This is a genomic window from Gordonia sp. NPDC003422, from assembly GCF_053588675.1.
Genome location: NZ_JBSFQL010000015.1, coordinates 1 through 115,343, shown reverse-complemented (window position 1 = coordinate 115,343; position 115,343 = coordinate 1). Strand labels below are relative to the sequence as shown.

Annotated in this window: 103 protein-coding genes and 2 pseudogenes (1 of these 105 running past the window's edge); 54 read left to right on the top strand and 51 right to left on the bottom strand. The window is 66.6% G+C overall.

All coding sequences use genetic code 11. From position 1 onward, the window contains the following. The 3 genes in view from ACWDTF_RS14440 to ACWDTF_RS14430 are tightly spaced (at most 17 nt apart) and all read left to right on the top strand, a layout consistent with a single transcriptional unit that may run on beyond the window. On the top strand, positions 1-712 hold the 3' portion of the coding sequence (locus ACWDTF_RS14440; RefSeq protein WP_374247927.1) for an SDR family oxidoreductase. Its footprint begins 260 nt before the window's first position; only the last 712 of its 972 coding nucleotides appear in the window; its start codon lies off the left edge, out of view; it ends in the stop codon at positions 710-712. Next, positions 709-1,479, top strand: coding sequence for a fructosamine kinase family protein (locus ACWDTF_RS14435; RefSeq protein ID WP_449754553.1), 771 nt, complete (start codon positions 709-711; stop codon positions 1,477-1,479). The genes ACWDTF_RS14440 and ACWDTF_RS14435 overlap by 4 nt, the downstream gene beginning before the upstream one ends. Before the next feature lie 17 nt (positions 1,480-1,496). Next, the gene (locus ACWDTF_RS14430) at positions 1,497-2,051 is read left to right on the top strand and encodes a nucleosidase (RefSeq protein ID WP_449754552.1); all 555 of its coding nucleotides are present in this window, start codon (positions 1,497-1,499) and stop codon (positions 2,049-2,051) included. Positions 2,052-2,083: 32 nt separating this feature from the next. On the opposite strand, the gene ACWDTF_RS14425 is transcribed toward ACWDTF_RS14430, so the two are convergent. From ACWDTF_RS14425 to ACWDTF_RS14410, 4 genes are all read right to left on the bottom strand, one after another. After that, positions 2,084-3,001, bottom strand: coding sequence for a DUF6542 domain-containing protein (locus tag ACWDTF_RS14425; RefSeq protein WP_355275278.1), 918 nt, complete (start codon positions 2,999-3,001; stop codon positions 2,084-2,086). Positions 3,002-3,035: 34 nt separating this feature from the next. Beyond that, complete coding sequence (locus ACWDTF_RS14420; RefSeq protein ID WP_449754551.1) at positions 3,036-4,205, bottom strand: DNA recombination protein RmuC; 1,170 nt, start codon at positions 4,203-4,205, stop codon at positions 3,036-3,038. Positions 4,206-4,241: 36 nt separating this feature from the next. Next, entirely contained in the window at positions 4,242-4,802 is a 561-nt protein-coding gene (locus ACWDTF_RS14415) for a methylated-DNA--[protein]-cysteine S-methyltransferase (RefSeq protein WP_276615263.1), read from the bottom strand. An 84-nt stretch (positions 4,803-4,886) separates the two neighbouring features. Continuing rightward, positions 4,887-6,401, bottom strand: a complete 1,515-nt coding sequence (locus ACWDTF_RS14410; protein ID WP_449754550.1) for a DNA-3-methyladenine glycosylase 2 family protein — start codon at positions 6,399-6,401, stop codon at positions 4,887-4,889. Positions 6,402-6,519: 118 nt separating this feature from the next. On the opposite strand from ACWDTF_RS14410, the gene ACWDTF_RS14405 reads away from it, so the two are divergent. The 7 genes from ACWDTF_RS14405 (at position 6,520) to ACWDTF_RS14375 (ending at position 11,406) form a co-directional block, all read left to right on the top strand. Continuing rightward, entirely contained in the window at positions 6,520-6,852 is a 333-nt protein-coding gene (locus tag ACWDTF_RS14405; protein ID WP_240862166.1) for a hypothetical protein, read from the top strand. A gap of 636 nt (positions 6,853-7,488) precedes the next feature. Continuing rightward, positions 7,489-8,679 carry an AI-2E family transporter gene (locus ACWDTF_RS14400; RefSeq protein ID WP_449754559.1) on the top strand — a complete coding sequence of 397 codons (1,191 nt, stop codon included), beginning with the start codon at positions 7,489-7,491 and terminating at the stop codon, positions 8,677-8,679. Positions 8,680-8,723: 44 nt separating this feature from the next. Beyond that, complete coding sequence (ychF, locus tag ACWDTF_RS14395) at positions 8,724-9,803, top strand: redox-regulated ATPase YchF (RefSeq protein ID WP_449754549.1); 1,080 nt, start codon at positions 8,724-8,726, stop codon at positions 9,801-9,803. Between the two features lie 123 nt (positions 9,804-9,926). After that, complete coding sequence (locus tag ACWDTF_RS14390) at positions 9,927-10,145, top strand: type II toxin-antitoxin system VapB family antitoxin (protein WP_449754548.1); 219 nt, start codon at positions 9,927-9,929, stop codon at positions 10,143-10,145. Further along, the gene (locus ACWDTF_RS14385; protein ID WP_449754547.1) at positions 10,142-10,555 is read left to right on the top strand and encodes a PIN domain-containing protein; all 414 of its coding nucleotides are present in this window, start codon (positions 10,142-10,144) and stop codon (positions 10,553-10,555) included. Before ACWDTF_RS14390 ends, ACWDTF_RS14385 begins: the two co-directional genes overlap by 4 nt. 192 nt (positions 10,556-10,747) lie before the next feature. Next, positions 10,748-10,987: an AbrB/MazE/SpoVT family DNA-binding domain-containing protein gene (locus ACWDTF_RS14380; RefSeq protein ID WP_240862160.1), complete on the top strand. Its 240-nt coding sequence runs from the start codon at positions 10,748-10,750 to the stop codon at positions 10,985-10,987. Between the two features lie 2 nt (positions 10,988-10,989). Further along, the gene (locus tag ACWDTF_RS14375; protein ID WP_449754546.1) at positions 10,990-11,406 is read left to right on the top strand and encodes a PIN domain-containing protein; all 417 of its coding nucleotides are present in this window, start codon (positions 10,990-10,992) and stop codon (positions 11,404-11,406) included. 534 nt (positions 11,407-11,940) lie between these two features. Here ACWDTF_RS14375 and ACWDTF_RS14370 read toward each other — a convergent pair. Then, the gene (locus ACWDTF_RS14370) at positions 11,941-13,569 is read right to left on the bottom strand and encodes a cation:proton antiporter family protein (protein WP_240862155.1); all 1,629 of its coding nucleotides are present in this window, start codon (positions 13,567-13,569) and stop codon (positions 11,941-11,943) included. A gap of 299 nt (positions 13,570-13,868) precedes the next feature. Here ACWDTF_RS14370 and ACWDTF_RS14365 point away from each other — a divergent pair, with 299 nt between their 5' ends. Beyond that, a complete protein-coding gene (locus tag ACWDTF_RS14365) occupies positions 13,869-14,399 on the top strand; it encodes a putative immunity protein (RefSeq protein ID WP_240862153.1) in 531 nt (176 codons plus the stop codon). 62 nt (positions 14,400-14,461) lie between these two features. Next, positions 14,462-15,436, top strand: a complete 975-nt coding sequence (locus ACWDTF_RS14360) for an arabinofuranosidase (protein WP_449754545.1) — start codon at positions 14,462-14,464, stop codon at positions 15,434-15,436. A 21-nt stretch (positions 15,437-15,457) separates the two neighbouring features. Here the strand turns inward: ACWDTF_RS14360 and ACWDTF_RS14355 are convergent, their stop codons facing one another. The 5 genes from ACWDTF_RS14355 to ACWDTF_RS14335 form a co-directional block, all read right to left on the bottom strand. Then, entirely contained in the window at positions 15,458-16,936 is a 1,479-nt protein-coding gene (locus ACWDTF_RS14355; protein ID WP_449754544.1) for a cytochrome P450, read from the bottom strand. Positions 16,937-17,233: 297 nt separating this feature from the next. Next, on the bottom strand, positions 17,234-17,674 hold the full coding sequence (locus ACWDTF_RS14350) for a hypothetical protein (RefSeq protein WP_449754543.1): 441 nt from the start codon (positions 17,672-17,674) through the stop codon (positions 17,234-17,236). A 115-nt stretch (positions 17,675-17,789) separates the two neighbouring features. Further along, complete coding sequence (locus ACWDTF_RS14345; RefSeq protein WP_449754542.1) at positions 17,790-18,143, bottom strand: Fe-S protein; 354 nt, start codon at positions 18,141-18,143, stop codon at positions 17,790-17,792. A 12-nt stretch (positions 18,144-18,155) separates the two neighbouring features. Beyond that, the gene (locus ACWDTF_RS14340) at positions 18,156-19,136 is read right to left on the bottom strand and encodes a pseudouridine synthase (RefSeq protein ID WP_355275294.1); all 981 of its coding nucleotides are present in this window, start codon (positions 19,134-19,136) and stop codon (positions 18,156-18,158) included. 24 nt (positions 19,137-19,160) lie between these two features. Continuing rightward, the gene (locus ACWDTF_RS14335) at positions 19,161-21,881 is read right to left on the bottom strand and encodes a cation-translocating P-type ATPase (protein ID WP_449754541.1); all 2,721 of its coding nucleotides are present in this window, start codon (positions 21,879-21,881) and stop codon (positions 19,161-19,163) included. 378 nt (positions 21,882-22,259) lie between these two features. Here ACWDTF_RS14335 and ACWDTF_RS14330 point away from each other — a divergent pair, with 378 nt between their 5' ends. Beyond that, a complete protein-coding gene (locus ACWDTF_RS14330) occupies positions 22,260-23,525 on the top strand; it encodes an APC family permease (protein ID WP_308221089.1) in 1,266 nt (421 codons plus the stop codon). Here ACWDTF_RS14330 and ACWDTF_RS14325 read toward each other — a convergent pair. Together ACWDTF_RS14325 and ACWDTF_RS14320 are read right to left on the bottom strand one after the other, a co-directional pair. Then, positions 23,504-24,859: a diacylglycerol kinase family protein gene (locus ACWDTF_RS14325; RefSeq protein WP_449754540.1), complete on the bottom strand. Its 1,356-nt coding sequence runs from the start codon at positions 24,857-24,859 to the stop codon at positions 23,504-23,506. The two genes, ACWDTF_RS14330 and ACWDTF_RS14325, sit on opposite strands and share 22 nt — an antisense overlap. A gap of 123 nt (positions 24,860-24,982) precedes the next feature. Then, on the bottom strand, positions 24,983-25,876 hold the full coding sequence (locus ACWDTF_RS14320) for a DUF4437 domain-containing protein (RefSeq protein ID WP_449754539.1): 894 nt from the start codon (positions 25,874-25,876) through the stop codon (positions 24,983-24,985). Between the two features lie 90 nt (positions 25,877-25,966). Between ACWDTF_RS14320 and ACWDTF_RS14315 the strand changes: the two genes are divergently transcribed. After that, positions 25,967-26,527 (top strand): TetR/AcrR family transcriptional regulator, encoded by a 561-nt coding sequence (locus ACWDTF_RS14315; protein WP_240862137.1) that lies wholly within the window; start codon positions 25,967-25,969, stop codon positions 26,525-26,527. Then, entirely contained in the window at positions 26,524-27,267 is a 744-nt protein-coding gene (locus tag ACWDTF_RS14310) for a maleate cis-trans isomerase family protein (RefSeq protein ID WP_449754538.1), read from the top strand. Before ACWDTF_RS14315 ends, ACWDTF_RS14310 begins: the two co-directional genes overlap by 4 nt. Before the next feature lie 40 nt (positions 27,268-27,307). Here the strand turns inward: ACWDTF_RS14310 and ACWDTF_RS14305 are convergent, their stop codons facing one another. Beyond that, a complete protein-coding gene (locus ACWDTF_RS14305; protein WP_449754537.1) occupies positions 27,308-27,556 on the bottom strand; it encodes a HepT-like ribonuclease domain-containing protein in 249 nt (82 codons plus the stop codon). Positions 27,557-27,642: 86 nt separating this feature from the next. Next, the gene (locus ACWDTF_RS14300) at positions 27,643-28,086 is read right to left on the bottom strand and encodes a helix-turn-helix domain-containing protein (RefSeq protein WP_355275303.1); all 444 of its coding nucleotides are present in this window, start codon (positions 28,084-28,086) and stop codon (positions 27,643-27,645) included. A gap of 63 nt (positions 28,087-28,149) precedes the next feature. On the opposite strand from ACWDTF_RS14300, the pseudogene ACWDTF_RS14295 reads away from it, so the two are divergent. The 5 genes and pseudogenes from ACWDTF_RS14295 to ACWDTF_RS14275 all read left to right on the top strand — a co-directional run. Further along, positions 28,150-28,269, top strand: a pseudogene (locus tag ACWDTF_RS14295) (maleylpyruvate isomerase N-terminal domain-containing protein); the annotation flags it as partial. Positions 28,270-28,385: 116 nt separating this feature from the next. Then, the gene (locus ACWDTF_RS14290) at positions 28,386-28,916 is read left to right on the top strand and encodes a maleylpyruvate isomerase N-terminal domain-containing protein (RefSeq protein WP_449754536.1); all 531 of its coding nucleotides are present in this window, start codon (positions 28,386-28,388) and stop codon (positions 28,914-28,916) included. Positions 28,917-28,990: 74 nt separating this feature from the next. Continuing rightward, the gene (locus ACWDTF_RS14285) at positions 28,991-29,476 is read left to right on the top strand and encodes a GAF domain-containing protein (protein WP_449754535.1); all 486 of its coding nucleotides are present in this window, start codon (positions 28,991-28,993) and stop codon (positions 29,474-29,476) included. Positions 29,477-29,568: 92 nt separating this feature from the next. Beyond that, on the top strand, positions 29,569-31,458 hold the full coding sequence (locus ACWDTF_RS14280; protein WP_449754534.1) for a multicopper oxidase family protein: 1,890 nt from the start codon (positions 29,569-29,571) through the stop codon (positions 31,456-31,458). A gap of 42 nt (positions 31,459-31,500) precedes the next feature. Continuing rightward, positions 31,501-32,760 (top strand): MFS transporter, encoded by a 1,260-nt coding sequence (locus ACWDTF_RS14275; protein ID WP_449754533.1) that lies wholly within the window; start codon positions 31,501-31,503, stop codon positions 32,758-32,760. Between the two features lie 10 nt (positions 32,761-32,770). Here the strand turns inward: ACWDTF_RS14275 and ACWDTF_RS14270 are convergent, their stop codons facing one another. Then, positions 32,771-33,361 (bottom strand): TetR/AcrR family transcriptional regulator, encoded by a 591-nt coding sequence (locus ACWDTF_RS14270; protein WP_449754532.1) that lies wholly within the window; start codon positions 33,359-33,361, stop codon positions 32,771-32,773. 125 nt (positions 33,362-33,486) lie between these two features. On the opposite strand from ACWDTF_RS14270, the gene ACWDTF_RS14265 reads away from it, so the two are divergent. Further along, a complete protein-coding gene (locus ACWDTF_RS14265; RefSeq protein ID WP_449754558.1) occupies positions 33,487-34,560 on the top strand; it encodes an oxygenase MpaB family protein in 1,074 nt (357 codons plus the stop codon). A gap of 350 nt (positions 34,561-34,910) precedes the next feature. Beyond that, positions 34,911-36,140, top strand: coding sequence for a DUF222 domain-containing protein (locus ACWDTF_RS14260; RefSeq protein ID WP_449754531.1), 1,230 nt, complete (start codon positions 34,911-34,913; stop codon positions 36,138-36,140). A 230-nt stretch (positions 36,141-36,370) separates the two neighbouring features. On the opposite strand, the gene ACWDTF_RS14255 is transcribed toward ACWDTF_RS14260, so the two are convergent. After that, positions 36,371-37,099, bottom strand: coding sequence for a guanylate cyclase (locus ACWDTF_RS14255; protein ID WP_240858994.1), 729 nt, complete (start codon positions 37,097-37,099; stop codon positions 36,371-36,373). A 17-nt stretch (positions 37,100-37,116) separates the two neighbouring features. On the opposite strand from ACWDTF_RS14255, the gene ACWDTF_RS14250 reads away from it, so the two are divergent. Continuing rightward, a complete protein-coding gene (locus ACWDTF_RS14250; protein WP_240858996.1) occupies positions 37,117-37,308 on the top strand; it encodes a hypothetical protein in 192 nt (63 codons plus the stop codon). 2 nt (positions 37,309-37,310) lie between these two features. Continuing rightward, positions 37,311-38,351: a PHP domain-containing protein gene (locus ACWDTF_RS14245; RefSeq protein ID WP_355278943.1), complete on the top strand. Its 1,041-nt coding sequence runs from the start codon at positions 37,311-37,313 to the stop codon at positions 38,349-38,351. A gap of 15 nt (positions 38,352-38,366) precedes the next feature. Here the strand turns inward: ACWDTF_RS14245 and ACWDTF_RS14240 are convergent, their stop codons facing one another. From ACWDTF_RS14240 to ACWDTF_RS14230, 3 genes are read right to left on the bottom strand one after another with little or no spacing between them, the layout of a single operon-like run. After that, a complete protein-coding gene (locus ACWDTF_RS14240; RefSeq protein ID WP_449754530.1) occupies positions 38,367-39,848 on the bottom strand; it encodes a pyridoxal phosphate-dependent decarboxylase family protein in 1,482 nt (493 codons plus the stop codon). Then, positions 39,845-41,182, bottom strand: a complete 1,338-nt coding sequence (locus tag ACWDTF_RS14235; protein WP_355278937.1) for an MFS transporter — start codon at positions 41,180-41,182, stop codon at positions 39,845-39,847. The genes ACWDTF_RS14240 and ACWDTF_RS14235 overlap by 4 nt, the downstream gene beginning before the upstream one ends. Beyond that, a complete protein-coding gene (locus ACWDTF_RS14230) occupies positions 41,179-43,128 on the bottom strand; it encodes a sphingolipid ceramide N-deacylase (protein WP_449754529.1) in 1,950 nt (649 codons plus the stop codon). Before ACWDTF_RS14230 ends, ACWDTF_RS14235 begins: the two co-directional genes overlap by 4 nt. 153 nt (positions 43,129-43,281) lie before the next feature. Between ACWDTF_RS14230 and ACWDTF_RS14225 the strand changes: the two genes are divergently transcribed. Together ACWDTF_RS14225 and ACWDTF_RS14220 are read left to right on the top strand one after the other, a co-directional pair. Further along, the gene (locus tag ACWDTF_RS14225; protein WP_240859004.1) at positions 43,282-43,725 is read left to right on the top strand and encodes a hypothetical protein; all 444 of its coding nucleotides are present in this window, start codon (positions 43,282-43,284) and stop codon (positions 43,723-43,725) included. 71 nt (positions 43,726-43,796) lie between these two features. Further along, a complete protein-coding gene (locus ACWDTF_RS14220) occupies positions 43,797-45,332 on the top strand; it encodes a phospholipase C (RefSeq protein WP_449754528.1) in 1,536 nt (511 codons plus the stop codon). Between the two features lie 6 nt (positions 45,333-45,338). Here ACWDTF_RS14220 and ACWDTF_RS14215 read toward each other — a convergent pair whose 3' ends face one another. From ACWDTF_RS14215 to ACWDTF_RS14205, 3 genes are read right to left on the bottom strand one after another with little or no spacing between them, the layout of a single operon-like run. Then, positions 45,339-45,827, bottom strand: a complete 489-nt coding sequence (locus ACWDTF_RS14215) for an acyl-CoA thioesterase (RefSeq protein ID WP_240859017.1) — start codon at positions 45,825-45,827, stop codon at positions 45,339-45,341. 37 nt (positions 45,828-45,864) lie between these two features. Beyond that, positions 45,865-46,596, bottom strand: a complete 732-nt coding sequence (locus ACWDTF_RS14210; RefSeq protein ID WP_449754527.1) for a cation transporter — start codon at positions 46,594-46,596, stop codon at positions 45,865-45,867. After that, a complete protein-coding gene (locus tag ACWDTF_RS14205) occupies positions 46,596-46,931 on the bottom strand; it encodes an ArsR/SmtB family transcription factor (protein WP_240859027.1) in 336 nt (111 codons plus the stop codon). Before ACWDTF_RS14205 ends, ACWDTF_RS14210 begins: the two co-directional genes overlap by 1 nt. Positions 46,932-47,065: 134 nt before the next feature. Here ACWDTF_RS14205 and ACWDTF_RS14200 point away from each other — a divergent pair, with 134 nt between their 5' ends. Together ACWDTF_RS14200 and ACWDTF_RS14195 are read left to right on the top strand one after the other, a co-directional pair. Next, positions 47,066-48,280: a cation:proton antiporter gene (locus ACWDTF_RS14200; protein ID WP_355278922.1), complete on the top strand. Its 1,215-nt coding sequence runs from the start codon at positions 47,066-47,068 to the stop codon at positions 48,278-48,280. Between the two features lie 973 nt (positions 48,281-49,253). After that, positions 49,254-50,639, top strand: coding sequence for an IS1380 family transposase (locus ACWDTF_RS14195; RefSeq protein ID WP_240861146.1), 1,386 nt, complete (start codon positions 49,254-49,256; stop codon positions 50,637-50,639). 159 nt (positions 50,640-50,798) lie between these two features. Here ACWDTF_RS14195 and ACWDTF_RS14190 read toward each other — a convergent pair whose 3' ends face one another. From ACWDTF_RS14190 to ACWDTF_RS14145, 10 genes and pseudogenes are all read right to left on the bottom strand, one after another. Continuing rightward, a complete protein-coding gene (locus ACWDTF_RS14190; protein WP_449754526.1) occupies positions 50,799-52,112 on the bottom strand; it encodes a hypothetical protein in 1,314 nt (437 codons plus the stop codon). Next, positions 52,109-53,521, bottom strand: a complete 1,413-nt coding sequence (locus tag ACWDTF_RS14185; protein ID WP_240859034.1) for a condensation domain-containing protein — start codon at positions 53,519-53,521, stop codon at positions 52,109-52,111. The genes ACWDTF_RS14190 and ACWDTF_RS14185 overlap by 4 nt, the downstream gene beginning before the upstream one ends. Then, entirely contained in the window at positions 53,518-55,023 is a 1,506-nt protein-coding gene (locus tag ACWDTF_RS14180) for a condensation domain-containing protein (RefSeq protein ID WP_355279510.1), read from the bottom strand. The genes ACWDTF_RS14185 and ACWDTF_RS14180 overlap by 4 nt, the downstream gene beginning before the upstream one ends. Positions 55,024-55,468: 445 nt before the next feature. After that, positions 55,469-56,701, bottom strand: coding sequence for a nucleotide disphospho-sugar-binding domain-containing protein (locus tag ACWDTF_RS14175; RefSeq protein WP_449754525.1), 1,233 nt, complete (start codon positions 56,699-56,701; stop codon positions 55,469-55,471). Continuing rightward, the gene (locus tag ACWDTF_RS14170; RefSeq protein ID WP_449754524.1) at positions 56,698-58,056 is read right to left on the bottom strand and encodes a hypothetical protein; all 1,359 of its coding nucleotides are present in this window, start codon (positions 58,054-58,056) and stop codon (positions 56,698-56,700) included. The genes ACWDTF_RS14175 and ACWDTF_RS14170 overlap by 4 nt, the downstream gene beginning before the upstream one ends. A 10-nt stretch (positions 58,057-58,066) precedes the next feature. Continuing rightward, entirely contained in the window at positions 58,067-58,888 is an 822-nt protein-coding gene (locus tag ACWDTF_RS14165; protein ID WP_374247169.1) for an ABC transporter permease, read from the bottom strand. Between the two features lie 23 nt (positions 58,889-58,911). Beyond that, positions 58,912-59,865: an ATP-binding cassette domain-containing protein gene (locus ACWDTF_RS14160; protein ID WP_449754523.1), complete on the bottom strand. Its 954-nt coding sequence runs from the start codon at positions 59,863-59,865 to the stop codon at positions 58,912-58,914. Between the two features lie 153 nt (positions 59,866-60,018). Beyond that, the gene (locus tag ACWDTF_RS14155; RefSeq protein ID WP_449754522.1) at positions 60,019-63,078 is read right to left on the bottom strand and encodes a BTAD domain-containing putative transcriptional regulator; all 3,060 of its coding nucleotides are present in this window, start codon (positions 63,076-63,078) and stop codon (positions 60,019-60,021) included. Positions 63,079-63,227: 149 nt separating this feature from the next. Beyond that, positions 63,228-63,548, bottom strand: coding sequence for a transglycosylase family protein (locus tag ACWDTF_RS14150; protein WP_276614979.1), 321 nt, complete (start codon positions 63,546-63,548; stop codon positions 63,228-63,230). Positions 63,549-63,815: 267 nt separating this feature from the next. After that, positions 63,816-65,143, bottom strand: a pseudogene (locus ACWDTF_RS14145) (cytochrome P450). A gap of 127 nt (positions 65,144-65,270) precedes the next feature. On the opposite strand from ACWDTF_RS14145, the gene ACWDTF_RS14140 reads away from it, so the two are divergent. Beyond that, positions 65,271-65,906, top strand: coding sequence for a TetR/AcrR family transcriptional regulator (locus ACWDTF_RS14140; RefSeq protein ID WP_374247139.1), 636 nt, complete (start codon positions 65,271-65,273; stop codon positions 65,904-65,906). Positions 65,907-65,925: 19 nt separating this feature from the next. Here ACWDTF_RS14140 and ACWDTF_RS14135 read toward each other — a convergent pair whose 3' ends face one another. The 3 genes from ACWDTF_RS14135 to ACWDTF_RS14125 form a co-directional block, all read right to left on the bottom strand. Continuing rightward, entirely contained in the window at positions 65,926-66,123 is a 198-nt protein-coding gene (locus ACWDTF_RS14135) for a YbdD/YjiX family protein (RefSeq protein ID WP_240859053.1), read from the bottom strand. Continuing rightward, complete coding sequence (locus ACWDTF_RS14130) at positions 66,120-68,420, bottom strand: carbon starvation CstA family protein (protein ID WP_355277609.1); 2,301 nt, start codon at positions 68,418-68,420, stop codon at positions 66,120-66,122. The genes ACWDTF_RS14135 and ACWDTF_RS14130 overlap by 4 nt, the downstream gene beginning before the upstream one ends. Positions 68,421-68,543: 123 nt before the next feature. After that, positions 68,544-69,095, bottom strand: a complete 552-nt coding sequence (locus ACWDTF_RS14125; protein WP_240859057.1) for a TetR/AcrR family transcriptional regulator — start codon at positions 69,093-69,095, stop codon at positions 68,544-68,546. A gap of 88 nt (positions 69,096-69,183) precedes the next feature. Between ACWDTF_RS14125 and ACWDTF_RS14120 the strand changes: the two genes are divergently transcribed. After that, a complete protein-coding gene (locus ACWDTF_RS14120) occupies positions 69,184-70,152 on the top strand; it encodes an esterase/lipase family protein (protein ID WP_449754521.1) in 969 nt (322 codons plus the stop codon). A gap of 88 nt (positions 70,153-70,240) precedes the next feature. Beyond that, positions 70,241-71,047, top strand: coding sequence for an enoyl-CoA hydratase (locus tag ACWDTF_RS14115; protein ID WP_240859061.1), 807 nt, complete (start codon positions 70,241-70,243; stop codon positions 71,045-71,047). Positions 71,048-71,299: 252 nt separating this feature from the next. Here the strand turns inward: ACWDTF_RS14115 and ACWDTF_RS14110 are convergent, their stop codons facing one another. Then, a complete protein-coding gene (locus ACWDTF_RS14110; RefSeq protein ID WP_355277612.1) occupies positions 71,300-74,533 on the bottom strand; it encodes a BTAD domain-containing putative transcriptional regulator in 3,234 nt (1,077 codons plus the stop codon). A gap of 71 nt (positions 74,534-74,604) precedes the next feature. Here ACWDTF_RS14110 and ACWDTF_RS14105 point away from each other — a divergent pair, with 71 nt between their 5' ends. Further along, positions 74,605-75,357, top strand: a complete 753-nt coding sequence (locus ACWDTF_RS14105) for a hypothetical protein (protein ID WP_449754520.1) — start codon at positions 74,605-74,607, stop codon at positions 75,355-75,357. 63 nt (positions 75,358-75,420) lie between these two features. On the opposite strand, the gene ACWDTF_RS14100 is transcribed toward ACWDTF_RS14105, so the two are convergent. From ACWDTF_RS14100 to ACWDTF_RS14085, 4 genes are all read right to left on the bottom strand, one after another. After that, entirely contained in the window at positions 75,421-76,563 is a 1,143-nt protein-coding gene (locus tag ACWDTF_RS14100) for an acyl-CoA dehydrogenase family protein (protein ID WP_449754519.1), read from the bottom strand. Positions 76,564-76,577: 14 nt separating this feature from the next. After that, positions 76,578-77,810, bottom strand: a complete 1,233-nt coding sequence (locus ACWDTF_RS14095) for an acyl-CoA dehydrogenase family protein (RefSeq protein WP_240859065.1) — start codon at positions 77,808-77,810, stop codon at positions 76,578-76,580. A gap of 114 nt (positions 77,811-77,924) precedes the next feature. Next, on the bottom strand, positions 77,925-79,181 hold the full coding sequence (locus tag ACWDTF_RS14090) for an AI-2E family transporter (protein ID WP_240859067.1): 1,257 nt from the start codon (positions 79,179-79,181) through the stop codon (positions 77,925-77,927). A gap of 1,062 nt (positions 79,182-80,243) precedes the next feature. After that, positions 80,244-82,694, bottom strand: coding sequence for an acetyl-CoA acetyltransferase (locus tag ACWDTF_RS14085; RefSeq protein ID WP_449754518.1), 2,451 nt, complete (start codon positions 82,692-82,694; stop codon positions 80,244-80,246). Positions 82,695-82,919: 225 nt separating this feature from the next. Here ACWDTF_RS14085 and ACWDTF_RS14080 point away from each other — a divergent pair, with 225 nt between their 5' ends. Beyond that, positions 82,920-84,152, top strand: coding sequence for an acyl-CoA dehydrogenase family protein (locus ACWDTF_RS14080; RefSeq protein WP_240859076.1), 1,233 nt, complete (start codon positions 82,920-82,922; stop codon positions 84,150-84,152). A 189-nt stretch (positions 84,153-84,341) separates the two neighbouring features. On the opposite strand, the gene ACWDTF_RS14075 is transcribed toward ACWDTF_RS14080, so the two are convergent. Both ACWDTF_RS14075 and ACWDTF_RS14070 read right to left on the bottom strand, forming a co-directional pair. Further along, positions 84,342-84,809 (bottom strand): hypothetical protein, encoded by a 468-nt coding sequence (locus tag ACWDTF_RS14075; protein WP_240859077.1) that lies wholly within the window; start codon positions 84,807-84,809, stop codon positions 84,342-84,344. Beyond that, complete coding sequence (locus ACWDTF_RS14070; RefSeq protein ID WP_240859079.1) at positions 84,799-85,404, bottom strand: RNA polymerase sigma factor; 606 nt, start codon at positions 85,402-85,404, stop codon at positions 84,799-84,801. The genes ACWDTF_RS14075 and ACWDTF_RS14070 overlap by 11 nt, the downstream gene beginning before the upstream one ends. A 116-nt stretch (positions 85,405-85,520) precedes the next feature. On the opposite strand from ACWDTF_RS14070, the gene ACWDTF_RS14065 reads away from it, so the two are divergent. The 7 genes from ACWDTF_RS14065 to ACWDTF_RS14035 are packed head-to-tail and all read left to right on the top strand — an operon-like array spanning position 85,521 to position 89,652. Beyond that, positions 85,521-86,042: an Asp23/Gls24 family envelope stress response protein gene (locus ACWDTF_RS14065; protein WP_240859081.1), complete on the top strand. Its 522-nt coding sequence runs from the start codon at positions 85,521-85,523 to the stop codon at positions 86,040-86,042. Next, on the top strand, positions 86,039-86,422 hold the full coding sequence (locus tag ACWDTF_RS14060) for a hypothetical protein (protein ID WP_240859083.1): 384 nt from the start codon (positions 86,039-86,041) through the stop codon (positions 86,420-86,422). The genes ACWDTF_RS14065 and ACWDTF_RS14060 overlap by 4 nt, the downstream gene beginning before the upstream one ends. 6 nt (positions 86,423-86,428) lie before the next feature. Further along, the gene (locus ACWDTF_RS14055) at positions 86,429-86,611 is read left to right on the top strand and encodes a DUF2273 domain-containing protein (RefSeq protein WP_240859085.1); all 183 of its coding nucleotides are present in this window, start codon (positions 86,429-86,431) and stop codon (positions 86,609-86,611) included. Further along, a complete protein-coding gene (locus ACWDTF_RS14050; RefSeq protein WP_433255587.1) occupies positions 86,604-87,122 on the top strand; it encodes an Asp23/Gls24 family envelope stress response protein in 519 nt (172 codons plus the stop codon). The genes ACWDTF_RS14055 and ACWDTF_RS14050 overlap by 8 nt, the downstream gene beginning before the upstream one ends. Beyond that, positions 87,112-87,720: a DUF6286 domain-containing protein gene (locus ACWDTF_RS14045; protein WP_449754517.1), complete on the top strand. Its 609-nt coding sequence runs from the start codon at positions 87,112-87,114 to the stop codon at positions 87,718-87,720. Before ACWDTF_RS14050 ends, ACWDTF_RS14045 begins: the two co-directional genes overlap by 11 nt. Further along, entirely contained in the window at positions 87,717-88,274 is a 558-nt protein-coding gene (locus ACWDTF_RS14040) for an Asp23/Gls24 family envelope stress response protein (protein ID WP_355277630.1), read from the top strand. Before ACWDTF_RS14045 ends, ACWDTF_RS14040 begins: the two co-directional genes overlap by 4 nt. Positions 88,275-88,299: 25 nt before the next feature. Further along, positions 88,300-89,652, top strand: a complete 1,353-nt coding sequence (locus tag ACWDTF_RS14035) for a WS/DGAT domain-containing protein (protein ID WP_449754516.1) — start codon at positions 88,300-88,302, stop codon at positions 89,650-89,652. 74 nt (positions 89,653-89,726) lie between these two features. On the opposite strand, the gene ACWDTF_RS14030 is transcribed toward ACWDTF_RS14035, so the two are convergent. Both ACWDTF_RS14030 and ACWDTF_RS14025 read right to left on the bottom strand, forming a co-directional pair. Next, positions 89,727-90,674: a hypothetical protein gene (locus tag ACWDTF_RS14030; protein WP_240859096.1), complete on the bottom strand. Its 948-nt coding sequence runs from the start codon at positions 90,672-90,674 to the stop codon at positions 89,727-89,729. A gap of 77 nt (positions 90,675-90,751) precedes the next feature. Continuing rightward, positions 90,752-91,327, bottom strand: coding sequence for an HhH-GPD-type base excision DNA repair protein (locus ACWDTF_RS14025; protein ID WP_240859098.1), 576 nt, complete (start codon positions 91,325-91,327; stop codon positions 90,752-90,754). 112 nt (positions 91,328-91,439) lie between these two features. On the opposite strand from ACWDTF_RS14025, the gene ACWDTF_RS14020 reads away from it, so the two are divergent. Beyond that, entirely contained in the window at positions 91,440-91,958 is a 519-nt protein-coding gene (locus ACWDTF_RS14020; protein ID WP_240859100.1) for a hypothetical protein, read from the top strand. 140 nt (positions 91,959-92,098) lie between these two features. Next, positions 92,099-93,601: a sugar porter family MFS transporter gene (locus ACWDTF_RS14015; RefSeq protein ID WP_355277638.1), complete on the top strand. Its 1,503-nt coding sequence runs from the start codon at positions 92,099-92,101 to the stop codon at positions 93,599-93,601. Positions 93,602-93,605: 4 nt separating this feature from the next. Here ACWDTF_RS14015 and ACWDTF_RS14010 read toward each other — a convergent pair whose 3' ends face one another. From ACWDTF_RS14010 to ACWDTF_RS13995, 4 genes are all read right to left on the bottom strand, one after another. Then, positions 93,606-94,298, bottom strand: coding sequence for a lysoplasmalogenase family protein (locus ACWDTF_RS14010; RefSeq protein ID WP_433255570.1), 693 nt, complete (start codon positions 94,296-94,298; stop codon positions 93,606-93,608). Continuing rightward, positions 94,295-95,524: an alpha/beta hydrolase family protein gene (locus ACWDTF_RS14005; RefSeq protein ID WP_355278864.1), complete on the bottom strand. Its 1,230-nt coding sequence runs from the start codon at positions 95,522-95,524 to the stop codon at positions 94,295-94,297. Before ACWDTF_RS14005 ends, ACWDTF_RS14010 begins: the two co-directional genes overlap by 4 nt. Further along, positions 95,521-96,381: a hypothetical protein gene (locus ACWDTF_RS14000; RefSeq protein ID WP_355278866.1), complete on the bottom strand. Its 861-nt coding sequence runs from the start codon at positions 96,379-96,381 to the stop codon at positions 95,521-95,523. Before ACWDTF_RS14000 ends, ACWDTF_RS14005 begins: the two co-directional genes overlap by 4 nt. A gap of 268 nt (positions 96,382-96,649) precedes the next feature. Further along, complete coding sequence (locus ACWDTF_RS13995; RefSeq protein WP_449754515.1) at positions 96,650-97,510, bottom strand: Rv1157c family protein; 861 nt, start codon at positions 97,508-97,510, stop codon at positions 96,650-96,652. Between the two features lie 413 nt (positions 97,511-97,923). Here ACWDTF_RS13995 and ACWDTF_RS13990 point away from each other — a divergent pair, with 413 nt between their 5' ends. Genes ACWDTF_RS13990 through ACWDTF_RS13980 form a run of 3 tightly spaced genes read left to right on the top strand, consistent with a single transcriptional unit; the run spans position 97,924 to position 101,621 of the window. Continuing rightward, a complete protein-coding gene (locus ACWDTF_RS13990) occupies positions 97,924-98,979 on the top strand; it encodes a thiamine ABC transporter substrate-binding protein (RefSeq protein ID WP_449754514.1) in 1,056 nt (351 codons plus the stop codon). Then, on the top strand, positions 98,979-100,604 hold the full coding sequence (locus ACWDTF_RS13985) for an ABC transporter permease subunit (protein WP_433259576.1): 1,626 nt from the start codon (positions 98,979-98,981) through the stop codon (positions 100,602-100,604). Before ACWDTF_RS13990 ends, ACWDTF_RS13985 begins: the two co-directional genes overlap by 1 nt. Beyond that, a complete protein-coding gene (locus ACWDTF_RS13980; RefSeq protein WP_240859110.1) occupies positions 100,605-101,621 on the top strand; it encodes an ABC transporter ATP-binding protein in 1,017 nt (338 codons plus the stop codon). Between the two features lie 629 nt (positions 101,622-102,250). Here ACWDTF_RS13980 and ACWDTF_RS13975 read toward each other — a convergent pair. Then, positions 102,251-102,427: a hypothetical protein gene (locus ACWDTF_RS13975; protein WP_355278869.1), complete on the bottom strand. Its 177-nt coding sequence runs from the start codon at positions 102,425-102,427 to the stop codon at positions 102,251-102,253. A 150-nt stretch (positions 102,428-102,577) separates the two neighbouring features. Here ACWDTF_RS13975 and typA point away from each other — a divergent pair, with 150 nt between their 5' ends. The 7 genes from typA (at position 102,578) to cofG (ending at position 111,680) form a co-directional block, all read left to right on the top strand. After that, on the top strand, positions 102,578-104,488 hold the full coding sequence (gene typA / locus ACWDTF_RS13970; protein ID WP_240859117.1) for a translational GTPase TypA: 1,911 nt from the start codon (positions 102,578-102,580) through the stop codon (positions 104,486-104,488). 61 nt (positions 104,489-104,549) lie between these two features. Beyond that, positions 104,550-106,400: an ABC transporter family substrate-binding protein gene (locus ACWDTF_RS13965; protein ID WP_355278872.1), complete on the top strand. Its 1,851-nt coding sequence runs from the start codon at positions 104,550-104,552 to the stop codon at positions 106,398-106,400. Positions 106,401-106,436: 36 nt separating this feature from the next. Continuing rightward, positions 106,437-107,321 (top strand): N-acetyl-1-D-myo-inositol-2-amino-2-deoxy-alpha-D-glucopyranoside deacetylase, encoded by an 885-nt coding sequence (gene mshB / locus ACWDTF_RS13960; protein ID WP_355278875.1) that lies wholly within the window; start codon positions 106,437-106,439, stop codon positions 107,319-107,321. After that, positions 107,321-107,686, top strand: coding sequence for a facilitated glucose transporter (locus tag ACWDTF_RS13955; protein WP_355278877.1), 366 nt, complete (start codon positions 107,321-107,323; stop codon positions 107,684-107,686). Before mshB ends, ACWDTF_RS13955 begins: the two co-directional genes overlap by 1 nt. 57 nt (positions 107,687-107,743) lie before the next feature. Next, positions 107,744-108,871 (top strand): FO synthase, encoded by a 1,128-nt coding sequence (locus ACWDTF_RS13950; protein WP_355278880.1) that lies wholly within the window; start codon positions 107,744-107,746, stop codon positions 108,869-108,871. A gap of 92 nt (positions 108,872-108,963) precedes the next feature. Then, a complete protein-coding gene (locus tag ACWDTF_RS13945; RefSeq protein ID WP_240859229.1) occupies positions 108,964-110,442 on the top strand; it encodes a flavin-containing monooxygenase in 1,479 nt (492 codons plus the stop codon). Then, positions 110,442-111,680 carry a 7,8-didemethyl-8-hydroxy-5-deazariboflavin synthase CofG gene (cofG, locus tag ACWDTF_RS13940; RefSeq protein ID WP_240859126.1) on the top strand — a complete coding sequence of 413 codons (1,239 nt, stop codon included), beginning with the start codon at positions 110,442-110,444 and terminating at the stop codon, positions 111,678-111,680. The genes ACWDTF_RS13945 and cofG overlap by 1 nt, the downstream gene beginning before the upstream one ends. Positions 111,681-111,876: 196 nt before the next feature. Here cofG and ACWDTF_RS13935 read toward each other — a convergent pair whose 3' ends face one another. Both ACWDTF_RS13935 and ACWDTF_RS13930 read right to left on the bottom strand, forming a co-directional pair. Further along, positions 111,877-112,230: a rhodanese-like domain-containing protein gene (locus ACWDTF_RS13935; RefSeq protein WP_355278893.1), complete on the bottom strand. Its 354-nt coding sequence runs from the start codon at positions 112,228-112,230 to the stop codon at positions 111,877-111,879. A 125-nt stretch (positions 112,231-112,355) separates the two neighbouring features. Next, entirely contained in the window at positions 112,356-112,988 is a 633-nt protein-coding gene (locus ACWDTF_RS13930) for a cysteine dioxygenase (RefSeq protein WP_240859129.1), read from the bottom strand. 436 nt (positions 112,989-113,424) lie between these two features. Here ACWDTF_RS13930 and fdxA point away from each other — a divergent pair, with 436 nt between their 5' ends. Further along, positions 113,425-113,754 carry a ferredoxin gene (gene fdxA, locus ACWDTF_RS13925; protein ID WP_240859131.1) on the top strand — a complete coding sequence of 110 codons (330 nt, stop codon included), beginning with the start codon at positions 113,425-113,427 and terminating at the stop codon, positions 113,752-113,754. Positions 113,755-113,792: 38 nt separating this feature from the next. Further along, positions 113,793-114,881, top strand: a complete 1,089-nt coding sequence (gene dapC / locus ACWDTF_RS13920) for a succinyldiaminopimelate transaminase (RefSeq protein ID WP_240859140.1) — start codon at positions 113,793-113,795, stop codon at positions 114,879-114,881. Positions 114,882-115,343 lie beyond the last annotated feature (462 nt).

The window sequence follows — 115,343 nt, the reverse complement described above, 5'->3', positions numbered from 1 at the left end:
GGTGCGCAGCTTCGCCGACCACGTCGACGCAGAGGTCGGCACGATGGATGTGGTGATGAACATCGCCGGGGTGTCGGCGTGGGGGACGGTCGAGAATCTCGAGCACCGGCACTGGCGGAAAATGGTCGACGTCAATCTGATGGGACCGATTCACGTCATCGAATGCTTTGTGCCGCAGATGGTTCGGCGCGGCCACGGTGGTCATCTGGTGAACGTGGCGTCGGCCGCGGGGCTCTTGGCGTTGCCCTGGCACGCGGCCTACAGTGCGAGCAAGTTCGGGATTCGCGGAGTGTCGGAAGTGCTGCGATTCGACCTGCGGCGTCACCACATCGGCGTCTCGCTGGTATGCCCAGGCGGGGTGGACACGCCACTGGTCGATACGGTCGAGATCGTCGGCGTCGACCGTACGGATCCGCGCGTGAAATCTCAGATCGACCACTTCCACAAGGTCGCGGTCAGCCCGGAGACCGCTGCATCGGCGATTCTCAAGGGAATTCGGAAGAATCGATTCCTGGTCTACACGTCGTTCGACATCCGGTTCGGCTACTGGTGGGCGCGGAAGTTCGCGCTGCCGTACGAGATCGTGATGCGGATCGCCAACGACCGCTTCGACCATCTGGCGCGAGTGACCGGCCGAGCGCTCGAGGCGCGGGCGGTCGACGCCGGGGGCGTAGGGGATGTCGGAAGTCCCAACGCGGCGGACGCCGGTTGAGTCGGCCGTTCCGAAAAGCCCGGCACGACGTCGATCCCGATTTCTTCCTCGCCGAGGCCGCCGGCCTACGGTGGCTCGCCGACGCCGGCGCGCCGGTGGTGGAGGTTCTGGCGGTCACCAGGGACTCGATCGAGTTGTCCCGGCTCGACACAGCCCGTCCGACCGTCGAGGCCGCGCGGCGTTTCGGTGCGGCGCTGGCTCGCACACACGACGCCGGGGCGCCCCGATTCGGATCGCCACCCGACGGATACCGCGGAGAGCAGTTCATCGGCGAGCGGCCACTGAGTTCCACCGAGCACGACACCTGGGGTGCCTTCTACTCGGCGGAACGGGTGCTGCCGTACCTGCGCCCGGCACTCGACGCCGGCAATCTCACCGCCGCGGACGACGCCGATGTCCGGGCCGCCTGCGGACTCATCGCGGCGGGGGTCTTCGACGATTCCGAACCGCCCGCCCGCCTCCACGGCGACCTGTGGAGCGGCAACGTGATGTGGACGCCCGAAGGCGTCGTGATGATCGACCCGGCCGCACACGGTGGTCACCGCGAGACCGACCTCGCGATGCTCGCGCTGTTCGGGTGCCCGCTGCTCGACGACATCATCGAGGGCTACCGAACGGAGCATCCGCCGGCCGCGGGACGGGAGCAGCGCATCCCGCTGCATCAGCTGCATCCGCTGGCCGTGCATGCCGCCGGACACGGACCGAGTTACGGTGCGGCGCTGGGTCGTGCGGCGCGGTCGACGCTGACGCTCGCGGACCGAGCGTGACAGGACATAATCGGTCGGTGCCCGACAACAGTGTCCTGATCGTGTCCGCCACGCGTTCCGAGGCCCGCTACGTCCCTGCTGGGGCGCGTCTGCTCATCACCGGCATCGGCAAAGTGCGCGCATCCATGGTGCTCGCCCGCGAACTGGCCTCCGGGCGTCCCGTGACCTCGGTCGTCAGCATCGGCACCGCCGGGGCACTCCACGACCACCACGCCGGATTGTTCTTGCCATCCGCGGTGATCGAACACGACATCAGCAGTGCCGCCCTGCGTTCCATGGGTTACGACATGACCGATCGTTGGGAACTGCCCGGCGGTGACGGCACCGTGCTCGCATCCGGCGACACCTTTGTCGCAGACCCGGCACATAGGGCCGTACTGGCTCAACAGGCCGACCTCGTCGACATGGAAGGGTGCGCGATCGCCCACGTCAGCGCCGAATTCGGAGTCGGATGCCGGGTGGTCAAGGTGGTCACCGACAGCGCCGACGAGGAAGCGATGCAGTGGCCGGACCTCGTCGACGCGGCCGCACGCCGACTCGGCGATTGGCTCGACAGTGAAGGGCTGGTCTGAGGCGGCTCGGAGTCGGCTCCGCCAGCGGGGGGTCAGCCGCGGTTGCGCGAGCGGGTGCTCGGATACTCGCCGGCCGGCGTCTCGGTCACCGATTCGTAGGGCGCGAAATCGGTGACCACCGACGGGCGAGCCGGCGGATTCGTTCCGTCGGTCCCGTCCGCGTTCGACCCGTTCGCGGCAATTTGCGCACCGGCCTCGGCGCGCAGCACCTGACCGGCGGTGGCTCGTTTGGGTCGTCGCGCAACGGTCGAGGCTTCCGGGATCGGCTGCGCTGTGGCCGCTTCGGCGTTCGCTGCTGCCTGCGGCTTGGTCTGCTTGGGGCGGGCGGGTCGGGTTTGGCTACGCGAGCGCTGCGTTGTCGACGGCTTGGCGGAACGTTCACGGCGTGGACGCTGCTTCTCGGCGTTGCTCTTGTCGTCGCGGTTCGCCGCGGCGTCAACCGTGCTGTCGCTCGTCTTCTTTCCGGAGTCGGAGCGTGGCGACTTCGACCGGTCACGCCGACGGTCGTCGGTCTTGTCGCGAGTCAGGTACCAGCGGAGCACGACGAGGGCGAGAGTGATGACGAAGACAGTCGCCATCCACGGAAAGTTCGCGGCGATCGGCAACATCACCTTGAAGACGAAACTGCGCGGATTCGCCGACGCCTGGTCGGAGTTCATCCGGTAGAGCGCGACGACACTGACCGCGAACGCCACCAGTGGTGGCTGCGCCGCTGCGGTGAACAGCCCGCGCCGACGCACGGCGAGCGCGGCAGCCACACATCCCACGAGGTACAGGAACTTGTAGCCGCCGCCGAGGTCACCGATCCGGTAGGCGTCGATGATGGCGCCGAGCGCGGTGAGGCCGGTGGCAAGCAGAACTGCACCCCACCACGGCACACCGCGGACGCTCGGGAGCACGGACTGCTGGTCCAGGGGGACCGCTGCTCCAGTGAGTTGTGGGGAAGGCACAACGTCACGCTACCGGTTCATCGGCCGAAAACGGTTAACCGCCCGGCGTCGGTGTCGTGGTCGGCGGCGCATCGATGGTTCTACATGTGGTGTGGATCACGGCAGGTGTCGGCGGTTCGCCGGAAGTGCTGAGGGCTTCCAGGTCGGCCAGGCGGCGCGCGGTCACGCCGAGTCGGTTCTCCACCACGCCGACCGCCGAGTTGTAGGACTCAACCGTTTTACGCAGCGACGTTCCGACGTTCTCGAAATGCTGCAGAACGCTGTTGAGGCGGTGGTGCAACGTGGTACCGAGCTCGTGAATGACCGCGGCGTCGCGTGCCATCGCGTCATGACGCCACCCGAGTGCGACTGTCCGCAGCAGTGCCACCAGCGTTGTCGGTGTGGCGATCACGACATTCTTGCCGAAGCCGAACTCGATGAGCTCGGGATCGATGCGAGCTGCCGCCTCGAGCACGGCCTCCGCGGGGAGGAACAGCACGACCATTTCGGGTGTGTTGTCGAAAGCCGTCCAGTAGGCCTTCGACGACAGCCTGCCGATGTGCGCGCGCACCGATCGTGCGTGGTCGGCGAGTCGTCGGTCGCGTTCGGCGTCGTCGGCGGTATCCGCCGCACGGAGGTACGCGTCGAGGGGCACCTTCGCGTCGACGACGATAGCCCGTCCGCCCGCGAGGTGCACCACGACGTCGGGACGAACCGTGCCCGACTCGTCCGATCGCGCAGTTACCTGCGTACTGAAGTCGCAGTGCCGGGTCATCCCGGCCAATTCGACGACGCGCTCCAACTGGATTTCCCCCCAACGGCCGCGCACATGCGAACTGTGCAGGGCATTCGCCAGTTGCCGCGTCTGATCGCCGAGCGCCATCGACGTTGCGTGCATCCCACGCACCTGTTCGGCGAGTCCGGCGTAGGCGCCGACCCGGTTGTGCTCGACGCGTCGCAACTCGTCGGTCAGCTGCGTCAGCGTCGACCGCAGGGGTTCGACAATGTGGTTCACCTGCGACCCGATCGCCGAGGACTGTCGGCGCGCGGCATCCTCGGTGGCCCACGACATCGAGGCCGTGACGCTGTCGCGGGACTCCCGCAGAGCGTCGACCTGGGCTTGGGCCGCGGAAATGGACCCACTCGTGCGCGCGGAATGGGCGAACCAGCCCACTGCGGCGCCGAGTAGGACACCGAGTACCAACGAGACTGCTGCTGCGATCACACGACGATCGTGCACATGGCCTACGACAACTACCGCCTACGCGTCGTACTCCCGGTCGAGAAGGGACCGTTTGATGTCGAGCCCGTATCGGAATCCGCCCAATGTCCCGTCGCTGCGCAGGACCCGATGGCACGGCACGAACAGCGCTGCTGCGTTGCGGGCGCACGACGCGGCTGCGGCGCGCACGGCCGCGGGCTCGCCGGCCATCTCGGCCAATGTGGTGTAGCTGACCTGTCCGCCCGCGCGGACGGTCCGAAGTGCAGCCCAGGCGCGCTCGAGGAACGGTCCAGACCGCTGGGCGACGGCGACCGCATCGATCGCGGTCAGTTCACCCGAGTAGTACGCCTCGACCGGGTCGGTGACAGCAGCCAGATCACGCCCTGCCCGCAGCGTCGTGGGGCGGATGGCGCGGTTGATCAGCACGGCGAGGTATCCGGCGTCTTCGGTCCATCCGGAGGCCAGGACGACGCCCGCGTCGTCGGCTATCACGGTGAAGGGACCGTCGGGGGTCGCGATTGTTGCCCAGTCGGCGACCTCGGCGTTTGCGGCGCCTGCGGGGCTCGATGGTGTCGTTTCGGAGATCTCGGCTGTGGACAAGGCATGCTCCTTGGTCGGTGGGAATCGGGTCGGTGGGATCGGGATCGGGGTCGGTGGAGATCGGATCGGGTTTGTGGTCGGGCGTCAGACGGGTGCGCCGGTGGATGCCAGGCGATGCCGCCAGAGGTGCATCGACGCGTAGGACCGCCACGGTGACCACCGGTCGGCGTGCCGAGGTTCGATGCCGAGGTCGGCCATCGCGCGGACGACGACAAGGTCGTCGGTGAGTGCGATGTCGGGGTCGCCGGTCACCCGCATCGCCACCAGATTGGCCGTCCATGGTCCGATGCCGGGCAGTTCGAGAAGTTGGTCACGTAAGTCAGACGCAGCCAACCCCGTGTGCGGTTCCACCGACTTGTCGGCGAGCGCCGCGGCGACCGCCACGATGGCGTCGATTCGTCGGCGCGGACCGCGGAGCACCCGACCGCCGTGTTCGGCGATCGCGGCCGGAGTGGGGAACTGCCTGGAGGGCATGCGTCCGGCCTCGCCGAGCGTCGCGGCCGGATCGAGCCGCGATCCCAGCTGGTTGACGAGCTCGTCGATGTGGGTCCGTGCGGCCGCGACACTGATCTGCTGGCCGATCATGGTACGGATGATGGTCTCGGCGGGGTCGAGACTGCCGGCGAGCCGAACGCCCGGCGCCTCGTCGACAAGCGCGGCCAAGGCTGGATCGTTGCGCAACGAGTCTTCGGCGGCGTCGATGTCGGCGTCGAGGTCTAGATGGCGCCGCACCCGGTTGACCGCGACACCGAGATCGCGCATGTCCATGTGGTGCAACGAGAGTCGTACGTGATCGGACATCGGCTCGATCACCGCGACCGCCGGTCCGTGCGGGAGCGTGAGGACACGGCAGTACCGCCAGCCGGTTCCGTCGTCCAGCACGGCTTCGACGCCGGACGCCAGGTGCGACTGGAGGAACCAGCGCATCCACGCCCACCGGTACGGGCGGCGGTAGGCCAGTCGCAACGTCACCCCGTCGGCGGTGGCGGGTGTCACGGTATGCCGCGAGCGCAGTCGACGGAGCTCGGTCGGGGTCAGCCCGAACACCGCGCGGATGGTGTCGTTGAATTGTCGGACGCTGCTGAAACCGGCGGCGAACGCCACGTCGGCCATCGGCATCGTCGTGCATTGCACGAGGATGCGGGCATTGGTGGCCCGATGTGCCCGTGCCAGCGCAAGCGGTCCTGCGCCGAGGTTGTCGGTCAGGACACGGTTGAGATGGCGCGGCGAGTAGCGCAGACGATCCGCGAGGCCCCCGACGCCCTCGCGCTCGACCACCCCGTCGGCGATCAGCCGCATGGCGCGCGACGCGGTGTCGGCGCCGGCGTTCCAACGCGGTGAACCCGGAACGGCGTCGGGCAGACAACGGCGGCACGCGCGGAAACCTCGCAGCTGGGCAGCAGCCGCGGTGAGTACGAACGAGACGTTCTGGGGTTTCGGGGTCTGTGCGGGACACGACGGTCGGCAATAGATACCCGTGGTTGCGACGGTCACGAAGAATTGGCCGTCGAAGCGGGTGTCGCGGGCGCTCAGCGCTCGATAGCAGCGGTCGAAGTCCAAGTGGGCTGTCAGGGTCTCAGGCGCCAGATCGATGCTCACCCATTCACTGTGACACTTTGGCGGGGGTCCATGCTGGCGGGAATCGGACATGGCTGGTTGTCCCACTGATCGGGCGAAAAACGTGACGTACGTAACATTCGCTGGCACCATATGGGTCATGTCGTTCGAGGGACACCGACTGCGTGGTCGGCGTGACGAAACCCCGCTGTCGGAACTCCCGGCGTGGGGACTGGAGCTCATGATGGGCCTGTACGGGCCCGACACCATCAAAAAGGCGTGCGCCGAGGAGCAGGCAGTCGGGGTGGAACGCAGACCCCTGGTACCTGCGGCACGCGGTACGGACTCGGAGACGCGCTGCGTCGAGAAGCCGGTCGATGTGGCACACCCAGAGGTCCAGCGCCCGGCCGCCGACCCCGGTCCGCTGATCGTCGAACTCGAGGCGATGAACGCGTTGGTGCGCTACCTCGAACGCAAGTTCCGTCGGCACTGAGCCGGGTCTTCATCGACCGGCGGGTGGGTCGCTGCCTCGAAGAGCTCGGTGACCAGTCCTCTGAACTGGGGAAATGCGTGATGCCGTGCCGAAAAATCTAGGGGAAGAAGTTTCTTCCGCGAGGTTTGGAGTCGTCCCCCAGAAAACTCGCGGGGAGGACACCAAGGCCAGGGGAAGAAGTTTCTTCCCCTAGTTTCTTGGGCGGCGAAGAGCGCTTTCTGTGCTCGACGACGATGTTCCGAGTCCGAGGACTGCGCTCGCCAGGGACCTCTGTGATGGTTGACCGCGGCGGCGGTTTCGCCGACCTCCGAGGCGCGTCGTCGGCGTGTCGCGGTTTCAGAAACCGCGTGTCTGGTCAGAAACCCGTGGCGCACCAGCGGTTTCTGGCCACGCCTGAGGTTTCTGGCGACAAGTGCGGCCTCTGCGACGAGGCCGCGCTCTCCCCGCCTCCACGATCGCCGACGACGTCGGCGCGTGCGTCGCTGATCGAAGCGTGTGGCGCTTGAACGACCGACATGAACGGTGAGCTGCGTCGTCGGATCGACGCCGGTGTGTGAGGATCATTGCGTGACAGACACACCGGGCGATGCCGAGACTTCAGACAGCCCCGATCAACCGGAGAATCCCGCACCCGCAGTGGGTGCGGAATCGTCGACGACCACCGAGTTCCCATCTCGCGGCAAAGTGATGATGTCCGGCCTCCGATCGAGCGCGATCGTGGGACTCGAGATCGTCCTCGTGGTGGCCGCGGTGTGGGTGCTGATGTGGGTGCTCGCCAAGTTGTGGGTTGTGTTGTTGCCCATCCTTTTCGCGATCATTCTGTGCACCATCCTGTGGCCACCCGTGCGCTGGATGCGGCAACGCGGGGTTCCGGCGGCCGCGGCATCGATCGTCATGATGCTGGTCGCGGTGGGGGTGTTCGCCGGTGTGATCGGCGCGATCGTGCCGTCGATCGTCGACCAGGCGCCCGACCTCGCGAACCGCGCCACCGACGGTGTGAAGAAGCTGCAGGACTGGATTCAGGGTCCACCGCTCAACGTGCAGGACGAGCAGCTCGACAACATCGTCCACACGATCACCCAGAAGCTGCAATCGAGTTCGACGACCATCGCGCAGGGTGTGTTCAGCGGTGTCGGCACCGCGACGTCGGCGCTGGTCACCATCTTCACCACGCTCGTCCTGGTGTTCTTCTTCCTCAAGGACGGCCCGAAGTTCGTGCCGTGGCTCCATCGAACCCTCGGTAGGCCCTCCGGCCTGCACGTCGGCGAGGTGCTGCTGCGGATGTGGGCCAGTCTCGGCGGTTTCATCCGGACCCAGGCGCTGGTCAGTTTCGTCGATGCCGCGCTGATCGGTGTCGGCCTGGTGATCCTTGACGTCCCGCTGGCCGGTGTGCTGATCGTGGTCACGTTCCTCGGTGGGTTCATACCGATCGTGGGTGCCTTCGTCGCCGGAGCGCTCGCCGTGCTGATCGCGCTGGTGTCCAACGGCCTGACCTCGGCCCTGATCCTGCTCGGTGTGATCCTGGCGGTGCAACAGCTCGAGGGCAACGTCCTGCAGCCGTGGCTGCAGTCGAAGTCGATGGATCTGCACGCGACGATCGTCCTGTTGTCGGTCACCCTGGGCGGCACCCTGTTCGGGATCACCGGTGCTTTCCTCGCCGTCCCGGCGGCGTCGGCGATCGCCGTCGTGCTGCGCTACCTGAACGAGCAGATCGCGGCGCGAGCGGGCGAGACCCTGCCGCCCGAGGGCATGCCAGTGACCGAGCAAGTGGGTGTGCCCGACGAGGAGCCGCCACCCGATACACCCGCCGGTGCGCAGCCTGCCTGACGCACCGCAATCTCGGCTAATGCCAACCGATAGACTGGTCGCCCGTGAGTCTCACCCTGGGAATCGTTGGGCTGCCCAACGTCGGCAAATCCACCCTGTTCAACGCGCTGACCCGTAACGACGTCCTGGCGGCGAACTACCCGTTCGCGACCATCGAACCGAACATCGGTGTGGTGGAACTGCCTGACGCACGCCTGCATCGGCTTGCCGAGATCTTCGGCAGCGAACGCATCCTGCCCGCGACGGTGTCCTTCGTCGACATCGCCGGCATCGTCAAGGGCGCGTCCGAGGGCGAGGGCATGGGCAACCAGTTCCTGGCCAACATCCGGGAGGCCGACGCCATCTGCCAGGTGGTCCGGGTGTTCGCCGACGACGACGTCGTGCATGTCGACGGCCGTGTCGACCCGCTGTCGGACATCGGTGTCATCGAGACCGAGCTCATCCTGGCCGACCTGCAGACCATCGAGAAGGCGCTGCCGCGTCTTGAGAAGGACGCCCGCAAGAACAAGGATCTCGCCGAGACCGTGGCGGCCACGCAGAAGGCGCAAGAGATCCTCAACTCCGGGAAAACGCTCTTCTCGCAAAAGGATTCGTTCGATCTCGCCGCGGTTCGCGAGCTGCACCTGATGACCGCGAAGCCGTTCCTCTACGTCTTCAACGCCGACGAGTCGGTGCTCACCGACGACGCCCGCAAGAAGGAACTGCTCGACGCGATCGCACCGGCCGACGCCGTCTTCCTCGACGCCAAGGTTGAGAGCGAACTCCTCGAGCTCGACGAGGAGGATGCCCAGGAACTCCTCGACTCGATCGGCCAGACCGAACCCGGCCTGCGCTCGCTGGCCCGAGCCGGGTTCCACACCCTGGGCCTGCAGACCTACCTCACCGCCGGCCCAAAGGAGTCTCGCGCCTGGACGATCCACCGCGGCGACACCGCGCCCAAGGCGGCCGGTGTCATCCACACCGACTTCGAGAAGGGCTTCATCAAGGCCGAGATCGTCTCTTTCGACGACCTCGACGCCGCCGGATCGATGGCCGCAGCCAAGGCCGCGGGCAAGGTGCGGATGGAGGGCAAGGACTACGTCATGGCCGACGGGGACGTGGTCGAGTTCCGGTTCAACGTTTAGCTGAGTTTCGTTTCGGCATCACCGAAAGTGCTCGCTGATGGTCGCGTGTCAGTCTGTGGAGCGATGGGTGGCCGCGCAGGGAGCTTAACTATATAGTCGGATATATAGTTAGGGAGGGCAGTGATGGCCGTCACCAGTGTTGATCTGGATCCGAAGCTTATTGAGCGTGCCCGAGCCCTCACGGGTGAGCGATCGAACCGGGCCGTGATCGACCTCGCGTTGCGCAGGCTCATCGCCTCGAAACAGAAGGCCGCGATGATCGAGGGAATCGCAGGACTGGCCGATCTTGAAGGCGAACTCGGCGCGCCTGTGGCCTCACCGAGTGACACGGATTCTGCGTGACCGATTACCTGGTCGACAACTCGGTCTGGGCGAGGCTGGCCACCGGGGACCCGGGCGTCACTGCGAGGCTGCGTCGCATTGAGCGAGGCCCGGCTGATCTCTTCGTCACGTGTCCGCCCCAGGCGCTCGAGTTCTGCCACAGCGCCCGGACACGCGAGGAGCACCTGCGCTACCGCGAACAGTTCTCCCTCGGATTTCCGCTCGAGCACGCGCCTGACGAAGCGCTCGTGCTCGATATTCAAGCCGCACTATGGAATACAGGGCTGGTCTGTGCAGCGGGCTCGCTCGACATCTTGATTGCCGGCTACGCCATCGTCAACGATGCGACGGTGCTCGCCGCGGACCACGACTTCGAGCACATCGCGAGGGTGTCGGACTTGCAATGCGAGTACGTCGCACCCTCGCCGTGACATCCTCAGCGTTGGGGCCCAATCGATTCGGACGCCACATTATGGACGAGGGACGAGCGTCTGAGGACGGTGTGCGTGGTAGTGGGAGTTCAACCAGTCCGTGAGTGACGTTATCGACGAACCGTGGTCCGCGTGAGTCGATCTGCTCGACAACCAGCGGCCATGATGGGATTCCACTGGTAGCCTGTTCCCATGGAAGCCACGATCGACTCGGGCGGACGACTGCTCCTACCCAAAGCCCTTCGAGACATGTTGGGAATCGCGCCCGGATCCACCGTCGACATTTCGCTGTATGGCGGGGGTCTGCAGGTGACCCCGGGTGGACGAACCGCGCGGCTGGTCAAGGGAGCTGACGGGCATCTGGTCGCCGAGTCTGAAACCGCGGTGACCGACGAGGTCATGTTCGGATTGATCGATTCCAGCAGACGGTGAGCGTGAGTCAACGATTCGCCGTCGACACAAGCGTTGCGGTGCCGTTTCTCGTGGCTTCCCATGCTGCTCATGAAGTTGTCAGATCCCGGATTGGCGGCCGGCCGCTTGCGCTCAGCGGACATGCTCTGCTGGAGACCTATTCAGTGCTGACTCGCCTGCCTGGCGACGCGCGAGTGGCTCCGCCGGATGCGGTGCTGCTGATCGACGACAACTTCGTCGAGACGCTTGGGCTCCCCGAAGGTGTTGTGGCCGAGGCTCATCGGCTCCTTGCCCGATTCGGAACAGCCGGTGGGGCGACCTACGATGCTTTGGTCGCATTGGCGGCCCGAGAGAACGACGCCGTCTTGATCACGCGCGATGCCCGGGCACGGCCTACCTACGACGCGGTGGGTGCGCGGGTAGAGGAGATCGTGGGGTGAAACGTGACGCGGGCGAATCGCGGCGGTCTATTGACGACGCCGACTATCTGGCTCAGCTCGACGCGTGACTGAGATCGGCTCCTCAGTGCCCGGCTCCGGGATATTCCCGGAGGACCGCCCTCACGGGCCCGATCTCAGTCATCGACTCGGCCGCCAGTACACGTTCGGCGATGAGTCGTCGACGACCACAGGCGTGGCCGACACACGCTGTCGCACCGTGGGTTTCACGGCTCTGCATAGACTGACGCCAGGGCCAGGTCACAAGTGGGGCAGCAATCTGGTGAGGACAACCCAGTCGGTCACGCAGTCACGACCGTGCCGCGGCCTCGACGTCCGCGTCGACGTGGCGTCGTGTGGCCATCAGCACCGTCACGCAGGCGAATAGCGGTGGCAGTGGGCACAGCACCGCGAGGCTGAGTGATCCCAGGGCGTCGTCTCCGCGGTCGAGAAGCGTTGTCGCGCATCGAATCCGAGGAGCGTCGAGCCGGGGTGAGTGACCAGTCTCACCCTCGGGAAGGACGCGGCAGAGCGCTCTCACCGCTCCGGAGCATCGCCCTCCGCGGGGTCGCCCCCGGGTTCGTCTGGTGGTGGTTCAACGGCAGCGGCGACCTGGTCGGCCAACTCCAACCCGGCGCCCGCGTAGACGTTGAACGCAATGCCGATGCCATTGTCGGTGGCCCAGTGCACTTCGTCTTCATAGCGTGCCGCCGAAGCGACCTGACCTCTGAAACCCGACTTGCGCAGGCATTCGAGCGCGACGACGTTGGCGCTGTGATTCGGCATCGCCAGCACGGCGTGCCGCACCGAATCAGAACGTCGCAGACGGACCCAGAAGTCCAGGTCGGTCGCGTCGGCCTCGATGACCCGGACGCCTCGGTCGGTGAGTCGCTGGATTCGACTTTCGTCGTAGTCGACGCCGACCACCCGCATTCGATACCGCTCGGTCAGGCGCTGATAGGTGGCAAATCCAACCCGGCCCATTCCGATGACGACGACCTCGGCGTCACCCGCGTCCCCGGGCCGCTCTTCGGGCTGCAGGTTGTGTTCGTCTTGGACGGGCAGGCGCGCGACGATCCGTTCCGCGAGCTGGTTCCCACGGCCGTTGACCACCGCGGATATGACGAAGCTCAAAGCGACGGCAATGGACAGTTCGACCAGCCATGTATGAGTCAAGAGCCCAGCACTCACCCCGACCGAGACGACGATCAGGCCGAACTCGGAGTAGTTCATCAGGCCCAGGCCGGCCAGGATTGCGGTCCGGTATCGCAGCTTCATCAACGTCAACAACGCCGTGTAGCCGGCCGCCTTGATCGGCAGCAGCACCATCATCAGAAGGGCGACGCCGATCGTGGGCATGTCGGGCAGGCCGGTGAGCCCGATCGACACGAAGAACGCCACCAGCAACAGTTCCTTGATGTGGAACAACGACCGGGACAGTTCGGTGGCTGCCGGATGCGACGCGAGCAGCATGCCGACGATCAGGGCACCCAGATCGCCCTTGAGGCCGACCGACGAGAACCAGACGTATCCCGGGACCAACGCCATCACGATCCCGAACAGTGACTGCATCTCGCCGTGGCCCAGGCGTCCCCACACCCGACGTGCCACCAACGTGAGCGGCCACAAGCCCACCAGCGTGAGCGCCCACGGGCTGGGGGCGTGCCCGGCGGTCGCGGTCAGGAAGATCACGGCGATGAGATCCTGCATCACCAGGATGCCGATACACACGCGGCCGTAGAGGGAGGTCGATTCGCCTCGCTCGTCGAGGATCTTCACCACGAAGACGGTGCTGGAGAATGACAACGCGAAGCCCAGCAGGGCTATGGTCTGCAGGCTTTGTCCGACCAGCATCGACACCCCGGCCACCGCTGCCAGCCAGATCAGCGCACCGCCGAGGACGACGCTGCACAGCATATGTACCGACGTCGTCAGCCACACCTCGCGGCGCAGCAGGGTTCGCACGTTGAGTTTGAGACCGATCGCGAACAGGAGCAGGGTGACCCCGAGGTCGGCGAGCGTCTCCAACTGCGGCAGGTCTTCGACGTTGATCGCGTTGAGAACGAAGCCGGCCGCCAGGAATCCGACCAACGGGGGCAGCCGCAGCACCATCGCCAGGCCACCGAGCCCGAAGGTGATGACGAGATAGATGGCGGCCACCGTCATGCGTTCGTCCTGTCGTGTGCGGTGCGGTGATGCGGACCCACCTCACCCTAAGCGGGTCCGCGATCGAAACACGACATCCGCGGTGCGCGCGTGTGAAATCCGCGGAACTCTGCCGGGCGGCGAAATCATTCGCTTTGCGGATCGTCGGGGTAGGCAATCGATTTCCTCGCCGTCGAGCATCGCGACGAGATCGAATCCCGTCTTGCGTCGTCGGATTGCCTGCCGTCTTCACCGAGGAGATGCCGGAATGGGAATCCCGACTGCTTGCCATGTGGAGTTCGACGGTGGAGTGTGCGTGAGTGGCATCGATTCAGACCTTGACCGAGGAGGAGCGTCGCGTCGTTGCGCGATGGGCGGTGACCTGCGCCGAACGCGTACTCCCGATGTTCGACGCCGAACCGATGGCGCAGGAGCAGATTCGCGATGCGGTCGTGCGCACCCGGGCCTTCAGTGCCGGGTCGAGTACTGCGGCCGAGGAGATCCGGAAGCGACTTGTCGCGGTGAAGGCAGCCAAGGCCGCGACCACCCCGCAGGGGGCGGCGGCTGCCCGGTCGGTTGCCCAGGCTGCCTCGGTCGCCCACATGGGTGCGCATGCGTTGGGCGCGGCCGCCTACGCGGTCAAGGCCATGTCGTTGGCCAATCCGGCTCGACCCGAGGCGGTGGCCGACGAGATTGCGTGGCAGTTGGCGGCGTTGACCGACGAAGAACAGTCGATCTTGCGGCAGCTTCCGCCGGTCGGGAGCGACTCCTCCGGACCGCTGGGGCCGGGCCTGATGTCGCGCGGAATCCTGGGCGATGTGATCCGTGAGCTCCAGGCACAGATTGCGTAAAAAGTTGGTGCGCGTGTGGCCAAAGTGATGCGTGGTGTGTCGTTGTCGGTGATACTGCACCGATGATGGTATTGAAGCCAGGCGCTGCGCTCGCCGTTTCGGCGGTGCTGATCGCGGTCGCGGGATTGATGGCCACCCAACCCGGCGCCAACGCCGCGCCGAGCGGCTGGCGCTACACCCTCGTGGGGTTCAGCAACACCAGCGACGTCTACATGGACGTCTACCAGTCGTCTAATGGCACCCAGTTCAGCCCGCTGGCGAAGCCGGCGTATCGGCCGCCGTCGGGGCGCGTGCGTGACCCCAGCATCTTCCGCAATACCGACGGTTGGTACTACGTCACCTACACCACGGTCGATGGCGCGAACATCGGCTTCGCGCGCAGCCGCGACCGTATCCACTGGGCGTTCATGCACAACTATCCGGTTCCGTTCTGTTGCGCGTTCCTGCCCGGCACCGGCGACGGTAAGGGACTCGGCTCGTCGAGCGGGCCGGGTTCGTCCGGGTCGGCAGGCTCCAGCGACGGTCCGTCGCTCTCGCCGTTCACCACCAAGGCCTGGGCGCCCGAATGGTTTGTGGAAGGCGGGCGAGTCCATGTCATCCTGTCGATGTCGACCGGCGGCGGCTTTGTGCCCTACCTCATGACGGCGCTCAGCTCCGACTTCCGCGTGTGGAGCATCCCGACCCCGATCGCCGGGATCGGCGCCGACCACATCGACACCACCGTCGTGAAGGTCGGCTCGGTGTATCACGCCTTCACCAAGAACGAGACCAAGAAGTTCATCCAGCACGCGGTCGCCAGATCACTCGCCGGGCCGTACCGGTTTATCCCACCAGGGAATTGGGGGACCTTTGTCGAGGGGCCGGCTGTGGTTCAGTTGCCCAGCGGCGCGTGGCGCATCTATTTCGACGCGTACCGCGACGGTAAGTACTATTACTCCGACAGCACCGACGGGATGCGTACCTGGTCGAGCAGGACGTTGCTCCCCGGATTGTCCGGATCGGTGCGGCACTTCGGTGTGATGCGTCAACCGGCCTGACCACGCTTCTCGGCCAAGGAGTCAGCGAATGGCGTTGGCGCGCACCAGTCCACCGTCGCGGGAGATCATGGTGACGTTGCGGTGCCGGGGCCGCTCGGGTGCGCGGTCGGTGAGTTCGAGGTCCACGCGACGCAGGATCTCGGTGACCACGATCCGGAGCTCGGCCATGGCAAGGGTCGCTCCGAGACACCGCCGGTTGCCGCCGCCGAACGGCATCAGCGTGTGCGACGCGGGCCGGACGCCGAGGAAGCGTTCCGGGGTGAACTCGAAGGGACGCGGATAGATGTCGTCGCGGTGGTGGAGCAACAGGATACTGATCAACGCGACCGTGCCCGGATCAACGCGATACGCACCGAACTGCCACGGCTGCAAGAGTTCCCGAGCTACCAGCGGTACCACCGGCCGCGCGCGCATTGACTCGTTGAGCAACGCTTCGATGTAGTCGTCGTCGCCCGCTCTCGCGGCATCCCGCGCATCGCGGTAGACGTCGGGGTTACGGGTGAGGCGTTCGAAGGTCCAGGCGACGGTGTTGGCGGTGGTTTCGTGCCCGGCGAGGACGAGGGTGAGTAGTTCGTCGCGGATTTCGCTGTCCGGCAACGGCATACCATCGTCGGTCCGTGCTGCGAGCAGGAGCGCTGCGATATCGGTGCGCTCGACCGACGACGATTCGGCGCGCCGTTCGGCCAGCAGCGCGGCGATCGCCGCGTCGACCGGCCGCAAGATGAGCTTGGTGATCCCGACCGGATTCTCGTTGAAACTGTTGGCCAACTGGGCAACCGTCGCCAATGGATGAGTGGACCACCGAAGCATCCGGACCATCGACGACCGAAGCGCGTGTTCGGCTTCGGTGTTCGGGACACCGTCGGGCAGACCAAAGACAGCGGCCATGATGACGTCGAGAGTGAGCTGTTGTGCCATATCGGCGAGCCGTATGGGTTGGCCGACGGGCCAAGAGTCGATATGTGTGGCGGTCGCGGTCTCGATGCTCTCGCGGTATTCCGCCACGGACTTGCCGTGGAAACGCGGCATGAGCAGTGTCCGTTGACGACGATGCCGCGGCCCGATCGAGGTGAGAACGGAATTCGGTCCGACGATCGGCCGCAGCGGCGACTGCCGGGTGGCCGACGGCGCGATGTCCGGGTCAGCGGTCATGACCGACCTGATGTGCGACGGATTGGTCAGCACGGCAACCGAATTCGGACCTCCCGGGAACTTGTAGCGCAACAGGTCGCCGTGCTCGGCCGCGTCGGCGAAGAACATGTCGCCTTGACGGGTGACGATCTGCAGTGAGGTCCAGAGTGTATTCGGCCGCAGGTAGGTGGCCGGTGCGTTCGGTGCCGGCTCGTCGGCGACCGGGCGAGCGGAGCGACGGGGAATGTCGATCGGACCGGCGTCGTCGTCAGCACCGGTGATACCCGACGGGGAATCGGCGGCCGCGAGGTGCCAGCGTCGGGGTGCCTTCGTGAACGACAGAGTGGTTCGGAGGTCGTAGGTGGTCATGATCGCCTTGCGTCACGAGCGTTCAGGGCGGCGCTGAACTCTCGCGCCCTCATGTCCAGCCCGTGGCGATCGTGCAGCAGGGCGGCCATAGCGAGAAGCACGAACACGGCGATAACGAGAACCCACACAGCCGATCTCCTTCCAAGGTGCCGACTTCTGCGGCGCTTGGCATCGACGCTAATGCGGTGGTCCGGTCGGATCAGCGGGCTGCAGGTGGAATCTCGCTCCGCCCACGGATGGAGTTGCATGTCCACCCGTGGGTGGAGGGGGTGATTGGTTGTGCTCTGTCCGACGGCGTCAGAGGACGATGCAGGTGCCGGAGAGGTTGATGCCCGAGCCGACCTTGATCGTCTTGATCGGCGGCCGTGAGCGGTCGCCGTATTGGAAGGCGCTCACGTAGTAGGTGCCCGGCACCTTGGGTGTCCAGTAGGCGGTCAACATGCCATTCATGGGTCGCTTGTTGGTGGCCAGGAACACGGTGGCTGCCTGATTGGGGCCCAGCCGTCGGGCCGCGACCACCGTGACGGGCCGGTCATTGGTGACCTTGGCGCTGACGGCATACGTGCAACTCGTCCCGACCATCGCGTCCGACGAACTGACTGTCTGACCCGTGGGCATGATCCTGACCGACGTGACCGCCGCGTTGGCCGGAGCTGCCAGCCCGATGGTCAATGCGGTTGCGCCGACGGCGACGCCTGCGGTGGCGAGTGCGCCCTTCCAGACGGATTTCACAGACACGATGACTTCTCCTCGGTTGTTGGGACGCACGCCCTCGACACGTACGGATCCCCACGGTAAGCACGGGTCGGCGCCGATCGCGGTTGATTCGCCAAACGTTCAGACTCGCCGACGATCACCAGATCACGGCGATGGCTGCAGCCGACAGCGACAGCAGCAGGGCGGTGACGAACAGTGGCCGCGGAACAGCCACGCCGGTCCTGCGTTGGCGGGCGGCACCCATGCCGAGGATTCCACCGAGAATCACGAGGATCGTCAGCTTCACACCGATCTTGACGTAGTTGAGATGGATACCGTCGGGCCACGGCGCGGCCAAGACGAGCCCTGTGATCAGCGATAGCAGCAGGCCGTAGTCCATCAGTTTCGTGAAGCGCCAGCGCGCCGCAACTGCCTCGGCGACGAGCGCGCCGAAGGTGATCGCGAAACCGACGATGTGCACAAGCACGACGACGCTGCGTAGTACATCCATGGTGTCAGGATTTCACGGTGTTGGGCGCATGGGCGCCTCGCTGAGTGTGCGATGTGTGACGAATCGCCGGGGCGCCCCCGACAGCGGGTCGGTGAAGTCCACTTGCCGAGCCAGCAACTGGAGGGGGAGTGAGTGATCGTCGGGCTCTTCGGGTAGGAGATCCGGGTACCACCGATCACCCAGGATGCTCGCCCCGAGCGCCGCCAAATGCACGCGCAACTGGTGCATCCGCCCGGTGTGCGGGCGCAGAATCGTATGCAGCACAGCCCGTCCCGACGCGCTCACTCCGTAACCGAGCACGTCGACCTCCGTTTCCGAGTTGGGCACTCGTGACTCGTCGACGACGACGCGCAACTCGCCGCGTCGTGCCTCGATGTGATTGCGATAGACCAGCGGAAGGGGCCGTCCGGCCAGCATCGGACGGTCGGGGTCCCAGTCCGGCGGCCGGGCCGACACCGCCTCGTACACCTTGGCCACCTGTCGCTTCTCGAAGAGCGATTGGTAGGCGCCGCGTGTGGCCGGTCGGGCGGAGAACATCACCAGGCCCGCCGTCGCACGGTCGAGTCGATGGATCGGTGTCAGATCGGGGTTGTCGAGGCGGATGCGCAGCCGGACGAGCGCCGATTCGCGCAGGTACCGGCCGCCGGGCGTCGTCGGCAAGAAGTGTGGCTTGTCGATCACGACGAGGTCGTCGTCGGCATGCAGGATCTCTTCGTGAAACGGCACGGGTTCCTCGGCGGGCAGATCCCGGTAATACCAGATGAACGTGTGTGCGCCCAAAGGAGTCTCGCGGGCGATCGGTGTGCCGTCGGCACCCACGATCTCACCGGCATCGAACCGGCGGAACAGTTCGTCGGCGTCGAGGTGGTCGAATTTGGCCACCACGTACTCAGCGAGCGTGGCCCACGGTCCAGATGCGGGAACGCGCAGGCGTGTCGGCCCGACGCCGTCCCGGACGGGAAGAGGCGCGGGCATCGGCATGGACACGATCATCGCATCGTCCGCCGACCTGCGATGTCACCTGTCGGTGAGTTTCCGCATCGTGATGGCCTTGTCGACACCGACGAAAGCCGGTGCGATCAACGACAGTCCCACCACCACCAACCACTGTCCGCCAGTGAGCGAGACGGTGTCGAGCAGACGCTGGAGCATGCCGAGTTCGACGGCCGCCCAGGTGAGCGACCAGCCGGCAATGAGCCACCCGAAGTACGGGAACATCGGCTGAGTCCACGGTGCCTGCTTCTCCCGCCGCATGATCACGCCGAGGTTGACGCCGCTCAGCGCGACGACCGCGAATGCCATCGTCATCGACGACGACCCGGCGTCGGCGGACGGCTCGTCGGGACCCCACTGCAGCACCGCCAGCGCGGACGCCGCGATCAGGAAGCCGCTGGCCACCCATCGAGCGATCTGGGCACCGTTGACGATACGGGTGCCCGGCGCACGCGGCGGGCGCTCCATCACGCCCGGATCGGGCACGTCGACGATGAATCCGACGACCACGGTGACCACGACGAAGAATTTGCAGAACAGCAGTTGCATCGGGAGCATCGCGACGCCGCCGTTGATGTTCAGGATCGTCGCGAACACCATCAGCTGCAGCACCGACGACAGGATCGTCAGCTGGAGCCTGATGTAGGACGAGATCCGCCGATAGATGTCGCGGCCGAGTTCCACCGCGCGCACCAGAGTCGCGAAGTTGTCGTCGGTCAGAACGATCTTCGCGGCCTGCTTGGAGACTTCGGAGCCACTGCCCATCGCGACGCCGATGTCGGCCTGTTTGAGAGCGGCGGCGTCATTCACCGCGTCGCCGGTCATCGCGACGATGTCACCCTGCTCCTGCATCAGGCGGGCCAGACGGAGCTTGTCCTCTGGGGCGACCCGCCCGAAGACATGCAGGTCGGGGAGCTTGGCCTTGACCTCGTCGTCGCCGAGGCGCTGCAGGTCGGTGCCGGTGATGACGCCCGGCCCCAGGCCCAACTGGTCGGCGATCGCGCGGGCCGTGATGGTGTGATCACCGGTGATCATGCGGACGTCGATGCCGGCACCGAGGGCTGTGTGTACCGCGTCGGTGGCCTCGGTGCGCAGGGGGTCGATGATGCCGACGAGCCCGACGAGTACGAGGTCCGCAACCGCCGCCATCGGATCATCTTGTGCCGCTCGCATTCCGGCGTCGTCGAGACCATTTGCCGCAAACGCGAGCACGCGCAGGCCTTTCTCCGACAGTTCCCGGTTGGCGTCGAGGATCTTCTGACGCATGTCCTCGACCGGGACGATCTCACCGTTGTGCAGCGCTGACGAACACCGATCGAGAACGACGTCGGGGCCACCTTTGACGACCACGAAGTGCGGATCGTCGACCACCTTGCTGGTCAGCTGCGGTGGCCGGTCGTGGAAAGTCGCCATGAACTTGTAGTCCGAGTCGAAGGGGACCTCGGTCAAGCGAGGAATCGCTCGGCGGGTGGTCTCGGCGTCCACGCTCATCTTCGCCGCGAGCACGACGAGCGCCGCCTCCGTTGGATCGCCGATGACCGATCCGTCGTCGGCGACGGTGGCATCCGAACACAAGGCCAGCCCCAGTGCGAGGGGAGTGAAGTCGGGCAATGTGCCTGCGGCGCCGAGGATTGTGCCCGTCTTGGAGTAGCCCGATCCTTCCACCGTGAACCACTGGTCGCCCGCGTAGAGCGAGGTGACCGTCATGGCGTTCATGGTGAGAGTGCCGGTCTTGTCGGAGTTGATGACAGTGGTCCCGCCCAGGGTTTCGACGTCGGCGAGCGACTTCACCACTGCCTTCTCCTCGGCCAGGTGTTGTGCGCCAGAGGACAGCATCGTCTGCACAAAGGTTGGCAGGCCGGTCGGGATCGACGCGATCGCGGTCGAGATGCACAGCAGAGCAAGGGTTTCGCCATCCTGCCCGCGCGCGATTCCAACGATGCCGATCACGGCGACAGCTCCCCACGCGAGGAACCCGAAGACCTTGGTCATCCCGTCGAGCTCACGCTGGAGCGGAGATCGGGTGCGTTTGGTGGCCGTGACCATGTCGGCGATCTGGCCCATCTGGGTCGACGCGCCGGTGGAGGTGACCACGAAAACAGCGGACCCTCGGGTGACCTGGGTGTTCTGGAACACCATGTTGGTGCGGTCGCCGAGCGCGACCTCATCGGCGTCGATGACCGCCGGATCCTTGGCGACGGGTGCGCTTTCGCCGGTCAGCGCGGCTTCCTGCACCTCCAAGGTGGCCGACGTGATGAGCCGACCGTCGGCGGGCACCAAGTCGCCCGCTTCGACGAGCACGACGTCGCCGGGAACGAGGTCTGCAGCCGCCACCTCGGCGACCTGGCCGTCACGCCGCACACGGGCTTGCGGCACTTGAAGATGTGCCAGGGCATCGACGCTGGCCTGGGCCTTCATCTCCTGTCGGGTGCCCATCACCACGTTGAATCCGACCAGGAACGCCACCACGAACCCGGTCGCGAACTGTCCGATCGCGAAGCTTGCGACCGCCACGATGAGCAGCATGATGTTCATCGGGTTCGCGAGTTGACCGCGGGACACCGCCCACAGCGTGGGAGGCGGTTCGGCGGTCACTTGATTCGGCCCGTATTGGTCCAGACGTGCTGCCGCGTCGGTTGCGATCAGACCGAGTTCGGGGTTGACGCCCGCCTGGTCCGTCACGGCGGCTGCCTTGAGCAGATATGGCTGGTGCTGGTGGGTGGGGGCATCGCTGGCGGCGGTCATTCTCGTGCATCCTCTCGATGTTGCGCTGACCGGACCGCTGGCACCGGGCGGCAGTGGTCCGTGTGGCATGGAATCATGATGCACAACATCGGTCACGATCGGTGGGCCGCAGACACTTCTCACTCGGACCGGATGAGACCATGCCAGTCGCGTAATGTCGCCGGCGCCGCCCTGCTCAGAGTCCTGAGTCGTTCACTTTCGCTGGTTCTGCTGTTATCTGACTGCTCCGCAGCGGGTCTTACTGCACAACCCAGAAGGCGCGACTCCCGCCACCACGGGTGATGGGAGGTCACGATGGCGGGAACGCGCTCGCGGACGAGGTGTCCGACTAGGCTTTCGATCCAGGGGTCGACTTCAGTTGCAACGGAGGCGGGGACAGTGACTGCGGGTGGAGAGTTGCGGCGCAGCCTGGGAGTTGGCGATGCGGTGCTGGTCGGTCTGGGGTCGATGCTGGGTGCGGGCGTTTTCGCGGTCCTCGCTCCGGCCGCTCAGGCCGCTGGGTCAGGACTGCTGATCGGACTTCTCGTGGCTGCGGTGGTCGCATACTGCAATGCCACATCGTCGGCGAGATTGGCCGCGCGCTACCCCGTTTCGGGCGGGACCTATGTGTACGGACGGGAACGGCTCGGCGAATTCTGGGGATATCTCGCCGGGTGGAGTTTCGTGGTCGGCAAGACCGCATCGTGCGCGGCCATGGCGCTGACGGTCGGCACCTACGCGTGGCCCGAGTACGCGCATGCGGTTGCCGCGGTGTCGGTGATCGTGGTGACCGCGGTGAACTATTGCGGGGTGCAGCGCTCGGCGTTCGCGACGCGCATCATCGTGGCAGTGGTGCTCGCAATCCTGGCCGGAGTGGTGGTCTCGGCGTTGGGCTCTGGAGCAGCGGATCCTTCGCTGCTCCTTCCGAACTCCGACGTCACTGTGGGCGGCATCCTGCAGGGCGCAGGTCTGCTGTTCTTCGCGTTCGCAGGCTATGCGCGGATCGCCACCCTCGGCGAGGAAGTGCGCGATCCACGGCGCACAATCCCCCGTGCGATCGCATTGGCTCTCGCCATCACCCTCGTCGTGTACGCCGCGGTCGCGGCCGCCGCACTGATGGTCTTGGGTCCGGCAGCGCTCGCCTCCGCCGACGTACCCTTGGCGGCGGTGGTGCATGCGGCCGGGGCCGACTGGCTCGAGCCCGTCGTCCGCGTGGGGGCCGTGGTGGCAGCCGTGGGGTCGTTGCTTGCGCTTATGCTCGGGGTGTCGCGCACGACGCTGGCGATGGCGCGTGACGGGCACTTTCCGCGTGCACTGTCGGCGGTGCATCCGCGATTCCACGTCCCGCATCACGCGGAGCTCGTGGTGGGTGCGGTGGTAGCCGCCGTGGCGGCGTTCGCCGACCTCTCGGCGGCGATCGGGTTTTCGTCTTTCGGAGTGCTGCTCTACTACGCGATCGCCAATGCTTGCGCCTGGACGCTCCCGTCCGAGGCGGGCCGGCCCCGCAGACTGATGCCCCGCAGACTGATACCCCGCAGAGTGATACCCGCTGTCGGTTGTGGAGGTTGCGTGGTGTTGGCCTTCACCTTGCCGGGATCGGCGGTGCTGACGGGAGTCGCGGCCGTTGCGGTGGGCGCTGTGATCTACGCAGTTCGTCGAACCTGATCCGGTTGATGCCCCGCGGCAACCTGTAGCAATGCCCGCGTACTCACGTCGCGGGCCTTCCGGCGGGCAGCCGCAATGCTGTTCTCCGCCGGTACGCGAAGTCGCAGTCCCTCTGCGTGAATCTGGAAATGCATCGGCGTGGGCAGATCGAGCGCCTCGCCGTCGACGCCGGCGAAGGCTCGACCGCTACGGGACCGGATCTCCAAGCTCTCGGTGGTGAATTCATGCCAGAACGGACTCGCCTTGCGGAGCCCGATCGCCGACATCGTCATCAGCCGCACCGCGTCGGCACTCGTCGCCGTCGACACTGCGATCACCCCGAGTTGGCCGGTGTCCATGCTTCGTCGTGTTGCGCTGTCGGGTGAGAAGGTCGCGGCATAGGGGTTGTTGGACACCAGGATCATGAACGCGCCATCGATCTCTTGACCGGACGGTGTGGTGAATTGCAGGTCGAAGGGTTCCGCGGTGCTGCCGAGGAGTTCGGGCAGCATGGCTGCGGCGGTGCCGGCCTTGTCGGCGCGGTAGGACTCCTGCTGGACGACCGTCGCGTACACGCCCAGCGACACGTTGTTGACGAACAGACGATCGTCCATGGTGGCGTAGTCGACGCGACGCTCGATCCCGTCGGTGAATGCCCGGAGGGTCGACAGCGGGTCCTCGCGATCGAGTCCGAGGTCGAGCGCGAAGTGATTGCGCGTCCCGGCGCTGACACACACGAACGGGATGTCGTGCTCGATCGCCACCGATGCGACGAGGGCCTGCGATCCGTCACCGCCGGCCATGCCCAGGCAGTCCGCGCCGCGGGCCACGGCGTCGCGCGCCAGCTGCTCGAGGTCGTCGTCGGGGCCGAGGATGATCGTCTCGACACCCAACTCGTGCGCGGCCGCGACCACGCCGAAACGCTCGACCTTCCCGTCCCCGGACTTCGGATTGCAGATCAGGACGGGCTTTTCGGGGCGCCGTGCCGCCTGGGGGACTGCCGAAGTCAACTCCCGAATCGTCGGCGCGAGCGCGTAACGCGCTGCCGCGGTCGAAATGGCCAGGATGAGAATGGCGATGAACAGGCGGAAGGCCATTCCGTCGGTGGTCGACACCACGTGGGCCAGTCCGAGAGCGATGATGATCAGGCCGACGACGATCGCGACGGCGCCCAGAATCCGCCGAACGGCACGCTCGGTGATCACCCACCATGCCCCGGCGACGGTGATGGCGAAGCCGATCAGGCCGATCAGGACCGAGAGACCACTCCGGATCAGGAAGGCGATGAGCAGAACACCGACCGCGGAGACACCGACCAGAGCGATCACTGCACTCACTCGACGTTCGATGCTCACCATCGTTCACCCCGTTCCGTCCCACGGCCGGTGATCGCGGCCACCGGTGATCGTGTCACATTTCCGGTGGTGGCGGACGGATGCGGGCCGTCGGACTCGGTTCGGCGGCCCGCACGTCAGCTGTCACTGATAGGTGGGATCCGCCCAGGGTCCGATGCTGCGGGAGCGGACCGGCTGCACCGGGCGGGGTGCAGCCGTGTGCGGGTAGCCCTCGCCCCAGTTGGTCGGGGTGCCGAGCATCTCGATCTTGGCGTCCTCGGTGTACCAGTCGACGAGGTCCTTGTCGGACCGCAGAATCCAGGTGCAGCCGAGCTCGTGGTGCGCGGTGAAGTCGCCGTGCCGGACAAAGGCCGGACGCCAGAAGTAGGTGCCGGGCCACATCGTGCCGAAGCTGTACTCGAATCCGCCTTCGAGGCAGTACGCCTCCTCGCTGCATGGGTGGTGGGCGAGGGGGTGTTCGCGCCACCCGGGCTTCGCCTTGATCAGACGCGTGTAGAAGCCGGTCTTCTCGTCGCGGTGGAGCAGCTTGATGTACAGGCCGGGTACCGGCGTGCCGCCGGGGTCGAAGCGCATCGGGCTGCCGTCCTTGACGTCGATCCACGGCATGTCGGCGGTCGGCAGCACGATCAGCTGCTGATCGGCGCGGACCGATGCGAGATCGGAGTCGCGGGGCTCGAACGTCCAGTCGCCGAACTCGCGCCACAGCAGGATCTCGGTGCCCTCCTTCACCGTGATCGGCGGCGTCCAGACACCGATCGGCGCGTGCCAATAGCCCTCTGGGCCCAGCACGGTGTCACCGATCGTCACCTCGCCGGACAGCACATACCACTCGGTCTCCGCCGAATGCACGCCGGCCGGGCGCGACCAGTCGCTGGTGAAGTGCACCTTGAGCGACGCGGAGCCGTCCTCCTCGTCGTAGCACAGGTTGCGTTGCTTCGCGGTCCCGGTGGCGTGCTCGAATTCTGCGATGTGCCACAGCAGATCGCGTTCGTCGATGGTCTCGACATGTGGTCGCATCGGACCCCCCCATGTGTTCGGTCGGTAAGGAGTTAACGATCCAAACTGTATCGGTATCCGATTAACGGTGCAACATGTATCGTTAAATCCGTGACCAAGACAGGACGACCGGCGGGACCCGCCGCCGACACGACCGAGGTGGTGCTGACCGCGGCACTCGACCTCCTGCTCATCGAGGGGGCCGCCGCGCTCACGGCTCAGCGGTTGCATCAGGTGACCGGGGTGTCACGCTCCACCATCTACCGCCACTGGGCGACGCCGATCGACGTGCTGTCGGCGTTGATCGACGTCGCGCCGACACCCGCGCAGACCCACACCGGCGACCCGGTGCAGGATCTGCACGCGGAGGTCGACGCACTGTGTGATCGCCTGCGGGACAAGCCTGTTGGTGCCTTCCTGCAAGCTCTCGCCGCGTTGGCGGCCACCGACTCGGCTGCGGTCGATCTTCGTCAGCGCTACGTCGACGACCTGCTCGCCCCTTTCCAATCGATCGCCCGCAGCAGTGGCCTGGTGCGGATACTCGCCGACGACGCGGTGACCGCCGTCGTCTCCCCACTACTTGTCGACGCCCTACTGCTGGGCCGGCAGCCCAACAGATCCCGCGCACACCGCGCGGTCGATCTTCATTTCGCTGGAATAGAGGTGTCATGACCAACGTCGTCGGCTCACGGGCTGTGTTCGGAGTGATCGTTCCGAGTACCAATACCGTTGTGGAACACGACTATTGGCGCAGCGACATCGACGGTGTCGCGTTCCGGGCCGGTTCGATGTACATCCCGCATCCGGTGATGGACGACAACGCGGGATTCGAGGCGCTGCTCGGACAGATTCGCGCCTCCATCGACGACGCGGTGCGCGACGTCCTCACCGCGGAGCCCGACCGAATGGTCATGGGGATGTCTGCGGAGACCTTCTGGGGTGGCGTCGACCGAAACGCGGCGTTCGAGCAGCGGCTTCGCGATCGGACCGGACTGCCCGTCACCACCGGGGCCAGCTCGTGCCGCGCAGCCCTCGAGACACTCGGTGCACGTCGTATCGCGGTGTTCTCGCCGTACCAGCCGATCGCCGACGTCGAGGTCGGCCGGTTCTTCACCGAAGCGGGCTTCGATGTCGCCGCCATCACCGGATTGCGTTGTCGCACTGCGATGGACATCGCCCGCGTCGATGTGCCCCGGCTGCGCGAGGTGGTCGCCGAACTCGACGGACCCGACGTCGACGCCATCGTCCAGGTGGGCACCAACCTCTCGTTCGTCGGGCTCGCCGACGAACTCGAAGCCGAACTGGGCAAGCCGGTGGTCGCCATCAACTCCGCAACCCTGTGGCACGCGCTTCGCGATCACGGCATCGCCGACCAGGTCAAGGGGTGCGGACAGTTGTTGCGCGAGTACTGATTCGAAGAGTACTTCCTTCGGCCTAGGGTGTGTGTTCCTGCTAGCGCTGACGCAGAGGTCGGAGGTAGTCGCTGATCGCCGGCAGGTCGACGACGAGGGTATCCCAGACCGCGCCGTAGTCGGTTCCGTCGTAGTGGTGCGCGAGGCGATCTCGCATCGGTTTGATCAGCGACCACGGCACTTCGGGATGCGCTTCGGTGGTTTCGGCGCTGAGTCGGGCGACGTTCTCACCGATCTTCACGATCAGCGACTCCGCGGCGAGTCCCGGTACGTTGTCGACGTCTCCCATGTACCACTCGTGACCACGCGCGACCAGGTGGGCCCCAATGCCGCAGAGTCGAACGATCTCTCGCAGAATTGATGCGTCACGGGAATTCATATTGCAACCGCGGTGGCGAGAATGTCGTGGTCGGGGCGAAGGCCACCGTCCGACACCACATCCACCTCAACACCGAGTAGTTCACCGGCGGCGACCGCGAACGCGGCGAGAGTGAGAAGGCCGGTACCTTCCGAACGAGTGACAAGAAGGTCGAGGACGCTGCCCGGCCGATCGGTGCCGCGGGCGGCCGAGCCGAACACGCGGGCGTTACTGAGGCCGAACTCTTCGGCGAGCTCCCTGAGCTCGACTCGGTGCGTTGCCAACGCCTCGTGCGGAAGTGGCCGCGCCGACGCCCGCAATCGTTCGATCATCTCCTCCGACGCGCGGCGTCTTCCAGACTCGTACGCTGCGATGTTCGGCTGGGCAACGCCCGATCGTCGGGCGAGTTCGGCTTGACTCAACCCGGCGGCTTCCCGCAGCTCTCGAATCTGATTGGCCACGCGTGCCATAATATCGCATGATATAACCCCTGCTCCAGATCAAAGTTGTGTCACGATGGGCAGATGGATCGGCTTGCTGTCATTGCCGCCGAATCAGAGCGGTTCGCCGAGGTGCTCTCCGATGTGAATCCGGACGCGCCGTGTCCCACGTGTCCTGAGTGGTCGGCGGCGGACTTGCTGTGGCACTTGGTCAACGTTCATGTCTTCTGGGCAGAGATCCTGGGTCGGGAGTTCTCGACGGGGCCGAACTCGAGGCCGTCGAGGCCGCGAAGCCCGCCCGTCCCGACACGGTCGCGGCAATGCTTCCGCTGCGGGCCGAGGCGACCGCTGCACTGCTCGACCAACTCGAACGCCGAGCCGACGACGAGCCGTGCTGGTCGTGGTGGCCGGCGGACCAGCCGGTCGGGTTCACGCGCCGCATGCAGACCTACGAGGCCACCATGCATCGCGTGGACGCGGAGCTCGCCGCCGGCGCACCGGTGACGCTATTGGCGCCCGACGTAGCGGCCGGGGCAATCGATCATGCCGTCGACGTGATGTGGGGCTGGATGCCCGACGGCGCCGAGTGGCGGCCCGGCGGGGTGGTCGAGCTCGCCGCCGACGACACCGGAGCGCGGTGGAACGTCGAGGTCGGGGAGTGGTTGCGTGGTGATGGGACGGTGGGTGGTCCGCGGGCGGTGCGCGCCGGCGGCGGTGGTCCCGCGGCGTCGGTCGGTGCCCCGGTTGCCGACCTGGCCCTGTGGGTGTGGACACGGGGCGGCCGCGCGCACCGCACCGGCGAGCAGAGAATCATCGATCTTCTCGATGCGGTTGTCACGCAAGGTATGTGAGGGTTCTCATCGCCTGGATCGCAAGATGCCGCGGGCATTGACCTGACCTCGGTCGCCGTGGATACTCCGACCACATGAGCTTTGAGATCCCTGCACTGGTCGGATCGGCAACGCAGCGATACGACGAACTTGTCGATGCCGCGCGATCCCTGGTGGCCGGGGAGTCCGACCTCATCGCCAACGCATCGAACCTATCGGCCCTGGTCTTTCATTCGCTGCCGCAACTCAACTGGGTGGGCTTCTACCTCTTCGACGGCGAGGAGTTGGTGGTCGGTCCATTCCAGGGGAAACCGGCCTGCGTGCGCATCCCGCTCGATCGAGGTGTGTGCGGGGCTGCTGCGCGGTCGGGAGTCACGCAGCGGGTCGACGACGTCCACGCCGTGCCCGACCACATCGCCTGCGATGCGGCGAGCCGGTCCGAACTGGTGGTACCACTGATCAAGAACGGCGATCTGATCGGTGTCTTCGACCTCGACAGTCCGGTTCCCGCCAGGTTTGACGACGCCGACCAGGCGGGACTCGAACGGATCGCCGGCATACTGCTCGACAGTCAGCGCTGACCGTCAAAATTGCTGAAACTGAAAACAGAACCAGAAAGTCTGCCTACACTCAGCCCGACGACGAGTTCACGACGCACGGGGGTGGTGGCCGAATGGTCAACGAGGAAGCCGGCGGAATGCCAGATCATTGCGGCGGCGGCGTTCTCGGGCGACGTACATTTCTGCAGGTGGCTGGGGCGGCGGGTGCGTTCGCCTTCGCTCCAGGTGCGGCATCTGCTGCACCGCAACCGTATTCACCGCCGCTCAACCACGAGCAGCCGAGCGTTCCCGGCATCCCCTTCTTCAGTTATCACTCGCCGCCGCTCGCCAAGTTCGTCGATGAACTGCCGCGGCTGCCACTGATCAAGGCACCACGACGTCTGGTGGCCGCGGGAGCGTTGCACCGTTTCCATCGGGACCTCGACCCCGCGCCCAGCGTCGGGTTCGGCGGGCTGTCGCACCACGGCCCGACGATCGAGACGATGGCGGGGGAGCAGCCCCAGATCACCTTCGTCAACCAGATGCGTACCCACCCCATGGCCGTCGACGTCGACCCCAGCCTGCATGGGGTCTCGGAGATGGATCGGCATCGGCCGCCGCTGGTCATCCACCTGCACGGCGCGCCCAACCATCCTGCCGAGGACGGTTTTCCGACGTCGCCGTTCCGGCTCGGGCGGTCGGTCACCTACCGCTTCACGAACCCGCCACACGCGGCGCCCCTGTGGTACCACGACCATTCGATGGGTACGACGCGGCTGTCCGTCTATGCTGGGCTGACCGCGCACTACCACGTCCGTGACGAGTGGGACACCGGCGAACCCGACAATCCCCTCGGCCTGCCCACCGGTGAGTACGAGACCGCACTCATCATGTGCGACAAGGTGTTCTACCCCAATGGGCGACTGCGCTACGACAACACTCCGACCGTCATGCCGGGCCATTGGTCGGGTGGGATGGCAGGGGACACGATGGTGGTGAACGGCAAGGCGTGGCCCAAGATGTCGGTCGACCGCGGTGTCTACCGCTTCCGGATACTCAGCGCCAGCCAACTCAACGACTATCGGCTCGCCCTGTCCGACGGCTCGCCGTTCTGGGTGATCGGGAGCGACGGTGGTCTGCTCGACGCGCCGGTGCTGGTGTCGGCGTTGAATGTCGGCGCTGCCGAACGTTACGACATCCTGATCGATTTCAGCGATCGTGCACCCGGCGAGCGGGTGCAGTTGATCAACACCATGCAGATCTCGTGGGCCGGACAGGTCAATGGCGCCAAGCTGATCCGATCAGTGGTGCGCTTCGACGTCGGCTCCGCACGTGGCCGGTATCGGCGGATTCCCGAACGCCTCAGGGGTGCGCGCAACCAGCCCGCCGCATTGCCGAGGCGTCACGCCGGGCACGACCGGCATCGCGTCGCCACCCTGAATGTGACACTGAACCCGCAGCAGTTGTCGTGGCTGAGTGTGCTCACAATGAATCTCAACAATGTTCCGTTCCATACCAACGACTTCGAACACGCCGAGCAGGGCGCCACCGAGTGCTGGGATCTGGTGAACGCGGACGCGACCATGCAGTCACACGCGATGCATCTGCATCTTGTCCAGTTCCGGGTCGTCGGGCGATGGGACTTCGACAAGGTGCGCTACCTGGCAGAGAATCCGCCCCCGCTGTTCGGGAAACGATGGACGCCTGATCCGAAGCGCTATCTGACGAGTCGGATGTTCGCGCCCGCGCCATACGAGTTCGGGTGGAAGGACACCGTGCGGTGCCCGCCCAATCAGGTCACGCGGATCGTCGTGCGGTGGCCGACCAAGGCCGAGCTCGGCTTCGACCCCGACGCGGTCTTCACCGGCCTCAACGGTGAGAAGCTGCAGGGCTACGTCTGGCACTGCCACCTCACCGATCACGAGGACAACGAGATGATGCAGCGCATCCGCGTGGTGGGTTCGGGTGGTCGCGGGGGCCCCGAGATGCCCATGCACGGACCGGGTCATCACGGTCACCACTGACTCGGTCCGCCGTCACATCGGCGGGTCTGCCACCATGTCGGCATGAACTCGCCACGGGCCACGGGCACGATCGCCGCCGGGACCGTGGTGGCTCTGTCGGCGCTGTACTTCGCGCAAGGTCTGCCGTACGGATTCTTCACCGGCACGGTGCCGGTGGTGCTGCGCCGATCGGGCTACTCGCTCACCGAGATCAGCGCTACCGGGTTGCTGTTCGCGCCGTGGGCCCTGAAGTTCATCTGGGCGCCGTTCGTAGACCGGTATGGCACACGGCGCCAGTGGCTGCTGGCGCTGCAGTTCGCGTCGGTCGTCGTCGCGCTGGGTCTGGCGTGCCTGGACCTGTCGTCGACGTTGACCTGGCTGCTGGTCGGGATAGCGGTCATCAATCTGTTGTCGGCCACTCAGGACATCGCGACCGACGGACTGGCCGTGCAACTGCTGACCGCACGACAACGCGGTCTCGGCAACGGAATTCAGGTCGGCGCGTACCGGATCGGCATGATCGTGGGCGGCGGCGGTCTGCTTTGGCTGTTCTCGATCGCCGGGTGGCGATTGCTCTTCGTCGCGATGGCGGTTCTGTTGCTGGCGGCCACGATTCCGGTGTGGTGGCTGCGCGGGCTGACGTCGATCCGGGGGTCCGCTGCGCCGACGTCGACGCCCGATGCGTCGGGCGTCTCCTGGTGGCGCCGGCTGCGCCGCCCCGGCATGTTCGCACTGATCCTGCTGATCGGCGGCTTTAAGTTCGGCGACTCGATGGGCTCGGCCGTCGTCGGGCCGTTCATGGTCGACGAGGGACTGTCGGGCGCCCAGATCGCGCTGATCAAGGGTGCCTTGTCGTCGCTTGGTGCGCTGGGCGGCGCAGCCCTCGGCGGGTGGTTGGCATTCCGGTTCGGTCGTCGCAACGCACTGCTGATCGGTGGGGTGGCGCAAACGGCGAGTCTCGGTCTGTACTTGCTCGCCGCGACGGGGGTGGGCGGTTTCGCGCTGATCGTGTCGGCAAGTCTGGCCGAGCACATCCTCGGTGGCGCAGCGACGGTCGCTGTGTTCACAGTGATGATGGACGCTGCCGAGCGTGATCACGCCGGTAGTGACTACACCTTGCTCGCGTGCGCCGTGGTCGTCGTCCAGGGGATCGCAGGTGTGGCCGGCGGACTGGTCGGTGACTCGTTCGGGTATCCGGTGCTCTTCGCTGCGAGTCTTGTACTATCCGGGATCGGCTGTGCTGCAATGATCATCGCACTTGACCGCGGAGTGGGGCCCGAGGGCGTGCGCAGGTTGACCCGGGTCCGCGACCAGACTGTCTGAGTCTGGTCGGTCAGGAGAGCATCAAGTTCACCGCGACATCGACCACAGCATCGAGGTCAGTGCCGAGGCCTCCGGTCAGCCATTGTTGGGCGAGTTCGGCCATCGCGCCGGTGAACATCGCCGCGCGAACACCATTGGTGGTCGCGTCGGGCTCGTGCACCTGGTTCTCCGCGACGGCGAGTTCGCGCAGCAGTTCCTGGGTCGCGGCCCGACGCTGGGCGAGCACGGGGTTCGCGCGCGCCTCGGTGAACAGGACGCGCCCACGACGCGGATCTGCGGAGCCGAATTCGAGCACTGAACGGATGCCGAGGCGAGTGCGGGCGCGAACCGAATCGTCGCACCCAGCGAGTTTGCCCTCGATCGTCGTGGCGAGTTCGGCCTCGGTGCGATCGTAGACCGCACCGAGGAGTTCGTCGGTGTCGGCGAAGCTCTCGTAGAAGTAGCGGCTGTTGAATCCACATGCGCGACACACCGAACGGACCGAAAGGGCACCTTCGCCCGCGGATCCGAACAGGTCGAAAGCGGCTGCGACGAGCTGCTCACGGCGTTCGGCACGACGATCCGCCATCCGGACGCCGGCCCACCTGGTGGGGCTGGACATCGCACCAGCATACGCGCGGCAGATCGTTATGAAGAAGGTCTGGTCACAGGTGTACCCAAAAGGTTATTCTGGGCACACCTGTTACCAGAAGGTGGGTGGTTGTTGTGTCCGTGCGCTCAGTGTCGTTGCCCTCAGTGTCGTTGCCCTCAGTGTCGTTGCCGTCCGTTCCGCTGCCATCTGTGCCGCTGCCCTCGGTGCGTGTGCCGTTCGCGTTGCCGCATCAGTACATCGGCAAGTGGCTCAACGAGAAGTTCGACGAGAACGTGAAGTCCAAGTTCTTCCGCGGTATGAGTTTTGACGATCCGGTCGGCGACCCGGGCTGGTTCGGTCCCGACAGTGCCACGTGGTATGTCCATTCCCACACGCCCGCACTGATTTTCGGACTGCAGTGCGCGTCGTACATGGAGCGGCTCGACCCGAGTATCTTCTGGATGGGCATGCATCATTCCCGGCTCGTGGAGAAGTCGTCGCAGACGTCGACGATGGGCCGGATCGACCAGGCCGGAGCCAACATCCGGTTAGGGCATTCGTTGGCCTTCTTCATCGGTACCGCTTACGGCACGACGGATACGGCCGAGCGTCTTGCCCGAACCGTCCGGGCCATGCATCACACCATCAAAGGTGTTCGGCCAGATGGGCTTCCGTACGACGCCGACGATCCGCTCTGGCTGCGGTGGAACTACGCGACCGTTGTCTGGGGAATTGCCACCGCGCACGAGATCTACCACCCTCGACCTCTACGTGGCGACGATCTGGACCGATACTACGGCGAGTTCGTCCGCGTCGGGCACGCGCTCGGGGGTACCGATCTGCCCACCACCAAGGCAGAGACTCTGGCCTGCCTGGAAGAGTATCTCCCGCGTCTGGCACTGACCCACGGCAGTGCGATGGCGACCGGCACCAATCTCACGAATCCTGCTCAGGCGGCGGTGGATTGGGCCATCCGCGACACCATGCCCACGTGGGCGGCGCAGTTTGTGCAGTACCGCCCGCCGAATCCGGTCGAACGGCGTGCGCGTCGCAGCGCGGTCTGGAGCGCCATCAACGGACTGCACGCCAGCATGGGGGAGGCGCCCGAGTTTGCCGCGTCACGTCGCCGGGTTCAAGGCGGAACCACCGTGCCGCACACGGTTCCCAGTTACGTTCTCGGCACCGACCCGGAACTCAGCCGCGACGAGGTCGAGGCGACGATGGCGTAGGGCCATCGCTGGTGATCTCGACACGGTGCCTCGCTCCGCTCGGTACCGGCTCGATCCGGCGGATCTCGACACGGTGCCCATCCCCCGCTGGTTGATCTCGACACGGTGCCCACCCCCCCGCTGGTTGAGCCGACACCGAGCCCCCAAGGGCGAGGCGTCGTGTCGAAACCACTTGGCGAGCTGACACTGTCCCCAACCTCAACCATCAACCACCCTTGAATCTCTGATACGGCTGTGACTCCTGCGCATCTTTCCGGGCCCTCTTCGCACCACCAGTAACAGTAGTATGCGAGTCTCTGACCTGCAAAAACAGTTCTTGACTCGCATACATGTTCGAGTATTCTGGACGCATGCCCCACATCGAACACCTTTGCGACCAGCTCGCCGCGTTCGCTCCTCCGGACACTGCCCGCGAGGTGCACGAAGCCCTGTCGGCGCTGCTGCGGCTACGGAACATGGTCGACCACCACGCCGCAGTCCTTGCTGGGGCCGTGGAGCGGTTGGGGCTCGCGAAGGAGCAGGGCCGCACCACCCGCGAACTGCTGATCGTCATGGGCGCCGCGCCCGCGGTCGCCACTCGGTTGCTGCGTATCGGTGTTGCTTTGGCCGGTACGCCGCGGTTGGCTGGTCACACCGCTGACGGGTCTGTCTCCGGCGAGCACGCGGATGCGATCGCCCGCGGACTGTCCCATATCGGTGTGCGGGCGAGGGAACCGCTGTCGGAGTCGCAGCGTCAAACCTGTGTGACCGATCTTCTGGCCCAAGCCTTCTCCGGCGCCACTCCCGCCGACATCGACCGCCGTGCCCGCGCCCTGGGCAACCAGGTCGCCGACGATGCTCCCGCCGCGGTACCCGCTCGCGATGACCGCGACATCAACACCTTCGATGTGGCCACCGATGGTGACGGCCGGGTCGTGGTGCGTGGGGATGTGGACGCGGTGATCGGGGAGAAACTGCACACCATGATCGACGCCCTGTCGGGACCCCGTCCCGAACCCGACGGCTCCCCCGACGCCCGCTCGCCCGGGCGTCGCCGCTCCGAAGCTCTGGAACGCATCCTCGACGCCGCCGCCCACGGGGACGGTTTGGTGGGGATGCCGAAACATCAAGTGCTGCTCACGTTGCCGGCCGACAGCCCGGATCTGGCGTCGATGGCGTTCACCGGACCCGTCACCTTGGACACCGTCCGGTTGTTAACGTGTGATGCGACGGTCACCGGGATCACCGTCGATAAGGACGGGGTGCCGGTCGCGATGACCGACAATGTGCGGTTGTTCCCGCCGCACCTGCGTCGAGCGTTGATCGTGCGTGACGGTGGGTGTTGCATCAAGTGCGGCGCCCCGGCGTCCTGGGCGCACGCGCACCACATCAAGCATCACGCCGACGGCGGGAAGACCGTCCTGGACAACGGGTGTCTGCTCTGCCCGTCCTGCCACACCGATGTGCACCACAACGGGTGGGACGTCGTCCTCGGGGCTGACCGCCACCCCTGGCTGGTCCCGCCGGCCTCCGTCGATCCCGAAAGGAGACCACTACCGACCTACAACCGACGCACCATGCGCCTGGACAACGCCGCCTGAACCCACCAACCTGAACCAGCCAACCGCGTAGCACCTTTCGCACCCGACCCCGGTCGGGACCGCACCCGTACCTTGAGAACTTCATAGTGTGAAGCGCGACGCCACGGGAAACCGTTGCCGCGCAGTCGAAGCCACCTATCTCTGAACCCAGCATGGCCGCACCAGCGGACCAACACGCCGGGATAGCGATGGCTTCGACTGCGCGACAACGAATCCCGGTATCGAACAGGTCAGAGGTGCACAGCCACTTCGTCGCCGAGATGGAAGGGTGTGGTCAGCGGAAGCCGGTCGCCACTCCAGAACCGGCCGGGGTCGAACCAGTTCGAATCCTTCGACGCGTCGACGAGACCCATGTCGGAGTAGGTGATCGCGACGACCTCTGCGCAATAGGCGGCTTCCAGTCCCACGGTCTCCTTGTGCTCCTCGTCGTGTCGCCGTGCACGCCGTTCGCGAGCCTTGCGGTCGAGGTAGGGGATGCCGCGAACCATGTCGACGCTCGTGGGGATGCGGCCCCGGAGCCAGCGGCCGGCAAGGCGCGCGGTGGTGGGGAAGGGTGTGCCGTCGAGTCGGGCGATGACCCGCAACAGGATGTCCTCTTGCTCGGCTGTCACGTCCGGGGTGAGTTGTCGAATCCAGCAGCTCTGCTCGTACCGGATCATCCACTGTTCCACCGCTTCCCGGGCGTCGTGGAGTTGGACGCCACGATGGTTGGAGCCGGTCCACACGTCGGTGAGTTTGTCGCCGAGTTCGGCGTGCCACAGCAGCGGTGGTAGGTCGTCGAGGCCGACGGTCATCGCGACATGGTTCACCGGCGAGTTGGTGAGCGTGCGGATCGCTCGGTCGGGTCCCGAATGACCGCGGAAGAGCCAGATGTCGCCGGTGCGGGTGGCGTCGAGGGCCTCGTCGAGCGAGATGCCTGCGTCTGCGCTGCGTGGGTGCACGGATGCAGGGTAATCCACGGACTATCCTCGGGCATATGCGCAACGTGTGGAAATGGCTCGGTCTGGCCGGCGCGGTCGGCGTCACGACCGGAGGTGTGTTGGTGGCGCGCGATCAGCGGCAACGCAACTCGTACTCCGCCGACGACGTGCGGGACCGCCTGCGGCAGCGGTACGAGTCGGCCAACAACGACGGGGACGATGCGACCTCCGGCAACGCCGACAACTGACGATGCACTCGCTCGACCCGCTCGTCGCCCCGGTCGATCCGGTGGTCGCCTTGACCCGGATTGCGTGGCTTCTCGAACGTACGCGGGAGAGCACCTACCGCGTCGAGGCGTTTCGCCGAGCCGCGGTGGCGGCGGCCGGGATCGACGGACTGTCTCACGCCGCCCGCACTGGCGGACTGACGAATGTGCGGGGCATCGGAAACACCACCGCAGCCGTCATCACGCAGGCGGTCAACGGTGCGGTTCCCGACTATCTCGCTTCCCTGCAGTCGGCCCACACCGAACTCACCGACGACGCCGCCGCGCTCTTCGACGCACTCCGCGGTGATCTACATGCGCATACGAACTGGAGCGACGGTGGGGCACCCCTGTCCGAAATGGCTGATGCGGCACAGGCATTCGGCCAGGACTGGTTGGCGATCACGGACCACTCACCGCGGTTGACCGTCGCCAACGGGCTCAGCGCCGAGCGGCTCGAGCAACAGATCGCCGACATCGACACGATCAACACCACACGATCGGACGGCCTGCGCATCCTCAGCGGAATCGAAGTCGACATCCTTGACGACGGTTCCCTCGACCAGTCGGAGGAACTGCTGGCTCGGCTCGACATCGTCACCGCGTCGGTGCACTCCAAACTCAAGATGGACGCAGCGCCGATGACCGCGCGGATGACGGCGGCCGTCAGCAATCCGCGAGTCAACGTCTTGGGTCATTGCACTGGGCGACGCGTACTCGGCGGCCGCGGTCGGCGTGCGCCGTCGGAGTTCGACGCCCGGCAGGTGTTCGAGGCCTGCGCCGAGCACGGGACCGCGGTGGAGATCAACTCGCGTCCGGAGCGGGTCGACCCGCCCGACGAGCTGATCGAACTGGCCCGTGACATCGGGTGCCTGTTCGCCATCGACTCCGATGCGCACGCGCCCGGTCAACTCGAGTTCAAGGCGTTCGGCGCACAACGGGCCGAACAGTTCGGAATCGCGGCCAACCGGATCGTGACGACCTGGACAGCCGACGCCGTCATCGAGTGGGCAGCGTCGAGTTAGTTGCAGTCCCCGGCCTCACGGGTTGGTGAACTCGGCCAGGAACTCGGTGAGCATCGTCGCGGTCACCGGCCGTGGGAGCGCCTGAACCGCCGCGATGATGGCGGCCATGTCCAATTCGCCGTCGGGATCGTGCGGATCGATGCCGGCCCCGATCAGCGCCTGCTGCACGGCGGCGCTGGGCAGCCCGACGACATCGTCGACGCTCACCGCGCCGCTGTCGAAAGCGTGCGCGAGATCGGCCAGTGCGGGTGGGGGACTGGCGGCGGGCAGTCCGCGAACGTCGTCGGCGGCGTTGCGGCATGCGAGAACGAGTTCGTCTGCGACAGTTGCGGTCACGGGTGTGATCGTGAGGTGCGTGGTGGGCGGAAGCGACGAGCCGTCGGGCTGGGTGAAGCCCGGCTGCATCTGCAAGGTGAAGCCGCGCCGGTCGACTGCGGTCGCCCATCGATGGGGGTCCACGGGGTGTTCAGAATCGGGATCGGCCGCGACCGCGAACACCGGCCCCACGGGCGACGCGACCACGCGCAGGCCGTCGATCTCGTCGATCACCGTCCGAAGCCGGTCGGCGACCAGACGGGTGGTGGCCACAAGCGACGCGAACCCATTGACACCGAGGTGGCCGGTGATGGCCCACGACGACGCCACACCGGACGCCGAGCGGGAGCCGAGCAGAGTCGGATTCACCACCGGGTAGCCCGGCCAGTCGGTCGTCGCGAAGTACTGCGCCCGGTGGCGGTCTCGATCCGAATGGAGAAGAAGCGACGCACCTTTCGGGGTGTAGCCGTATTTGTGGAGGTCGGCCGACAGGCTCGTCACACCGGGTACTCGGAAGTCCCAGGGCTCGGTGTCCGAACCCCACCACGGCAGTGCGAAGCCGCCCAGGCAGGCATCGACATGCAGTGCGATACCGCGATCGAGCGCGACTCGACCGAAAGCGGCGGTCGGGTCGAGGGCGCCCGTCGGATAGTTCGGGGCCGACGCCACGAGGAGAAAGGTGTCCTCGCACACCGCTGCGGCCACGGATTCCGGTGTCGGTGTGGTGGTTTCGGGGTCGACGCTGAGGCGGATGGCCCGAACCCCGAGTAGTTTGGCTGCCTTGAGGAAGGCCGCATGTGCGGTGGTGGGGACCACCATCGACCCGGCGCCGGGCGCTACACCCGCATGATCGCGGGCCGCCTTGACCGCGAGAATGCAGCTCTCGGTACCGCCCGACGTGAGCGTGCCCACCGCATCCGGGGCGTGGAACACCGTGCGTCCGAACGAGATCAGGTCCCGCTCCATCGCTGCGACCGAGGTGAAGACGGTGGGATCGAGACCGTTGACCGGCTGCACTCGCGCGATGGCCGCGGCCGCCAGAGCGTCGAGCTCCGCGCGGCCCGAGTCGTACACGTAGGAGAGAACTCGACCGCCGTGGGTCGGGGCGTCGGCCGCACGCAGGGCATCGAGCCTCCGGAGGATCTCCTCGGCGGGCAGACCAGGTTGCTCGTCGCGCGTCATGCCTGTTCCCGATCGGTTCTCAGCCCGCGCATCAGCAGGAATGTCGAGGCGACCAGGATGGCCGGCACCACGGTGAATCCGACTACTACCCCGACGAGTGCGGTGTCGGGCTGATCGGGTGTCTCGTCACCGGATGACGACGCAAAGCCGGTCAGCCCCAGGATGATCAGATACACGGCCGGTCCCAGCGCGAGACCGACTGTTTCACAGGCCGTCCAGAGACCCGAGAGCGCGCCGCCACGATCGGTGCCGACGCGTTCGGTGTGTTCGTCGATCACGTCGGGGAGCATCGCCAGCGGAAACGTCTGCATGCCTGCATACCCGACACCAGCGACGCCGACGGCGACAAACACCCACCACCCGGGGCTCCACACAGCGACCACCGCTCCCGCCGCGCCGAGGACGAACAGTGCCGAGGCCGCCGCCAGCCCGGTTTCCTTGCCGCGGTGGCGACCGAACCGATACCACAGCGGCATCACCACGATCGCCGGTGCGACGAGTGCGACGAAGAACAGTGTGAGCATTCCCGAGTCGTCGAAGGTGTAGGTCGCCACGTACTGGGCGCCTGCCAGCATCACTGCGCTGGCCAAGGCCTGAACCACGTAGACCGCGAGCAGATTCCGAAACCGTGGGGTCAGGTTCAGGGCGGCGATGGCGTCGCGATAGCCGCTCACGGATTCCGGGTCCGACGTCGGCGGTGGAGCATCTGCTCGGCGGGCGGCGCCGAATGAGGCGATGAGCATGCCGCCGGTGATGACGACCGCAGCGGCCACCGCCATCGCCACGTATCCGGCGGAACCGCCGACGACGTCGCGAATCGCCGGGCCGCCGGCACCGACCACCAGGATGGTGATGGCGAGCACCACGATGCGCGTGGCGACAAGGCGCGTGCGCTCGTGGTAGTCGGCGGTGAGTTCGGTGGGCAGCGCGACGTATGGAACCTGAAAGAGGCTGTAGGCCACTGCGCTACAGGCGAAGAAGAAGAGAACCCACGTCGCGGCGGCGGCCACCGGCCAACCGGTCGGCGTCGAGAACGTGAGGACGAACAGCGGCGCGATTGCGAGGGCGCCGACCACCATCCCGGTGGCACGACCACCGGTCCGGGCCAGGGCGCGGTCGCTGCGCGAACCGATGATCGGGTTGATGACGACGTCGATGATCTTGGGGATCAGCACCACCACCGACGCAAGCACGGCGGGAACCGCCAGGGTGTCGGTGAGGTAATAGGCGAGGACCAGACCCGGCAGAACACCGAAGCCGCCGGTGCCGACGCTGCCGGCCGCGTACGACGCGACCACCGACCGGGTCAGGCGACGATCAGTCGTCACGGTCATCGATAGCTCTCCACACGCTCCCACATCCGTACGTAGGCTTCGGCGGCCCGGAACAGATCCGCCACCAACATCCGACCGTCCGGCCCGGCCTGGACCCGTAGGCTTTCGATCCAATCAGGCAGGAGTCCGTAGTGTGCGGTTCCGTCGCGATTGACGTCGAACACGCGAACTCCGGACACCTGCCGATGGATCCGGGTGGTGCCGTCGGCAGCGGTGAACGGGTAGCGGACGGGGTTGTATTTCGCCGACGGGCGGGGGTGCGCCTGTTTGCCCAACCCGCCCATGTCGGGGCCGAAGCCGACGCCGAAGAAGAACCGCGGATCGCGCTGGGCCCGGAGTGTTCGCCACGCCGAGATGAAGTCCGGCGGCATGTCGCCGTGTCTGCCCACTTCGCCGGGATCTGCCTGCGCCGGTGTGGCGAACAGGCCGACGATGCCGCCGTCGGTGAGGATGCGTCGGTAGTTGGTCTTGTCGGTCCAGGTGTGTGACGACACGACCCCGGGGTAGTGCCTGCTGCCCACGATGTCGAGCACTCGCGTCGCGGACTTGACGCTGAGGTGGTCGACGTCGATCACCATGCGGCGGGCCACAATTGCGCGGACCGTGTACTCACCCAGCATCGTCAGACCGTGCACGTTGCACACGTCGCTCGGGTACCCGACCACCGGATTGTCGTGCTGATGCGTCCGGCACCGTTCGACGGTCCAGGGGTGACCGGTTGCCAGTTCCTGTCCGGCGTTCACCGCGACGCCGGTCGCGCCCTGGTCGAATCGTGTTCCGCCGAGTGCGTTGTCGAACTTGTGGGTCAGGATCACCTGTCGAATACCCATGCCGCGGAGTTCGTCGAGACCACGATCGATGGCGGCGCGGTCACACTGCGGCCGGCCGGCGATCGAGCGGCAGCCGAACGGTTCGGACACCTCGATGCCCAGCGTCACCGCCAGCTTGCCCGCCGCGATGACCCGGCGGGCATCGGCGGCGGTCGAGACGATGCGCAGGAAGCCACGTCCCCGTCCACCGGCCTGCGCGTCGATATAGTCCTGCAACCCGAGGAGCATGCGGTGCTGGATGCGGATCGAGGCCATCTCGTCGCAGGGTTGGTCGCGTAGCGGATAGTTCTCGCACAGCACCCGGTTCTGGACGTAGTAGTTCTGAATCATGCGCAGCCCCGACCGCCAGGCCCGCTCGATCCAGCGGTAGTAGGTCTGCTCGTGGGTCAGGGAATCCCAGCGCGGCCAGTCGCGGAATGTCGGCCAGCCGACCACGTCGTGCGGGCCCGGCCGGGACAGCACGTGCTCGGAGACGGCGAGCACTCCACCCGGACCGTGGTCGGGGCAGTCGCGCAGGGCGACGGTCACCCCGAGCGGGTTGTATGGAGCGCCGCAGTGCAGTTCACCACCGAGGAACTGTTCGGCCATCAGGTGCGCATGCGAGTCCACAAACCCACGCAGGTTCCCGTCGCGGCCGGCGCCGGTGAAGGGTGCACCGTCGACACCGAGCTCGGCGTCAGGGAATGGGCGGCACCCGGTGGCCGCGCGGACCCGAACAGACGGAAAGGAGGTGGTTGACGTGACCGAACGCACCGCGAACCCGGACGTCGACGATGTCACCGACCAGATCGCACGAGTTGTGGGTGTGGCTTGCAGTGTTGCCGAATGCGTGCCGTCGGCGGTGAGAACGCGCCCGTCGCGTCCGTAGAACAGGAACTGGCCGAGCGCAGCCGCACGGACGGTGAACGGGCTCGCCATCGCACCGAGACGCGTGCCGTCGGACAGGGTCAGCGTCACACATCGGCCGGCGAGTGCGTCGACCTGCGACGCGGTGCCGGGGGCAGCGGAGGCAGGCGGCAGCGTCACCCCGGACAGGAAAGTGACGAGAGCCGACACGAGGATCAGCGGCGCGACGAGCACCATCGAACCGGCCGATCCCCGAACCCCCACCTGCATTGGGCGTAGGTTGCCAGAACTTCCCGGTTGGCGCCGGGTTTTGCCCACGCTGGGCGAGAGTCCCGCGGGTCGATCTCGTCGCAGGTGGCGCGCATCGCACATCCTGAGGACACTGGTGTCAGCAGCTCCCGAGCACGACAGGCAGGAACACACATGGCGGACAGCAACGGCCCCTCCGGTGGGTCTTTCAACTTCGGCCCGGAGGACTTCGACCGCTTCGCGCGGGAGGCCTCGGAAGGTTTGCGTGACGTCTTCGGCAAGCTGTTCGAGGGACAGTCGAGCCCGAGTGCGTGGTCGGCGTTCTTCGATCAGGGTGGCACCCGCACCCGGCGCCGCGCCGAGCCCGAGACGACCGCCGACGCCGGTTCCGGCGTGTGGGCGGTATTTGTGGTCGACGCCGACGGCGGCGCCCGGGTCGAGCAGGTCTTCTCCACCGAACTCGACGCCCTGCGGGCCAACCAGGCCAACACCGACCCGAGTCGGCGCGTCCGATTCCTGCCCTACGGCATCGCCGTCAGTGCGCTCGATGTCCAGGTCACATCCGAGACCCAGAGCGATTCTCCCGAGCAGAACAAGTCAGACGACGGCGTCGCCTGACTTCGCCCATGGCGGAGGCCGAACGGCCGTAGGATGACTCCCGCCCTCAGTCATCGGTCGGGAGGTCTCGAGTGTCGGATGCACCGTTCGGCGGGTTGTCGCGTCGTGACTTTCTCACGCGGGTCTCGGCGGTCGGTGGCGGTGCGCTGCTGACGTCGTGGGCTGCGCCGATCATCGACAAGGCCTATGCGTCGGCAGACCCGGCGGGCACCGGTTCGTTGTCCGATATCGAACACATCGTCCTGTTCATGCAGGAGAACCGGTCGTTCGATCACTACTTCGGAACCTACTCCGGGGTGCGCGGGTTCGGCGAGGCGTCGCCGGCATGGAAGCAGCACGGCTGGGCTCCCGGCGTCGGCCCGACCCGACGTGGTTACACGCTGCCGTTCCGCCTCGACACCCGCTACGACGCCAATCTCGACGGCGAATGCATCAACGATCCCGATCACTCGTGGGCCGGTTTGCACGCCGCGTGGAACAACGGACGCAACGACGGCTGGTTGCCGATGTCGATCAAGTCCGTTGGCCCGGCGAATGCGCCCGCACTCATGGGTTACTACGAGCGCGCCGACATTCCTGTGCATCGGACGCTGGCCGAGGCGTTCACGTTGTGCGACAACTACCATTGCTCGGTGTTCGGGCCCACCGACCCGAACCGGCTGTACTGGATGAGCGCGAGCATCGACCCAGATGGCTCGCACGGAGGCCCGCTGCTCGAGACACCCACGCTCATACCGAAATTCGTGTACTCGTGGCGAACCATGCCGGAGAACCTGCGAGACGCCGGGGTCAGCTGGAAGATCTACAACAACCGCGACATCGGGCCCGTGTCGTCGGTGTTGCTCGACGGCATGATGGGGTGCTTCACCCAGGCCCGCGATCCTCGCTCGGAACTGGCGCGCCGCGGCATCGACCCGATCTACCCGCAGGGTTTCGCCGCGGACGTGAAGGCCAACCGGCTGCCGAAGGTGTCGTGGGTCATCCCGTCGGCCATCACCTGCGAACATCCCGCACTGCCGGCCGCCTTGGGGGCGGTCGGCATCGTCCAACTGCTGGACATCCTCACGTCGAACCCCGCGGTGTGGGAGAAGACGGCAGTGATCATCAGCTACGACGAGAACGGTGGCTTCTTCGATCACGTGACCCCGCCGACCCCGCCGCCCGGTACGCCGGGTGAGTACGTGAGTGTGCCGGACATCCACAAGGTCCAGGCGTCCAAGGGGATTCGTGGTCCGATCGGCCTGGGCTATCGCGTACCGTGCTTTGTCATCTCGCCCTACAGCCGTGGTGGGCTGGTGGCGTCGGAGACCTTCGACCACACCTCCCAGCTGCGATTGATCGAGAAGCGGTTCGGGGTGGACGTCCCGAATCTGACGCCCTGGCGCCGAAGTGTGGTGGGGGACATGTCGTCGACCTTCGACTTCGCTCGGCGGCCCAACGCCGCGCGGCCGAGATTCGGGGACCCGGTTCCCGCGGCGAAGAACTCGCTACTGGTATGCGGGCCGAATGTGGCCACCGGCACGCTCGGTCGGGGTACCCCGTATCCGGTTCCGCCCAACCGGATGCCGCGACAGCAACCAGGGAAGCGCCGGTCGCCGAGCGGTTGATCTGGTCTATTGGGCGGATCGCAATGCGGCCCTGCGCTTCTCGGCTTCGCTGTAGCGACGCTGCTGCACTTCGGTGCGGGGCACCAGTTGGGGAACCGGGTGGGGTTTGCCGTCGTCGTCGGTGGCGACCATCGTGAAGTAGCAGCTGTTGGTGTGGCGTCGGACCCCGGTGTGGATGTTCTCGGTCTCCACCCGGATGCCCACCTCCATCGAGGTACGGCCGGTGTAGTTGATCGACGCGGACAAGATGAGCAGTTCACCGACGCGGATCGGCTCGCGGAAGATCACCCGATCCACCGACAGCGTGACGGCGTAGCGGCGGGAGTAGCGGCTGGCGCAGGCATAGGCGACCTGGTCGAGAAGTTTGAGGAGTGTGCCGCCGTGGACGTTGCCGGTGAAGTTCGCCATGTCGGGCGTCATCAGTAGCGACATCGACAGCGTGACTCGCTCTGCTTCCGTGGACGGGACTTCGATGTCCTCGGCTGTAGCGTCCATGGGTTGGTGCCTCTCGGTCGGCGATCAGTGCGCAACGTCAATCACAGCACTCGCAGCCGCCGGGCGCACAGCAACCAGCGTCATCGTCGTCACTGTTGTCATCATCGTCGGTGAGCGCACGTGTCGGCGCGCAGCACGCGTCTCCCTTCCACGCGTTGACGCCTTCGCGGATCGCGATCGCGGCGATCACCAGAGCCGCGAGGGGGTCGGCCCACGACCAGCCCCACAACCAATTGACCAGCAACCCGACCAGCAGCACAGCCGACAGATACGTGCACAGCAGAGTCTGCTTCGAATCGGCCACCGCGGTCAGCGATCCGAGTTCGCGGCCGGCCCGTCGTTGCGCCCCCGACAGCACCGGCATGATCACCAAACTCGCGCAAGCGAGCGCGATCCCGACGATCGAGTGTCGCGCTTCCTCGCCGATGCCGAGCAGCGATCGCAGCGATTCGACGCTGACGTAGGCGGCCAATGCGAAGAACGAGAAGGCGATGATGCGCAACGCGACCCGTTCGCGTGCCTCTGGGTCGCGCCCGGCGAACTGCCAGGCGACTGCGGCCGCCGAGGACACCTCGATCACCGAGTCCAAGCCGAATCCGATGAGCGCCGTCGAGGACACGCGTGCACCTTCGGTGAGTGCGATCGTCGCCTCGAGGACGTTGTAGGTGATGGTGGCGGCGACGAAGAGCTGAATTCGGCGTTGCAGAAGCTTCTTTCGCGCCGCGTCGGGCTTGGTTGCGACGGTCGGGGCCAGGGGTTCGAGGTCCATCAGCAACAACACTTCTCGTCGGCGTCGGGACAGCAGGTGGGGTCGACGGCGAGTACGAGGCCGAGCAGGTCGCCGAGCGCCTGGCCGATCCGCGGATCGGCGAGTTCGTAGCGGGTTCGTCGGCCTTCCGGAATCGCGACCACCAGACCGCACCCACGCAGGCAGGCAAGGTGATTCGACAGGGTCTGGCGTGAGACCCCGATCGCGTCGGCGAGGTCGGCGGGATATCCGGGAGCGGTACGAAGACGGAGCAACACCTGGGCCCGGGTTTCGTCGGACAGTGCGTACCCGAAGCGGGCCAGTGCGGCGGTGTGGACGAGCGCGTGGGTCTCCATGGAGATAACGATACATCGTTTTCTGTATTCAGAAAACGATGAATAAAGCGGGAATGCCCGCGGCAACTGAGGTGGCGGACCGTGGTGCGTCGCGTCGACGAACGTCGCACCGTCCGGTGTGACAAGCTCCGAGAATGACAACGACGGCCGTGCTCGCCGAAGCCTCCGCCGAAACCGCGACCATCGAATCGTTGTTCTGGATCAGCCTGGTCGCCGTCTTCACGCCGATCATTGCCCGGGCCGCGCGCGGGTACGTACCCGACGCGGTGCTGTTGTTGCTGGCTGGCATGGTGATCGGACCGAATCTGCTGGGCTGGGCGTCGGTCGACGGGCTCACGGTGCTCAACGAACTCGGGTTGGGCATGCTGTTTCTGCTGGCAGGTTTCGAACTGGACCCGAAGTTGCTCGGTGGGCGTCCTGGTCGCGTTGCGCGAGTGACCTGGTTGGTGAGTCTCGGCTTCGCGGTCGGCTTTGTCGCGCTCGTCGTGCCGGACGCGGGTTTCACCACGTTCGTGGCGGTGGGCATCGCCATGACGTCCACCGCACTCGGCACCCTGCTGCCCATCATCAAGCAGCTCGGGCTGCTCGACAAACCACTGGGGCGCGCGGTCATGGCCAACGGGGCGGTCGGCGAGTTGGGGCCCATTCTGGCGATGTCTCTTCTGCTGACGAGCCGCAATGTCGGTGCTGCCGTGGTGGTCCTGATTCTGTTCGCCGTCGCCGCGCTGGTGATCGCGTACGTTCCGGCGCATGTGATTCGACGGGTGCCGTTCCTGGGTGAATCTCTGCGAGTGATGAGTTCGGGTACGATTCAGCTTCCGATCCGGGTGGTCCTGTTGCTGCTCGTCGGATTGATGACGGTAGCCGCGGTCTTCGACCTCGACGTGGTGCTCGGAGCCTTCGCCGCCGGCATGATTCTGCGTCGGCTGCTCGGTGACTCACGAGCCGCTTTGGAGGGGTCCCTCGACGTGATCGGGTTCGGCGTGTTCATCCCGATCTTCTTCGTCATCTCCGGCATGGCGATCGACATCCATGCTGTGCTGTCGGCGCCCGGGACGTGGGCCGGATTCGTCCTCGCCATCGCCGTGGCGCGTGGGCTTCCGGTGTGGTTCAGCGAGCGATTCGTCATCCACGGCGCCAACCTTCCGTCGGTACGCGAGCGTGCACAGTTGGCGCTCTATGCGGCAACCGGACTGCCGATCATCGTTGCGGTCACGCAGGTCGCGGTGGGCGCAGACTTGCTGAGCACCGAACTGGCGTCGGCGATGGTCGCGGCCGGCGCCACCACCGTGCTCGTCTTCCCGCTGATTGCCCGACTGGTCGGTGACGGCGCACCGCGGACGGACTGAACACTCATCGCGGTTGAGAGTGCGGCTCGGTACGGATGACACCGCTGACGGCCTTCGGCTGGATAATCCAACCGACGACTCGCCCTGGTGTCACCCATGCGGCCTGCTCACCACCACACTCTCCGAGTCGGCGACCCACCCGCCGACGTCGTCGGCGATCGTGGAGGCGGGAAGAGTGCGGCCTCATCGCAGAAACCGCATTGGTCGCCAGAAACCGCTGATGTGGCCAGAAACCGCTGGTGCACCTCGGGTTTCTGACCAGACACGCGGTTTCTGAAACCACGACTCGCCGACGACGCGCGTGGGAGGTCGGCGAAGCCGCCGTCGCGGTCAACCCTCACCGAGGTCCACCTCGAGCGCAGACCTCGGACTCCGAACATCGTCGTCGAGCACAGAAAGCGCTCTTTGCCGCCAAGAAACTAGGGGAAGAACACTCGTCCCCTACTCTTGGAGTCCTCCCCTAGGAATTTCTAGGGGACGACTGTGAACCCCGGGGAAGAAGATCTTCCCCTATTTTCAGGGACAGAGCACTGCGGCGTTTGCCCAGGTCAGAGCGTCGGTCACCCAACTCTTCGGATCAGCGACCCACCGTCGGCGTTGCCGACGATCATGGAGGCGGGAAATGTCCGCCGGAGCACACCGACGGGCCGCTTCACGGTTGTAGCAGAAGGTGCTCGATAGGCAACACCTTCTGCTTCGACGTTGGCTCGAGGGTCTCGACATCCGGCGCGCTCGATCACCCAACCGATCGCACTGCAGACGAACCCCGCGGGAACACCCTTCCGCTGGCTAGGTGCGAGCCTCGAAAGCCCCTGGTGAGAAGACATCGTTGTCTCACCACGCCCCTTCGAAGCTCGCACCTCAGCCTGGATCCGTGGAGGTTTTTGGGTGTCGGTGACGTAGAAATGCCCTCTGAGCTGGGATGATTAGTGGTGTTGAAACACAAAACATCCCAGCTCAGAAGGCACTTTCAGTGAAAGTATCACACACGTTCTCTGCCGAAGCCGCGGTCTTTGACGACGACAATTTGGTGTCGCACGCCGGGTTGGTGCCGGTGATGGAGTTGGCCGAGTCGATCGGGTTGACGACGGTGCTCGCCGAGCGGGTCGAACTCAAAACCACCCGCGTCGCCTCGGCCGCCGCCAATCTCGACGCGAAATTGATGACCGTGATCGCCGGATTCTGTTGCGGCGCTGACAGTATCGATGATCTGGGGGTGGTGCGTGCTGGTGGGCACGCCCGCGTGTTCGATCGGGTATACGCCCCGGTCACGGTGGGGCAGACGTTGCGCGAGTTCACCGCCGGGCATGCCCGTCAACTCACCGCTGTGTTGACCCGGACCTTGCCGGCGATGTGTGCCCGCGCGAATCTGCTGCCCGATGCCGATGCCCGGGCGTATATCGACATCGATTCGTTGCTGCGCCCAGTCTATGGCTACCAGAAACAAAGCGCCTCCTACGGGCACACCAAGATCGCTGGGCGTGAACTCAAACGCAAAGGCCTCTCCCCGTTGGTTGCGACGCTGTCCACGCCCGGGCATCCACCGGTGATCGCCAACGCTTGGCTACGCGCCGGGAGTGCTGCTTCTGGTGCCGGGGCGGCGCGGATGATCGCGGAAACCCTCACCACCGCACGGGCGTGCGGGGCCAGCGGGGAGATCGTCGTGCGCGGCGACTCGGCCTATGGGGCCGCAGCAGTGATGCGCACCTGCCAACGCCTGGACGCCAGGTTCTCACTGGTCCTGCGAAAGAACACCGCGATCAACCGGGCCATCACCGAGATCGACGAACACGCCTGGACCCCAGTGCATTACCCCGGTGCGGTCACCGACCCCGACACCGGCGAACTGATCTCCGATGCCGAGGTCGCCGAAGCCACCTACACCGTGCGACCGAACTCCCGCCACCCGGTCACCGCCCGTCTGATCGTGCGTCGGGTCAAAGCCCGCCACCCCACCGACACCAACACCCTGGTGTCGGCCTGGCGCTATCACCCGTTCTTCACCAACACCACCGACGACACCGTCACCGCCGACATCAACCACCGCCGCCACGCCATCATCGAGACCGTGTTCGCCGACCTCATCGACGGACCCCTGGCCCATCTGCCCTCTGGCAAGTTCGGCGCCAACGCCGCCTGGCTGGCCCTGACCGCCATCAGCCACAACCTGATGCGCACCCTGGCCGCGCTCACCACCCCCGCCCTGCGCGCCGCGCGGGGCGCTACCCTGCGCCGCACCCTCGTAGCGGTCCCTGCCCGACTGGCCCGACCAGCACGAACAGCGGTCCTGCACCTACCCCGACACTGGCCCTGGCAACACGCCTTCACCACCCTCTGGACCGCCCTACACACCACCTGACCCAGCCACCCCTCCTGCCCACCCACTACCAAGGAATCCCAGTGAAAAGGCTGACACAAGTCAGCGAATACCACACGCCCACAACACAATCCGGCACGAAATCAGCCAGACACGACCCCCGTAAACCCGATCCACGGATCCAGGCTCAGGGAGCGATAGTCAGCCCGCCGCGACCGCCGTACTCGTGTCAACGGCGCGGGCACGCAACCGATCGGTCAACCGCTCGATGACCGCGTCGACGACACCGGTGGCGCCGGGTGTCGCCGGATGCCGAACACGGACGTCGAGGCCGTCCTCGGATCGGGAGAACCAGATCTGCACGTCGTCGGCCGTCGAACAGGCCGAAATATGTTGTGCTCCAGGAAGTCTCGGACCGAGCTTGCGGTAGTCGAGGTAGGAGATCATGAAGATGTCCCCGCTCGGGAGCTGCGGTGCACACCGTTCCAGGACGATCGGCAGAGGCACGCGGGCTAGGTCGATCGCTGCGCGCAACGATGATCTGGCGCCGGCACGATCGCCCGCATCGACGAGGACCGGGGCATTCGTGACCATCCAGCCCGCGGTGTCGTGCCAGCCCGAATCTCGTTGTCCCCGAGTGTGTAGTGGGATCAGAGCGGCCAGACGTGACGGTCCACCGAGGTCGTCGATCACCGACGCCAGGTCCGCCAGTACCGTGGCAAACAGGCCCGCATCGATGGCGCCGGCGTCGTCTGCGGAGAGCACGGTGCGCACCAAGGTCCGCTGCGGAGTGTTCGCGGGGACATCACCGAGGGGCAGCGGAAAGGTGGGTACCCTGCCGCCGGTCTCGGTGAAGAAGTTGCGCCAGCCCGCTAGCCGCTCGATCGTCTCGGTGTCGTCACACCCATCAGGGGTGCGAAAGCGGTCGACGTCGGCGGCGTCGGCGACGCATCGTCCGACGAATCCGGGTGGTGCCGCCGCTTGCGCGGAAGTGTTGGTGCTCAACAGGTGTAGCCGACGCAAGATGATGTCGACGGTGAGGGCATCGGCGTGCGCGTGGTCGAAGGCGCAGAGCAGGGTGCGGCCGACGAGAGCGAAGCAGATTCCCGGACTGACCTGCGGGTGGCAGCGAGAATTGATGAGGGCGACGATGTCGGCGGTGTCGGCCTGGCCGTGAGTCACGAGCCCCGTCCGCAGGTGAGTGGGATCGAGTACGTGCTGGCGCGGCTCGGGCGTCCAGCTGAAGCGCAGGCGCAGAGCTTCCTGCTCGGCCACGACCTGCCGCACCACGTCGGCGATGTGCTGCGGATTCGGCGGTGGGCCCGCACTGTCACCGAGTTCGACGGTGCCCGCGATCCACACCGGATTACTCGTGGCCGCGGCGTGCGCAGCCAAGTGATTGGCCTGGTTGAAGCTGACCGGAGAACCCACGGACGTCGGAGAATCGGTCCAGGTGAGGGTGATCTCGGTGAGCTCGCCCGACAGGTCCACCAGGTCGGCGCCGGTGACCCTCACGCGCCGATCCCCAGGGCGGGTGCCGCGCAGGCACGCGCGCTCATCGGGGAGGTGACCATGGTCGCCAATGTAGCGCGGAGAGTGTCGAAGTACCGGGTGACCGACTCCCGAGCGATCGGATTATCGGGGCATTGTGTCGCAATCCACAAACCGTCGTGGTCGCGGCTGATCCAGAGCGATGCGTTGCGCGTTCGTCCCTCGCCGGTGAACAGCACCGCATCGGCGAGTTCCCGCTGGCCCGGAAACCACCGGAAGTCGAGGTAGGAGACCATCTGCGGGCTGGCCAGCACCGCTGGATCGAGCCGTCGGGCCGCTATCAGGTGACCGAGTGCCGCGTGAGCGGGTGTTCGGGCGAGTCGCCGGGCCCGTGCCAATCCGTTGGCGGCGTCGGCGAGCACGTCGATCACTTCGGCTCCGCGGACGTCGAACGCCACCGGCGCAAAGGTGCAGTACCAGCCCTGCGACGAGGTGTGCTCGGCGCTGCGTGTGCTCAGAACCGTTGCGGTGCAATAGCTGTCCCGACCGCTGAGGTGTCGATCGGTCACCGCGAGCGCAGCGTAGACGGCTGCGGTGAATCCGGTGCCGGCGGCGCTTGCCGCATGCGCGATGGCCTCGGCGTCGTCGGCGTCGGCGAGTTGTGCGCGGCGGATTCGGACCGGTTGGGGTTCTCCGTCGTCGAGTCCGAGATCGAGCGCGAACGCAGGCAACCGCCCACCGGTCGGCCGCAGGGCCTCGACCCACTCGTCGAGTTCCGGTGAGCTGGACCCGACTCGCGTGGCCGCGGCGAATTCGGCTGCCACGTAGTCGATGTGGCTGCCGGCCACCGGTACATCACGCCCGCCGTAGCGGGCCAGGATCTCGGCGAGCCCGATCACCTGAGAACTACCGTCGCCGAAGGCATGGTCGATCCCGAAGTACAGGTCGAACGAGTCGTCGCGGACGATCGCGCCGAAGATGACCCCGGGAAAGGAATCGAACACGGCCTCGCTGCTCAACCTCATGTCGACGTGGCCGGCGATCTCGTGGTCGGCGATGTCGCGGTGGTGGGCACGCAGTGCGATGTCCTGTGCGTCCACGACGTGCCGGGTGATCTCGTTGCCGCTCGTGCGAAATGTGCTGCGCAGCCCGTGGTGATCGCGCAGAAACCCGTTGAGCGCGAGCGTCATACGTGGCTCGTCGAGCGTCCCGGCAACCGTCACCGCGGCGCACGTGTATGCGCGGTGTGTTCGGCCGCTCGCCCGTGTCGCCGCGACGGCGGTGATGTGATCTCGCTGGAGGAACGACGGTCCGACCGGATGTGGCTCTCCGGCCGCCGCGATGGTCGCCGCGGCAACGGTGTGCTCGTCGGCCACCCAGTCGATGACGTGACCGCCGCGTGGGGTCCACTCGCGACGCGCGACGATTCTCACCGGCTCTCGCCCCTGTCGGCCAGCGCCGCGATCTGCTGATGGCTCCCGACGTGCGCATCGAGAACGATCTCCGTGTCACCATCGGCGGCAACCTCTCGCAGGACCGACGAGAATTCGGCGATGAACGCATGTACCGATGCAGCGGCGGTGTCGTTGCCCGGGAAGCGGGCGGCGAGATTGATCCCGTCGGCGGTTCGGTTGATCCACAGGTAGACCTCGTCGTCGCTGTGAACCGGGCTGCGCAGCGCCCGATCGGCGGGTGTCCAGTCGCTCGCGCCGGGCAGTGATCGTCCGTCCACATACGACACGACGAACCGGGCGCGTGGACTGATCTGCAGGAGTTCGGCGATGCGGGCGAAGGAATGACCGACGAGCCTGCGGTGGGCGCGGGTGGCCGTCGCCGTGCCCGCCAGCGCCTCGCTGAAACGCGCAACGGACGTGAGATCGTCTGCGACCGGCATCAGGCCGACGAACCATCCTGCCGCCGTGAACCATTCGGGTGCAGTGCGCGTGTGCATCGGCATCACGTAGCGGGTGACGCGGGTTCCGGACAGGCGCGCCAAAGCGACTGCGACCGCCGTCAGCACGCCTGTCGACCCGGAGCCGCCTGCTGCCTTGCAGGCCGCGCTGAACGCGTCGGCCGATTCCCGCGGCAGAATCCACAGCGAGACACTCGACTGTGCGGCCTGGGCGTGTCCGATCGCCGGCTCGGACCCCAATGGCAGCGGAAAACCTGGGAGCGCAGGTGTGTTCGGCGTCGGATCGGTGTCCTCGCCGACGGTCGGCGGAGACGTGGGGGCGCTGCGCAGGAAGAGCTCCCAGTCCCGGACGGCCGGATGATCGGTGCCCAGGGCGGTGGCGGCCTTGTACTCGTCGACGCTGTGGTCGACGTAGGAACCGCATGGCGGCAGCGCCGGAGTCTCGCCGACGAGGTGCGCACGATAGATCTCGCGAATCTCGGCGATTGCCAGCAGTTGTGTGTAGGCGTCCATGACGGCGTGATCGGCGCCGAAGATCACGGTGAAACGGTCGCCGTCAACCTGCTCCGGACCGGAGCAGACGTGTTCGACGGTGGTGAACACGATGTGGGGCCAGCTGTGCGCGCGGACCCCCGTCGCCAGGAACTCCTCGAGGTGGCGGTATACCTCGAGCGAATCGCGCACCCGTCCGTAGCGTCGCACATCGATGGCGATGGCTTCCGGCTCGAGGTGGCGTCGTGCGGTTTCGGCCGCGTCGGTCGCGACCGTGCTGCGGAAGACCTCGTGACGGGCGATCCAGGTCCGCAAGGTGGCCGCGAAGGCGCGGGGTTCGAGTGGCTGATCGATCGCGAACGCCGTGCCGATCCACGAGACGTCGTCGTCGCGTGTGTGCCGCAGGTGGGCGGCATGATTGGTCGAAAGTGGTCGATCGTCGGACGTCCAGTCGGACGCCCTGGTCGACGGTATCCATTCGGTGATGATCCCCGATGGTGTCGGGTAATCGGCAAGCTCTGTGTACTCCACTGCTGATACCTCGTCGCGCTGATGGTGATGCGGGACAGAGCGGAGCATCTCCGGTCTGCCGTCGGGGAATCTGTTGTGCGAGCGCGGAGTGTGAAGTCCCCCCCAGGACTCATGAGCTCTCCATCATTGGAGACGACAGACCCCCCGCGTCTGCGCCGGCAACGACATATTCGTTGCCGCTCATATGTTTCGGTGGTGTCCACCCCCAACCACTGGACCCCCCGTGCGACGTCATCGACGTCCGATGCTGAGCGTAAGCCTGTCGGCGTCACCGCGCCATGTGGGCTGCGCCACCCTTGAATACCCTGCGTTGTGAGCCAGTGTCGGCTGAAAAGCCATGACGTGCTGGATGTTTCGCCCCGAGCAGGTCGTTTCACATGCAAATGATGTGGCGGGACGCACAGTCGCCACGGGCGTGGCCTTGATCACTCTGTGGCACCGACGATCACTCTGTGGCACCGACGATCGCCGAGCAGGCTCGTTGCGTCGCGATCTCAGCAGGTGTCAGGAGCGCGGTGAGCCGATGTGCAGCCCGTTGTGTCGCTGGATCGAGCAGGCAGTCGAGTTGTGCCTCGCCGAGGCGCGCCAGCGGTGCGCCGGTTCCGGACCCGGCGCGGGCAAGCGCACCCGCCCAGAGCGGCTGATCGGCGCTGAGCCAGCCGATGGCCGATGGAATACCGGCCCGCGCGGTGGCGGCGGTGGTGCCCGCGCCGCCGTGATGGACGGCAGCACGACACCGGGGCAACAGGCGCTCGTGGTCGAGTCCGTGGGTCACCCTCAGCACCGAATCATGTTCGGGCAGAGGGTGTCCGGTGTGGGCGATCACCCGCCGCCCGCGACGGACAAGGGAATCGACGATGCCGCTGACGCGCTCTTCGGCGACCTGCATGCTGCCGAAACCGACGTAGACCGGTGGTTGGCCGTCCTCGGCCCACGCGACGACGCCGTCGGTTCGCGAATCATTCCCGTCGAGGAGGCGGCGGGTCCGCTCGTCGGGCAGCAGAAAGCCGGTGAACGGCCGCTGGGAGCCCCATTCGCGGGACAAGCCCGGGAACAGTGCGGCCTCGTAGACCTGTATCTCCGGACGTCCGTCGGCGCGCAAGCGACCACCTAGTGGGCCGCGTGCGGGCGGAAGTCCGAGTTCGGTGCGTAGGCGCCGGTCGTCGGTGCGGGACGTGAGCCAGTAGAGGCGGTCGACGGTGCTCCACAGTGCACGCCGCACGCAGGTGGGTGGGCGGCGATACGTCGGCGAGACCGTCGAGTTGGGCCGCACCGGACAGTAGTGGAGTGGTACGAACGCGATGCCGCGACTCTCGGCAATGGTCGCCGCGCGTTCCTGGGCGAGCAAACCGGTGACCAGGATGTCGCTCTCGTCGGCGAGGTCACCCATCACCCGCTGCGATGTGTGCGCGCCGTACGCCCCGACCTCACGGAGCGCCTTCAGGCGGGTGCGTGGATTCGGCGATCTCAATTGCTTCTTGATGATCGAACCGGCAAGGAGATCCGCCGTCGAGGGACACAATTCGCGGGTGGGAAGGCCGGTGCGAGTCGCCATGGGCATCAGGTCGTGGGCCACCGCCAACTGCACCGTGTGTCCGTGCCGGGCGAGCTCGGCGGCGACCGCGATCGCGGGCTGCACGTCTCCTCGGCTGCCGTGCAGTGCGAACGACACTCTCATGTGCCCCAGGCGCTTCCGGTCAGCGACCATCGGCCGAGTTCATCGGCGACGACCTTGCTCAGGGCCTGGTCGTCGGCCACTCGATCGGGGTCGAGTGAGGTCACACAGAGCGTGACGAGACCGCCGCTCTCCGATGCCCAGCCGCTGATCCCGCCGGCCATCGACCGCAGCACCTCGAGGTCAGGTGTGGAGGCCACCGACCGCATCGCGACCGGACCCACCGATCCCGTGCCCAACGACGCGAACCGCGGATCGAGTTCACCGAGGTTCGACGCGAGGCACAGCGGTGCCGACACATTTGCTGCCAGCCGGCGGACGGCGCGGTCGCCGAGCGCCTGGGCGACGATGCCGAGTCGGGCGGCCGGACTGGGTCCGTCGACGAGCGTGCGGAAAGCGCTCTTGCATGCCGTTCGGATGGCGCCGAGGTCGCGGTAGCGGTCGTCGTCCACGACGATCGCGGCGGTGACCCCCGTGGTGGCGTTTGCCCTTCGGTCGTTGTCGGTGCGAGTCGACATCGGCAGCGAGAGCCCGATGGCCTCGCCGGGGTGAATCCGACCGGTGCGTTCGAGTGCGCCGACCATGATCGCGACGAAGAGGGAATTGGGTGTACCTCCGGAAGCCGATGCGGCAGAACGGAATGCGTCGGATCTGATGGTGAGGATCGTGGTGGGTGCGGATACCGGCGCGTTCTCGCCGGCGGTGACCGCTGTCGTCGCAGCAGGTGTCTCGGGGTGAGAATCTCTGCGGGGCTGGGTGGTTGGTCGACGGTCGGTGACCATGGCGGCCGCCGCCCTGCCGGCGGTTCCCAACAGCGTTGCCGTGTCGCGCAGGTTGTCACGGAGGCGCGGCGGTGTGTCGGTCGCGTCGAAGGCGATGTCGGCGACGGCCTCGGTGACGGCCGTCATGACGGCACCACCATCGCCGACCACGTGGGACGCGACGAGCGACACGAACACAGCGGAACCGTCGGCGGAGCGGGCGGCGGTCAATCGCCATGACGGTCCGCGGATGGTGTCGAGGGGTGCGTCGACGCAGCGGCGAGCCCAAGATGCCTCCTCGCCGGCGGCAATCGGCCTGTCCGACAGGCTGAATCGCCCGGCCGCGGGTGTGTGCACCCAGCGGTCACGACCAGGCGTCCGGCGGCGGTGCACCAGCCTGCTCAACCGTCCACGGCGCAGACGCGCGGCGATCGCGGCGATCGCGGCGTCGGTCACGTTGCCGTCGAGGCGCCAGACGCACTGGTTGACGACCGGAAGCCGTAGCGCATGCTCCATGCGGACGAACAGATCGTCGTCGGGTGTGAGGCGCTCGGGTGTGAGCCGCTCCGCCGTCCGTGTCCGACTCGTGTCGCTCATCATGGGCCCGTCAGACCCGCCGGAGATACGCGCGGAGGGCAAGCGGTGCCGCGACGGCGATGATGGCCGTCGCGCCGAGCAGCGTCCAGCCGACATGCGCGGTGATCTCTCCGTCGTTGGCGAGCGAACGGAACGACGAGACCAGATGCGATACCGGATTGACGTCGGCGATTGCCTGCAGCCAGCCGGGCATCGTCGAGGTGGGGACAAATGCATTGGACGTGAAGGTGAGGGGCATCAGAATCAGCATCGAGATACCCTGTACCGCACTAGCTTTGGACATGATCACACCCATCAGGGCAAAGATCCAGCTCATCGCGAAAGCGGCGAAGATGACCAGCACAATGCCCGCGGCGGTGCCGACGATGCTGCCCGGCCGGTAGCCCATCACCAGCCCGACCACCAGCGACATCGTGGTCGCGATGACATAGCGCAGGATGTCGGCGGTCAGCGACCCCGCCAACGGTGCCATGCGGGAGATCGGCATCGACACCAGCCGGTCGAAGACTCCGCTGTCAATGTCTTCGCGAAGTTGTACTCCGGTGACCACCGAACTCGTGATCGCCACCGACACAAGGACTCCGGGTACGAGTTCGGGCAGGTAGGCCGACACGTCACCCGCGATCGCCCCGCCGAAGATGTTGGCGAACATGATCGTGAAGACCACCGGGACGATGATCACGTCGAAGAGTTGCTGAGGCGTGTGGCGCATCCGCAGCAGCCCGCGGCGCGCGAGGGTGAGCGTGTCCCGCACGGCCTGGGCCGTCGACACTCGCTCGGCGACGAGTACCGGCCAGTCGCGGCCGCCGTCGGAATCGGGGATCGTTGTCACATCTGGCGCGATCTTCTGGGTGATCATGCGGGCACCTGCTGGTCGGTCATGGCGAAGAACACCTCGTCGAGGGTTGGGCGGCGGACGGCGAGTTCGGCGACCGCGATGCCGGCCTCGTCGAGGGCGACGACGACACGCGCGGAGAGCGCGGGATCAGGCAGAGCGGCGGTGAGACGGCCCGACTCAGGACTGGGAACCACGGCGGTGACGACTCGCCGATGGATGATCGCGGCTGCCTCGGACATCCGAGCCGGCTCGGCGAGCGTGACTTCGAGCGAGCGTTCGCCGACACGATCCTTGAGGACGTCGACGGGCCCTTCCGCGATGACGCGCCCGGCATCCATGACCACCAACGAGTCGGAGAGTTGGTCTGCTTCGTCGAGGTACTGCGTGGTCAGCAGCACCGTGGTGCCATCGTCGACCAGCGCGCGCACCGCCGACCACACCTGTGCACGGGTACCCGGATCGAGGCCGGTCGTCGGTTCGTCGAGGAACAGCAACGCGGGCGGCGTGATCAGCGACGCGGCCAGGTCGATGCGGCGTCGCATGCCACCGGAGAACCCGGATACCGCCCGGTCGGCCGCAGCGGTGAGACCGAAACGTTCGACGAGGTCGGCGGCGCGAGCGCGTGCCGCGCGGCCGCGGATTCCGCGTAACCGGGCGAAGAGTTCCAGGTTCTCCAGCGCGGTCAGGTCCTCGTCCAGCGACGCGTACTGGCCGGTGAGCGAGATCAGCGACCGGATGGCCGGCGCCTGCGTGACCACGTCGCGGCCGAAGATCTTCGCGTGGCCGCCGTCGGGCCGGACGAGGGTGGCCAGCATGCGGACGGTCGTCGTCTTGCCGGCACCGTTGGCGCCGAGCATTCCGCACACCGAGCCGGTGGGTATGGACAGGCTGACGTCCGCCACCGCAGCGACATCGCGGAACGACTTCCGCAACGACTCCGCATGCACGGCCGTCTCCGGCAATCTGACCATCGATGTTCCTTCCCCCGCGAACGTCTGACGTCACCACCATGGCGGAGGGCACTTTCATTTCGGTTTCAACCGTCGGCGGTGCTGCCGATCATGGAGGCGCGAAAGAGTGCCGTCGTCCTACCTCCCGCACTCTTCTGAATATCTGCGAGCAGATCAGCCGATGAGCTGCGCCACCGCGCGTTCCCTCGACATGGAGGGACCGGCGGCCAGGTGCATCACCGGGAAGTCCCGGCGGTAATGGATGGCACGCGCGGCGGCGGCGTACGGATCGTCGTCGCGCAGGCCACGGGCCTTGACGACGGCCGCCGCCGCAGCGCCGAGAGCGGGCAGGTCGGTGAGCGCCGGGTCGAGACGACGCTGTGTCAGGGCGGCCTCGAGGTCATCGGCCGCGAGCCGTGCGTGCGTGGATTGTCCGGCCGCATCGAGCAGGGCGACGGCCACCGCGTGCATGTGGACCGAGTGACCGTCGGCGGGTGGCCCCGCGATGCGCAGGGCGTCGGCGATTGCCGTGACCGCGAGGGCAGGATCGTCGTCGACGAGCAACTGCGCGCGCGTCATATGAGCAGTTGCGATGAACGGTCGCGCGGTGGTTCCGGCAGCACGCAGGCACGAGGCGAGCAGATCCTCGGCTCGACGCGGATCGACGCTCACCGATGCGCCGGCCTGGTAGATGCGCACCCGACACGCATCCTGCGCCAGCCCGATGTCGTCGAAAGTGGTTGCACTGCGCTCGAAATGAACGATGGCGGCCTCGTGGTCCCCAACCTGGCTGCAGATGCGGCCAAGTCTGCTGCGTGCGTTCGCGGCGAACCACGGGTGCATCGCAACGTCGGCTGCCACGGATGCGCGCAGGGCACACCGATGTGCGAACCTCGGTGCGGCAGCGCGTTCGGCCAATTCGGCGCGAACCAGTTCGGCCGCCGCGACCACCCCTGCGTCGGCGCTGCGCGCGGCAGTCGCCAGCGTCCGCGCCACGGTGGCCGGTCGGGCGACGAGCAGATCGCCGATGAGTCCGTCGATTCCACTCAACGGCCGCACCGACATGGCCTCGCGGAGCCGGAGCCGCGCCCGGGCCGCGTCGCGAAACTGGCCCGCAATGGTGAGATGTATTGTTGCACAGAGTAGTCCGGCGACATCGCGATCTGATTCGGCCGGCTGGCGGGCGACGGCGCGGCACAACCGCAGGGTCGCGTCGTGGCCCCCGGTGCGCATCGTCCGCCACGAAACAACAGGCAGCAGTGCTGGATCCTGGCTCGCGCTCCCGTCGAGTAGTGACAGGATGGCGTCCGACGAGTGGTCGAGCCGATCGGCCGCGTCGGCCACCCGGCCGGCGCGCAGGTCGGTCAGGGCGGCGTCGACCTGGGTGCGTGCCCAGCGGTGATGGGCGGCGACGAGGCATTCCTCGAGGTTGGGCTGCTCCCGAGTGCGCTCGCGAACGAAGTCGCGGACCGTGTCGGACAAGCGATAACAAGTATGCTGCGCTCGCCCCTCGGAAACTCCCCGTCGCTGCGCTTGCCCTTCGAAACCTCCCCGTCGCTGCGCTCGCCCCTCGGAGATTCCCCGTCGCTGCGCTCGCCCTTGCTGGTCCTCCGCAACCCGTAAAAGGCTGTGCGCCCGCAGGATCGCCACATTGTCCAGAGTCACCATCGGAAACGCGAGGGCGTCGGCGAGCCGGAACTCTCCCGGGAAGCGGGCGAGGGCGGCGAGTGCCAGACGCGCATCCGAGGCCAACAGTTCCCAACTGGAGGCGAGAACGTTGGTCAGTGAGCTGTGTCGCCCGTCGCCCCGGACGCTCAACACCGAAAGTGTCGATGCAAGACGCTCGTTGAGATCGCCGAGCGTGAGGTGTCGGAGCTGTGCAGCGGCCAATTCGAGTGCGAGGGGCGATCCATCGAGGCGGCGGCACAACTCGTCGACTTCGTGAGCCGCGATGCTGTCCCTGCGTCCCGCCGCACGCACACGGTCTGAGAAGAGTTGTGCGGCATCAGCTTCGGATAGGGGTCCGACGTCGATGACGTGCTGGTCGACGAGGTCGAGCGGTACCCGGGTGGTGGCCAGAATCTGAAGATCATGGCGTCGCGCGAGTACCTCGGTGGCCAGCTCTGAGGCAGAGTCGACGACCTGCTCGCATGCGTCGAGGACGATCACGACCCCGCGTGGTGCGCTCTGTGTCAGGAGTTGCCCGGGGCGTTGCATCGGTCCTGGCGTGCCGCCGGCGAGATCGGGAACTGTGGTCGGCCGTAGGGCGGCGGTCACCGCGGCCGTCACGTCCTCGACGCCGCGCGCCGTGGTCAGGTCCACGTAGATGTGCGGAACAGATTGCGCAGCAATGAATTCCGCAACCAGACGAGTCTTTCCGATACCGCCCTCGCCGAGTACACAGACGACGCCGGAGTCGGCGAGCGCGCGTCGCATGTCTGCCAGGATGTCGACGCGTGCGACAAAGCTGTTGCGGGGCGGCGCGGGCATCTGGGTTGCGAACCCTGGGTCGGCGGCGACGGGCGTCTGTGCGCGCAGAGCAGCCGCATGCGCTGCGACGGCTTCCGGCCCGGGGTCGGCGCCGAGTTCGTCGGCCAGGGCGGCACGCAGCCTCGCGAAGACGGTGAGCGCGCGGTTGGGATTGCCGGCCGCCACATGTGCGCGCATCTCCAACGCGGCGAGTTGCTCGTCGAGCGGCCCGCGCGCCTCACGATGCGCGGCGACCTCAGCGGCGACGCGGTTCGGCTCGGCGACGAGGCGGTGATTCCAGGATCGTTCCCGGAGAACACCGCGGCACCGGTCGGCGCGTATCGTCAGCCGGTCCCGTAGGTCGCCCGGAGGAAGTCCGGTGCCGGGTTGACCGCGCCAGAGGTCGAGGGCCCCGGTGGCATCGGCGTCCGTTCCATCGCGCGCGATGGCCTCGGCCGTGGCGAGGTCGGAGACCGGCGTCCCCTCGGTTCCGATCAAGCGATAACCGCCCGGAGTCGAGTCCACTCGTTCGGACCCGACGAGTGCGCGCAGACGCGAGATGAGCGTGTGCACCGCGCCGGTCGGTTGTTGCGGGGGAGCATCGGGCCATACGTCGGACACGATGGCCTCGATGCCGACGGGGTAGGGATGCGCAAGCACCAGTGAGGTGATCAAGGTGCGCAGACGGCGCGCGGTGACCGGGATGGCGTCGGCGTCGCCGGCGCACACCTCGGTCGGACCGAGCACCCCCACCAGCGCAGTCATCGTCACAGTGGAACACGTCTGATGTGGAGTGGCTCCTGGTCGGGAGCAAGCTCACAACCGCGGCGGAAACCAGTGCACCGCACACAGCGGGTGGCTGTGTGCGGTGCGCGGAGCATTCGGTGACCCGCACGGGTCACCTATGCGTCAGTTCAGAGGTACTGCCCGCAGACCGGCCATGCGCCGGGTCCCTGGGTGGCGAGAACGTTCTCGGCCACGCGGATCTGCTCGGCGCGCGACGCGTTGGACGCGTTGCCCGAGCCGCCGTTGGCCTCCCAGGTGCTCTGAGTGAACTGCAGGCCACCGTAGTAGCCGTTGCCGGTGTTGATGCCCCAGTTGCCACCGCTCTCGCACTGGGCGACGGCGTCCCAGTTGTGGCTGTCGGCCGATGCGGTGCCGGCGATGAGGCCGAACGGGGCTGCGGTGAGCGCGCCGACGACGGCTGCGCGAGCGACGATCTTCGTCATGCTCATGGTCTTCGTTCCTCCTGTCTTCACCCAGGCGGGTGAGCGATATTCGGACCGAGGGCGACCATACGGATTGGTAACGGAAAGGTCACGCCGGGTCGGTGACCTGGGGCGTTTTCATAACGCTGGGATAACGCTGATAGGTTTCCCTGAAACTCCTGCGCATCGCGGCGTGTCGGCACATCGAAGGCCGGACGGAATGTGACGTCTTCGGATGACGAAGGTCACACCGAGAATGTGCGGTGCGTCACGTCAACGGATCGGGACGCACGGTCAGCGACGGTGGACCGTGATGCGACCACCGCGTCGGGGGGCGTAGGCGACGCCACGTGAGTGCCAGGCTTCGGGGCGTTCGGTGGTCGGCTCGAGGGTGAGCTCGCGCAGCACTGTGCGCAGTACGACGTCCATCTCCATCGTGGCGAATGCTGCACCGATGCAGCGTCGGGTGCCACCGCCGAACGGTAGCCAGGCCGCGGGCGGCGTGGTGCCCTCGAATCGGCCGGGATCGAACAGCTCCGGGTGTGCGAACTGCCGGCTGTCGTCGTGCAGCAGCGAGATCGCCACCAGCACGTTGTGACCGCGCGGGATGCGCCACGGGCCGAGGTCGAGCGTCTCGGCGACGACGCTGCGTCCGGCGAAGTCGATCACCGGGCGGCTGCGTTGCACCTCGTGGATCACCGCGTGCCGAAAATCGCTGCCGCCGCGGTCGACCTCGTCGACCAGATCGGTGAGAACCTGCGGATTGCGCGCGACGCGTTCGAAAGCCCATGCCAGGGTTGTCGCGGTGGTTTCGTGGCCGGCGGCCAGCAGCGTGATGAGTTCGTCGGCGATGTCGGAATCGCTCATCGGCGAGCCGTCGTCGTAGCGACTGCTGACCAGCAGTCCGAGGATGTCGTCGCGATCGTCGAGGTCGGGGTCCTGGCGGGCCTGCGTGATGAGCCCACCGACAGCCCGTTGATACTCCTGCCGATGCACACGGAGGCGGTGGTTGGGGTCGACGCGACGCAACGGCCGGGGGAGCGGGGAACTGTCGCGCTGAGAGAACCGGCTGCGACGAGGGGCGGAATGATCCGCCGAAGATCGTCCAAATCCTTTCCCGCAGCGCCGAAAACAGCACGAAGGATGATGTTGAGGGTGATGTGCATCATCGGTTCCAGGGAGCGGAACCGTCGCCGTTGCGGCCAGGTGGCAATCTCGGCGAGCGTCTCCTCTTCGACGATGGACTCGTAGGTCTTGATGCGCTTGCCGTGCAACGGAGGTGTGAGTAACTTGCGGCGGCGGCGATGGTCGGTGCCCTCGAGTGAGAAGACCGAGCCGTCGCCGAGCACCCGTCCCAGGTTGGGGCTGACGTTGTGCACCTTGTCGCCGGCCGTGAACAGTTGCTTCGCGTGCGCCGGATCGGAGATCACCACGCAATCGCCGAAAATGGGCAGGTCGAGGACAAAGGCGTCGCCGAGGCGCCGGTGCCACCATCGCATCATCGCGTGGCGAGAGATGAGGAACCCGAGTCCCTGTGCCGCCCTGGGGAGCGGGACCCGGGGCGGTGCAACAGAATCCGTGGCTGGTGAGATGGTCGCGGTCGGTGACGGTTCGGCGGCCATCGGCTCGACTCCAATCCCACTGTGTCGACGATGCGCCAAGGGCAGCGGCGGGACAGTAGTGGTACGTATTTGTACCAACGACGGTACGCGGGTGTACCGGCTGCGAGCAAGGGCCTACTCTCGATGTATGTCCACCACCGAATCGACGATGCCGCGTTCGATGCGGGTGGCCGGCCTGGATCAAGAGGACTCCACCCGGGCACGGCTGCTGCGGGCGATGCTCACCTGTGTCGGCGAACGTGGTTATCGGGAGACCACGGTTGCCGACGTTGTGCGGGTGGCCCGGACCTCGCGTCGCTCGTTCTATCAGGAGTTCGGCGACAAGCAGGACTGCTTTGTGGAACTGCTACGGGTCACCAACAGCTCGATCGTGGATTACATTGCGGGGCAAGTTGATTCCTCTGCGCCTTGGCAGTCCCAGATTCGGCAGGCGGTGATTGCCTACGCGCGGGCCAATGACCAGCGGCGAGAACTGGCTCTCAGCTGGATACGTGAGCTGCCGGCCCTGGGGGCGTCGGCGCAGGCGATGAAGGCCGAAGCGATGGAAGCCTGGATCACGCTGTTCACCGATTTGACGTCGACCCCGGTCATGCGGAAGGCCGGGGTCACACCCATCTCACGGGAGATCGCAATCGTGATCTGGGGTGGAATCCGTGAATTGACCGCCAACGCGGTCGAAGCCGGGCAACCCATTGCGACGATCGTCGAACCGACGGTTACCGCCTGTGCCGCACTGATCGGGCTCGATAGAGACACGCCCTAGGGCATTTGGGAGACACGCCTTAACAGCAACGTCCCTGAGGAGACGAGTCCTGAGCCGCATATCGGGTGCGCCAGTACTCGCTTTCCGACATGGGTTGCTCGGCGGGATGCCGGCGCCGATGGTGGTCGAGGTAGCGCTGATAGTGACGATCGCCCATCAGGTCGCCGACATATCGGCCGATCGCGTTGATTCGTTCGCGGACGCCGGCAGCGGTCATCCCGAGGCTCCCGACGTGGAGTCTTCGTGGCGACGACGATTCGGTGGGTGCTCTTGTCGGGCCGCGTACTCGGCCCATTCCCGTTCGACGGCCTTCTCCGCGGGCGTCTCGATGAGCCCGCTGGGTCCGAAAATGTGCGACTGGACCGGCTCGTCCTCGGTGGTCGGTAGGCCGCCGGCACGAATGGCCTTGACACACAACAGGGCTCCGGTGACGGCGACGATGAGGACCAGCACGGCGAACACGATCGAGAGTGTGCCCTGGACGAAGGTGTTGCGGATGACGGCATCGATCTCGGCCGGTGTCTTGGCTGTCTTGAAGCTGTCCAGACCCTGGTTCTTCGCGTCGACAAACGCACGATGCTGGGACCAATAGCCGATCGACGGATTGTCGGAGAAGATCTTCTGCCACGAGGCCGTCATCGTGACGATGAGATCCCAGACGAGGGGTACCGCGGGTATCAAAGCCCATTTCAACAGGTTTCGCTTCACGATGACGACCGTCACCACGGTCAGCGCCACCGCCGCGAGAAGTTGGTTGGCGATGCCGAACAGCGGGAACAGTGTGTTGATGCCGCCGAGCGGGTCGGTGACGCCCATCAGCAGGATCGATCCCCAGCCGGCGACCACGAGGGCGGTACACAGCCACGCGCCCGGCCGCCACGACGGATCCTTGAACTTCTTGGCGCCGGGCAGGTTTCCGATGCCGTCGGACAGCATGAAACGGGCCACGCGTGTCCCGGCGTCGACCGTGGTCAGGATGAACAGTGCCTCGAACATGATCGCAAAGTGATACCAGAAGGCGCGCAACGACTCTCCGCCGATCGCCTCCTGCAGGGTATCGGCCATGCCCATGGCCAGGGTCGGGGCGCCACCGGTCTTGGACACGATCGAGGCCTCGCCGACCCCCTGCGCGGCCTGCTCGAAGTGCTCGGCGATGATCGGCTCGCCGGATATGCCGAGGCCGTTGACGTAATCGGCTGCACCCTGCGCGGTGCCGTCGGTCAGGGACTTGGGGGCGTTCATGCCGAAGTAGATGTGCTGATCGAGGATACACGCGGTGATCAGCGCCATGATGGCGACGAAGGATTCGGTGAGCATGCCGCCGTAGCCGATGATGCGCGCCTGTCCTTCCTTGGCGAGCAATTTGGGAGTGGTGCCGGAAGAGATGAGGGAGTGGAATCCGGACAGTGCTCCGCAGGCGATCGTGATGAACAGGAACGGGAAGAGCGCCCCGGAGAATGCCGGACCCTTTCCGTTCCAGGCGAACTCGCTCACCGCCGGTGCCTTCATCACAGGCTGGACGATGATGATGCCGATGGCGAGTAGTGCGATGGTGCCGACCTTCATGAAGGTGGACAGATAGTCGCGCGGGGCGAGCAGCAACCAGACCGGCAAGATGGCCGCGGCCACGCCGTAGATGATGATGCACCAGCTGAGCACCACCGGGGACAGGCTGAACCAGTCGTGGCCCCACGAGGATTCGCCGACGTAGCGACCGGCGACGATGGCCGCCAACAGCAGCACGACGCCGATCACCGAGATCTCCGTGACCCGGCCCGGTCGGAGGAATCTGAGGTAGACGCCCATGAAGAGGGCGATCGGGATGGTCATCGCGATCGAGAAGACGCCCCAAGGACTTTCGGCGAGAGCGTTGACCACCACCAGCGCGAGCACCGCGATGAGGATGATCATGATCACGAAGACCGCGACGATCGCCGCGATGCCGCCGACGGCGCCGAGTTCGTCGCGCGCCATCTGGCCGAGGCTGCGGCCCCGGCGTCGTACCGAGATCGACAGCACCAGGTAGTCCTGCACGCAGCCCGCCAGAACGGCGCCGATGATGATCCAGATGGTTCCCGGCAGGTAGCCCATCTGAGCCGCCAGGACCGGGCCGACGAGCGGACCGGCACCGGCGATCGCGGCAAAATGATGGCCGAACAGGACCCGACGGTCGGTCGGCATGTAGTCCTGGGCGTTGTCGAGGATCTCGGCCGGTGTCGCGTGGTCGTCGCGCGGCTTCACGATCTTCATCTCGATCAGGCGCGCGTAGAAGCGGTAGGCAACGACGTAGGTACACAGCGCGGCCACCACGAACCACACGGCGTTGACCGATTCACCGCGGACGAAGGCGACGATCGCCCAGGCGACGGCGCCGAGCAGTCCGATCACCGCGAAGAGGATCTTCTTCCCCGTCGTCATCGGGCTGCGGTCGATGATCGCGACGGGCGGTTGGTCGGGATCGGTGGTGACGTACTCGATGTCGGGGTGGTCCGGACGTTGTGCGGTGGCGGTCATCCGTTGGGCCCTTTCGTCGCTCTTGCGGTCGCGTCGAATGCCACTCCCGTGTGGCCTGCGTCACTCTACTCCCGGGGCTGGACGGGTCACGGCGGAGTTGACATTGCGCCTGATCGACGCAGTTCAGGATGGTGAGTTCGCCAGGAGCAGAGCGAAGATGGCGTCTCGAAGGGCGGGTTGCTCGGCGTCTGCGTACAACTCGACCAAGGCGGTCTCGGCGACCATGGCGACGGTCAGCGTGGCGATCGCACCCGGGTCGTCCCAGCCGAGGAGGCCGACGTCGGTGCGCATCTTCTCGGTCGCCGCCGCATTGCGTGCGGTCACCTCGTCGAGGAGGTCGGTGTCGGTGCGGGACTGGGCCAGGAACGCCTTGGTGGCGCGGGTGCGTCGGCAAGCGTCGAGGTACGCGATGATCCCGGCGCGCAGGCGCCCTTCGCCTGGTTGGCGACCGTCGATCGCGAGGGAAACAGCCGCGTCGATCGCGTCGTGATACTCGCGGTGCAGGGCGATCACATAGCTTCGACGATCGGGAAAGTGGTGGTAGAAGCTGCCTTTCGCCATGCCGGCAGCATCGACGACGGCATTCACGCTAAGGCCCTTGAGTCCGCGTTCGGTCGCGACCTCGGCTCCCGCACGCAGGAGCGCGCTACGACCCGGTTCGGCCGGACGGGGCAACGGTCACCTCCTGCAGAGAACACGACGTGTGATCGTCGGACAGACTCATCGTAGTCGGCGAGGCGACCGGCCGAGCGCGTGCTAGATTATGACCGACCGGTCGGTCATCGTGGCGGAGGGGAGTCAACTCGTGAAGATCATGCGTCGTGTCGCGGTCGGTGTGCTGGTCGGCGCATTGGCGTTGCTGGGAGTGCCGACCAGTCCGGACCCGGCGTCGGCAGCGCCGTCGCACAGCTACCTCGGTGGACTTGCCGCAGCCCTGGCCCGGCCGAACAGTTCACCGCCCGGCGCCAACGACTGGCGATGCCGGCCCGACGCCGGGCACCCTGAACCCGTCGTCTTGTTGCACGGTTTGAGCAACGACACCGTCACCTGGGACACGATGGCGCCGGTGCTCGCCGCGGCGGGGTACTGCGTGTTCTCCACGACCTACGGCCGAGACTGGCTCGGCCCGGTCGGGGCCGTCACCACGGTTCAGGAGAGTGCACGTCAGATCGCCGCGTTCATCGATCGGGTGCGCTTGGCGACCGGTGCACGCCAGGTCGACCTCGTCGGACACTCGATGGGTGGGGCGATACCGTTCTACTACCTCAATCACCTCGGCGGCGTGCCACGCGTGAATGACTATGTGGCGCTTGGTGCGCCGCTGCACGGGTCGGACGTGAGCGGTGTGCAGACCGCCCTCGCGGCCGCGCTCGAGATACCCGACGTCGGGCCGCGCCTTGCGCGGCAGTGCGGGGGACCCTGTCAGCTCACGCCCGGATCGGGGTTCCTGCGGACCCTCAACCCGGACCCGCGAATCGCGCCGGACATCGATTTCACCATGATCGTCACGCGGTACGACGAGGTAGCGACCCCGTATCGCACCGGAATGCTGCGCGGTCGCAATGTCCGCAACGTGGTGCTGCAGGACGTCTGCCCGACCGATTTCACCGAGCACTATGAGATGACCGCCGATCCGGTCGCGGTCCGCATCGTGCTTGAGGCGCTCGGCGCGCGCACAGCAGACCGCGGATGCACCACGGTTCTGCCGTTCCTCGGCCCGCTGCCGCGCTGACACCTGATCGACCGGACAGTCCGACGGTGAATCCCGATCCCCCCGCCCGATGATCCGGCACAGTGAGGGGACGGACGAGGAGGCCACCATGGGTGAGGATTCGCAGACCACGTCAGCAACGGTCGACGCTGCGGTACGGGCCGAGGTCGACGGAGCACTGGGAGTGATCACGTTGGCCAGTGCGCGGCGCCGTAATCCTCTGTCGTCGGAGGTGATGCGCGAGGTCACCGAATCGCTGCGCGTGTTCGACGGCGACCCGGCGGTGCGGGTGGTTGTCATCCGAGCGCTCGGGCCCGCGTTCTCCGCCGGGCACGATCTCACCGAACTCGTCGGACGCAGTCTCGAGGAGGAACGGGCGATCTTCGACTGCTGCGTCGAGATGATGACAACCATCCATCGCATTCGGCAGCCAGTGATCGCCGAGGTTGCCGGCATGGCGTTCGCGGCCGGATGTCAGCTCGTCGCGACCTGCGATCTCGCCGTCGCCGGCCGCAGTGCTCGATTCAGTACGCCGGGAGTGAAGATCGGATTGTTCTGTTCGACCCCGATGGTGGCGCTGACCCGCGCCGTCGGGCGCAAACGTGCGATGCACATGCTGCTGACCGGCGACCTGATCGACGCGGACACCGCCGCCGACTGGGGACTGGTCGGCTCCGTCGTCGACGACGATGTTCTGGCTGGTTCGGTGCGTGAGCTGGCGACCCGCATCGCGGCGTCGAGCGCGTCGACGGTGGCCATCGGCAAACAGGCGTTCTATCGCCAGATCGAGATCGCCGAGGACGACGCGTACGAACTGATGTCGGCGACGATGGCCGAGAACGCGATGACATGCGATGCGCAGGAAGGTATCTCGGCCTTCCTGGGCAAGCGCGACCCGGTCTGGAAGGATTGCTGATTTCCGCAGCCACGCCACGTAGGACCGTCACATACCCCCAGGTCAGAGCGGTGGTCACCGAGTTCTTCGAGTCCACGCGGCCGGCACCCGCGACAACCGAAGCCGAATTGGAGAACGCGAGTGCTGCAGCACTCGCGTTCTCCAACTCAACTCGAGTTCTCGCAGGACCACGCGGGACGCAGAGTGTCAGGTGCGACTCCTCGGCAGGCTGCATTTACCCAGGTCAGAGCGCTGACCACCGAACTTCTTGGGTCAGTGGCTCTCCCGCAGATGCGCCAGACGCGCACGTGCGCGTTCAGCGAACGGGCGAGCACCGGTGTCGTCGGCAAGATGGGCGGCGGCTTCGAGATCGTCTGCGGCGCTGTCATTTCCGACGATCGCCCCGAGGCTCCCGCGATACAGGGAGGCCGGTCCGACGCACACGACGCCGGGCCACTGCACGATCAGGCCGTCGTTCCAGTCTTCGACGAACGGCGCGATCCGTGCCGCTATCCGCCGTGTCCGGTCGAGGTCTTCGCCGGTGCGCCAAGCCATGTACAGCGCGTCCACCAGGAGTGGCACGCGGACGACGACTCGCGGACCCGACCAACTTGCCGCATCCGCGGTGATCTCGGTCGCCACGGCGAGCGCGCGGTCGACGTCTCCGGCCTCCGCGGACCCGAGGGCGATGACGAGTGCGAAATCGTCGTCGACGCTCTCGGTGAGATCGTCGAATCGGGGCAGCATCTCGTGCAGCCTGCCGCGCAGCCACAAGGCGATCGACTCGCTGGTCGCGATGGAGGCCTCCGACAGCAGCTTGGCCTGGTCGCCCAGTGACTCAACGGATTCCGCATATTCGGTGGTGAGTTCGGAGCTTTGCTCGAAGTTCCCGCGCAGCAGGGCCAGCATCACCCGCCACCACAACTGCATGGTGGCGAGGTCGGTGTCGGGATGTGTGGCGATGACCCGGCTGACCTCGGTCGAGATTCGCCGGGCCATGCGAACATCGGCGGATTCCAGGGCGCACACGCGCTGCAGGTGCAGGGCCGTCGCTCTCCGGTGCACGTCGCCACCCGACGTCCGATACAACTCGTCGGCGATCTTGGCGCGGTCGGCTCGGTCGGCCGGAGTCCATCGACACAGGAACTCGGCCAGCAGCACGTCGTGCGCCGCCGACGATCCGGGCTCGCAGAGTTCTGCGGCAACTGCAAGGTGATCGCGCGCACCGGGCAGGCCGAGAACAGTCCGGCGGGCGGCCTCGCCCGCCTGCAGTCTCACGACGGTATCCGCGTCCAGGACATCGTCGTGACCGAGTGCCTCGGCGACCAGCGCCGGATTGCCCGAATGCATCATGCCGTACCCCGACCAATAGCCTGCGACCCCCCGGGGTGCCGCCAGCAACGCGGTCTCGGCGAGTGCGGGCCAGTCGCTGTCGATGCGACTGATCGTGGCGGCCTCTTCGAAAAAGCTCATGGCGGAATCGAAGTCGCCCAGCGCGATCGCCGATGATCCACCGAGTCGCAATGTTTCGACACGCGAGTGAGCGGTTCCCGGTTGGTCGCGGTCCGTGTCGAGAAGGGTGAGTGTTCGGCGGACCAGTTCGACGGCCTGGTGGTCGGCTCCCGAGCGGTGGGCGGCCCGCGCGGCTTCGACACCCGCTTCGACAGCGCGTGCGCGGGTCTGCGGATCATCCGCACCGGCGGCGAGATGTGTTGCAATCGAGGACAACTCGTGCGGGCGTCGAGCCAGCAGTGCGGCGGCAAGTCGTCGGTGGGTGCGCGCGAGATCGCCCGGTGAACAGTGGGAGACGACGGCCTCGGTGATCCGGCTGTGCGAAAGCGACAGTGCGGTATCGGGTTCGGTGCCCGCGAACCGTGCGTCGATCAGCGCGGCGCGGATCGGTGAGCCTGCGGCGTAACCCATGTCGCCCAGGATGTCATTGTCAAGGGCGCCGCCAGATACTGCGAGCAGCGTCGCCAGTGCGAGGGCCGCGGGATCGAGGTCGTCGAGCCGACGTCCGATCGCGTCGGGGATCAGGCGTGCCTCGCCGGAAGCCGATCCGGTGGCCATGGCATCGCACAGTGTCAGTGCGACAAGGGGATTGCCGAGGCTCTGCTCGACCAGCGGGCCGGGGGCGAGAGTGAGTCCGGTCTCGGAGAGCCGATGTGTCACGAGTTGGGTGAGGTCGGTGTCGTCGAGTGGGCCCAGCGCGATGTCCGACAGATCACCGTGTTTGGCGAGGGCATCGGCGATGAGCCGTGCGGCCGGGTTCGTCTTGTCGCGGGAGGTTGCCACGACGGTGACGGGCATCAATCGCATGCCGGCGAGCACCCGGCCGAGTGCCTGAGCCGAGTCGAGATCCATCCATTGCAGGTCGTCGATGCTCAGGACGACTCGACCGTGCGCGCAGAGGCGAGACCGGATGGCGTCGTCAGTCGCCGACACCAGGTCGGTTGCCGTGACGTCCACATTCTTTGCTGACGGGAAGACGCCGAACAGGTCGGTGAGTCCGCGCAGTGGCTCATCGGTGGCCGGGCGTCCGACGGTGCGGAGCACGGGCAGATCGGCCATGTCGAGTGCGGCGTCGACCAGCGACGACTTGCCGATTCCGGACGGGCCGGTGACCACGGCACCGGCGAGTCGCCCGGAGCCTCGTCGCAGCACCGCCCTCAGCACCTTGAGCTCGTTGTCGCGACCACGAATCATGGTGGTGCGCTGCTCCACCGGTTCCGGCACCTGGACAGGGCGGGTGACAACCGACGCCGGATCGAGCAACTCGGCTTCGACCGCGAGCGTGCGTGGATCGGGATCGAGCCCGAGATCGTCCGCGAGTCGGCCACGCAGGTCCCGGATCACCGCGAGACCGTCGGCGGGGCGTCCGATGTGCGCAAGCGCGGTCGCGAGGACACGCACCGCACCCTCGCGATAGGGCTGGTGGCGGAGGAGATCGCTGAGCAGCGTGACGGCTCGACGATGCTCACCCGTGGTCAGGAGGGTTTCTGCGGCACTCTCGGTCAGGTCGGCACGCATCTGTTCCAGACGGGTGATCTCCGGTGCCATCTCGGCGATGTCGGCGACCTCGCCCAGCGGCGGACCGCGCCAGAGATCGAGTGCACGACACAGTGTCTCGGCTGCGGCAGCCGGATCGGTGCGGGCCAGGCGCAGACCGTCGGTGCTCAGACGTTCCAGCACGTCGAGGTCGGTCCCGGACCCGTCACAGCGCAAGACGTAACCGGTTGTCACGGTGTCGATCCGGACCCCGTCGACAGCGGCGAGTGCTTTGCGTAGACGGGAGATGTAGCCCTGCAGGGTGACCGCAACGGAGCGTGGCGGGCTGCCGCGCCAGAGGAGTTCGGCGAGATGGTCGGCGGAGCGGGGCACCCGTTCGGCGGTGAGGATGACCAGGAGTTCGACCAGCTTGCGCGGCCCGACATCGACGCTCTCACCGTCGGCCGCGGTCACCGTGAGCGGTCCGAGCACTCGGATCGGAATGGGCTCGACCTGCACAGACAGTGAATCTACCGGGTGCTCCAGCGACGCACCAGGCGAATACCAGGGCCGGCTCGGAAGGTGTTGGCATGACAACATCACTGCATCCCCAGCATCCCACCACCCCCGACACCGTGTCCGGCCCACACGGCCGCAGTTCCGACACCCACGCGCCGGGCCCGCGCGTCGGCCGTCCCGATTGGCCGGTCATCCGGCGCCTCAGCGCTGTCTCGTTGATCCTCGGCGGCGCGCTGTGCGTGGCGGGCGGCACTCTGCATCCGATCGTCGACGGCAAGGGTCATTCGGTCGAGGCACTGCAAGGCGCGACGGCGCCATGGGCACAGATACTGCTCGCCGTCGGCACCATTCTTGTGCTGCTCGGCCTGCCCGGCATGTACGTGTGGCTACGCCCCCGGATCGGCATCGCCGGCTTCGTCGGGATCGTGCTCTACTTCGTGGGCAATGTCGTCACGTCGACGGCGCACCTGGCCGTCGAGATCTTCGTGGCCTACCCGTTTGCCAACGACCCGACGACCGCGCACCTCATCGCCGACGACGACTCGATGCTCGGTACGCCGGAATTCATCGGGATCAACGCCTTTGGCGCGGTGGTGATGCTCGTCGGCCTGGCCCTGCTGGGATCGAGCCTCATCCGCAACCGAGCCGTCCCGATCTGGATTGGCGTGCTCATCACGATCGGCATGGTCGGGTTCCTGCTGCCACTGCCGGCCGTCGCCGGGATCTCCGGATTCTTCTGGGAGGCACCCCGCGGAATCGGAGTAGCGGCCATCGGCGTGCTGATGCTCCGCGCAGCTTCGGCAGCCCGAGCCGACCGCACCTGACACCAACGTGAAACGACAAGGGGCGCCACTAGATCCGTGGCGCCCCTTGTCGATGTGGTGTCGTCAGCCGGCAGAGGTGGCAGCGGCGAACCGGGCGATGTGTGCGTCGGCAGTGCCGAATTCGTACTCGATCGCGGTCAGACGCTTGAAGTAGTGACCGATCGCGAGTTCCTCGGTCATACCCATGCCGCCGTGCAGCTGCACCGCGTTCTGACCGATGAACCGTGCCGCGCGGCTGATCGTCGCCTTGGCCGCGGACACCGCCGCTGCACGCTCGGCGGCCGGTGCGTCCAGCGACAGAATCGCGAAGTACTGCGCGGCGACCGACTGTTCGAGTTCCAGGTGCATGTCGACCATGCGGTGCTGCAGCGCCTGGAAGCTGCCGATCGGGACGCCGAACTGCTGGCGCTGCTTGGCATATTCGACGGTGTCGGTGAAGACCTTGCGCATCAGGCCCACGGCCTCGGACACCACCGCAGCGGTCGCCTCGTCCCAGGCACGTTCGAGCAGATCGATGGCACCCTCGGCGATCAGGGCGTCGGCAGGCAGGCGGACGTCGGTGAACACGAGGTCGGCGGCGAGCCGATCGTCGATGGTGCGCACCGGGTGTGACGTGATACCTGCCAGCGCGCCGTCGCCGAGTTCGACGAGGAACAGCGAGACGCCGGCCGGGTCGTCGGGTTCGCCCGCGGTGCGGGCACTGACGATCAGATAGTCGGCCAGCGGAGCCGAGGTGACGACGGCCTTGGCACCGTTCAGAACCCATTCGTCACCGTCGCGTTCGGCGCTGGTGGCGATACGGGACAGGTTGCCACCGGACGAATCCTCCAGCGCGGCAAGTGCACTCACGGCTTCGCCGGATGCGATCCGTTCGGCGGCGGCCAGCGCCGGTGCGGCTGTCGTTGCGTGCAGCAGGCGTGCGCCGAGCACCACCGAGTCGACGAACGGTTCGACGACGAGCGCGTGGCCGAGGGCCTCGGTCACCACCATCAGTTCCTCGGGCCCGCCGTCGTCGCCGCCCACCGCTTCGGGTAAGCAGGCGCCCACGACGCCGAGTTCTTCGACGAGTGCTCGCCAGATCTCTGGCTGCCAGCCGGCGCCGACCTTGACCGCTTCGCGGCTGGCCTGCAGGTCGTAGCGGGCGTCCAGGAATTTGTTCAGCCCATCGGAGAGAAGTTGTTGCTCCGGGGTCAGTGTGAAATCCATCAGTCTCGTCTTCTCTAGAGTCCCAGTGCGGCCTTGGCCAGGATGTTGCGCTGAATTTCGTTGCTGCCGGCGTAGATCGAGCCGGCGCGGTCGTTGAAGTAGTGCAGCGGGGCCACGGCCTGCCACGGCTCGCCACTGACGTAACCGTCGGTCGGCGGGGTGTACTGGGCGATCGGCCCGCCCGGCTTCGCGGCATGCGGCTGGAACGCGCGCCCGTGCGGGCCGGCGGCCTCCAGGGCGAGGGTGGTGATCTCCTGGCTCAGTTCGGTACCCAGGATCTTGAGCATCGATGCGATCGAGCCGGGGTCCTTGCCCGACGTCATCGCCGCCAGCGCCCGGTACTCGAGGATCTCGAGGATCTTGGCGCGGACCTTCAGATCGGCGAGCTTGTGGGCGAACGCCGGGTACTCCGACAGCGGGCCGCCGTCGGGCGCGACGACACCGGCCGCGTCGGTGCCGATGTTGTCGGCCATGACCTGCAGGGCAGGTGCGGCCGCACCGCCGCCACGCTCGAAGACGAGGAGGTACTTGGCGACGGTCCAGCCGTCGTCGATGGTGCCGAGTACGTTCTTTTTGGGCACCCGCACACCGTCGAAGAACACCTGCGCCTGGACCTGCTCGCCGGAGGCGAACACCAGCGGTTGCACCTCGATGCCGGGATCGTTCATATCGATCAGCACGAAGGTGATGCCCTGCTGCTTACGCTCGAGTCGCGAGGTGCGGACGAGGCAGAAGATCCAGTTGGCCTCCGAGGCGTGAGTGGTCCAGATCTTGCTGCCGGTGACCACCAGGTCGTCGCCGTCACTGACCGCCGCCATCGAGAGCGACGCGAGGTCGGAGCCTGCCTCCGGTTCGGAGTATCCCTGACAGAAGAACACGCTGCCGTCGAGGATGCCGGGCAGGAAGAAATCCTTCTGCTCCTGGGTGCCGAAGGCCATGATGGCGTGCGACACCATGCGAATTCCCATGGGCGACAAGGCGGGAGCGCCGGCCAGGATCGACTCGCGGCTGAAGATGTAGTGCTGGGTCAGCGACCAGTCGCAGCCCCCGTACTCCACCGGCCAGGCCGGGGCGGCCCAGCCGCGTTCGTGCAGGATTGCCTGCCAGGTCATCGATGCTTCGTGATCGGAGTAAACGCTCGTCCGTAATGTGCCTGCGGCGCGCAGGTCGGGGGTCAGCTTCTCGTCGAGAAACGCGCGGACCTCATCGCGAAACGCGGCGTCGGCCGGGGACCAGTTCATGTCCATGAGCGGGCGAAACCTATCTGTAAACGGGTGTGATCAGATTCTGTATCTGAGAATCTACCGAATGACCCAGGACCGGCGAAGTCCTGGGTGTGATCGGCGTCGATCGGGGTCACATCACGATGGTGCCGGTGCTGCCTCGGGTGTGGGGCCGGAATCGTCGGGCCCGTCGGATTTCGCAACCGCGACGGATTCCGCCTCGCCGGGCGAATCACCGTCCGGTGCATCACCGTCGGCATCGGGTTCGGTGTCCTTCTTGCCGCTTGCCGACGAGGAGAGCAGCACGTCGGCCCATTTGGTCGCCGGGTCGATGTCGATGAGCAGCGCCTTCGCCATGAGGGTAAGCGGGACGGCGAGGATGGCGCCGAGTGGTCCGATCACCCACGCCCAGAACATCAGTGACACAAAGGTGAGAGTGGTCGACAGACCGACGGCGTCGCCGACGAATTTCGGTTGGATCACCGACTGGATGATCACGTTGATTGCGCTGTACACCACGATGACCCAGAGCATCTTGTCCCAACCGCCGTCGAGCAGTGCGAGCAGCGCAGGTGGGATGACCCCGATGACGAAACCGATGTTGGGGATGTAGTTGGTGATGAACGAGAGCAGACCCCACAGAACCGGTAACGGGACCGACATCAGGGCGAGCGCACCGGTGTCGAGAACGGCGACGATGAGTCCGAAGACCGTGGTCACCACCAGATAACTCCGGGTTCCCCGCGAGAACGACGAGAACGCGGAGGCGATGTCGGGCCGGGTGCGGTTCAGTTCGGCCATCTTGTCGTCATAGCCGACCGCGTCGGCGGACATGAACAGCAACAGGGCGAGCACCAACACGAGCGCGCTGGTCACGTTGAGGGTGCTGGACAGAAGGTCGCCGACCACCGAGACCACCTTGCTCGAATCGGTGTTGGAGAGCATCTGGTGGACCTTGTCCTGGCTGACCCCGTGATCGGTCAGGAAGCTCTGGAACTGTTTGATCAGGTCGTCGAACTTGGCGCTGTAGGTAGGCAGGATCGTCGCCAGACGCGCCAGCGAGAAGGCCAGCGACGCGAACAGCGTGATGAGGATGCCGTACACCAGCAGCACCGTCACCAGGAACGACGCCCACCGTGGCCAGCCCTTGCGCCGTAACCACACCGGGACCGGCTGTACCGCCACCGTCAGCATCAGCGCGAGGAAGATGGGGCCGACAAGTCCCGACACCGCCTTGATGCCGCCGATCGCGACCACCATGCCGGCGATGGTGAGCAGAACGATCGTGCCGCGCGGCAGCGTCCACGACGGCGGGTCGAGACGTTGGGACTCGGGTGAGCGCGCCGATACCGGTGCCGCGGATGCCGACTTCTCCGACTTGTGCCTCGCCACCATCTGCCTCCATGAGCTCGCCCGTTCCCCGATCGGGGAACCGCCGGGAACAAGTGTTCATCATGGGGGTGGTGCGGCGCATCGCGACACGGGCATTCCATCCGTTTCAGATGAACGGTCGGCTCGAGCCCGCGGACGTCGAAGCCTCTGCCTCCGCTGGCTAGGTGCGAGCCAGCGGCCTAGCCACACCCAGTGTCGAATCGGGTCAGCTGGGTGCTACAGCACACAGACTCTCCAACAGGACACAGAGTGTCGGTAGCACTGCCTTGAGCCAACCGCGGCAGGCTCTATTCCCCCAGTTCAGGAGGCCGAAGGCGGTACTCATCGAGTCAGCGACCCACCCGCCGCCTGCGTCGGCGATCGTGGAAGCGGGAAGAGGGCAGGACCGGCGGCCAGGATCGGGCCCCTGACGGTGGTCCTCCGGGTATATCCCGGAAGCGGACGCTGACGGGCCCGATCTCAGTCACCGGCTGTCGGTCGTCGCGTTCCGCCGAAGGCGACGCCAGGCACGTGCGCCCACAAAAGTAGGGGAAGAAAACTCGTCCCCTACCCTTGGAGTCCTCCCCCAGAAAATTCGCGCGGACGACTACGAACCCCGGGGAAGAAGTTCTTCCCCTAACTTTCGTGGGCACGGCACTATCGTATTTGCCCAGTTCAGCGCTGTGGTCACCGAACTCTTCGGATCAGCGGACCGCCCGCCGCCTGCGTCGGCGATCGCGGGTGCGGGAAGAGCCAAGCCGTCCAGAACGGTCCTCCTGAGGTGCCACCAAGGGAGGATTGCCCTCGGAGACACCTCACGGCGACCGTTTCGGTCGCCAACTCCCGGGGCGACCCGGTCATACCGCGGGGAGCGCACTGCCCACCCCGTCGGATATCTGTACGCCCCAGCCCGACCACGTGCACTGTGCATCTGACTGGGCTCCCAGGTACAGATTTCCTCAGGTCAGGAGGCCGAAGGCAGTGCTCGCGACAAGGTAGACGGCACAGACGATTTCGGGCTTGTCCGACGCGAGCCAGATCACCAGCAGACCGATGAGCTGGACGACCGGCACACCGATCTTCGGATCAGTGACCCGACCACTTCGGCGGCCGCTTCATCACGAAGGCGGTGATGCCTTCGATGGTGTCGCTGCTGCTGATGAGGGTGTCGAGAACGGTGGTGCTCGCACCGACTGCGGCGATCGTGTCGGCGATGGCCGACGTCTCCTCCATGGTCTGAAGCGATGCCCGCACCGACACCGGTGAGCCCGCGAGGATCTCCTCGGCGACGCCGCGCGCGGTTTCGAGTACCTTGCCGCTCGGCGCGATTCGGCTCACCAGGCCGGCCGCGGCCGCCTCGCTCGCCGACAGCCGACGTCCGGTGAGGATCATGTCGCGGGCCAGTGCGGGCCCGACCGCGCGTGGGAGCCGAACCAGTCCACCGGCCGCCGCCGCGAGTCCGACGCGCACCTCGGGCAACCCGAACGTCGCGTCCTCGTCGGCCACGATGATGTGGCAGGCGAGTGCGATCTCGCATCCACCGCCGAGGGCGAAGCCGTTGACCGCCGCGATCACCGGTTTGGGTAGGCTGGGACGGGAGGTGAGACCCGCGAAGCCGTTCTTCGGTACCGAGAACATCGCACCGCTCGCGGTGGCCGCCAGATCGTTGCCCGCGGAAAAAGCCTTGTCGCCCTTGCCGGTCAGGATGGCCACCCAGAGTTCGGGGTCGGCGAAGTAGGCGTCGAACACCGAGTCGAGTTCGGCATTCGCGGCCGGATGCAGCGCGTTGCGTGCCTCAGGCCGGTTGATCGTCACCTCGAGGAGGTGGCCATCACGTCGAATCTCGATGTGCTCGTAGGAATCCCGAAATCCGGGCGTGGTCGGCGGGTGGAGTCGCCGCAGCGACTCGGCGCTTGCGTACACGCGGTTGCCATCCGTCGTCGACCGCACCACCACCGGCATACCGATCGGATCACGCGCATCGAGGATGTCGAGCAACTCGGTGTCGTCGGGATCGGTGTTCGCCACGAACCGCGGGCCGGGCGCATCCGTCGTCTCGTCGTCCAGTCTGCCGATCACGATTGCGGTGCGCCGACCGCCCTTGTGATGGATCACGGTGAAGGTTTCGACCGTCGCGGCACCGTCGGCGTCGTCGCACCGTGCGACACCTGGCGCGGAGTCCAGGCGCTCCTGGATCGCCGTGCTGTCGTCGGTGCGCCACGTGGCCGGAGTGGTGGAGTAGATGCCGACAGCGTGTTTGCTGAGGATGCCGCCGTTGGCGACGACGACGCCGTAGTCGCCCGGTGCGCGCCGCACGCGTCCGACGATCTCGGCGATCGCGTGCATCGAATAGTTGTTGCCCGGGCCGCCGAAGTAGGGGAGTCCGCCGGTGACGGTCAGGCCGCGCGGATCCTCGGCCCGCAGGCCGAAGGCGTCGCAGATGTTGAACACGGCGATCGGAAAGCAGCTGTAGATGTCGAGGTGTGCCGCGTCGTCGAGCGTGATTCCGGCGACGTCGAGAGCGTGATCGAGCGCCGCGGCGGCGGCCGGTGCGACGCTCAGATCGGGCCGCGCCATGAGTGTCTGCTCCCGCAGTTCGGCATGTCCGTGCAAGAACACCCAACGAGCCGGATCGATGCCGGCTGCGCGCGCGGCGGCCACCGACATGACGATGACCGCGGCCGCCTGATTGACCTGGTCGCGGGCGACGAGGAGTCGGGTGAAGGGTTCGGCGACCTTGCGGTTGGACTCGTCGACCGTCACGAGTTCGTCGGCCGTCTGCTCGGTCGGCCGTGCTGCGAACGGGTTGGCCGCGGCCACCCGCGTCATCGGCGCGAACAGAGCGCCCATCTCCTGCGCGTAGGCCTCTCGGTTGAGCCCGGTGCGATGTCGGCGAGCGTTCTCCAGGAGCGCGTACTGATTGACCGGGGCGGTCATTCCGTGGCGTGCCTCGGTGAGGCTGGTCATGCCCCGAATGCCGAAGCCACGGTCCTCGAGTTGCCCACCGACCTGCTCGGTGAAATTCGGACGGTCGGACTCGGGACGTGTCATCAGGTCGCGCACGGTCGACATCACCTCGGAACCGAAGAGCACCGCGCCCGACGAGCGGCCCCCGGCGATCTCTGCCGCCAGTTCGGTGACCAGCGCCTGCGGTGTCTGACCTCCGGTGACCGACTGGATGGCACGCCGGGGATCGATCCCGACGCGTCCGGCCACCGCCCGGGGCATGTTGTCTGGCCGTCCGAGCGGCGACCTGGACAGGGGACTCGAGATCTCGAACGACCGGACGGCGACCACCGTGTCGACGGCCTGCGTGATCGCGACACTGTCGGCGTTGGTGTCGGCGATCGCGACGTTCACCGCACGCGACGCGAGGTCGGCCTCGCCCAGCGCCTCGTAACCGGGGTCCGTCAGCCGCTCGGCAGCCTGCCCGACCCCGACGATGACCGGGGTGTGCGGGTCCAGGGAATCGAGCTCCGGGGACTCGAGGTCGGGGGAGTTGGGGTTGGGGGGATTCGGCGCGGCAGTGATCGCCATGGGTTGCCTTCCTGCGTCGAACGGCGACACCCGGCGACGATGACAGTCGGCATCGGCACAGTGTCGAATGCTGTTCCCTACGTTCTACCTGGTGTCGGGGATCGCGACGACATCCACCCGCCCGTCAGGAGGCCCGGTTGCGATCAGTCCGGTTGCAAACGTGGCTGCGCCTTGGCTGCCGGTAGAAACTGACCGGCGACCTGACAGCAGCCGAAAGGACACCCGGTGACCGCGACCGTCCCCAACTCCGAGCAATCCGTCGACCCGCAAACTCGCGCCGGCCATTCCGACGCGGAACTCGACGCGATCTTTGCGCCGATCTTCGCCCGGATTGCCGACGGCGCGGTGCAGCGCGAGGACGATCGTGCGCTCGCCTACACCGAGGCCGGCTGGCTGCGCGAGGCCAAGTTCGGTGCGCTACGGGTGCCCACGGAGTTCGGCGGGTACGGTGCGTCCGTCCGGCAGCTGTTCCGGCTGCTCATCGACCTGGCGGCGGCGGAATCCAATCTGCCGCAGGCGCTTCGAGTGCACTGGTCCTTTGTCGAGGACCAGCTGCTCGCCGAGGCCGGCGACGAACGCGAGCAGTGGCTGCGGGCCGTGGCCGACGGCAAGCTGGTGGGCAATGCCATCACCGAACCGGGAATCGGCGCGATCGACCGCTACCAGACCGCCCTCACCCCCGACGGTGCGCGCTGGAAGCTCAGCGGCACAAAGTATTACAGCACCGGGAGCCTGTACTCCGACTACATTCTGGTGGCTGCGGACAAGGATGGCGAGCGGGTGTCGGTCCTTGTCGACGCGAATGCCGAGGGCGTGACCCAGCACGACGACTGGGACGGCTTCGGTCAGCGTCTGACGGCAAGTGGCACTACCGAGTTCAATGCCGTTGCAGTGTCCGATGATCGGGTTCTGGGGCCGGGCTACGGTGGGGCGGGTCGCACCTATGCGACGTCGTACCTGCAGCTCGTCCAGCTCGCGGTGCTCGCCGGCATCGCGCAGCGCGCCACCGACGACGTCGCCGAGTGGGTGCGCAACCGCACCAGAACCTTCACCCACGCTCCGGCGGATCTGCCTCGTGAGGATCCGCTCGTCCAGCAGGTGATCGGACGCGCGGCAGGCGCTGCCTACGCGGCCCGCACCCTGGTGCTCGACATCGCCGGCCAACTCGACGTGCTGCTGGACGCGGGCGGCGAGGACACCGCGCTTCTCGATCGGGTGGAGTTCGACGTCGCGCGGGCGCAGAGTGTCGTCATTCCGCTTGTTCTCGACGCGGTGACCCAGCTGTTCGAGGTCGGTGGCGCATCGATCACCTCAGAGCGGCTGCGATTCGACCGGCACTGGCGCAATGCGCGCACCATCTCTGCGCACAACCCGTTGATCTACAAGCTGCAGTCGGTCGGCGACCACGTCCTCAACGGCTCTGACCTCCCGTACGCCTGGAGCGCCGGCAAGCGGTAGCGCAATCGATGCTCGAGGCGTGCTTGCGCAGGTCGAGCCGTGACGTGCGAGCGCAGCGAGCTCGACACGTGTCTAGACCACTCGTGTGACTTATGTGATCTCGACACGGGTCCTCGGCTGGCGCCTCGGTCCCGGCTCGATCAGCGGTGGGGCGGCCGGTTTGATCAGCGGTGGGGGCGGTAGGCGCGCTCAGGTCAGCCACTCCCGCGTGTAGACGTCCTGCCACCGGACGGTCACATTGCGACGAGCGTGCGCGCTGAGCTCGTCTCCGATGGTGTCGGCCAAGACGCCGTCGACCACGTCGCGTACCTCGTCGGACAACGTCGGCAAATCGTCCCCGTAGCGGGCGATCAGTCCGATCCGGACCCCGGTCACCGCGACGCCTTCGCCATCGACCGACGCGAACACCACCAGTCGACCGAGCGCCCGTCGAACACGGATCGCGATGAGCTGCTTGACAACTCGGTCGCTCACCGCGATGGCCGCGTCGTCGGTGGCAAGAGTGCGTGCAGGTCGCAGGGTCCGGCCGAGTCCAGAGGAGATGGACGCGATCAGGCGAGCGATGTCGCTCTGTGGTTCGTCGATCTGACGGCCGGCCTCGACGAGCCAGGCGTCGGTGTCGTCGTTGTCGGCGTCGACATAGATGTCACTGCTCATCGTGTCCTCCCTTCGGATCGTCGGTGTTTGCATGGTTGATCGTGCCGGGCGATCCGCGCGGTGGTTTCCACGGAGCGAGCCGCGTGGACAGGAACTTGCGACTCCTCTGCAAATGCCCCCGGACCGAACCGTTGCTGAGTTGCAGCACCTTGGCAATCTCGGTGGTGCTGAGTCCCTCGACCTCGCGAAGCCACCAGGCCGCGCGGGACGTGGCCGGCAGGTTGGGCAACTCTGCCCGAAGTGCCTCGATCAGAGTCAACCGCTCGACTTCGTCGGCGGGCAGTGGTTCGGTCGCGGCCAGATCGACGAACTGCTCGTCGTCGGTGGGGACTTCGCGTCGGCGTCGACGATGGTCCACCGTCTTGCGGTGCGCGATACCAAACATCCAGGTCCGGAACGAACTGCGAAACTCGAAGTCCGGTAGCCCTTTCCATGCTGCGAGAAGGGTCTCCTGCGCCAGATCCTCGGCCAGTTGTGGATCACTGACCATGCGACGCAGATACCGGAGCAGGCCGGGCGACATCCGCGTCACCAGGATGCCGAACGCCTCGGAATCGCCGACGGACGCTGCGCCGGCAAGTTCGTCGTCGCTCATGTCCGACAGAATCAGCACTTCGGTGTGATCTAGATCACGCGAATTTGGTCGTGCGCTTTTCGTCTTCACTACGACTGACTTTATACAAGCGCAAAACGTCGAACGAAGGGGTTGAGGTGTCCGACCGCTCAGCACACGTCGAGGCAACTGCCACCGATGGCACCGACGAGGGATCCGCCGCCACACCGACCCCATCGGGGGAGAAGGGCGCGGGCAAGGGGCTCGCACTTGCCCGTCGTGACGAGGCCGCTGCCGGTGACCGGGGAAGAACCTCGATCGCCGACACGGTGGTCGCCAAGATCGCTGGCATCGCGACCCGCGAGATCGATGGCGTCCACGATGTCGGTGGCGCCACCGAACGGGTGGTGGGGAAGGTGCGCGATGTGCTCCCAGGAACGTCGGTGAGCACAACGCAGGGCATCAACGTCGAGGTGGGGGAAAGGCAAGCCGCCGTCGATGTCTCGATCGTCGCCGACTACGGCGTCGCCATCCATCGACTCGCCGCCGCGATCCGGCGCAACGTCATCAGTGCCATCGAGCAGATGACGGGCCTGGAGGTCACCGAGGTGAACGTCACCGTCCACGACATCAGTTTCGGTGACGACGACAGTGGTTCGGAAACACCCCGAGTCCAGTGATCACCGACGAGACCGATGCGGCGGCGGGTTCCGCGGCGCAGCGCGTCGCGGACGCGGTGCGCGACGTGCCGGGCGTGACCGGGCTGCACGCCGGGCTCTTCGGTGAGGTCGCCACCTACCTGCCCGGCGGTCGGGTCAGCGGGGTGGCGCTCGGTGACGACTCCGGTGAGGTACACATCGTGGTCGACATCGACCACGACCTTCGGACGGTCGCGGCCGCCGCCCGCGCGGCCGGTGAACAGATCGTCGGATATCCGCTGAACGTCACCGTCGAAGACATCTCCACCCCGGATAACTCCACTCCAGACAACTCCACTCCAGACAACTCCATGGACGATGCGGGCAACAGTCTGTCCGCAGCACCAGAGGCGCGAAGGTGAAAGTCGATGATCAACAACGCAACATTGGGCTTGTTCGCAGGTCTGCTCCTCGCCATTGCCGCCACCACGGGCGGCTTCGGCGGCTTTGTGCTCGCGGTGCTTCTCGGGGCGGTCGGGCTGACGCTGGGACTGCAGCGCGACGGCGTGGTCGATCTCGGAGCGCTCCTGCGGAGCCGCAACCGTGGCTGAATCGGTGACCGTCGAGCGGGGCGTCGACGACGTGAATCCCGCGTCGGATGCCTTGACGGCGCCGGCCGTGGACGATCCCCGTGGCGCACTCGTCATCGCGAACCGGGTGGGCGAGAAGATCGCGGTGCGAGCGGCTCTCGCGGTCGACGGGGTGATCGAATACCAGGGGGTGGTCGGGTCGCTGCTGTCCGGCAGCGGCCCGGGACGGGCGATTGTCGGCGCCGATTACCCGCAGGCGCGGGTCGACGACATGTCGGAGTCGGCGCCTCGGGTGTCGGTGACGGTGGCGCTGAGGTGGCCGTGCGCGATCACCGACGTGTGTGTCGAGGTTCGCGCGCACGTCGCGGACGAGTTGGCCCGGCTCACCGGGATTCGACCGTCGCGCGTGGATGTGACGGTGGCGCAGATCGTCTCGCGAGAGTCTTCCAGCCAGAACAAATCCGGGTTCGTCGACCTTCCGTCGCCACCTGACGACCCCGACGACACCCAGGGGCACGCAGATGACCAGTGACACAGGGGTTTCACCGACCCCGAGCCACCCCAAACCTGCCGTTGCCAAGACGGCAGACATCGGTGCGGGCAAGGTCTTCGTGCCCGCCGCGACACCGGGCGCGGCGATGGTCGGACTGTTCGCCGGAATCGCGCTCATCGGACTCGCGGTGGTTGCGGTCCGAGATCTGCTCGCCTATCTCGGTTGGCTCGACGGCGCGGGGTGGCTGCACAGCGCGGCGCAATGGCTTGCCGACATCGAATGGTGGGAGTGGATGTGGCCGGCCGCGATCGCGCTCGTGGTCGTCGGTCTGTGGATGCTGTGGGTCGCGGTCAAACCGCGTCGGCGTACACACATATCGCTGGTCGGATACGAGGTTCTGTGGACTCGGCGCGGCGATGTCGCGCGTCGGTGCAGCGCGGTGGTCGGTGATCTTCCGGGTGTCGAGAACGCCACGACGGTGGTTGGACGGCGTCGCGCCAAGGTCACGGTCACCACACACGGCAACACTGTCGATCGGGCCGAGATCGCGCGCGTCGTCGACGCAGTGCTCGACGGGGTGGAGCCGCATATGACATCAAAGGTGCGGCTCGTCCGCCGTGGAGGTGAGGACGCATGAATCGCATACCTGCTGTGTGGCATCGCATCACGGTCGGCATCGTCGGCCTGGCTTGCCTGGCGGTCGGGGTCGGTGCGATCTGTTGGCGCACCGGTGTGGAACCGGTTGCCGGATGGATCGAAGAGATCGATCCGGGCGCACCACTCTCGTTCAGCGAGACGAACGCCTGGCCGTGGGTGCTGGTGGCAATCGCAGTGATCGCCGTCGTGTGGGGATGGCGTCTGGTCACCTCGATGATCCGGCCCGGAAAGGTCGACGATCTGATTCTCGACGGCAGCGGCAGCAGCGGAAGCCTTGTCGTCGCGCCCAAACTCATCGCGTCCGCGGTGGCCGACGATCTCGCAAGGCACCCGATGTTCGACACGGTGACGGTTCGTGCGACAGATGACCGGTCGCGCAAGATGATCCGACTGGTCGTCAGCGCACGTCCGACGCGCTCCTACGACGAAATCGCGGGGGTGGTCGGCGACGCCGTCGAGGACATCCGGGCCGCAGTGGACGGGTCGGACCTCCATGTGCAGGCGCTTGTGCATTTGGAGCAGCCGCGGCACTGAGCATCAATGGGATAGCGTGACGCGCATGCAGCGACTGGCATTCGCCGATGCGATGTCGTATTGGATCTCGGCGGCCACCCCGAATGATCAGTTCCTGGTGTATTGCTTTGCCGAGACCGGACTTTCGATGACCGCCCTCGCCGACCAACTGTACGCGCGGGCGTCGCGGATTCCGGACCTCAATCTGTGCATCATGGACCTGCCGGGCACGGTCGACCGTCCGTACTGGATCGCTGCGACGGCCGACCGAACACAGATCCGGGTGCACGAGCAGGTCCGGACGTGGCCCGAATGTCTCGCGCGCCTCGGCGAACTGATCGCCGACCAGGTGACGGCCACGGATGCGCCATGGCGACTGCATCTGTTCGGTCCGCTCGTTGGTGTCCCGCGTTCGGATTCGGCCGGTGTGGTCGTGGTGCTACAGATCGCACACGCGCTCGGCGACGGCCGGGTGACCTCGCAGATCGCTCGACAGTTGCTCGCGTCACCGGCCGATCATGATGCTCGAATGAGCCAGACCGTCGGGTCGTCGGGCGGCGAAGTGCGCAGGATCGGAGCGTCGGTCCTGGGTCTCGCGCGGATACCCATGCAGGTCACCGAAATGTTCTGGCGGGGCATGCACGCCTACCGATTGGCGTCGGACGAGCCATCCGTCATCGGAGGCGGCGGCTTTGTCCCGACCGCACTCAACCGTCCATCCGGCGCGGATCGCAGCATGCGAGTGATCGTGGTCGACCGGGAAAAGCTCACGGGGCCAAGAGACTCAATTGGCGCAGCACCATTGAGCGTCACGGTGGCGGCACTCACCGCGATCTCCGTGGCGTTGCCGGCGTACCTGGGTGAATCCGAGGGCGCTCTCGGCGTCGAACTCACGGTTGGCGGTTCTGGAGATGTGCACGCGCGAAACAATTTTCGGAACGTCGGGATCGACTTGCGTGTCGACGTAGGCGATGTCGCCGAGCGGTCCCGGCTTATTGCCGATGCGGTGGCCGCGGCCAGGCGGGCGAGTATGACTCCGGCGCGTGCCGCGGCGCGCCGAGCGTCGGAATCGACACCGGCAGCGCTGACACATTGGGGCGTCAGGCAATTCGACATCACCAGACCGCCCGCGTCGGTCACCGGAGTCACCGTGGTGTCATCGGTTGATCGTGGCCCCGACGACCTGATCCTCGGACATGGCCGGGTGCTGTTCAGCACCGGATTCCCCGCGCTGTCGCCGGCCCAGGGACTCACGCACGGCGTGCACGGACTCGGTGACGCGGTGGCGATCTCGGTCACCACCTCACCCGAGGTGATGCCCGACGTCGATCGCTACGTCGGGTTGCTCACCGCTGCGATCGGTGCAGTCGGGCGGGGTGCGGTTCGCGACCACCGGTGAGGCAGCATTGTTGTCTCACCAGGGCTTATACCTGCGTTCCTCGCACCAGCCATCGGGACGGGTCGGCGCGCATTTCAGGAGCGCGGGTACCCGTTCCGGTCGCTGGGTGGGCTGTCGCCGTTGCCGGTGCCGCCGGACCCGCCGGGAGTTCCCGAACCCTTTGTGCGGGTGAGGCGTTTGGGCAGGCGGTCGGCGAGGCCGCCGAGCGGCGCGACTGTTTGGTTGAGCAGGTCGACGGTGTCGCCGAGCTCGTGGACGGTTTCCTGCATGGCGAGCAGGGTGGGTGCGAGCTGACCTATCACCTCGGTGAGTTCGGTGATCCGATCCAGCGGGCCGCCGGGTGCGATCGCCCGCTCCACGGCTCCGCCTTCGCCGACGAGCTGGTCGAGCAGGCCGCCGTCGTCGGCGAGCCGGTCGAGAACGCCGCCCGGTGCGGTCACCTTCTCCAGCACACCGTCGGGGGCTGTCAGCTTGTCGACGATCCCACCCTCGGAGGTCAGTCGTTCAAGGATGCCCTCGTTCTCGGTGAACTGATCGACCACACCGCCTTGGCGGGTGAGCCGATCCAGCGGCCCGTCCTTGGCGGTGAGCCGGACCAGGATGCCGCCGTCCTCGGCCATCTGATCCAGCAGCCCCCCGGTTTCGGTCAGCTTCTCGAGCAGGCCATCTTTGGCGGTCAGACGATCGATCACCCCGTTGGGATTGAGTAGACGCTCGAGCGGTCCACCGGTGGCCAGGATTCGTCCGAAGGGACGGTCGGGGCCGAGGAGTTCGGCCAGCTGACTCAACAGCGCAAGCGGCGTCCGAGCACTCCCCAGCTCGTCGCCCTCCATGCCGATCGCTTGGCTGACCTCGTGCTGCACGCTGTTCGCGGTGATGCGGGCGATGGTCACCGCGGATTCGGCTGCGGTGAGCACCACGCCCGTGATCGCGAAACCCAGACGGAACGGCACTTCGACGACTGCACGCCCGGCGTCGGGGGCAGCGCGGACCGGAGTGTTGTCCGGCTGGTTCGGGTTCATGAACCCGACCCTAGTGGCTTGCGATGGTCATCTGCGAGTACTTGGGGTGTCAGCGGTCTGTCGTCAGCTCTCTGTGGTCAACCATCTGCGGCCGCCTTGGCCCGGGCCTTCGCGGCCTTCTTGAAGTCACGGACCTTTTGCAGCGACTCTGGGTCGGTCACATCGGCCACCGACCGATAGCCCTTCTTGCCGTAATCGCCGACGACCTTGGTCCACCCCGGTGGAGCGACGCCGAGCTGCTTGGCCAGCAACGCGGTGAAGATCTTCGCCTTCTGTTCGCCGAATCCAGGCAGTGCGTTGACGCGTGCCAGCAGGTCGGCGCCGGTTTTCGCCTCGGTCCAGATCCGGGACGTGTCGCCGTCGTACTCGTCGACGACGACGCGCGCGAGCGCCTGGACACGTCCGGCCATCGACCGTCCGTAGCGGTGGATTGCCGGCGGGGTGGCGCACAGGTCGGCGAACGCCTCGGGGTCGGCGTCGGCGATCGCGACCGGATCCATGGTGCCGAACCGCTCCCGGATCTTCGCGGGACCAGCGAAGGCTCGTTCCATCGGAAACTGCTGGTCCAGCAACATTCCGGTCAGCAGCGCGAACGGATCGCTCGACAGCAGTTCGTCGGACTTCTCGTCCTGGGCAATCTGCAATTTGGCCATGCTTCGAGTCTGGCAGAACCGCGTGTATCGCGGCAGGGCGCATCGCCGACGCCAACCGGGTCGTCTGCCCCAATTCGCCGTGGATGGCCGATCGCCCTTCTAGACTGACCGCATGATCAACGGGGTGGAGAAGATGCGCGGTGGGCGACGAAAGTCGGCTGTGGCGGTGGTGATCGGGCTTTTCGTCGCCCTGACCTCGACGATCGGGGTCGGTTCGGCGAGTGCGATCCCGGAATACACCGAGCCCAATTTCGTCACGACACTGAAGTGCGGTAGCGCGAACCCCTGGCCGCTGGGCCCGCTGCCGGTGCGCGTCGACGTGTACAACCAGATCCGGTTCCCGGCAGACGGTCTGCCTGGTCCTGCGATCTCGCTCATCGGCTACAGCCTCACCCGTCCGCAAGCGTTGGAGTACACGGCCGTGGTCAAGGTGACCTGGCGAAACCTGCAGTCCGGTCGCACGGGTTCGGTGACGGTGCCCGGCCGCGCACCGTCGGTGCGGTGGCAAGCAGATCTTCACCCCGGTTCGGGTCCGGTGGCGTTCACGATCCACCAGACGATCGGTGCGATGGCCTTTGTTCCGATGGTCAACCCCAAGAAGTCCACCTGCAGCGGTCGCGCCACCGCCTGAGGTTGTGCCGACGCGGAGTCACGTCGCCGAAACGCGCGGCCCCGATCTCCGGTTTGTTCGCACCGCGTATGGGTAGCCTGGGTTTGTTGCGCCCCTCCGGTCGTGGAGAGGCCCGGACTGCGAACGGCGAGGTCGACGCCATGTCTGAATCTCATCAGCGCGAGGTTGCCGAACAGCGCACGGCAAAGGTCATCGGGGTCAGCGTCGCCGCGGCCGTCGGTGGCTTCCTGTTCGGCTTCGACAGTTCCGTCGTCAACGGAGCGGTCGATTCCATCGAGGACACCTTCGGCCTGAACAGCTTCTTCACCGGCTTCGCGGTTGCTGTCGCGTTGCTCGGATGTGCAGTCGGCGCGTGGTTCGCGGGACGGCTTGCCGACGTGTGGGGACGCAAACGTGTAATGCTGCTCGGCGCAGTCCTTTTCGTGATCTCCGCGATCGGTACCTGCTTCACCGTGACGGTGTGGGATCTGCTCCTGTGGCGCGTGATGGGCGGTATCGGTATCGGTATCGCGTCCGTGATCGCGCCCGCTTACATCTCGGAAATCGCGCCCGCGCGTTTCCGCGGAGCCCTGGCATCCATGCAGCAGCTTGCCATCACTCTCGGCATCTTCGCGGCGTTGTTGTCCGACGCCCTGCTGGCCGACGCTGCGGGCTCGGCCTCCAACGAGTTGTGGTTCGGGCTCGAGGCGTGGCGGTGGATGTTCCTCGTCGGCGTGATCCCGGCGCTGGTGTACGGCTTACTGGCACTGACGATTCCGGAGTCGCCGCGCTACCTCGTCGGTCGCAACCGCGACGAGGAGGCCGCGCGGATCCTGCAGGAGGTGACCGGTGAACCGCATCCGCTCGAACGGGTCAAGCAGATCAAACTGACCGTTCGGCGGGAGTCGAAGGCCTCGATCACCGACATCCGCGGCCATTCCTTCGGACTTCACCCACTGGTGTGGATCGGCATCTGGTTGGCCATCTTCCAGCAGTTCGTCGGCATCAACGCGATCTTCTACTATTCGACCACGCTGTGGCAGTCCGTGGGATTCAGCGAAAGCGCATCCTTCCAGACCTCGGTCATCACCGCGATCATCAACGTCGCGATGACCTTTGTGGCGATCCTGTTCGTCGACCGCATCGGACGCAAGAAACTCCTGCTCGCCGGATCGGTGGGCATGTTCGTCGGGCTGCTGATGGCCTGTATCGCGTTCACGCAGGCCACCTACAAGCAATCGGGCAGCGTCGGTGACGTGATGTGCGAGGCCGGCAACACCACCAAAGAGTGTCTGACCCTTGACGATCCGTGGGGCATCGTTGCACTCATCGGAGCCAACCTGTTCGTCGTGTTCTTCGCCGCGACGTGGGGCCCGGTGATGTGGGTGATGCTCGGCGAGATGTTCCCCAACCGCATTCGCGGCGTTGCCCTTGGTGTCTGCACCGCGGTCAACTGGATCGCCAACTTCACCATCTCCATGCTGTTCCCGCCGGCATCGGAGCACCTGGGATTGGGCGTGGTATACGGATTCTTCGCCTTCTGTTCGGCCGCGTCGTTTTTCTTCGTGTTGCGCAGGGTTCAGGAGACCAAGGGGATGGAACTCGAAGAGATGGACGGTGTCGCCGACCGGCTGTCGGCGGCCGTGCCTCGTCCCGCCACCTGATCGGCTAGTCGCGCGAAAGCTTGTCGAGACCGCTCACCAGCAACGCTTGCGCCGCGAAATAGGTTGCCAGAACCCAGACTTCGGCGGCCGTGCGCACGCGCTGATCCGTGATCAGGTGACGACGATTGAGGATCGTCAGATCCGACGCCAGGAACAACCACCCGCCGATACGCATGCGTGGTTGCGGATTCTTGACATCGGCAGCCAACGCCGACATCAACGCCAAGCTTTGACCATAGGGCCCGAGGACGGTCAACAGGCGCGGCCGATGAACTGCCATGACCACCGCCGACTCGGTCAGGATGGCCAGCCGAGGCGCCAGCAGGCGTGCCGTGGGTCGCGCCCCGGCGCGGAGCATCGCCGCGGCATAGCTCAACTGTGCTGCCCCGAAAACGCTTGCGCCCCAGCGCAGATATCGGTCCTTGGCATCCTGGTCGGTCTCGAACTCCTCGAGCAGCATCAGACGGTCGCCCGCCGCCGACGCCGCCACGATCGCGGTGAGCAGCGCGGTGTCCAGGGGTGTGCGGCGTCGATACCCGGCGGCGACATAACCGCCCAGCAGGGCCAGCGGAACAGGTTTCGTCATCGCTGCGGCGCGGCGCGGGCCGGTCGCGCCGTAGAACGTCGCAGCTGCTGCGGCCGTCGCGTAGGAGGCGACTCCCAGTGCGCGCCACCAGCGCGGACCCACCGGACTCATCGCAGCAATCTCGCCACGAACGCTCGGGTGTCGTTCTCGGACAATTGCTTCGACCGGGTTGCGTCGAGAGTCAGATAGGTTCGCGCGGTGACGCGTCGGTCGGCCCGGGCGTCATTCAGATATTTCAGTGTTGTCGGCACTACTACCGACGTGTCCTGCAGTGACTGAGTCATCAGCACCGGCCGCACAAAGCCCTTGGTGGGTAGTGCGAGAGCCTTGGTGAGCAACGCGTTGAGCGCGGTGTTGCGGGCGAGCGGTTTGGTGAACAGCGAACCCATTACGAGGCCGCTGGCCTGCCGGACGAGATCGTTCGCGCACAGGGTGGACGCCTTGCCGAGCCACTGCTTACCGGTGTCGGTGAGATAGGTGTTCAGATCGACGTCGCGGTGGGCGTTGCGGATCGCACTGAGGGTGTAGAGCGTATCGGCCGCGAGACCGGTCGGCATGACTCCCGATCCCGGTCCGAGACTGTCGAGCAGCGAGGAGAATTCGGCCGGGATCGAGGTAGCAGCGGCACCGCGGAAGTCGAGCTTGGATCCCTGCAGGGTAGGTGCCGTGCGGGCCAGATGGATTGCTGCCGAGGCACCTTGGGCCTCGCCGACCACCACCCAGGTGCGGGCGAGCCGATCAGAGATGTCCCGTGCCGCCTTGAGGGCGTCGACGATGTTGCGGGCCGTGGCGTCGAGGTCGTAGTACTGAGGTGTGCCCGGTGTGCCGACGCCTGCGTAATCGGTGCTGACGACGGCGTAGCCACGGCCGAGCCATCGGCGCATCTCGTCGGTGTCGGCCTTGACCGGGCGTGCCGACGGTGCGCAACTGTCGGCGATCCCGCGCGAGCCGTGTGCCCACGCGACGATGGGCCAGCCGCCGCTCGGCGATTTCCCGCCCGGAATCATCAGCACACCGGTGGACAGATGTGGCTTTCCGTCGGCACCCACGCTCCAGTAGGTGAACGCATTGCCGTCGGCCGCACCGCTGACCATCCGGGCACGGGGCAGTTCACGGCTGGCGTAGACGACCCCTGGGGCTTGGCCGGGACCGCGGGCATCGACGGTGTCCGCGGCGGGTTCGGGTTGGGCCGCGGTCACCGGTGTTGTCGTGTCGCCCGGTGTCGTCTGCTCGGGAATCGCGCCCGCGGTGGGCATCGAGCCGGCCAGCGCGACCGCGGTGATCGCGGCGGCGATCAGACCGATCGCGGCAGATCGTCGCCGCCGGCGCTTCGTCATGCCGTCACCACACCGACCGCGGGGAGGAAGAAGCAGGTGTTGTTGCCCACTTGTGCCGTGCCGAAGACTGCGGAGAGGATGGTGCCCTTACCCGTCTTGACCGGCGCCAGGCGCACACCGGACAGCATCCGCACCAGGGCCAGCGTGGCTGGGTCGGTCACCGGGTTCAGGTCGGCGAACCCGCCCTGGAACGTCGTGGTGTTGAACCACGCCACCTGCATCTTGCCGCCGGGACCGGAGTTGGTGGTCGCCGGCACGAAGGCGTAGGCGGTCTCGCCCTCGCCGACCAGGTTGAGCTTCTCGGGGACCTTGACGCCGGGGATCATGCGGATGATGGGTGCCAACGGTTGCAGCGGGTCCTGTTTCAACGGCCACGGTCCGGCGACCGCACCGGCTCCGGCAGTCACCAGGCCGAGTGGGTTGTCGGCGGTGGGTGTGGCGCAGAACGGGGCGACCGACGGGGTGAGAGTCTGGATACCCAGGGCCTTGAGCAGTGCGGTGGGATCCATGTCGGCAACCGGCCGCGCCTGCGCTGCCTGTGTCTTGTCGCCGGTCAGGGACAGGGCACCCGCGCGACTGAGGATGTCCTCGGGTGACAGTTTGCCGACCGCGCCGAGGACGGCCTGTGCGGCCTGCATCGCCATCTGGTCAACGCCTGCGGCCTTGAGCATGCGGACAGCGGACGCGAGTTCACCGTCGAAGGGGATTGCTTCCAGCGACAGCGAGTTGGGCGGGATCAGCGGTTCGGCCGCGGCTGAGGGAACGGTCGCCGTGACCGATGTGCCGACGACTGCTGCGGCGACGGCAGCACCGACGAGACCTGCACGCAGGGGCGTGAACCAACGACGAGAAACCATGACGCTCCTTCAACCGAGCAATCCGCCCCATGTGTCTCGTGGGGCGGATGTGACAGATGTTGTTCAAGTTAAAAGGGTGCACGGGGTTGGTGGATGCTGCAAGTGGCGAAGCCGAGCTGTGACTTCGGCGCGATCGGCGAGTGATGAATGTGGCGTGCTCCTGCTGTTCGGACGCTTGCTGTAGACAACGACACCCCGACCGTGCGGCCGGGGTGTCGCGATGGGGGATACGTCGTGGGTCTGCGACCGGGTCGTCGCAGGCTGGGCGTCAGATGATGGCCAGGCCGATCGTCGGCACGATGCCGCAGGTGTAGATGCGTCCCTTGGTCTTGGTGGTCACATCGCCATAGATGGTGGAGATGATGCGTCCCTTGCCGGTACGGGCGATGGCGGTGAAGGTGCCCGGGCCTTCCTTCACGTTGATCTTCGGATTGCGCTTGAGCTGTGTCTGACCGGTGCGGCCGGTGTCGATGTTGAGCCAGGTCACCCAGAGTTTGCGCGACGTCGGATTGTTGATGGCCGGGCCGGTGCCGAGGCTCGTGTACACATAGCCGGCCTCGCCGCGTCGAGGACCCGGTGCCGGGGCCTTCTGCGGGCCGGCGGTGACGAGTGCTCGGCCGAGCGAGTTACCACCCGGACCCATGCATCCGAAACCGAGTGTCGGATAAAGGAATTCCTGGATCTTGGGCTTGTTCGGGCCCTGGGGGATCTCCGGGTCACCGGGTTTGCGCTCGGCAGCCCGCATCTGGCGGACCACCGCCTGACGACCCGGTTCGCCGAGGAAGTCGATGACAGACTGCCAGATCGCCGACACCTGGGGTGGCAGTCCGGGCGCGGCGGCGAGGGTCTTGGCCTGGCGGAGTAGATCGGCGTTGATTCGACCGTCCGGTCCCGGCGTGGCGACCGAACCGATGATCGCCGGTGCAAAGGCGCCCAAGGAGTCCAAGACTCGCTGATCCACCTTGGGGGCCTGTGGCGTCGGTGCTGCGTGTGCGGCAACGGGCAGGGCCAGCGAGACGGCTGCGGCAACTGCCGCGGTTGCGGTCAGGACACGTGCCGAGGCAAACCGCCCCGGTTGACGTCCACTGAAACGGCGGGATCGCGGGGTCAGTGGCCCGGGGAAACGCACTGGTGGTGTCCTATCGATCGGGGCCTGAGAGCGGGAGTGACGGTCGCAGGCCGAACGTTTCGGGTGCCGCCTCGTGGTCTGCGACGGTGTGCAGAGGGTCGAGGCGGGTCGGTTGTCGCGGGTCATTCTATGCACCAGTTCACCGGCGATGTCCAGGTAGCCCGGTCGTTGTTGCTGTGATTACTGAGGTTATTGATGCAATTGTTACTAAAGTGGCGGTGCGTGGCGGTAGTCGTGCAGGTGGGGCGACAGCTGGTTAGATCGGTAGCAAATCCATCGACCGTGGCGCCGGGAGCGAAGCGAGCGGGCCACATGACGACCGTGGCGCCGGGAGCGAAGCGAGCGGGCCACATGACGACCGTGGCGCCGGGAGCGAAGCGAGCGGGCCACATGACATGTTCACGAGGAGCATGATGAGTGTTCGGCGACGTGGTGGACGGCTTCGCACGTGGTGGCGGCATGGCTTCGCGATGGTCGCGACGGCAGCACTCGCCACGTCGGTGCTGGCCGCGTGTGCCGACGATGCCCAGTCCGGTGCCGAGGTCACGCTGCTGACCCACGACTCCTTCGTGCTGCCGCAGTCGGTCTTCGACGCGTTCCGCCAGCAGACCGGGCTGACCCTCAAGATCATCAAGGCCGGCGATGCCGGGCAACTGGCCTCGACGGTGGCGCTGACGCCGGGAGCGCCGAAGGCCGACGCCGTGTACGGCATCGACAACACCCTCGCATCGCGTCCGATCAAGGCCGGCGCATTCGACGCCTACACGCCACCGGCCGCGGCCGACGGCGCCGCCGAGTATGCGGTGCCCGGTGCCGCCGACCAATTGACCGCCGTCGACCGTGGCGACGTGTGTCTCAACATCGACGACACGTGGTACACCGAGAATCGGGTGGCGCCTCCCGACAGTTTCCGAGATCTCACCGATCCGCGTTACGCGGGTCAGTCGGTGTTGATCGATCCCCGCACGTCGTCGCCCGGCATGGCATTTCTGCTCACCACGATCGGTGTGCTCGGCGGGGGGTGGCAGAACTACTGGAAGACCGTTGTGGCGGGCGGTGCGACGATCGTCGGTGATTGGGAGACCGCCTACAACGGACAGTTCACCGCGGGCACAGAGAACGGCACAAAGCCGATCGTGGTGTCCTACGCGTCGTCGCCGGCCGCAACCCCCGGAACGAAAGCTCTGCTCGACAGTTGCTTCGGCCAGGTTGAGTACGTCGGCATCCTCAAAGGCACCCGCAATCCCGACGGGGCCCGCAAGCTCGTCGACTTCATGTTGAGTCAGACTGTGCAGAAAGAACTTCCGGGATCGATGTATGTGTACCCGGTGCAGAAGGGCACACCGCTGCCCGACGGCTGGGAGCAAAGTGCCCCGGTGCCCGCGTGGCGGGTGAGCCTGCCGCCCGTGTACATCGCCGCCAACCTCGAAAAGTGGCAGGACCAGTGGCGCACCGCCGTCGGGCGGTGATGGCCACCCGTTTCGGTGATGCGCTCGCGCGGCTGGCGCTGCGGCTGATACCAGCTGTCTTCATCGCCGTCCTCTTCGTGTGGCCGGTGCTCGCCCTGGTGCGGCGAGGGATGTCCGACGCGGGTGACGCCGAGGGCGGGATCTCGGGCATTCTCGAGCGCACCCACGCATGGCATCTGCTCGCGGTGACGGTGGGGCAGGCGGCCGCCTCGACCCTGCTTGCGCTCGTGGTCTCGATCCCGATCGTCTGGCTGTACGCGCGCGTGGGTGGCGCCGCTGCGCTCGTGCTCGCCGTCGTGGTCACCGTGCCCTTCGTCTTGCCGACGGTCGTGGTCGGAATCACCTTCCGCGCCTTGCTTTCCGGGCCTTTGGATTTCTTGGGAATCGGCTCGGGACTGGGTGCTGTGCTGATGGCGCATGCATTTCTGAACGTGGCGGTGGTGGTGCGGGTGGTCGGAGCCTCGTGGCGATCGCTCGATCCGCGGGTGGCCGACGTGGCCCGCACGCTGGGTGCGAGCCGCGTGCGTGCCTTCACCTCGGTGGTCCTGCCCCGACTGCTGCCGGCGGTCGCGGGGTCGGCGGGTTTGGTCTTCCTGTTCTGCTCCACCAGTTTCGGCGTGATCATCATCCTGGGTGCGGGTCAGTTGCAGACTCTGGAGACCGAGATCTACAGCCAGGCCATCGGGTACTTCAGGATTCCTGAGGCCGTCGTGCTGTCGATGGTGCAGATCGCGGTGGTGGTCGCGGCCCTGATACTCGCGCGGATGTTCACGAACCCGGCGGGTTCGGGAGCCGGTGGCATTTCCGGCAGATATCGAAACCGGGCCGAGGGCAGGTGGATTCGGGTGGCAACGGTGGGCGCGGCGCTGTGGACCGGGCTGCTGTTGCTCGGCCCCATCGTGGTCCTCGCCATCCGTTCGGTGCGTCCAGAGTCCGGTGGGGCCTGGACCTTCGACGGCTATCGCGCGCTGGGTCGTCCTGTCAACGGGATCACACCGCTGGACACGCTGCGGTATTCGCTCACGACGGCGCTGCTCGCGATGGTGATCGCGTTGGTGGTGGGGGTGCTCGCGGCTCTCGCCTTGCATTCGTCGCGCGGTGCCGTCGGTGCGATCGCGAACGTGATCGCCATGATTCCCCTCGGGATCAGTGCCGTGACATTGGGATTCGGCTATCTCATCGTGCTGGCCACCATGCCGTATGAGATCGCCGCGTCACCCGCTGTCATCCCATGTGTGCAGGCGCTGATCGCGATACCGCTGGTGATCCGGGTGATGGTGCCGGCTCTCGAGTCCATACCGCCACGACTCCGGGACGCCGCGGCGTCGCTGGGCGCCCGGCCGGTACGGGTCTTCGTCGACGTCGACCTGCCGGTCATCGGCAGATCACTGACTGCCGCAGGAGGTTTCGCGTTCGTGATGGCCCTTGGGGAATTCGGGGCGGCATCGTTTCTGCGCCGTGCCGACACCACCACGCTGCCGGTCCTCATCGGATCCGAATTGAGCCGACCGGGTGCCGACAACCTCGCCACCGCGATGGCGGCGTCGATGATCCTGGTGGCGGCCACCACGATCGCGGTGGTCGGAGTGGAAGTGTTCCGGCCGCGCGACGGGGTGCTGATCTAGATGCTCGAAATCACCGACGTCGCCGTGGGTTACGGCTCCGAGATGGTCATCGACGGACTGACCTGGACAGTCGGGGCGCAAGGCGGTGTCCTCACCGCTCTGCTGGGACCGTCCGGATGCGGGAAGTCCACCCTGTTGCGCGCGATCGCCGGTCTGGAACCGTTGGCGCGGGGCGACATTCGCTTCGACGGCGACGACCTCGCCGATGTGGCCGTGCATCGGCGCGATTTCGGTGTCGTGTTCCAGGACGGCCAGTTGTTCGGTGGTCGGACTGTGACGTCGAATGTTGCTTATGGTTTGCGGATGCGGCGCTGGCCACGCGCGCAGATCGGCGAGCGCGTGGCGCAGATGCTGGAGTTGGTGGATCTGCCCGGGTTTGCCGACCGTCGGGTGGGCGAACTGTCCGGCGGTCAGGCGCAGCGGGTTGCCTTGGCGAGGGCTCTGGCTCCGCAGCCACGGTTGCTGTTGCTCGACGAGCCGTTGGCAGCGCTGGATCGGGGGCTGCGAGATCAGCTCGCGGTCGACATCGCGGAGATCGTCCGCGAAGCTGCGACGCCCACCATCGTCGTGACCCACGACCACACCGAGGCGGCGCTGATGGCCGATTCGATCTCGGTGATGCGCGCGGGCGCGATCGTGCAGACCGCCCCGCCCGGCGAACTCTGGCGTCGACCGGCGGATGAATGGACCGCAGGCTTCCTCGGGTGTCGAACGATCGTCGACGCGCGGGTGAGTGGCGGTGTCGCCTCGTGCTCACTCGGGAGCGTGCGGCTGAATCTGCCGGACGGCGACCGGCGAATCGGACTGCGTGCGGATTCGGTGGTGGCGGTGCCGGAGGTGGACGGCACGGCATCAACCGCGACGGTGCTGCGCGCGATCGACCTGCCCACCGGGCGGCAGGTCCGCGTCGGCACCGACGTCGGGGAGATCGACGCGATGGCATCCGACGACGTCATGACCGGTGATCGAGTCGCTTTGCGGCTGGTGGGCGAGAGAGTGGCGGTGATCGGGGAGTGACCTTGTGGGCGTGAGTAGCTGCTCCGCCCTGCTATGTCGGGATGCGCCCCAACGCCGGCTGGGCGGTGAGCACGTGCTGAACCGCATGCTGGACGGGAGGGTGCCCCGCGGCTCGCACGATTTCCGGTGTGCGGCGGGCGGGGTCGCAGAGCGCGGAGTGTCACGCAGACGTCAATGCCGTAGATCCGTGCCACATATTGGCTGAAACCTACGGCGCAACTCGCGTTCGGCCACACGCGGACGCGAGTCGTCGTGGATCTGTAGCAATAGGACGCGCGGGGCGCGATCAATTCCTCAGGTCAGCGAGTGGTCACCGAACTCTTCGAGTATCCGCGGCAACCCACGGCGAGGTTGACGTCGACTGCCCGCAGGTCGTTCGGTTCGATCGCGGCGATGTCAGCAAGCGGTTCGAGGGTGCGATTGGACGCGAGGACGGCGATGCTGTGGAGGGCGGCCCAAAGAGTCGCAGTGCGTATCTACGAGTCTGGCCCGCGTGTCGCTGGTGGTCGGGCGGCCGCTGAGTGTAGATGCGCTTGTCGGTCAACCGCGTTCGGCGACCGATCGGTTGATGCATCATATTTCGGTGCTCGCGGGGCGTCCGTATGTCAGCGAGTACGCACCACGTCGGATCAGCGCGCCCGCGCCTTCTTGAGAGCTTTGCCGAGCTGCTTCTTGGACATGTCGGACGTGTCGAGTTTGCTCATTCGGTGGATCACGACGGGGCAGCGCATGCAACGCTTTGACGAGCGGCAACACTTCTTCTTGGGGCGCATCGAGCCCAGTTTCGCCGGATCGATCTTGCCCATGTGCGGAGGTTAGCACGGTGTTCACGTGCCTGTGATCGCGCTCTCACCGACCCAGCAGATACCCTGAGTGGTTGAGAATGCACAGGCGATCTCGGCGTTGGCCCGATGTCGTGGATCCCGGCTGCCGATTTCCACCATGAAAGAGAACCAGTGACTGCTGCCCCCAACTTCCGCAACGTCGCGATCGTCGCGCACGTCGACCACGGGAAGACCACCCTCGTCGACGCGATGCTCCGGCAGTCCGGTGTCTTCGGCGAGCGCGCCGAACTCGTCGACCGCGTGATGGACTCCGGTGACCTCGAACGCGAGAAGGGCATCACCATCCTCGCCAAGAACACCGCCGTGCACCGTCGTCAGCCCGACGGCACCGAGGTCGTCATCAACGTGATCGACACCCCCGGGCACGCCGACTTCGGCGGCGAGGTGGAGCGCGGCCTGTCGATGGTCGACGGTGTGGTGCTGCTCGTCGACGCGTCGGAGGGTCCGCTGCCGCAGACGCGATTCGTGATGCGCAAGGCGCTCGCGGCGTCGCTGCCGGTCATCTTGGTGGTCAACAAGACCGACCGCCCCGATGCGCGCATTCAAGAGGTCGTCGACGAGAGCCAGGATCTGCTGCTCGACCTCGCGTCGGACCTCGACGACGAGGCCGCGCAGGCCGCCGAGCTGGCTCTGGAACTGCCGGTGCTCTATGCCTCCGGTCGAGCCGGTGTGGCCAGCACCGAGCAGCCCGCCGACGGCGAGGTGCCCACGGGCGACAACCTCGATCCCTTCTTCGACGTCCTGCTCGAGCATGTCCCGCCGCCCAAGGGCGACCCGGCAGCGCCGCTGCAGGCGCACGTCACCAACCTCGACGCGTCGGCCTTCCTCGGTCGCCTCGCGCTCGTGCGTATCCACAACGGCACAATCCGCAAGGGACAGCAGATCTCCTGGTGCCGCGAGGTTGATGGCGAACCCGTCGTCGAGCGCGCCAAGATCACCGAACTCCTCGCCACCGTCGGCGTCGATCGTGCGCCCGCCGAGTCCGCCGTCGCCGGTGACATCGTCGCCGTCGCGGGTATGCCGGAGATCATGATCGGCGACACGCTCGCCGACCTCGACAACCCGGTTGCGTTGCCGCGCATCCACGTCGATGAGCCCGCCATCTCGGTGACGATCGGCACCAACTCGTCCCCGCTGGCCGGCAAGGTGTCGGGGCACAAACTGACCGCACGCATGGTCAAGTCGCGCCTGGACACCGAACTGATCGGCAACGTGTCGCTGCGCGTCCTCGACATCGGGCGCCCCGACGCGTGGGAGGTGCAGGGCCGCGGTGAGCTGGCGCTGGCCATCCTGGTCGAACAGATGCGTCGCGAAGGGTTCGAACTGACCGTCGGCAAGCCGCAGGTGGTGACCCGCAAGGTCGACGGCAAGGTGCAGGAGCCGTTCGAGCACCTCACGATCGACGTGCCCGAGGAATACCTGGGTGCGGTCACCCAGTTGCTCGCTGCCCGCAAGGGCCGCATGGAGCAGATGAACAACCATGGCACCGGCTGGGTGCGAATGGAGTTCATCGTGCCCTCGCGTGGCCTGATCGGCTTCCGCACCGACTTCCTCACCGAGACCCGTGGCACCGGGATCGCGAACGCGGTCTTCGACGGTTACGACGGTTGGGCAGGCGAGATCCGCGCCCGTCACACCGGCTCGCTCGTCAGTGATCGTCAGGGTTCGGTCACGCCGTTCGCAATGATCCAGCTCGCCGACCGCGGCACCTTCTTCGTCGACCCCGGCGACGCGACCTACGAGGGTCATGTGGTGGGTATCAACCCGCGCCAGGAGGACCTCGACATCAACGTGACGCGCGAGAAGAAGCTGACCAACATGCGTCAGTCGTCGGCCGACGTGATGGAAACCCTGGCCAAGCCGATGCAGCTCGATCTCGAGGGCGCGATGGAGTTCTGTGCCGCCGACGAATGTGTCGAGGTGACTCCGGAGGTGGTCCGGGTGCGTAAGGTTCACCTCGATGCGACGACCCGTGCCCGCGAACGTTCGCGCGCCAAGACGCGCGACGCGGCGGTGAGCTGATCGCCGGGCGGGTGTGTGTTGCCGGGTCCGCAACGGGCCCGGCATGTGCAGGGCTGGCTGTATGGGGGTAAGCGACGTGAGTGCTGCGGCGACAACACGTAGGGCGACAACGCGTGGGGCGACGACACGTGGACGCGGTCGAATCTGGCTGTTGCTGGTGCTGCCGATGGTGGCGATCACGGTGCTGGTGTCGGGATGCCAGGCCGATCCGCCGCCACCGGTGCGGGACACCGGCCCGTTGCCGACGCCGACGGAGTACCCGAACGCGAAGACCGTCTACATCGCGACCGATTCCGTGGGTGCCGGCTTCAACCCGCACATCGCGTCCGACCAGAGCCCGGTGACCACTGCGATCGCCGCCATGACATTGCCGAGCGTGTTCGCGCCGGTTCAGACCCCCGCGGGTGTGCAGTGGCAGCTGCAAAAGGCCTTCGTCACGTCGGCCGAGGTCACCTCGCAGAAGCCCTTCACGGTCACCTATCACATCCACACCGACGCACAGTGGTCCGACGGTCTGCCCGTCACCGGCGACGACTTCAGCTACCTGTGGCAGCAGATGTCGCGTCAACCCAACGTCGTTGCGCCCGCAGGTTACCGGCTGATCGACTCGGTGCAGACCCGTGAGGGCGGCAAGGTCGTCAATGTCACCTTCGCGCAACCGTATCCGGCCTGGCGTGAGCTGTTCACCAACCTGCTCCCGAGTCACGTTCTCAAGGGGGCACCGGCCGGTTTCCAGACGGGCATGGACACCGGCAAGCCGGTGTCGGCGGGACCGTTCGCGATCGTCGGCATCGACACGACCCGCGACGAGGTGCGCCTGGCCCGCAACGATCGCTACTGGATGGAACCGTCGCGTCTGGACCAGATCGTGCTTCGCCGAGCCGGCAACACGTCGCAGATGCTCGACTCGGTGCGTTCGGGCGACTCGTCGATCGTCGCGCTGGGTGCCGGCGTCTCGACGCAGGCTCAGTTGGAAGCGGTCCCGGGACTCACCCTTGATCGGAGCCTGACCGCCCGCTCGCTGGGTATCAGCGTCAATGCGCGTACCACGACCATGAATTCACCCCAGGTGCGTCGGGCGATCCTGGGTCTCGTCGACCCCACCCTGACCACGTTCGCCGGCGCCGGCGACTGGACGGTCCAGCGCTACGCCAACACGGTGTTCGCCCCGTCCGATCGCGGGTACACGCCGGTGAACCGTGCCCGGCCGACGCCGGCTCAGGTCACCGCGCTGCTGGCCGAGGCCGGATATCGGCGTGGAGCGCCGACGCCCGGCCAGGCCGCCGACGACGGGGATGTCCGTCCGCTGCCGGTCGGCGTCGCGCCGTACCAGAAGGACGGTCGGGACCTGGTGGTTCGCATCGGTGCGGTCAGCGGTGATCCGCGGTCGACGTCGGCTGCCGCCAGCATCGTCGACCAGTTGCGGGGCGCGGGTATCCGGTCGCAGGTGCTCACCATGCCCAACAGCGAGCTCTACGGTGCCGCCCTGACCCGGCAGCGGGTCGATCTCGTGGTCGGCTGGAGTGGTCTCGGCGTACCCCCGGCGGCGTCGTTGGCCTCACAGGTGGATTGCGATCAGCCCAAGCCCGGGACCGAACCGTCGCTGAGTACACCGCCGACACCGACCAGCGTCGCGCCCAGCGACACCGATGCCGACAACAGCTACACCAGCAACATCTCCGGGCTCTGCGACGCCCGGCTGATCGGTCTGGCCCGGGAGGCGCTGTCGGAGGTGGATCCGATCCCGACGCTCAACACCGCCGAGCCGTTGCTGGCCGACGCCGCGATCTACCTACCGCTCTACCAGGACAGCATGATGGTGGGGGTCACCGAGAGCGTGGTCAACGTGCCCGTGACCGGTCCGATCCAGGTCTCCATCTTCGGGACCGCCGGCGTCTGGGACCTGGCGTGACCGGCATGCGCGGCCGCCGGTGAGCGAGGTTGCGTCATGAGCGCACCCGGTGGTCGGCGCCTGCTGCTCGTCCATGCGCATCCCGACGACGAGACCATCATGACCGGCGGCACCATTGCGCGATACCTCGCCGAGGGTGTCGACGTCCGGGTCCTCACCTTCACGCTCGGGGAAGAGGGCGAGGCCATCGGTGATCGGTGGGCGCAACTGGTGGCCGACGGTGGAGCCGACCAGTTGGGCGGCTTTCGCATCGGCGAGTTGAGCGCTGCGCTTGCGGCGCTGAGTCCGGCGGGTCGCGCGGCCCTGACCCCGTCGTTCCTCGGTGGCGCCGGCCGCTGGCGGGATTCCGGGATGGCGGGTTCGCCGTCGGCTCGGCATCCGCGTGCGTTGGTGCAAGCGCCGTTCGACGAGCCGGTGGCAGCACTCGTGGACGTTCTCGAATCCTTTGCGCCGCAGGTCGTCGTCACCTACGACTCGGCGGGCACGTACGGGCATCCCGACCACAAACTGGTGCACGAAGTCACGGCGGCAGCGTTGGCAGCGGTATCTGGTGCTGCGGGGTCGGGATCGTGGTCGCCGAAGGTGTACGAGTCGGTGACCGAGTACAGCGCGCTGCGGGCGGGACTGGCGGCCGCGGCGACGCGTGTCCCGGATGGTTGGCGGATGCCCGAACCCGGTGAATTGCCCAGCTATGCAGACGAATTCATCACCGCTGCCGTCGATGTCAGCGCCGTTCTCGACCGCAAGGTGGCGGCACTGGCCGCGCATGCGACGCAAGTGACGGTCGCGCCGTCGGGTACGGAATACGCGTTGTCGAACAACATCGTGCAGCCGATCTTCGATGAAGAGCATTTCATTCGCGTCGATGCGCATGCGCCGCTTGATGCGCGTGAGACCGACCTGTTCGCCGGGATCGACTGATGCGTGCGATCGACCGGGTGATGGTGGCTCTGCTCGCCGTCGACGGTGTGGTGGTCGGCCTGCTGTCACTGGCGTTCGCGTATGTGCGTTTCGGCGGGGTCGCGGTGCCCGTCGCCGCAGTGATCGCCGGTCTGGTGAACTGTGTACTGCTCTGGCTCGCCGCCGGATACACGACGACGCTGTGGCGGTTCGCCCCACTGATCGGGTGGGCGGTCGGCGTGTTCGTGGGTGCCTTCCCGGGCCCGGGCGGGGACGTGCTGCTGGCCTCCGACACCGGATTGGCCATTCCGACGATGTTGCTCCTGTTGTTCGGCGCCGGCCTACCCGCTGCTCTCGTGTGGTCGGGACGACTGCCGGGACATTGACCAGGGCGTGTCTCAGCCGTCGGCAGGGGCTTCGAGGCGCGGCGTTACAGTGTGGGTATGGTGCTGCGCGCGTGGGCCGAGGACATCCGCGCTCCGATCGGCGATGTCCGGAATGCCCTGCGTCGGGTGCGGAACGACCCGTCGGCTGCGAGTGACGCGGACTGGGCCGAGCTCCTCGGGGCGGCCGGCGACGAACTCGACGAATTGTGTGATCTCGCCGATGCCGCGCGTGTAAGTGCAGTGGGCGCAGATGCGCTGACGTTCGTGGTGAACCGCAATTTCGACACCGCAACGGTCGCGGCCCTCGGCCGGTCCGGGGTCACGCTCGAAGATCTCGTGACCGAGGCACATGATCTGGGTGCGACCGAGATCTGCATGCAGGGTCCGCTACCCGCGGCTGCGCCTGCCGATGGATACCTGCGGCTCGTCGACACCATCACGGCCACCGCGCCGGACCTCCACCTGCATGCGTTCCGTCCGGCGGAGGTACGCGACGGCGCGGCGCGCATGGGAATCGGCCTCGACGAGTACCTGGCGCGGCTACGCGACGCCGGCCTGGGTTCGGTGCCGGGCACCGCAGCGCAGATCCTCGACGACGACGTCCGCCGCGCGTTGGCCGGCAATGCTCCGGTGCTCACCGTCGCCGAATGGGTCGAAACGATCGAGGCGGCCCACCGAGCGGGAATGTTCTCGACCGCGACCATGCTGTACGGACATGTGGAAACGCCGCGACAGCAGGTTGCCCATCTGCGCACGCTCAATGGCATCGCCGAACGAACCCACGGGTTCCACGAACTGATCCTGATGCCCATGCTGCCGGTGAATGCCGGACCCCACCTCGCTTCGATCGCTGTCGCGGCGCCCGGTGAACGCGAGACGCGCGCCGTCCACGCAGTGGCGCGACTGATGACTCTCGGACACATCGATCATCTTCAGGTTGCCTGGACCAAGCTCGACGCACCGGTCGTGGACCGTCTCCTGCGGGGCGGAGCCGACGACATCGGCGGGCTGCTGCTCGACGGTCAGTTGATGCCCGACGCGGGACCCGAGGCCGGTCGCGTTCTCACCGCTGAGGGGTTGACCGCGATCGCCGAGCGCGCCGGACGCACGCTGCGTCAGCGAACCACCGGCTACGGCGAACCGGCAGCCGATCGGCAGACTGTGCTGGGCGGGGTTTCTCGGTGAACGGCGCGCATCCGGTGGCGGGCATCGGCCGTGACCGCGCGGGCGTCGATGTGGACGTGGCGATCATCGGAGCGGGATTCGCCGGTCTGGGCATGGCGACGCTACTCGCCAGGCGCGGCACCGAATCCTTCGTCGTGCTCGAGCGGGCCGACGCGGTCGGCGGAACATGGCGTGACAACACCTATCCCGGCATCGCCTGCGACATCCCGGCGCACCTGTACTCGTTCTCCTTCCGGCCGCCCGGGGATTGGGCGTCGGTGTACCCCAGTGGAGCCGAGATCCGCGGCTATCTCGAGCGCACGGTCGCCGAGGAGGGCATCGGCGGCCACATCCATTTCGGCCGGGAGCTCGAACACGCGAGATGGGATGCGGTGCAACGGCGCTGGGAGATCACCACGACCGTCGACGCGGTACGGTCGGGACCCGATCGCCTGACCGGGAGCGCCGCTCGGCCGATCCGCGCACGGACACTGGTGATGGCGGTCGGGCGCCTGTCGGAGCCGAGGCTGCCGGACATCGATGGGCTCGAGGCGTTCCCCGGCGAGGTGGTGCACACCGCCGCGTGGCACCAAGGACTCGACCTCGACGGAGCACGCATCGGCGTGGTCGGGACCGGGGCGTCGGCGGTCCAGGTGATCCCTCACCTCGCTCGCGCGGCAGAGGAACTCGTCGTGTTCAGCCGCACCGCGCCCTACGTGGTGCCGCGTGATGACCGCTCGTACACGAGCGCCGAACGTCACGAAATGCTCGACCCGGTGGTCGCGAATGCGGTGCGCGACAAGATGCTTCGTGATGCCGACCAGGCGTTTCGACAGCGGCTCGGATTGCACCCCGACATCGATGAGATCCGGGAGCGTGCACGCAACCACCTGCACCGACAGGTGGCCGACGGCGAACTCCGCAGGGCGCTGACACCCGACTACGAAATCGGTTGCAAGCGAATACTGCTGAGCGACGATTTCTATCCGACGCTGCAGCAGCCGAACGTGACGTTCGAGCCGAGTGCGCTGGTGTCGGTCACCGAGAGCAAGGCGACGGCCCGCAGTGGTCGTCGCTACGATCTCGACGTCCTGGTCATGGCAACAGGTTTCGAAGCCGCCCGACCGCCCGCAGCGCGTCGCATCACCGGTCGCGGCGGACGACTGTTGAGCGACCACTGGGCCGATGGCATGGTCTCGTACGCGTCTACGGTGGTCAGCGGATTTCCCAATCTGTTCGTCATCGACGGCCCCAACGCCGCACTCGGTCACAACTCGGCCATCTACATGATCGAGACACAACTCGACTACGTGCTCGGGGCACTCGACCATCTTGCCGCCACCGGCACCGGATGGCTGGAGGTGACCGCCGACGCGGAGGAGGCCTACACCCGCGAGATCGACGAACGCAGTGCGGCCACCGTGTGGCTGACCGGTTGTGACAGTTGGTATGTCGACCCACGTAGTGGTCGGCTCACGCTGCTGTGGCCGGGGACCGCCGAGTCGTTCCGGGAACGCAACGGTACGTTCGACGCAGGGCCGTTCCTGCCGGGGCCGCCCCGATCGGCGGGTATGCACGAGGGGAGTGTGTGATGACGAGTGTCGTCCAGGCGCTGGACGCGGCGCGGGCGGGCGAACCGATCGGCCTCGACCGTGCGGTCGCCCTGTTGTCTTGTGCGGGAGAGGATCTCGTCGCATTGCAAGCCATCGCAGGCCAGATCCGTGACGCCGGGCTGGCCGCGGTTGGGCGCGCCGGTCAGATCACATACTCGCGCAAGGTGTTCGTTCCTCTGACGCGACTGTGCCGCGACCGTTGCCATTACTGCACCTTCGTCACGGTGCCGGGCAAGTTGGCACGCGCCGGCGAGGGGATGTACCTCGAACTCGATCAGGTGGTCGACCTTGCACGGCGAGGAGCGCAACTCGGTTGCAAGGAAGCACTTTTCACGCTCGGGGATCGCCCGGAGGATCGGTGGAAGCAAGCCGGGGAGTGGTTGTCGGCGCGCGGCTACTCGTCGACCCTCGAGTACGTGCGGGCGGCGGCGGTCGCCGTACTCGAAGAGACCGGCCTGCTCCCGCATCTGAATCCGGGTGTGATGAGCGCCGCGGAGATGCGCCGGTTACGGCCGGTGGCGCCGTCGATGGGGATGATGCTCGAGACCACGTCTCGCCGCCTGTTCACCGAGAAGGGGCAGCCGCATTACGGCAGCCCCGACAAGGACCCGCTGGTGCGTCTGCAGGTACTCGAGGACGCCGGCGCGGTCGGGGTGCCGTTCACCACCGGCATCCTCGTCGGGATCGGCGAAACCCTCACGGAACGAGCCGAATCCCTGCTCGCGATCGCCGACGTCCATCGTGCGCACGGACACATCCAAGAGGTCATCGTGCAGAACTTCCGCGCCAAGCCCGACACCGCCATGCGCGGCACACCGGATGCGGAGATGACCGAGTTCCTGGCCACCGTCGCGGTGGCGCGGATCGTTCTCGGATCACAGATGAGAGTGCAGGCACCACCGAATCTGGTGTCGTCGGCCGAATGTGCCGCACTCATCGCGTCGGGCGTCGACGATTGGGGTGGGGTCTCTCCGCTCACTCCCGACCACGTCAACCCCGAACGTCCGTGGCCCAACCTCGATGTGCTCGCCCGCATCACCGCCGAGTCGGAGTTCACGCTCACCGAGCGCATCACCGCTCAGCCGCCCTACGTCCTCGACGCCGACCGGTGGATCGATCCATCGCTCACCGAACATGTTGCGGCGCTGACAGATCCGACGACCGGGCTGGCGGCCGACACCCGCCCCACCGGTCATCCGTGGCCCGCAGTAGCCTGACCGGACCGCCGTTGACTGTGCCTCCCAAACCGTTGACCGTGCGTCCCAAAGCGTTGATCGTGCACTACGTTCCGTTTCGCGGTGCACAGTGAACGATTTTCGACGCCCACTCAACGATTTTCGACGCCCACTCAACGATTTTCGACGCCCACTCAACGATTTTCGACGCACGGTCAACGAGAGTGGAGTACTCGTCTCAGGCGAGTCGGGCGAGCGCCTGGTATCCGCCGATCACGTCCGTGGCGCGATGTAGGCCGAGATCTTGCAGTGCGGCCGCAGCCAGACTCGAGGTGTAGCCCTCCGAGCAGATGACGATCCAGCGGACGTCGTGGTCGACCGCGGCATGGATGCGTGCGTCGCTGGCCGGATCGCATCGCCACTCGAGGACGTTGCGTTCGATGACGATCGCTCCGGGCGCCTCACCCTCGGCGGCCCGCTGAGCAGCCGGCCGGATGTCGACGAGGATCGCACCGTCGGCCAGTTCGGCGGCGACCTCGCGTGCGTCGAGCCGCTCAAGACGCGCGCGAGCCGCAGCGAGGATCTCGTCGATGGTCGGCGGGGTGGTTGATTTCCCCGTCGCTTCGCTCGCCCCGGTTGATTTCCCCGTCGCTTCGCTCGCCCCGGATGATTTCCCCGTCGCTTCGCTCGCCCCGGTCGCCACGGACAGGCGCCGCGTCATTCCGGTTTGTCCGTCAGCTCGGTCCGGGTGCGACGAAGGGCGCCGTCCTCGGTGACGTCGTAATAGGACATCGCCGTCAGCGGGGGAGAGTAGGCGTGCACGCTCAGGGTCGGCCCGGACACCTCGATCGCCGGGGCTTCGACCGGGCCGGACGCGTCAGGGGACCGAGGCGGGTTCTGCATCACATCGTGCACCCAGCCCAGTGGAAAGGCAGCTTGATCGCCGGCGTCGAGAATGCGCACCGCCAGATCATCGCCGGTCCAGTGGTACTCGCGCAACGAACCCGACAACACGGTGAGCGCACCGAGGGAGCCGGCGTGGTCGTGCAGTTCTGTCGCTTCGCCCGGCGTCCAGCTGATGAGCCAGACGTCGACGTCGTCGTCGGCGTGGATGCGGGTGGCCCAGCGATGCACCGGATCCCACGTGCTGGGCAGGAGGTCGTCGTGCGCGCCGTCGAGGACGTCGGCAACGCCCTGGTCGGTGATGCGCAGGAGATCGGCCGGTCGGAGCCGCGTGGGTAGATGTGTTCTCCGGCGGCCGGACTGGAGGGATGGGACGGAACCGTCGGACGTGACACCGGTTGACACGGTTCGGCGGACACGGGGTGTGCGGGCGAGGGTGGAGGTCATCGGCGCTCCTTGGATGTGCGATGGATGGGTGTGGTCGGCGACGTTCACCGACAACAGCGCACATCCATCGACGCCTGCATGCCCCGACTCCCGTAAGCGGTCATGAGACGACGATGACGGGTCGGCGAGCACTGGTCCAGGGTTGGCGGCACGCTGAGCAGAAGGCCGCTGAGCGCGGACGATCTCGCGAAAAATGTGATCCACGTTACGGCCCGTAGGCGTTTGTGCTGGTGGGGCGGGGCCGATTTCTCGGGGACGGGCCTCAGGGCGGATACTGTGGGATGGCGGATAGCCATGTGTATCGCCCTGATCGCTCAGCGGTGCTGACCATGGCTGTTCGTGATGCGGTGCAACCAGCCCTTGCGCCGTCTTGGATCGGCTTTGCGGCTGGTGCACAAAGCCGGTCTGGGGTGAAGTTTTTTCAGCGAAGGAGAGTGTGGTGACGTACATCATCGCCGAGCCTTGCGTCGATGTCATGGACAAGGCTTGTGTGGAGGAGTGCCCGGTCGACTGCATCTACGAGGGCGCACGGATGCTCTACATCCAGCCCGATGAATGCGTCGACTGCGGTGCCTGCGAGCCGGTGTGTCCGGTCGAGGCGATCTTCTATGAGGATGATGTTCCCGACGAATGGGAACCGTACGTCAGTGCCAACGCCGACTTCTTCGACGACCTCGGTTCTCCCGGCGGCGCCAGCAAGGTCGGCCACACCGACGCCGACGCGCCGTTCATCAAGGGTCTTCCGCCGATGAACGAAGAAGACTGAGCGAAGCTGTGGTCCCACCCGCAACCGGGCGTCGCCGTGTGAGTGCGTCTCTGCCGGACTTCCCGTGGGACACGCTGGCGAGTGCAAAGGCGAAGGCGACTGCGCATCCCGACGGCATCGTCGACCTGTCGGTCGGCACGCCGGTCGATCCGGTGCCCGAGGTGATCCGCGACGCGCTCGCTGCGGGCTCTGCGTTCCCCGGGTATCCGACGACCGTGGGTACTGTCGCCCTGCGGCAGGCTGCTGCGTCGTCGTTGGCGCGGCGCCACGCTGTCACCGAACTCGACGAGTCGAGTGTGCTCCCGGTGATCGGCACCAAAGAAGCGATCGCCGGACTCACGTCGTTGCTGGGTGTCGGCGCAGGAGACGTCGTCGTCATCCCCGAGGTTGCCTACCCGACCTATGAGGTCAGTGCGCTGCTGGCGGGTGCGACACCGGTCCGTGCAGATTCGACGGTGCAACTGGGCCCGACGACGCCCGCGCTCATGTTCATCAATTCGCCGTCGAATCCGACCGGCAAGGTCCTCGGCGTGGATCACCTGCGAAAGGTGGTCGATTGGGCACGCGAACGCGGCACCGTGCTGGTGTCCGACGAGTGTTATCTCGGGCTGTGCTGGGACGACGACGCGCTCTCGATCCTCGACCCGCGCATCTGCGACGGTGACCACACGGGCTTGCTCGCAGTGCACTCGTTGTCGAAGATCTCGAATCTCGCGTCGTACCGCGCCGGCTTCCTCGCCGGTGACCGTGCCCTGATCGCCGAACTGTTGGCGGTCCGCAAACATGCCGGGCTGATGGTGCCGTACCCCGTTCAGGTCGCGATGACCGCGGCGCTCGACGACGACGAGCACGTCGACGCCCAGCGCGAACGCTATCGGGCCCGACGCGACGTCTTGCGCAATGCGGTGCGGGAGGCCGGTTTCCGGGTCGATCACTCCGAAGCGGGGCTGTACCTGTGGGCCACACGCGACGAGCCGTGCCGGGAGACGGTGGACTGGCTGGCCGATCGTGGCATCCTGGCCGCGCCGGGTGACTTCTACGGTCCGGCGGGCGAACGGCATGTCCGGATGGCGCTGACCGCGACCGACGAACGCATCGACGCCGCGCGGGAGCGCTTGTCGGCCTGAGGGTTTCGCGGCCCAATTGGACGGCGCCCTTTTCGTCGGGTGCCGCTCCCGGGGCTGACGTGCGAGGAGCACCTGTTTCGTCCATATCGACGGTCAGGAACTGAGACCTGTCGAAGCACATATCCTCAAGACCCCAGAGACGCGTCCCACCGCGCGCCCCGAGCGAGAAGCCCGGCGACCGGCCTCGACGCCGCTAGTGAGAAAACCTTGTTGTCTCGCCGATGGTCTCGACACGACGCCTCGCCTGGCGCCTCGGAGTTGGCTCGACCAGCAGGCCTGACGCGAAGAGTTCGGTAAACAATGCCGCTGACCTGCGGAAATGAGCCCGCGTCGTGCCCGCAAAATCTAGGGGAAGTACTTCTTCCCCGGGCGGATTCAGGCGGTGGATGCAACAGGACCTGATTCGGATCCTGACGGTGGTGAGTTTAGTAGCTCGTCGAGTTTTTCGGCGGGGCTGGCCCA

Bases quoted from the DNA above. Each gene is read 5' to 3' on its own strand.
- ACWDTF_RS14340 (WP_355275294.1), bottom strand. From the start codon at position 19,136: ATGATCGTGTCCATGCCGATGCCCGCGCCTCTTCCCGTCCGGGACGGC.
- ACWDTF_RS14045 (WP_449754517.1), top strand. From the start codon at position 87,112: ATGACCAGTGACACAGGGGTTTCACCGACCCCGAGCCACCCCAAACCT.
- ACWDTF_RS13945 (WP_240859229.1), top strand. From the start codon at position 108,964: ATGGCGACGCTACTCGCCAGGCGCGGCACCGAATCCTTCGTCGTGCTC.
- ACWDTF_RS13930 (WP_240859129.1), bottom strand. From the start codon at position 112,988: ATGACCTCCACCCTCGCCCGCACACCCCGTGTCCGCCGAACCGTGTCA.
- ACWDTF_RS14005 (WP_355278864.1), bottom strand. From the start codon at position 95,524: ATGACGAAGCGCCGGCGGCGACGATCTGCCGCGATCGGTCTGATCGCC.
- ACWDTF_RS13985 (WP_433259576.1), top strand. From the start codon at position 98,979: ATGGCCACCCGTTTCGGTGATGCGCTCGCGCGGCTGGCGCTGCGGCTG.
- ACWDTF_RS14230 (WP_449754529.1), bottom strand. From the start codon at position 43,128: ATGCAGGTGGGGGTTCGGGGATCGGCCGGTTCGATGGTGCTCGTCGCG.
- ACWDTF_RS14355 (WP_449754544.1), bottom strand. From the start codon at position 16,936: ATGACCACCTACGACCTCCGAACCACTCTGTCGTTCACGAAGGCACCC.
- ACWDTF_RS14115 (WP_240859061.1), top strand. From the start codon at position 70,241: ATGGGTGAGGATTCGCAGACCACGTCAGCAACGGTCGACGCTGCGGTA.
- ACWDTF_RS14120 (WP_449754521.1), top strand. From the start codon at position 69,184: ATGACCGACCGGTCGGTCATCGTGGCGGAGGGGAGTCAACTCGTGAAG.
- ACWDTF_RS14250 (WP_240858996.1), top strand. From the start codon at position 37,117: ATGCGCAACGTGTGGAAATGGCTCGGTCTGGCCGGCGCGGTCGGCGTC.
- ACWDTF_RS14380 (WP_240862160.1), top strand. From the start codon at position 10,748: ATGGAAGCCACGATCGACTCGGGCGGACGACTGCTCCTACCCAAAGCC.
- ACWDTF_RS14275 (WP_449754533.1), top strand. From the start codon at position 31,501: ATGAACTCGCCACGGGCCACGGGCACGATCGCCGCCGGGACCGTGGTG.
- ACWDTF_RS14160 (WP_449754523.1), bottom strand. From the start codon at position 59,865: ATGGTCAGATTGCCGGAGACGGCCGTGCATGCGGAGTCGTTGCGGAAG.
- ACWDTF_RS14040 (WP_355277630.1), top strand. From the start codon at position 87,717: ATGAATCGCATACCTGCTGTGTGGCATCGCATCACGGTCGGCATCGTC.
- ACWDTF_RS14285 (WP_449754535.1), top strand. From the start codon at position 28,991: ATGAGCTTTGAGATCCCTGCACTGGTCGGATCGGCAACGCAGCGATAC.
- ACWDTF_RS14025 (WP_240859098.1), bottom strand. From the start codon at position 91,327: ATGGCCAAATTGCAGATTGCCCAGGACGAGAAGTCCGACGAACTGCTG.
- ACWDTF_RS14270 (WP_449754532.1), bottom strand. From the start codon at position 33,361: ATGTCCAGCCCCACCAGGTGGGCCGGCGTCCGGATGGCGGATCGTCGT.
- ACWDTF_RS14200 (WP_355278922.1), top strand. From the start codon at position 47,066: ATGACAACGACGGCCGTGCTCGCCGAAGCCTCCGCCGAAACCGCGACC.
- ACWDTF_RS14100 (WP_449754519.1), bottom strand. From the start codon at position 76,563: ATGGATTTCACACTGACCCCGGAGCAACAACTTCTCTCCGATGGGCTG.
- ACWDTF_RS14085 (WP_449754518.1), bottom strand. From the start codon at position 82,694: ATGGCGATCACTGCCGCGCCGAATCCCCCCAACCCCAACTCCCCCGAC.
- ACWDTF_RS14260 (WP_449754531.1), top strand. From the start codon at position 34,911: ATGCCCCACATCGAACACCTTTGCGACCAGCTCGCCGCGTTCGCTCCT.
- ACWDTF_RS14095 (WP_240859065.1), bottom strand. From the start codon at position 77,810: ATGGACATGAACTGGTCCCCGGCCGACGCCGCGTTTCGCGATGAGGTC.
- ACWDTF_RS14000 (WP_355278866.1), bottom strand. From the start codon at position 96,381: ATGGTTTCTCGTCGTTGGTTCACGCCCCTGCGTGCAGGTCTCGTCGGT.
- ACWDTF_RS14305 (WP_449754537.1), bottom strand. From the start codon at position 27,556: ATGGGAGACGTCGACAACGTACCGGGACTCGCCGCGGAGTCGCTGATC.
- ACWDTF_RS14280 (WP_449754534.1), top strand. From the start codon at position 29,569: ATGGTCAACGAGGAAGCCGGCGGAATGCCAGATCATTGCGGCGGCGGC.
- ACWDTF_RS14105 (WP_449754520.1), top strand. From the start codon at position 74,605: ATGACAACATCACTGCATCCCCAGCATCCCACCACCCCCGACACCGTG.
- ACWDTF_RS14205 (WP_240859027.1), bottom strand. From the start codon at position 46,931: ATGGAGACCCACGCGCTCGTCCACACCGCCGCACTGGCCCGCTTCGGG.
- ACWDTF_RS14155 (WP_449754522.1), bottom strand. From the start codon at position 63,078: ATGACTGCGCTGGTGGGGGTGCTCGGTCCGACCGAGGTGTGCGCCGGC.
- ACWDTF_RS13955 (WP_355278877.1), top strand. From the start codon at position 107,321: ATGCGTGCGATCGACCGGGTGATGGTGGCTCTGCTCGCCGTCGACGGT.
- ACWDTF_RS14075 (WP_240859077.1), bottom strand. From the start codon at position 84,809: ATGAGCAGTGACATCTATGTCGACGCCGACAACGACGACACCGACGCC.
- ACWDTF_RS13980 (WP_240859110.1), top strand. From the start codon at position 100,605: ATGCTCGAAATCACCGACGTCGCCGTGGGTTACGGCTCCGAGATGGTC.
- ACWDTF_RS14245 (WP_355278943.1), top strand. From the start codon at position 37,311: ATGCACTCGCTCGACCCGCTCGTCGCCCCGGTCGATCCGGTGGTCGCC.
- ACWDTF_RS14210 (WP_449754527.1), bottom strand. From the start codon at position 46,596: ATGGACCTCGAACCCCTGGCCCCGACCGTCGCAACCAAGCCCGACGCG.
- ACWDTF_RS14140 (WP_374247139.1), top strand. From the start codon at position 65,271: ATGTCCACCACCGAATCGACGATGCCGCGTTCGATGCGGGTGGCCGGC.
- ACWDTF_RS14390 (WP_449754548.1), top strand. From the start codon at position 9,927: ATGGCCGTCACCAGTGTTGATCTGGATCCGAAGCTTATTGAGCGTGCC.
- mshB (WP_355278875.1), top strand. From the start codon at position 106,437: ATGAGCGCACCCGGTGGTCGGCGCCTGCTGCTCGTCCATGCGCATCCC.
- ACWDTF_RS14405 (WP_240862166.1), top strand. From the start codon at position 6,520: ATGTCGTTCGAGGGACACCGACTGCGTGGTCGGCGTGACGAAACCCCG.
- ACWDTF_RS14150 (WP_276614979.1), bottom strand. From the start codon at position 63,548: ATGAGCATGACGAAGATCGTCGCTCGCGCAGCCGTCGTCGGCGCGCTC.
- ACWDTF_RS14240 (WP_449754530.1), bottom strand. From the start codon at position 39,848: ATGACGCGCGACGAGCAACCTGGTCTGCCCGCCGAGGAGATCCTCCGG.
- ACWDTF_RS13990 (WP_449754514.1), top strand. From the start codon at position 97,924: ATGAGTGTTCGGCGACGTGGTGGACGGCTTCGCACGTGGTGGCGGCAT.
- ACWDTF_RS14070 (WP_240859079.1), bottom strand. From the start codon at position 85,404: ATGAGCGACGACGAACTTGCCGGCGCAGCGTCCGTCGGCGATTCCGAG.
- ACWDTF_RS14320 (WP_449754539.1), bottom strand. From the start codon at position 25,876: ATGCGACCACATGTCGAGACCATCGACGAACGCGATCTGCTGTGGCAC.
- ACWDTF_RS14130 (WP_355277609.1), bottom strand. From the start codon at position 68,420: ATGACCGCCACCGCACAACGTCCGGACCACCCCGACATCGAGTACGTC.
- ACWDTF_RS14030 (WP_240859096.1), bottom strand. From the start codon at position 90,674: ATGAACCCGAACCAGCCGGACAACACTCCGGTCCGCGCTGCCCCCGAC.
- ACWDTF_RS13965 (WP_355278872.1), top strand. From the start codon at position 104,550: ATGGGGGTAAGCGACGTGAGTGCTGCGGCGACAACACGTAGGGCGACA.
- ACWDTF_RS14010 (WP_433255570.1), bottom strand. From the start codon at position 94,298: ATGAGTCCGGTGGGTCCGCGCTGGTGGCGCGCACTGGGAGTCGCCTCC.
- ACWDTF_RS14370 (WP_240862155.1), bottom strand. From the start codon at position 13,569: ATGACGGTGGCCGCCATCTATCTCGTCATCACCTTCGGGCTCGGTGGC.
- ACWDTF_RS14170 (WP_449754524.1), bottom strand. From the start codon at position 58,056: ATGAGCGACACGAGTCGGACACGGACGGCGGAGCGGCTCACACCCGAG.
- ACWDTF_RS14055 (WP_240859085.1), top strand. From the start codon at position 86,429: ATGATCAACAACGCAACATTGGGCTTGTTCGCAGGTCTGCTCCTCGCC.
- ACWDTF_RS14035 (WP_449754516.1), top strand. From the start codon at position 88,300: ATGCAGCGACTGGCATTCGCCGATGCGATGTCGTATTGGATCTCGGCG.
- ACWDTF_RS14090 (WP_240859067.1), bottom strand. From the start codon at position 79,181: ATGGTGGCGAGGCACAAGTCGGAGAAGTCGGCATCCGCGGCACCGGTA.
- ACWDTF_RS13950 (WP_355278880.1), top strand. From the start codon at position 107,744: ATGGTGCTGCGCGCGTGGGCCGAGGACATCCGCGCTCCGATCGGCGAT.
- ACWDTF_RS14360 (WP_449754545.1), top strand. From the start codon at position 14,462: ATGATGGTATTGAAGCCAGGCGCTGCGCTCGCCGTTTCGGCGGTGCTG.
- ACWDTF_RS14015 (WP_355277638.1), top strand. From the start codon at position 92,099: ATGTCTGAATCTCATCAGCGCGAGGTTGCCGAACAGCGCACGGCAAAG.
- ACWDTF_RS14345 (WP_449754542.1), bottom strand. From the start codon at position 18,143: ATGGATGTACTACGCAGCGTCGTCGTGCTTGTGCACATCGTCGGTTTC.
- ACWDTF_RS14225 (WP_240859004.1), top strand. From the start codon at position 43,282: ATGGCGGACAGCAACGGCCCCTCCGGTGGGTCTTTCAACTTCGGCCCG.
- ACWDTF_RS14310 (WP_449754538.1), top strand. From the start codon at position 26,524: ATGACCAACGTCGTCGGCTCACGGGCTGTGTTCGGAGTGATCGTTCCG.
- ACWDTF_RS14135 (WP_240859053.1), bottom strand. From the start codon at position 66,123: ATGACCGCTGCCGGCGTCCGCGAACGAATCAACGCGATCGGCCGATAT.
- ACWDTF_RS14175 (WP_449754525.1), bottom strand. From the start codon at position 56,701: ATGAGAGTGTCGTTCGCACTGCACGGCAGCCGAGGAGACGTGCAGCCC.
- ACWDTF_RS14215 (WP_240859017.1), bottom strand. From the start codon at position 45,827: ATGGACGCTACAGCCGAGGACATCGAAGTCCCGTCCACGGAAGCAGAG.
- ACWDTF_RS14335 (WP_449754541.1), bottom strand. From the start codon at position 21,881: ATGACCGCCGCCAGCGATGCCCCCACCCACCAGCACCAGCCATATCTG.
- ACWDTF_RS14290 (WP_449754536.1), top strand. From the start codon at position 28,386: ATGCTTCCGCTGCGGGCCGAGGCGACCGCTGCACTGCTCGACCAACTC.
- cofG (WP_240859126.1), top strand. From the start codon at position 110,442: ATGACGAGTGTCGTCCAGGCGCTGGACGCGGCGCGGGCGGGCGAACCG.
- ACWDTF_RS13975 (WP_355278869.1), bottom strand. From the start codon at position 102,427: ATGGGCAAGATCGATCCGGCGAAACTGGGCTCGATGCGCCCCAAGAAG.
- ACWDTF_RS14020 (WP_240859100.1), top strand. From the start codon at position 91,440: ATGATCAACGGGGTGGAGAAGATGCGCGGTGGGCGACGAAAGTCGGCT.
- ACWDTF_RS14235 (WP_355278937.1), bottom strand. From the start codon at position 41,182: ATGACCGTGACGACTGATCGTCGCCTGACCCGGTCGGTGGTCGCGTCG.